Raw genomic sequence first — 88,542 nt, 5'->3', positions numbered from 1 at the left:
GACTTTTGGCACGCTGTTGAGTTCTCAAGGAACGGACGCTTCCTTTGTACTCACCCTCTCGGGCTTTCCTCCGGGCGCTTCCCTTCGGTCTTGCTATCTTGCGTTTCCGACTCTATCAGATCTTCCCGATCCGATTTCCTCGGTGCTTTCCAGGTTCACGCTTTCGCGTTTCCCTTTCCGGCGGTTCCGACTCTATCAGATCCTTTCGGGCTCTGATTTCCCGTCAGAGGGGGTTGCCGTCCCGGCTGTTGGGCCGTTTCAACGAGGTGAGACTCTAGCGGACTCCCGGCTCCCGAGCTAATCGGGGGCCGCGTTCTTTCGAACGTGGATTCCTCATTCCGTAAATACACGCACCGACAGGACGACGACGCCGACAGTGCGACTGTTCATCGAAGAGTGGTTGGTACTCGCGGAATCGCTGTCCGGGGACCGACCGGGGTCGGCGCTCACGTCGGACAACTCGGAGAACACTAGGAGTGCCGGGCAGTCGTGTCAAATCCCGGGTGGTGGGGGTCGGGCGGGCGTACTGTGGGGCTCGTGACGACGCGTACGTGTAGCCAGCTCTGGTGGGCCGCCTGACGGCGGCCGTACACACGTATGCACTCGACGGCCGCCGCTTCGGCGGCCGTTCTCGTATCTCCCTCCAGGAGGGGCGGCCGGCGGGTGGCGGCGGCCCTGACCAGGAGGTGGAGAGATGACGCGGGTCTTCAGTGGGGTCAAGCCGACCGGGCACCTGACCCTGGGGAACTACCTGGGAGCGATGCGGCGGTGGGCCGCGGTGGACCAGCACCGGTCGGACGCGTTGTTCTGCGTGGTCGACCTGCACGCGCTGACCGTGGACCACGACCCGGCGCGGGTGCGCAGACTGAGCCGGCAGGCGGCGTCGCTGTTGCTGGCGACGGGGCTGGATCCCGAGGTGTGCACGGTGTTCGTGCAGAGTCACGTGGACGAGCACGCCCGGCTGTCGTACGTACTGGAGTGCGTCGCGACCGACGGGGAGATGCGGCGGATGATCCAGTACAGGGAGAAGGCCGCGCGGGAGCAGGGGCGGGGCGGCAGCGTGCGGCTGTCGCTGCTGACGTATCCCGTGCTGATGGCGGCGGACATCCTGGCGTACGGGACGGACGAGGTGCCGGTCGGGGACGACCAGACGCAGCACGTGGAGCTGGCGCGGGATCTCGCGGTGCGGTTCAACCATCGGTACGGGCACACGTTCGTGGTGCCGCGGGCCACCGGTCCGGCGGTGGCGGCGCGGGTCATGAACCTGCAGGAGCCCGCGTCGAAGATGGGCAAGAGCGACGACGTCGGGCCGGGGATCGTCTATCTGCTCGACGAGCCGGACGTGGTGCGGAAGAAGGTCATGCGGGCCGTCACCGACAGTGGACGTGACGTCGTCTACGACCCGGAGGAGCGGGCGGGGCTCGCCAATCTGCTGGAGATTCTCGCCGCCTGTACCGGTGGGGATCCGGCGGAGCTGGCGGGTGGGTACGACTCGTACGGCGCGTTGAAGAAGGACACCGCGGAGGCGGTCGTCGAGGTGCTGCGGCCCGTGCGGGAGCGGCACAAGGAGCTGTGCGCCGATCCCGGGTATGTGGAGCGTGCCCTTCGGGACGGGGCCGAGAAGGCCCGGGCGATGGCGCGGCCGACCGTGGACGCCGCCTACCGGGCGATCGGGCTGCTGCCTCCGGTGAACGCGGCGCGGTAGGCGCGGGGGCTGGTGGCGAGGCGTGCTGCGAAGTGCTGGCGCATCATGACCTCGCTGCCGAAGCCGGCCCGGCGGGCGACCTCGGGCATGGGCAGGTCGGTGCGTTCGAGGAGCTTCTGGGCCGCGGCGATGCGCTGGTCCAGCAGCCAGCGCAGCGGCGTGGTGCCGGTGGCCGCCGTGAAGTGCCGGGCGAAGGAGCGCGGGGACATGCCGGCGCGGGCGGCCAGGTCGGCGACCGTGAGGGGCTCGTCGAGGTGGCGCAGGGCGTGTTCGCGGACGCCGGCGAGGGCGTCGGCGTCCCGGTCCGCGTGCCGGGTGGGGTGCTCGATGAACTGGGCCTGGGTCCCGGTGCGGAAGGGTGCGGTGACCATCGAGCGGGCGATGGTGGCGGCGGCCTCGGCGCCGTGGCTCAGCCGGATCAGGTGGAGGCAGAGGTCGATACCGGCTGCCGTGCCGGCGGCGGTCCAGATGTTGTCGTCCTCGATGAAGAGGGCGTCGGGCACGACGGTGACCCTGGGGTGGTGGGTGCGCAGGAGGTCGAGCAGCCGCCAGTGGGTGATGGCGCGGCGGCCGTCGAGCAGCCCGGCCTGGGCGAGGGTGAAGGCGCCTCCGCACAGCGCGGCGACGGTGGTACCGCGGGCGTGGGCGCGGCGGAGGGCGGCGAGGACCGGCGCGGGTGCCGGGGTGAGGTGGTCGTCGAGGCCGGGGACGACGACGAGGTCGGCTTCCGCGAGCCAGTCGAGGGGGCGGTCGGGGTGGAGGGCGAGGCCGCCGCGCATCGGAACGGTGGTGGTGTCGTCGGCGGCGACTCGGCGCAGGTCGAAGGCGGGGGCGCCGCGGTCGGTACGGTCGGTGCCCCAGACCTCGGTGATGACGGCGACGTCGAAGGCGCGGATGCCGGGGAAGGCCACGAGGGCGACGCGGTGGGGGGCCGGTGCCGATGCCGGTGCTTCTGCTTTCGTCGCTGCTTCTGCTCTCCCTGCTGCTCCTGCCATGGGTGGCAGTAAATCATCGATCGCAGACTTTCGGACCTCTGGGGTGCCGAGTCGCCGGGCGGCACGATCGGGGCATGGACATCGCCGAGAACGCAGCACTGGTGGTCGTGGACGTGCAGCAGGGCTTCGAGGAGCTCGACTTCTGGGGTACGCGCAACCACCCGGAGGCGGACGACAACATCGCCGCCCTCATCGACGTTTGGCAGTCGACCGGGCGGCCGGTCGTGTTCACCCGGCACGACTCGGTCAAGCCCGGGTCGCCGTTGCGGGTCGGGTACGAGGGGAACGGCTTCAAGGAGTACGTGGAGAAGCGGCGGGGGAAGGGCGGCGGGGCCGAGCTGCTGGTCACGAAGACCGTGAACTCGGCGTTCCTCGGCGAACCGGATCTGGGGGCGTGGCTGCGGGCGGCGGGGATCTCGCAGATCGTGCTGGCCGGGATCCAGACGAACATGTGCGTCGAGACGACGGCGCGGATGGGCGGGAACCTCGGGTACGAGGTCGTCTACGCTTTCGACGCGACGTACACCTTCGGCCTGGAGGGGCCCTTCGGCTGGCGGCAGAGCGCGGACGAGCTGGCGCGGGCGTCGGCGGTTTCGCTGCACGGGGGCGGCTTCGCCCGGGTGGTGCTGACGGAGGACGTCCTGACCGCCGCGCGGTGAGCCCCCGCGGGGGCTCGTGCCGGTCGTCTCCCGGGGGTCAGTCCTTGGTGCCGGAGGCCAGTTCGCGGCTGCGGTCGCGGGCGGCCTCCAAGGCCGCGATGAGGGCGGCGCGGACGCCGTGGTTCTCCAGTTCGCGGATGGCGTTGATGGTGGTGCCGGCGGGGGACGTGACGTTCTCGCGGAGCCTGACCGGGTGCTCGCCGCTGTCGCGGAGCATCTTCGCGGCGCCGATCGCGGACTGGACGATCAGGTCGTGGGCCTTGTCGCGGGGCAGGCCGAGGAGGATGCCGGCGTCGGTCATGGCCTCGACCAGGTAGAAGAAGTACGCCGGTCCGGAGCCGGAGAGGGCGGTGCAGGCGTCCTGCTGGGACTCGGGGACGCGCAGGGTCTTGCCGACGGCGCCGAAGATCTCCTCGGTGTGGGTCAGGTGGGCGGCGGTGGCGTGGGTGCCGGCCGAGATGACGGACATGGCCTCGTCGACGAGGGCCGGGGTGTTCGTCATGACGCGGACGACCGGGGTGCCGGGGGCGAGGCGTTCCTCGAAGAAGGCGGTGGGGATGCCCGCCGCGCCGCTGATGACGAGGCGGTCGGCGGGGACGTGGGGGGCCAGCTCGTCGAGGAGGGTGCCCATGTCCTGCGGCTTGACCGTGAGGATCAGGGTGTCGGCGGACTTGGCTGCCTCGGCGTTGGTGACCGGGGTGACGCCGTGGCGGGCGCGGAGTTCGTCGGCGCGTTCCCGGCGGCGGGCGGTGACCAGGAGGTCGGCGGGGGCCCAGCCGGCTCCGATCATGCCGCTGAGGAGGGCTTCGCCGATCTTGCCGGTGCCGAGGACTGCGACTTTCTGGGTCATGGGTTCGGTGCCCTCCGGTGCCCTGGCTGTTCTTGGGTGCGTTGTGCGTTGTCGGCATCCTCGCATTCGGAGGGGTGGGTGGGGTGTCGCGTCCAGTCTGCGGGACGGTGGTGGTGGGTGCCGCCAGGTATTTTTCGCCCCCGCCGCCCCTTCCCGTCCCGTCCCTGGGGGCTGCCGCCCCCCAGGCCCCCGCCTTTCGGCCTGGACGGCCTCGTCCTCAGGCGCCGGACCGGCTGTTATGCCGTTCGGCGTTTCAACGTGGCCGCGCCCAGGGCCAGGACCAGGAGGGCGCAGCCGGCGACGATCAGGGCGTCGCGGACGAAGGTGGCGGTCATGTCGGTGTGGCGCAGGACCTCGTTCATGCCGTCCACCGCGTAGGACATGGGCAGGACGTCGGAGACGGCCTCCAGAGCCGGGTGCATGTTGTCGCGCGGGGTGAAGAGGCCGCAGAGGAGGAGCTGGGGGAAGATCACCGCCGGCATGAACTGCACCGCCTGGAATTCCGAGGCCGCGAAGGCCGAGACGAAGAGGCCGAGTGCCGTGCCCAGCAGGGCGTCGAGCAGCGCGACGAGAAGGAGCAGCCAGGGGCTGCCGGTGACGTCCAGGCCCAGGAACCAGACGGCGAGGCCGGTGGCGAGGGCCGACTGGACGATGGCGAGGGCGCCGAAGGCGAGGGCGTATCCCGCGATGAGGTCGCCTTTGCCCAGGGGCATGGCGAGGAGGCGTTCGAGGGTGCCGGAGGTGCGCTCGCGCAGCGTCGCGATGGACGTCACCAGGAACATCGTGATCAGCGGGAAGATGCCGAGGAGCGAGGCGCCGATGTTGTCGAAGGTGCGCGGGCTGCCGTCGAAGACGTAGCGCAGCAGGAAGAGCATCACGCAGGGGATCAGCATCAGGAGCGCGATGGTGCGGGGGTCGTGGCTCAGCTGGCGCAGGACGCGGGTCGCGGTGGCCGTGGTGCGCGTGAGGCTCAGGGGGCGGGTGGGAGCCGGGGTCGGCGTCGCGCGGGTGGGTGCGGGGGCCGTGGGGGTGGTCATCGGGTGGACTCCTTCGTGCGGGCCGCCGTCTGCGCCCTCGCCTCGTCGACCAGGTGGAGGAAGGCCTCCTCGACCGTCTCGGAGCCGGTGCGGGTGCGCAGGGCGTCGGGCGTGTCGTCGGCGAGGACCTCCCCCTCGCGCATCAGGAGCAGCCGGTGGCAGCGCTCGGCCTCGTCCATGACGTGGGAGGAGACCAGGAGGGTGGCGCCGCGGTCGGTGGCCAGGGAGTGGAACAGGGTCCACAGGTCGCGGCGGAGTACGGGGTCGAGGCCGACCGTCGGCTCGTCGAGGACGAGGAGTTCGGGGGCGCCCAGGAGGGCCACGGCGAGGGAGACGCGGCTGCGCTGGCCGCCGGAGAGGTTGCCGGCCAGGGAGCCGGCGTGGGTGGTGAGGTCGACGTCGGTGATGACGCGGGTGACGTCCTCGCGGCGGTGGGCGGCGGCGGCCCGGCCGGGGTGGAGGATCTCGGCGAAGTAGTCCAGGTTCTGGCGGACGGTCAGGTCGTCGAAGACGGACGGGGCCTGGGTGACGTAGCCGATGCGGGTACGCAGGGCCGGGTGGCCGGCCGGGCGGCCGAGGACGTCCAGGGTGCCGGCGACCTTGGCCTGAGTGCCGACGACCGCCCGCATCAGGGTCGACTTGCCGCAGCCGGAGGGGCCGAGGAGACCCGTGATCCGGCCGCGCGGGACGGTGAAGCCGAGGCCGCGCAGGACGGTGCGGGTGCCGCGTACGACGGTGAGGTATTCGGCGTGGACGGCGGGTGGGGTCTGGGCGTCGCCGCGCCCGTCGGGTGGCCGGGAGGAGTGTTCCGGCGAGTAATTCATCATGTGATGAATACTCCTCCCGGGCACCCACGGCGTCAAGGCGTCGCCGTCAGGCCGTCGAGGTCGTGGCGAGGAGGAGGTGGACGTCGTACGTCTCCTCGACGAGTCCGTCCGGGAAGACCGACAGCAGGTGACGGCGCTCCTCGGCGAAGAAGGCCGCGACGCGTTCCTCGGTGTCGGTCAGGAAGACCGAGTGGCTTCCGAGGTTGGCCAGGTGGATGTCGAGGGGGACGCGCCGGCTCCAGCGGACCTCGCGGTGGACGAAGTCCAGGCTGCCGCTCGGGTCGGCGAAGCGGGCGTTGAAGTTCCGCTTCTCGGCGGCGAGGTTCAGGCCCGCGAAGTGCCGGTCGACGCGTCGTGCCGAGTCCGCGATCCACGGCACGTCGTGGGCGTCGGTGTTCCACCACAGCGCCAGCGCGCCGCCCGGACGCAGCACACGCCGCGCCTCCGGGACCGCCAGGGCGGGGTCGGTCCAGTGCCAGGCCTGGGCGTAGGTGAGGAGGTCCGCGCTGTGGCCTGCTAGGGGGAGGGCGTTGCCGTTGCCGCGCACCACGGGCACGCCGGGGAGGGTGCGGCGGAACTCGGCGGCCATGCCGGCGCCGGGTTCCACGGCGATCACGTCGGCACCGCGTTCGCGCAGGCGGGCGGTGGCGAGGCCCGTACCGGCGCCGACGTCCACGACGCGGGCGCCCTTGAGGGGACGGCCGGTCAGCTCCTCCAGCACGTCGAAGAGGGCGGGCGGGTAGGAGGGCCGGTTGGCGGCGTACTGGGCCGCGGCGGCGTTGAAGGAATGGGCGCGGGCACTGTGGCGGGCCTGCGCGGGGCCCGCGGCGGGCGTGGCCGGGCCGTCCGGAGTCAGCGGTGTCGTCATACGGCCATGGTGGCCGGGCGGGGCGGGGTGGAGCAGGGCGTTTCGGGGAGCGTCGGGGAAGGGGCGATCACTCGCTCGACCCGGGCCCCGCCTCACGCCCCGCGACTCCGGCCCCGGCCTGCCGCACCGGCTTCGGCTCCGGCTTCGGCTTCGGCTCCGGCTCCGGCTCCGGCTCCGGCTCCGGCTCCGGCTCCGGCTCCGGCCTACCGCTCCGGCCCCGGGCCAGGCCCCGGCCTGCCGCTCCGGCTCCGGCCTGCCGCTTCGGCCCCGGCTCCGGCTCCGGCCTGCCGCTTCGGCCCCGGCTCCGGCTCCGGCCTGCCGCTTCGGCCCCGGCTCCGGCTCCGGCCTGCCGCTCCGGCTCCGGGCTCCGGGCTCCGGGCTCCGGGCTCCGGGCTCCGGGCTCCGGGGTCCGGGTCCGGCGTGCGCCGCCTCGCGTCTCGCGGGTCCCAGCACGGCTCTGCAGCCACCGCTACCGGTCCCCGGCCTTCGGCCTACCGACCCCACTTCGGGGCCCCGGCCCCGCGTCCCCGGCCTCGGACACCTCGCCGCCGGGCCTCCGCTTGCCGCCACCCGGCTCCAGCGCCCCGGTTCCGATCGCCGGTGGGCGGCCTACCCTGCCGGATCACCGCCCGCGGGCCCCGCTCCCGTTGACGCTTCGCCCCGGCTACTTCCGGCGGCGCTTCTTCGACGGGTTGCCCGTGCGGCGGGTGGTGCGCTTCTCGTAGTTCTCGCGGGCCTTCTCGTACTCCGCGCGGTGCAGTGCCTCGCCCGGGGCCTCGGTGAAGGTGCGGAAGAAGTAGGCGAGGAGGGAGCCGACGAAGCCGATGGCGAGCAGGCCGCGCATGGAGGCCTGGCGGTCGGGGTCGGGGCGGCTGGTGAAGGCGGACCAGGAGTGGCGGAAGGCCAGGGCGCTGCAGACCGCGAACATCACGATCATCAGCAGCGAGACGAAGCTGCCGATGTCGGCGATCTGGAGGCCCTGGTAGGCGACGCGGAGCACGAAGCAGGCGGCGGCCGCCACGACGAGTGAGCCGACGGCGAGGCCCACCCGGCGGGCGGTGTAGCCGTTGTCGTGGTTCACCCAGGTCGTGCCGTAGAACCTGAGGGGTTCGGGGCGGGGGCCCGCAGGGGTGTCCGGGGTGCCGTTCTTGCCGTTCTCTGCGCTCACGGGTCGATTATGGCGCGCGCCTCTCGGAGCGTGCGGTGCGGTCAGCCGCCCTGGCCGGCGCTGCCCATCGGGCCGACCTGCACCGGGGTGCCCGAGCCGTCGGTGACGGGCAGGCTGGCGGCGCCCGGCCAGTCGAGGGTGACCGACTTGGTCTCGTTCGGCGGGGTCACGACCAGGCCCGTGATGCGGACGCCGGAGCCGCCCGTGTCGTTGATCGGGTAGGTGATGCCGAAGGTCACCGTGTCACCGTCCGCGAGGACGACCGTCGGGGCCTGCTCGCCCGTGCGCTTGGCGGACAGCGATCCCGCGTTCGTCTTCAGGTCGACGCCCGCGTAGCCCGCGAGCGTGCAGTCCCGGCCGCCGCCGTTCTTCAGGTCCACCGCGACGGTGCCCCTGTCGTCGCCGCCGACCGTGGCGTCGATCGCCGTGATCTCCAGCTCGTCGGTGCGGCACTTGGCGGCCTTGCCGTCCTCGGCGCCGCCGGTCCCGCCCGTCCCGCCGTTCGCGTCGGTCCCGCCCGTCCCGTTGGGGGTCTTCCCCTCGGAGTCCGTCCCGCCGCCCTCCTGGTCCGAGCCGGCCGGTCCGGAACCGCCGTCCGAGGAGGACGGAGCGGAGGCGGAGGGCGGGGTCGCGCTCTGGTCCGTGCCGTCGTCGTTCTGGCAGGCCGTGAGCGAGAGACCGGCGGCGAGGGCCATGGCGGCGAGGGTCAGCTTGCGAACGCGCATCGTTGTCCACCTCAGAGTCGGTTGGCGTGCCGGTCCGCCCCCATCCTTGGGTGCGGGCGGCGTTTCCGACCATGAAGAGCCACTCGGCCCGGCACGCCGTTCCCCCCGGCGACCTCCTAGTACGTCGCTGAGACAGCGCTGTTACAAGGTCAGCGGGGCGCCACGCTCAGCAGCGCGGAGCCACGTAGCCGTCGCTGCCGGTGCGGACGTACGCGTCGGAGACGTACTGGCCGCTGCCGATGTTGTCCCAGATGTTCGAGGTGCCGTAGGGGCCCGAGACCCGCTCCCCCGCGCGCTGGCAGCTGATGGCGACCCTGGAGCCCTCGGACAGGACGCGCACCAGGCGGTAGTTGGTGCCCGGACCGCTGCGGACGTTCAGGCGGTAGCCCGGCGCGACCGGGTAGGAGAGCAGGGCCGCGGTCGCCGCGACGGCTCCCTCGTGCGTCCCGACCGCTTCCTCTTCCCTGTCGCCGATGTTCCGGACCTGGTCGACCGACATGTGGAACTCCCCCCGTTGCGCCCCACGACTGTCGTGGGGGACCGTTGATACCCCGAGAACAAGCCATGAAACACCAGTTCGCAAGTCGCACACGGACGTCGGCAGGCCGCCTCTGTCCCGTACGCCCCATCGACTAGGCTCCGAGCATCGCTCGCGCGAACGAACAGCACGGGGGTGGTTCCATGGCGCCGCAGCGGGATGCCGGAGCGGACGCGGAAGCGGAACTTCCGGAGTACGCCGGTCACTACCGTCTGGAGTCCCGTCTGGGCTCGGGCGGCATGGGCGTCGTACATCTGGCCCGCAGCACCTCCGGGATGCGCGTCGCGGTCAAGGTCGTGCACGCCACGTATGCCAGGGATCCCGAGTTCAGGGGGCGTTTCCGGCAGGAGGTGGCCGCGGCCCGGCGGGTGAGCGGGGCCTTCACGGCGCCGGTCGTGGACGCCGATCCGGAGGCCGGGCGGCCCTGGATGGCCACGCTGTTCATCCCCGGCCCGACGCTCTCCGAGCACGTGAAGCGGAACGGGCCGATGGACGAGCCACAGTTGCGGCGGCTGATGGCCGGGCTCGCCGAGGCGCTGCGCGACATCCACCGGGTCGGCGTGGTGCACCGGGACCTCAAGCCGAGCAACGTCCTGCTCGCCGAGGACGGGCCGAAGGTCATCGACTTCGGTATTTCCCGGCCAAAGGACAGCGAACTGCGGACCGAGACCGGGAAGCTGATCGGCACGCCGCCGTACATGGCGCCCGAGCAGTTCCGGCGGCCCCGGGAGGTGGGGCCGGCGGCCGACGTCTTCACCCTCGGGTCGCTGATGGTGCACGCGGCGACCGGGCGCGGGCCCTTCGACTCCGACAGCCCGTACGTCGTCGCCTACCAGGTCGTGCACGACGAGCCCGAACTGACCGGCGTACCGGACTCGCTCGCACCGCTGGTGCTGCGCTGTCTCGCCAAGGAGCCCGAGGACCGGCCGACGCCGGACGAGATGATGCGGGAGCTGCGGTCGGTGGCGGCCGCCTACGACACACAGGTGTTCATACCGGCTCCGCGGACCGAACCGGACCGGACCCCGCACGGGGCCGGCGGACCCGCGCCGCAGCCTCCCGCCGAGCCGTCCGCACGGCGGTCCCGGCGGGTCGTACGGCGGCTGGGGAAGCGGTCGGTGCTCGTCGCGGGGGCGGTGTGCCTCGCCGTGGCCGGGAGCCTCGTGGCCGTGCAGGCCTTCGGCGGTGCCGAGCCCGCGGGCACGCCCACCGCGCAGAGCGCGCCGGGCGGGTTCGGGACGTGGGAGGCGGTGCCCGCGGCGAAGGACGGCGGGATGCCGCAGTGCTCGTACGCGGAGCGGCGGCTGCTGTGCGCGCGGCCGGGGCTGGTCTTCGCCCTCGATCCGGCCGACGGGAGCACGCTGTGGCGGCACCCCGTCGAGGAGGCCGTACGGAGCGAACCACCGGTCGTGTCGGGCGGGCTCGTGCAGCCCGAGGTCGGCCTGCTGGGCCCGCTGGAGGCGCTCGACCCCGCGACGGGTGAGCCGGAGTGGCAGGAGGACATGCCCGCCTACGACGGACTGCGCACCGTCGGCGACATGCTGCTGCTCACCCGCGCCGACGGCACGGTCACCGGCGTGGACAGCGCCTCGGGGAAGACGAAGTGGACGCACCGGATCCCCGGGCAGTCCGTGCCGTACTTCACCTCGTTCCCCGGGGAGCGGCGCCCGGCGGCGTACGCGACGAGCCAGAGCGGCGACGGGAAGCGGACCCGGGTGACCGCGGTGGACCCGGCGAGCGGAGACGTGCGCTGGGACGCGGAGTTGGCGGGGACGCTCACGCCCTTGGGGGCGGCGGACGGGTCCGTGTTCCTCGTCGCCGAGGGGGCGGCCTACGGCGACGTCAGGGCCGTGGTGCGCTACACGCCCGCCACCGGTGCGACCCGGCGGGTGGCGCTGCCGGTCCCGGTCGAGCAGGCGCAGGCCGGGGTGCACGGGGACACCGTGTACCTCATGGGGGCCGGCGGTTCGCTCGTCGCCGTCGACATGGCGGCCGGGAAGCAGGCGTGGCGGCTGGAGACGGGGGTGAGCCGGGGTTCGGCGCCGGTCTCCGACGGGCGGCACGTGTACGTCACCGCGCCCGACGGGCGGCTCCTCGGCGCCGACGCCCGCGAGGGCAGGCTGCTCGGGCAGACCCGGCCCCGGCTCGGCGCCGAGTCCGACAAGGTGCCCGCGTCGCTGCCGGCGCCGCTGCTCGCGGGCGGGCACGTGTACGCCGGGGCGCCGGACGGGACCGTGTTCGGGGTGGCGGGGCGGGACCCGGGGACCTGGTAGGCCCGGGGGTCCCGCGTGGCGGGCGTCAGCCCAGCTTGCTGACGTCGCGGACGGCGCCCTTGTCGGCGCTGGTGGCCATCGCGGCGTACGCCTTCAGGGCCGCGGACACCTTGCGGTCGCGGTTCTTCGGGGCGTACACGCCGTTCAGCGCCTGCTCGCGGCGGGTCAGCTCGGCGTCGTCCACGAGCAGCTCGATGGAGCGGTTCGGGATGTCGATGCGGATGCGGTCGCCGTCCTCGACCAGGGCGATGGTGCCGCCGGCCGCCGCCTCCGGCGAGGCGTGGCCGATGGACAGGCCCGAGGTGCCGCCGGAGAAGCGGCCGTCGGTGACCAGGGCGCAGGCCTTGCCGAGGCCGCGGCCCTTCAGGTAGGAGGTCGGGTAGAGCATCTCCTGCATGCCGGGGCCGCCCTTGGGGCCCTCGTAGCGGATGACGACGACGTCGCCCTCCTCGACCTGCTGGGTGAGGATCTTCTCGACGGCCTCCTCCTGCGACTCGCAGACGACCGCCGGACCCTCGAAGGTCCAGATGGACTCGTCGACGCCGGCCGTCTTCACCACGCAGCCGTCGACGGCGAGGTTGCCGCGCAGCACCGCCAGGCCGCCGTCGACGGAGTAGGCGTGCTCGACGGAGCGGATGCAGCCGCCCTCGGCGTCCTCGTCCAGGGAGTCCCAGCGCTCGGACTGGGAGAAGGCCTCGGCGGAGCGGACGCAGCCGGGGGCCGCGTGCCACAGCTCGACGGCCTCCTGCGCCGGGGAGCCGCCGCGCACGTCCCAGGTCTTCAGCCAGTCGGCCAGGGACGGGCTGTGCACGGAGTGGACGTCCTCGTTGAGCAGGCCGCCGCGGTGCAGTTCGCCGAGCAGGGCGGGGATGCCGCCGGCGCGGTGCACGTCCTCCATGTAGTACGTGCGGTCCTTGGCGACGTTGGGCGCGACCTTGGCCAGGCAGGGGACGCTGCGCGAGAGGGCGTCCATCTCGGTGAGGCCGTAGGAGACCTCGGCCTCCTGGGCGGCCGCCAGCAGGTGCAGGATCGTGTTGGTGGAGCCGCCCATCGCGATGTCCAGCGCCATGGCGTTGCCGAAGGCGGCGGGGGTGGCGATGCTCCGCGGCAGGACCGAGTCGTCGTCCTGCTCGTAGTAGCGGCGGGTGAGGTCCAGGACCGTGCGGGCCGCGTTCTCGTAGAGCGCCCTGCGGGCGGTGTGGGTGGCCAGGACCGAGCCGTTGCCGGGCAGGGAGAGGCCGATGGCCTCGGTCAGGCAGTTCATCGAGTTGGCGGTGAACATGCCGGAACACGAGCCGCAGGTGGGACAGGCGTTCTCCTCGATGCGGAGGATGTCCGCGTCGGAGATCTTGTCGTTGACCGCCTCCGACATCGCGTCGACCAGGTCCAGCGTGCGGACCGTGCCGTCGACCAGGGTGGCGCGGCCGGACTCCATCGGGCCGCCGGAGACGAAGACCGTCGGGATGTTCAGGCGCAGGGCCGCGTTGAGCATGCCCGGGGTGATCTTGTCGCAGTTGGAGATGCAGATCAGGGCGTCGGCGCAGTGGGCCTCGACCATGTACTCCACGCTGTCCGCGATCAGGTCGCGGGACGGGAGGGAGTAGAGCATGCCGCCGTGGCCCATCGCGATGCCGTCGTCCACGGCGATCGTGTTGAACTCGCGCGGGATGCCGCCGGCCGCGACGACGGCCTCGCTGACGATCCGGCCGACGGGGGCCAGGTGGGTGTGGCCCGGCACGAACTCCGTGAAGCTGTTGGCGACGGCGACGATCGGCTTCCGCCCGATGTCCGCGCCGGGTACACCGGAGGCACGCATAAGGGCGCGGGCGCCCGCCATGTTGCGGCCGTGGGTGACTGTGCGGGACCTCAGTTCGGGCATCGTCGCTCGCTCCTTCGGAGAGTTATGACTGCCGTCGAGCGTACGCCGGTCATCCAGGGGTCGGGACGGGGTGTCCGGAATGCGGGACGCGCGTCTCGCCGTACGCCGTCGTCGGGACCCTCAGGGTCCGGTGAGGTGCCCCTGCACGACCGGTGCCAGGCGGGCGACGATCTGCTCCGGGTCGGCCGAGGCCAGCGGCTCCACCTTGATCACGTAGCGGAGCATCGCGCATCCCACCAGCTGCGCCGCGGCCAGCTCGACGCGCAGCTCCGCGTCCGGGCGCTCCAGCCGGGCCGCCACCCGCCGCATCACCTGGGCGGCGATCAGGCGGCGGAAGACCGCGGCGGCGGTGTCGTTGTTGACCGCGGAACGGACGATGGCCAGCACCGGCTTGCGGGTCGTGGGGTTCTCCCACACGCCCATGATGAACCGGGTGAGCTGCTCCCCGATCCCGTCGAGGGGGCCGTCGCCGATCGCGTCGGGGGCCTTCAGGGCGGGCGCGAAGGCGACCTCGATGGCCGCCTCGAAGACCCGCTCCTTGGTGCCGAAGTAGTGGTGCACCAGCGCCGGGTCCACACCCGCCGCCTTGGCGATGCCGCGCACCGAGGTCTTCTCGTAGCCGCGCTCGGAGAACTCCTCGCGGGCCGTGGTGAGGATGCGGTCGCGGGTGTCCCCGGCCTCCGTACGGGGCGGGCGGCCGCGGCGGCGGGTGGCCCCGCCGGCCTCGCTCACCGGAGCTCCGTCCACGCCGCCGGGCCCCCCGCGACCGGGGACGCCGACTGCGCGAGGTGCTTCCGGGTGAAGGCCAGCGCCTCGGCGAGATCGGCCTCACGTTCGGCGCCGGACATCGCGCGCCTGGTGTTGACCTCGATGACGACGTGGCCGTCGAAGCCGGTGCGCGTGAGGTGCTCCAGCACCTCGGCGCAGGGCTGGTTGCCGCGGCCGGGGACGAGGTGCTCGTCCTTGGCGGAGCCCTTGCCGTCGGCCAGGTGGACGTGGCCGAGGCGGTCGCTCATGCGGTCGATCATGCCGAGGGCGTCGGTGCGGGAGGTCGCGGCGTGGCTGAGGTCGATCGTGAAGTGCCGGTAGTCGTCCTTCGTCACGTCCCAGTCGGGGGCGTACGCCTGCATCTCGCGGTCGCGGTAGCGCCAGGGGTACATGTTCTCCACGGCGAAGCGGACGTCCGTCTCGTTCGCCATCCGCCAGACGCCGTCGACGAAGTCCCGCGCGTACTGGCGCTGCCAGCGGAACGGGGGGTGGACGACGACGGTGGACGCGCCGAGCCGCTCGGCGGCGGCGCGGGCGCGCTGGAGCTTGACCCAGGGGTCGGTGGACCAGACGCGCTGGGTGATGAGCAGACACGGTGCGTGCACGGCGAGTATCGGCATGCGGTGGTAGTCGCTGAGCCTGCGCAGCGCGTCGATGTCCTGGCTGACCGGGTCCGTCCAGACCATCACCTCGACGCCGTCGTAACCGAGGCGCGCGGCGATCTCGAAGGCCGTCGCCGTCGACTCCGGGTAGACGGATGCCGTCGACAGGGCGACCTTCGCGTCCGGGGGGCGGACTGCGTCCCTGGGTTTTGCCACGGGGGTCAGGGTACGGGGTGTCCTCCGGGGGGCGCGGGGTGCCCAATCGCCGTTGTGGTCATTGCCATAGGTGGCGGGTGCGGGTGCGTCGTGGCTTGTCGCGCAGTTCCCCGCGCCCCTTCGGGGGCGCGTTCATCCCTGACCCATGTGGTCCAGGCGGCGCAGGATCACGCCCTCCCTCAACGCCCACGGGCAGATTTCCAGGCTCTCCACGTGGAAGAGGTCCATCGCGGCCTCGGCCACCAGGGCGCCGGCCAGGAGCTGGTTCGCGCGGCCCTCGGAGACGCCGGGCAGTTCGGCGCGTTCGGCGCCGGTCATGGCGGCCAGGCGGGGCACCCAGGCCTCCAGGGAGGCGCGTTTCAGCTCGCGCTGGACGTAGAGGCCCTCGGCGGAGCGGGCGGCCCCGGCGATGCGGGCCAGCTGCCGGAAGGTCTTCGAGGTGGCGACCACGTGGTCGGGGGCGCCGAGGCGGCTGAACTCACCGACCGTCCGGGCGATCTCCGTACGGACGTGGCGGCGCAGCGCCCTGACGTCGTCGGGGTGGGGCGGGTCGTCCGGCAGCCGGCCCGCGGTCAGCCGGCCCGCGCCGAGCGGCAGCGACACGGCGGCGTCCGGTTCCTCGTCGAGGCCGTAGGCGATCTCCAGGGAGCCGCCGCCGATGTCGAGGACCAGCAGCCTGCCCGCGGACCAGCCGAACCAGCGGCGGGCGGCGAGGAAGGTGAGCCGGGCCTCCTCGGCGCCGCAGAGGACGGTCAGCTCGACGCCGGTGTCGGCGCGCACGCGCGCGAGGACGTCGTCGGCGTTGCTCGCCTCGCGCACGGCGGAGGTGGCGAACGGCAGCAGGTCCTCCACGCCCTTGTCCTCGGCGGCCTGGAGCGCCTCCCGGACCACCGCGACCAGCCGGTCGACGCCGTCGGGGCCGATCGCCCCGTCCTCGTCGAGGAGCTGGGCGAGGCGCAGCTCCACCTTGTGCGAGTGGGCGGGCAGCGGGCGGGCGCCGGGGTGCGCGTCCACCACCAGCAGATGCACCGTGTTCGAACCCACGTCGAGGACACCGAGTCTCATGTACGGAACGCTACTGCCGGCGGCGCTCGCGGTGGTCCCGTCCGTGGTGTCGTCCTTGGTCCCGTCCCGCCGCTCCGGCGACTTACCCTGGAGCCGTGCCAAAGACGAAAAAGGCGAAGGACGAAAAGTCGGCCAAGAAGGACAAAAAGCGCAACGTGGGTGACGAGCAGGGGCTCGACTTCGCGCGCGCGTGGGTGGAGTTCCCGGATCCGGCGGACGACGAGCAGGTCTTCCGGTGCGATCTGACATGGCTGACCTCCCGCTGGAACTGCATCTTCGGCAGCGGCTGCCAGGGCATCCAGGCGGGCCGCGCGGACGACGGGTGCTGCTCGCTGGGCGCGCACTTCTCCGACGAGGACGACGAGAAGCGGGTCGCCGGACATGTGGCGAGGCTCACTCCGGACATCTGGCAGCACCACGCCGAGGGCACGCGGAACGGCTGGACCTCCGAGGACGACGAGGGCTCCCGGCAGACCCGGCCCTTCCAGGGCTCCTGCATCTTCCAGAACCGGCCGGGATTCTCCGGGGGCGCGGGCTGCTCGCTGCACATCCTGGCGCTGAAGGAGGGCCGGGAACCGCTGGAGACCAAGCCCGACGTGTGCTGGCAGCTGCCGGTCCGGCGGACCTACGAGTGGATCGACCGGCCCGACGACACGCGCGTCCTGCAGGTGTCGATCGGCGAGTACGACCGGCGCGGCTGGGGTCCGGGCGGTCACGACCTGCACTGGTGGTGCACGTCGGCGACCTCGGCGCACGGCGCGGGCGAGCCCGTGTACGTCTCCTACCGGCCGGAGCTGATCGAGCTGATGGGCAAGGCGGGGTACGACCGGCTGGCCGAGCTGTGCGAGGAGCGGCTGGCCTCGCAGCTGCCGTTGCTGGCGCCGCACCCGGCGGACCCCGCCCGCTGAGACCGGCTCCGGACCCGCCCCGGGGTCTGTCCGGCGCATCGGGCCGCAGGACGCAAACGGCGCCTCGTCGGCGCCGGTGAGCGGGGCCCGGGGTGCGCGGCTGCGCGGCGGAGGAGGGCGCCCTCGCGACGAGGACCCCTCCTGCGCGAGCGAAGCCGAGCGCGGGCAGGCGGCGGCCGACGGCGCCGCGGATGCCGTCCCGGACCCCGCGTCCGCGGCCTGACCCGCAGGACCGACCGGCCTCAGGAGCCGGACGGGCCGGGGGTGCCGGTGTCGCCGTCGCCCGGCGGTGGTGACGAGCCGTCCGGGCCGCCGGTCGGGGACGGCTCGCCGGTCGTCGGGTCCGGGCCGGCCGACGTCGGCGGCGGGTCGTCGGTGGGCGTCGGGTCCGGGTCGGTGGGCTGCGAGGTGGACGGGTCCGGGTCCGGGCTCTGGCCCGGATGGGACGGGGACGCGGTGTCGTCGGGCGTGCTGGGGCGCGGGCCCGGACGGGACGGGGTGGGCGCGGGGCCGTAGCCCCGGATGGTCACGACGGCCCCGGCGGGCGAGACGGCGACCCGTGCGCTCCAGTGGCCGGACGGCTCGCGCAGGTGGTCGACGTACACCCGGACCGTCACGGACCCGCCCGGGCGCAGGGTGCCCGAGGACTGGCTCAGATAGAGCCAGGCGGCGCCGACGGACGCGGACCAGCGGACCGGGGCGTCGCCGGTCGCGGTCAGGGTGACCAGCGTGGTGTCGCCGTCGTGGCCGGCCGTCACCCCCAGGTGGCCGGTGCCCTTCTCGCCGGCACCGGAGACTCCGACGACCTCCACGGAGACGTCGGCCTCCCCGTTCCCGCCGAAGCCGGTGCCCGCGCTGGTGCTGGCGTTGCCCGCGTTCTCGTAGCCGCCGCCCGGCGACTCGCCGCTCAGGGCGTCCGGGTCCTGCGCCTCGCTGGCGCTGGCAGAGCGGCCGTCCTCGCCCTCGACGACGGGGGTGCCCCGGTAGGCCGCCCACAGGGCGAGGACCGGGGCCGCCACGACGGTGGCGACGACGGTGGTGGTGACGGCACGCGCGCGCAGGCGGTCCCGCCGGGCCGCGCGGTCCTTGGGATCCATCGGGAAGCCGCGCCGGTCGAAGCGGGGGGCGTTGCCCCGCGCGCGGGAGGCGTGGGCCGGGGCTCCGCGCAGGGCCGTGCGGGGGGCCTCCAGTACGGGCAGCTCGGCGGGGGTGACGCTGGTGCCGGGCCAGCGGCCGGGGATCGCGCGCTCGGCGGTACGGCGGCAGCGCGGGCAGTCGTCCACGTGCCGGACCAGCTCGCGGCGCAGGGCGCTGCTGAGGACGTAGCGGTTGTCGCCGGTCAGGCGGGCGACGCCCGCGCAGGTGCCGGTCTCGACCACGGCGAGGGCGGCGCGGGTGCGTTCCACCTCGCAGGCCGCGGAGGCGAGCAGCTCCCGGGCTGCGGCCGGCTCCATGCCCAGGACGGCGGCGACCTCGTGCGGGGCGAGGTGGTGGCGCACGGCGAGTTCGAGGGCCTCGCGCTGCTCGGGGGTGGTGCCGGCGGCCTCGGGCCAGGCGAGGAGGGTGAGTTCGCTGCGGTGGCGCCGGTGGGCCTCCTCCTGGGCGGGGGTCGTGGGCGCCGTGGGAGCGGTGTCGGGTCCGGGGTCCGTGGTGGGGCGGCCCGCCGCGTGGCTGCTCGGACGTTTCTGCTTGGCCTCGGCCAGCTTGCGCAGGCACGCCCAGCGGGCCAGCGCGTACAGCCAGGCCCTCCGGTCCGCCGCGGACGCGGGGCCGCGGTGGCCGCGGCGCTCGGCGAGCGCGAGGACGTCGCCCAGGGCGGCGGTCGCGGCGTCGTGGTCGCAGAGCACGGACAGGCAGTACGTGAACAGGCCGTCCAGATACGCGTCGTACGCGGCGTACCGCGCGGGCGGGCGCTGCGCCGGCGGCTGTGCCAGCGCCCTCGCCGCGGCGCGGTCACGCGCTTCCCGGTGCGCCCGGTGTGCGCCGGTCGTGCGGGTCGTGGTTTCCGGACTGCTCCTCATCACTCGGCGACCGTAGGGGGCCATGGGTGGCGCGAACTGGCGCGTTGGACACTTTTAATCCGTACGGGTGAAACGATCCCTCATAAGGGGACAGGAAGCTGTTCTTCCGTGGCCGGGGCGGGGTCGTGGTCGCCCGTTCGTGGCCGCCGCGGGCGCCCTTGCCCGGCCACGGCCGCCCGCGCGGAGCGAGCGGGGGAACACGGACCGCGGGGTCCGCTGTCAGTGGCGGCGGTTACGGTTCGTGCATGGCTGCCCGTACGAAGTCCGCCAAGGAACGGCCGTCCTACCGCTGCACCGAGTGCGGCTGGCAGACGGCCAAGTGGCTCGGCCGCTGCCCCGAATGCCAGGCCTGGGGCACGGTCGAGGAGTACGGCGCGCCCGCCGTGCGCACGACCACGCCGGGGCGCGTGACCACCTCCGCCGTGCCGATCGGGCAGGTCGACGGCCGGCAGGCGACCGCCCGCTCCACCGGCGTGCCCGAGCTGGACCGGGTGCTCGGCGGCGGCCTGGTGCCCGGCGCCGTGGTGCTCGTCGCGGGCGAGCCGGGCGTCGGCAAGTCCACGCTGCTGCTCGACGTGGCGGCCAAGTCCGCGAGCGACGAGCACCGGACGCTGTACGTCACCGGTGAGGAGTCGGCGAGCCAGGTGCGGCTGCGGGCCGACCGGATCCACGCCATCGACGACCATCTGTATCTCGCCGCCGAGACCGACCTCGCGGCGGTGCTCGGGCATCTGGACGCCGTGAAGCCGTCGCTGCTGATCCTGGACTCCGTGCAGACGGTGGCCTCCCCCGAGATCGACGGCGCCCCGGGCGGCATGGCGCAGGTGCGGGAGGTCGCGGGCGCGCTGATCCGGGCCTCCAAGGAGCGCGGCATGTCCACGCTCCTCGTGGGCCACGTCACCAAGGACGGGGCCATCGCCGGGCCCCGGCTGCTGGAGCACCTGGTGGACGTGGTGCTGCACTTCGAGGGCGACCGGCACGCGCGGCTGCGGCTGGTGCGGGGCGTCAAGAACCGGTACGGGACGACGGACGAGGTCGGCTGCTTCGAGCTGCACGACGAGGGCATCACCGGGCTCGCCGACCCCAGCGGGCTGTTCCTCACCCGGCGGGCCGAGCCGGTGCCCGGCACCTGTCTGACCGTCACCCTGGAGGGGCGCCGGCCGCTGGTCGCCGAGGTGCAGGCGCTGACCGTCGACTCGCAGATCCCCTCCCCCCGGCGCACGACCTCCGGTCTGGAGACCTCGCGGGTGTCGATGATGCTGGCCGTCCTCGAGCAGCGCGGGCGCATCAGCGCCCTGGGCAAGAGGGACATCTACAGCGCGACGGTCGGCGGGGTGAAGCTCTCGGAGCCGGCCGCCGACCTCGCCGTCGCGCTGGCGCTGGCGAGCGCGGCCAGCGACACCCCGCTGCCCAAGAACCTCGTCGCGATCGGCGAGGTCGGCCTCGCCGGAGAGGTGAGACGGGTCACGGGCGTGCAGCGCAGGCTCTCCGAAGCGCACCGGCTGGGCTTCACGCACGCCCTGGTACCGGCCGATCCGGGCAGGGTCCCTGACGGCATGAAGGTCCTGGAAGTCGCGGACATGGGGGACGCCCTGCGGGTGCTTCCGCGCTCGCGTCGCCGAGAGGCCCCACGGGATGAGGGGGACCGCCGGTAGACTTTGCCCTGGTCTCGCCCGTCCGTACGACCGAATGTGCGACACGGGAGTGCCAGAAGAACCTGCGACCGGAGGAGTGCAGTGGCAGCCAACGACCGGGCAGCAGCTCCCGGAAAGTCCGGTGGGAGTGCCGGTGCCGATGGCCTGATGCGCGCCTCACTGAGCGCCGTTGCGCCCGGTACGTCCCTGCGCGACGGCCTGGAGCGGGTCCTGCGCGGAAACACCGGCGGTCTGATCGTGCTGGGTTCCGACAAGACCGTCGAGCAGATGTGTACGGGCGGTTTCGTGCTGGACGTCGAGTTCACCGCGACCCGGCTGCGCGAGCTGTGCAAGCTCGACGGCGGCATCGTGCTGTCCTCGGACCTGTCGAAGATCCTGCGGGCGGGGGTGCAGCTCCTCCCGGACCCGACCATCCCCACGGAGGAGACCGGCACCCGGCACCGTACGGCGGACCGGGTCAGCAAGCAGGTCGGGTTCCCCGTCGTCTCGGTGTCGCAGTCCATGCGGCTGATCGCGCTGTACGTGGACGGGCAGCGACGGGTCCTTGAGGACTCCGCCGCCATCCTGTCCCGGGCCAACCAGGCTCTGGCCACCCTGGAGCGGTACAAGCTGCGGCTCGACGAGGTGGCGGGCACCCTCTCGGCGCTGGAGATCGAGGATCTGGTGACGGTCCGGGACGTCTCGGCGGTCTCCCAGCGCCTGGAGATGGTGCGCACGATCGCCACCGAGATCGCCGAGTACGTGGTGGAGCTGGGGACGGACGGGCGGCTGCTGGCCCTGCAGTTGGACGAGCTGATCGCCGGTGTGGAGCCCGAGCGCGAGCTGGTCGTGCGGGACTACGTGCCCGAGCCGACCGCGAAGCGGTCCCGTACGGTCGCGGAGGCGCTCGTCGAGCTGGACAAGCTCAGCCACGCCGAGCTGCTGGAGTTGCCGATGGTGGCGCGGGCGCTGGGCTACACCGGCTCGCCCGAGACGCTGGACTCGGCGGTGTCGCCGCGCGGCTTCCGGCTGCTGGCCAAGGTGCCGCGGCTGCCCGGCGCGATCATCGACCGGCTGGTGGAGCACTTCGGCGGTCTGCAGAAGCTGCTCGCCGCCAGCGTCGACGACCTGCAGACGGTGGACGGCGTCGGCGAGGCGCGGGCCCGCAGCGTGCGCGAGGGGCTGTCGCGGCTGGCGGAGTCCTCGATCCTCGAGCGTTACGTCTGAGCCCCCGGGCGCGTACGGTCAGTCGCTCTTGAGCACGAACGACGTCCGTACCTTCTCGAAGCCGGCCGCCTTGGCCTCCACCAGGTAGGTGCCCGCCTTGGCCGAACCCGCCGGAGGCGTCCCGCACTCGGGAGCGCTCGGCCTGCGGTCCCACTTCACGGTGTAGCCGATGCCGCTGCCGGCGGCCACCCGGTACCGCAGGCTGCCCTTGCCCTCGACACAGTCGTCGGAGGCCCAGTACGCGTCGTCCGCGCCGGCCGGGGTGATCGTGAACACCGTGTGCTCGGGGCCGAGATCGACCTTGCAGTCGCTGCCCGAGGTGTTCCGCGCGGTCAGTTCGAAGGCCGGGGTCTGTCCGGGCGAGTAGTTGTTGCGGACGCTGCGCAGGCTCAACTTCACCGCTCCGGGCGTGCAGTTGGGCAGGGCAGTCCCGGCCGGCAGCGCGTCGCCCGCGCCGACACCGGTCACCGCGCCGCCCGCGGAACCCTCGCCGGCGCCACCGCCCGACCCGTCACCGCCACCGGAGCCGCCGCCCGACTCGCCGCCGCCGGACCCCGATCCGCCGTCCGAGCCGTCGCCGCCACCGGAACCCGCCCCGGATCCCGAGCCGTTGGAGTCCCCGCCCCCCGACTCGTCGCGGCCGCCCGGTGCCTGGCTGATCGCCGGGCCGGAATCCGAGGGGCCCGGAGTGATCGACGGTGCCGGGTTCTTGCCGTCGGCCCCGTCCTTGCCACCCTTGCCGCCGCCTCCGCCGCCGGAGACCACGATCCAGGTGATCAATAGCGCCAACAGGGCGAAAAGAGACAGCAGTACGGCCCTCCGTCGCCAGTAGATGGAGGAGGGAAGCGGCCCGACCGGATTGCGCAGAGATCCCACGGCGCAAACTGTACGAGAGATCGGCGCGTTCCCCCGTCCCACCCGCCGTTCGGGCTCGCAACTTTTACGGATCATCATTCCGGCAGACCGGCTCCCCCGCCCGCCACCGGGTGGCGGTGTTCCCGTGCGGAGGTCCTCCCGTGGCAGGATCGGAGGGTCATGACTGCGCCCACGAAGCCCTCGCCAGGCGGACCCTCCGACCCCGCCGCGTCCGGTGTGCCGCTGCACGCCCCCGTCATCGACTGGTTCGACGAGCACGCCCGAGATCTGCCCTGGCGGCGCCCGGAGGCCGGTGCCTGGGGCGTGATGGTCAGCGAGTTCATGCTCCAGCAGACCCCGGTCAGCCGCGTCCAGCCCGTGTACGAGCAGTGGCTGGCCCGCTGGCCGCGCCCCGCCGACCTCGCCGCCGAGGCACCCGGTGAGGCCGTGCGGGCCTGGGGCCGGCTCGGTTACCCGCGCCGCGCCCTGCGCCTGCACGGCGCCGCCGTGGCCATAACGGAACGGCACGGGGGCGACGTACCCGCCGACCACGCCCAGCTGCTGGCGCTGCCCGGCATCGGCGAGTACACGGCCGCCGCGGTCGCCTCCTTCGCCTACGGCCAGCGGCACGCCGTACTGGACACCAACGTGCGCCGGGTCTTCGCCCGCGCGGTCACCGGTGTGCAGTACCCGCCGAACGCCACCACCGCCGCCGAGCGGAAGCTGGCCCGGGCGCTGCTGCCCGACCGGGAGGCGAGCGCCGCGCGGTGGGCCGCCGCGTCGATGGAGCTGGGCGCCCTGGTCTGCACGGCGAAGAACGAGTCGTGCCACCGCTGCCCGATCGCGGCCCAGTGCGCCTGGCGGCTGGCCGGCAAGCCCGCGCACGACGGTCCGCCGCGGCGCGGCCAGACGTACGCGGGCACCGACCGGCAGGTGCGCGGGCGGCTGCTCGCGGTGCTGCGGGAGGCGACCGGGCCGGTGCCGCAGGCGGCCCTGGACCAGGTGTGGCAGGAGCCGGTCCAGCGCGCCCGCGCCCTGGACGGCCTGGTGGCGGACGGCCTGGTGGAGCCGCTGGCGGACGGGCTGTACCGGCTGCCGCTGAGCTGACCCACAGCCGGACACAAGGATCCGGGCACCTCTGTGACAGTCGCCAGGGTGTCCCTGTGACAGCTCCCCGTCGGGCATATCACCCCATGTCGTCATCAAGTGGGCTGCCGTTTTACCCGGTTCCTACTTCCGTTACACAACCGACGGACAGCCGAGGGTTCGCCGAAGGCTGCATCGCACAGCGTCGTGACAACGCTTCCCTACCTTCGTTTGCGTGCCCAGGGGGCACGGCAGGACTACGGACCACAGGCAGTGGGCCGGCGGTGACCACCGCCGGATTACGGGGATCGGAAGGCGGTTGACATGGGCGAGGTGCTCGAGTTCGAGGAGTACGTCCGCACCCGGCAGGACGCGCTGCTGCGCAGCGCCCGGCGCCTGGTCCCCGACCCCGTCGACGCCCAGGACCTGCTGCAGACCGCGCTGGCGCGGACGTACGGGCGCTGGGAGACCATCGAGGACAAGCGGCTCGCGGACGCCTACCTGCGCCGGGTCATGATCAACACGCGGACCGAGTGGTGGCGGGCGCGCAAGCTGGAGGAGGTGCCGACCGAGCAGCTCCCCGAGTCGCCCATGGACGACGCCACCGAGCAGCACGCGGACCGCGCCCTGCTGATGGACGTCCTGAAGGTGCTCGCCCCGAAGCAGCGCAGCGTCGTGGTGCTGCGACACTGGGAGCAGATGTCGACGGAGGAGACCGCCGCCGCCCTCGGCATGTCGGCGGGAACGGTCAAGAGCACGCTGCACAGGGCGCTCGCCCGGCTCCGCGAGGAGCTGGTCGCCCGCGATCTGGACGCACGGGCGCTGGAGCGTGAGGAGCGGGAGCGTTGCGCGGCCTGACCGACGGTCGGACACCCGGGGAGACCCGGAGAACCACGCAGGCGGCGAGTACGGCGGTGGCCGTGTTCGTCGCCCTCGGCGTGTCCCTGACCGGCTGCGGGACCGGCGGCACCGGCGCCCGCGACGAGGGCCCGGCCCGCGCGGACGCGGTGGGCGGCGCCGCCTCCTCGTCCCCCGCGCCCGCGGCGAAGGCGTCGCCCTCCACGGTCCCCGACCGCGTGGACGCGGTGCGGCTCGTCAAGGCCGATCCCAAGGTCTCCGCGGAGGTCAAGCGGGAGCTGAAGCCGTGCGTCGCCGACGAGTACCCGATCGACGTGTCGTACGGCAGGCTGACGGGCGGCTCGGTCGACGACGTCGTCGTCAACGTGCTGACGTGCGGCGACACGGTGGGTGTGGGCAGTTACGTGTACCGCGAGGAGGACGGCGGATACCAGAATGTGTTCCAGGCCGAGGCGCCGCCGGTCTACGCGGAGATCGACCGCGGCGACCTGGTGGTGACCAAGCAGGTGTACGACAAGGAGGACCCGGTGTCGAGTCCGTCCAGCGACTACGTGATCACGTACCGCTGGGCGTCTGGCCGGTTCACCGAGGAGTACCGCACCCACAACGACTACAGCAAGGCGGCGGGGAACGCGCCCACCCCGGCCCCCGAGCCGGACGGCTGACCCGCCCGCCGCGCCGGCCGGCGTGAACCGGTCGGGCCGCTCACACCGATGACCGGGTGAACGCGGTGCGCGGCCGGTCCGGCACCCCGTCCGACCCGACCACACCATGAGGACTGAGAGCACCGGGATGGCAGACCAGACCCACGTCCTGTTCGTCGAGGACGACGACGTCATCCGTGAGGCCACCCAACTCGCCCTGGAGCGGGACGGCTTCGCGGTCACCGCGATGCCCGACGGGCTCTCGGGCCTGGAGTCCTTCCGGGCCGACCGTCCCGACATCGCCCTCCTCGACGTCATGCTCCCCGGCCTCGACGGCGTCAGCCTGTGCCGCCGCATCCGGGACGAGTCCACGGTGCCGGTGATCATGCTGTCGGCGCGGGCGGACTCCATCGACGTGGTGCTCGGCCTGGAGGCCGGCGCCGACGACTACGTGACCAAGCCGTTCGACGGGGCCGTGCTGGTCGCCCGGATCCGGGCGGTGCTGCGCCGCTTCGGGCACGCGGGGGGCGACGGCCGGGCGGAGGCGACCGGCGCCGCGGACGCCGGGGGCGTGCTCGCCTTCGGGGACCTGGAGGTGGACACCGACGGCATGGAGGTGCGCCGGGCCGGACGGCCGGTGGGGCTCACCCCGACCGAGATGCGGCTGCTGCTGGAGTTCTCCTCCGCGCCCGGCACCGTGCTCTCGCGCGACAAGCTGCTGGAACGCGTGTGGGACTACGGCTGGGGCGGGGACACGCGGGTCGTCGACGTCCATGTGCAGCGGCTGCGCACCAAGATCGGCCAGGACCGGATCGAGACGGTCCGCGGCTTCGGCTACAAGTTGAAGGCCTGAGCGGGGATACAGGGATATGCGGGGGTTCTTCCGACGCCGGACCGCCTCACCTCCGGGGCATCCGTACGACAGCACGGGGCCGGACGGGCACGCGGGGCCGGACGAGCTGACGGCTCCGGGCGGGCACGCCGGCCCGGGTGAGCACATGGGACCGGCCGCCCGTGCGCGTGGTCTCGTCGCCCGCGGTCTCGCCGCCCGCGGGGTCCGCACCGGGCTGCGCTGGAAGCTGAGCGCGGCCATCGCGCTGGTCGGCGCGCTGGTGGCGGTCGCGCTGAGCCTGGTCGTCCACAACGCCGCCCGGGTGTCGATGCTCGACAACGCCCGCGACCTCGCCGACGACCGGGTCCTGATCGCCCAGCGCAACTACGAGCTGTCCGGGCGGCAGAACTTCCCCAACGCCCAGATCGACGACCCCGCCCTGCCGCCGGAGCTGCGCCGCAAGGTCGAGGCGGGGCGGCGGGCCACGTACGTCTCCGAGCGGGCGAACGGTGTGACGGACATCTGGGCGGCCGTGCCGCTCAAGGACGGGCACGTGATGTCGCTGCACTCCGGCTTCACCGACCGCAGCGCGGACATCCTCAGCGACCTGGACCAGGCCCTGGTGATCGGCTCGATCGCGGTCGTTCTCGGGGGCAGCGCGCTCGGTGTGCTCATCGGCGGTCAGCTCTCGCGCCGGCTGCGCAAGGCCGCCGCCGCCGCGAACCGGGTGGCGGGCGGCGAGGCGGACGTCCGGGTGCGGGACGCCATCGGGGGCGTCGTCCGGGACGAGACGGACGACGTCGCGCGGGCCGTGGACGCCATGGCGGACGCGTTGCAGCAGCGGATCGAGGCCGAGCGGCGGGTCACCGCGGACATCGCGCACGAGCTGCGCACCCCGGTGACCGGCCTGCTCACGGCCGCCGAACTGCTCCCGCCGGGCCGGCCGACCGAGCTGGTCCTCGACCGGGCGAAGGCGATGCGCACGCTCGTCGAGGACGTCCTGGAGGTGGCCCGCCTGGACGGTGCCTCGGAGCGGGCCGAGCTGCAGGACATCATGCTCGGCCACTTCGTGTCCCGGCGCGTCGCCGCCAAGGACCCGGCCGTCGAGGTGCGGGTGATCCACGAGTCGGAGGTCACCACCGATCCGCGGCGCCTGGAGCGGGTGCTGTTCAACCTGCTGGCCAACGCCGCCCGGCACGGCCGCGCACCGGTCGAGGTGAGCGTCGAGGGCCGGGTGATCCGGGTCCGCGACCACGGGCCGGGCTTCCCTGAGGACCTGCTGGCCGAGGGACCGAGCCGGTTCCGCACCGGCAGCACGGACCGGGCGGGCCGAGGTCACGGCCTCGGGCTGACCATCGCGGCCGGTCAGGCCCGGGTCCTGGGCGCCCGCCTCACCTTCCGCAACGTACGCCCGGCCGGTGCCCCCGCCCACGTACCGGCCGAGGGCGCGGTCGCCGTCCTGTGGCTCCCGGAACACGCACCGACCAACACGGGGAGCTACCCGATGCTGCCGGACCGGACGGGCGGCGGCACCTCGTCGCCGTCCCGCGAGGTGCCGCAGGAGACATCCAGGAAACGGTGACACCCGGCTCGGCGGTGACGCCGGGCTCGGCGGTCACATCCGGTCGAGTGCGGCGCGGACCCGGTCGAGTCCCTCCGCCCTCCAGTGGTCCCGGTCGGGCATCTGGTCGTCCCGACGCCAGCGCCAGGCGGAGAACAGCGCCCAGTTCAGCGCGCGGCACCGGTGGAGCAGTGCGGGGTCGGCACCCGTGTAGTGCCGCGCCACTTCTTCGGGCCCATGGGCGAGGTCGAACTCGACCGGCCCACGGCAGCAGGTGGCGAGGTCCACGAAGAGCGGGCCGTGGCGCGTGTTCAGGAGGTTGCCCGGGTGCGGTTCGCCGTGCAGCAGCTGGTCGCGTGTTCTGTCGGCGCCGATCCCGGCACTCAGGTCACTGAGTGTGTCGTGGAGGAGTCCCCGGTCGGAGTCGGACAGCTCGGGTGACCGCTCCCGGTCGTCCACGCCTCCCAGCGCCACGGCCACTCGGTCGCTGAAGTGCGGTGCGTCCACGTCGATCCGGCGCAGGGCGGCGTGGTACCGCATGAGCGCGTCCGCGTATTCGGCCGGCGTGATCTCCGGTCCCACCGGCGGGTAGTAGGTCCAGAGCGAGACGGCGAAGGTGTCGCGCACCTGGACCCGGGGCTCGGTCCGGGGGTCGAGCGCGCCCACCGGAGCACCGGTGTCGGTGAGCCGGTGAGCGACCTCCACTTCGAAGGCGGAGTCGGACAGATGCCCCGAGGGCGCGACCCGGGCCAGAACGTCACAGGGAAGCAGGCGCAGTACGACCCGGTCCGAGTTGTGGACGACGACCACCTCGTCGGCCCGGAGGCCCTGCTCCGAAGCGGCCGTCCGTCCGGCCTCGACTGCGCGGCTGAGTTCCGCCGGCTGCACACCGTCCTCCTTCGTGGGATCGGTGCTCCATGATTCCGGCGCGGGTGGTCCCGGTCCAGAGGTTTTCTCTCCCAGCGGCCGAACGCGGAGGTCACAGTGGCAGGGGCCGGGCCTCGACCAGGTTGGCCATGACGAGGGTGGAGCTGAGGCGCTGGACGCCGGGCAGGGAGGCGAGGCGCTCGTCGTAGAGCCGCCGGTACGCCTCCAGGTCGCGGGTGACGACGCGCAGCAGGTAGTCGGGGTCGCCGAACAGCCGCTGGGCCTGGAGGACGTGCGGGATCTCGGCCACGGCCGCTTCGAAGGCGGCCACGGTCTGGCGGTCCTCGTACCGCATGGTGACGAAGACCAGCGCCTCGAAGCCCAGGCCGAGCGCGGGGGCGTTCAGTGCGGCGTGGTAACCGGTGATCGCCCCGGAGCGCTCCAGCGCGCGCAGGCGCCGGTGGCAGGGAGAGACGCTGAGACGGACCCGCTCGGCGAGTTCGGTCAGGGTCTGCCGACCGTCCCGCTGAAGCTCGGCAAGGATTTTGCGGTCCACGTCATCCATGGGGGGGAATCTTTCCACGCACGGCAGCACACCGGAGAAAACTTGCAAGCACCTTTCGGGCGATCTTTCCTAATCTGCCCAGGAGAGCCGGAAGAGTGTGAGGTGGAGACGGTGGAGATGGCCGGCATCGGGGCGTTCTGGTCGGTGTCCTTCCTGCTGGTGCTGGTCCCGGGGGCGGACTGGGCCTACGCGATCACGGCGGGACTGCGGCACCGGTCGGTGCTGCCCGCCGTCGGCGGCATGCTGAGCGGATACGTCCTGCTGACCGCGGTCGTCGCCGCGGGACTGGCGACCGCGGTCGCCGGTTCACCGGCGGTGCTGACCGTGCTGACCGGCGCCAGGGCGGCGTATCTGATCTGGCTCGGCGCCACGACCCTGGTCCGTCCCGCGGCGCCGCGGGCGGAGGAGGGCCGCGAGGGGGACGGCTCCGGCTCGTGGGTGGGGCGTGCGGTCCGTGGGCTGGGCATCAGCGGCCTCAACCCCAAGGCGCTGCTGCTGTTCCTCGCACTCCTGCCGCAGTTCGCGGCCCGTGACTCCGACTGGCCCTTCGCCGCGCAGATCGTCGCGCTGGGCCTGGTGCACACGGCCAACTGCGCCGTGGTCTACGCGGGGGTCGGCACCACCGCGCGCCGAATCCTGGGCGCCCGCCCGGCCGTCGCCACTGCGGTGTCCCGCCTCTCGGGCGCGGCGATGATCCTCGTCGGTGCTCTGCTGCTGGTGGAACGGCTGGTCTAGCCCGCCGGGGGCGTGCCTCTAGCCTGTGGCGCCATGGGCATACGCATCGAGGCAGAGGTCGGTTACCCCGTCAACGACGAGGTGGAGCGGGTACTGGGGTTGGCCGAGGCGGTCGGCGAGCCGGTCACGGTCACGTTCGTGTGGGAAGGGGGTCGGCCCCTGCTGCACGGGGTGCTGGTGCCCGCGGCGACGCTGGCGCTCTGGGAGCACTGGGCACCCACCGCCTACCCGGCGGGCGACCGGGCGGAGGGGCCCGAGCTGGCGCACCCCGAGGAGTTCGGCCCCTTCACGCTCTTCCGCCGTCGCGTCGGCGGACGTACGGCGGTGGCCCGCGACGGCGCGGTGGTGGCGGAGCTGCTCGATCCCGCGGAGGCGCACTGGCTGGAGGAGCAGGCCCGCGATGTCCGCCAGGGCTTCATGGACCCCAAGCAGAAGGCGGCGTTCGAGGACTTCCTCGCCCGGCAGGCGGCGAGGGGTGAGCAGTAGCGGTCGGCCGGTTACCGCAGACCGTCGACGAACGCCTGCCAGCCACCGGCCCCGACGGTGACGACCGGCCCGGACGGGTCCTTGCTGTCCCGGACGGGGACGGCGCCGGTGGCGCTGTTGTCGGCGACTTCGACGTGGCGGCGCACTCCACGCATTCCCCCCAGTGCTTCCGCTGTAACTGGACTTACGCCACTGGCTGTTCAGCCGGCTGGGAGCCGTGTCCATAGCGTTCCTCCATCACCCGGATGATCAGTTCCGCCGAATCCTCCACGGAGAGGGCGGCTTCCATGATGGTCTCGGAGTCGGCCGTCATATGGCCGGAGATGAGAGCCAGTACCACGCCGAGCTCGCCATGGGCGCGCACTCGGCCCGCCATCTGCGCCGCGTGCTGCGGCTGTACCTCGTCCGCTCGGGCCTGTCGGACGAGGCCGACGCCGCCGAGCCGGCGCTCACGGAGCTGGTCGCCAACGTCGTACGGCACGCGCCGGGACGGCGGGGCCGCGTGTGCTTCCTGCTGCGGCCGGGCGGGGTGCGGGTGGAGGCCGCCGACGGGTGCCCGGATCTGCCGGTCCCGGCCGCCGGAGACGCGCTGGGAGGGGGCGGGCGGGGGCTCGTGATCGTCGCGGCGGTGACCGACCGGTGGGGCGTCACGCCGTACGCGGACGGGCGGGGCAAGACGGTGTGGTTCGAGTGCGTCGGCAAGGCGAATCCGTCGTCGCCTCGTCCGTGACCGGCGCCTCTCAGCCGGCCGCGTGCCGTGTGGCGACGAGGCGTACCTCCTGGGCGGCGCCCGGCGGTTCCAGGAGCATGTGACCGGCCTCGTGCCCTTCGTGGTGGACGCGCAGGCGCGGGCCGTCGACGAGGACGCGCAACTCCGGCCACGGGTGGCGCCACAGCAACGCGGACCGCTCCCACAGTTGCAGGCCGCGGCTGGTCACCACCAACTGGTACTGCGGGCCTTCGTGTGCCGCGGGCGGCGTGTGCTCGCGGTACGGGGGCCGGACGGTGTAGGTGCCGAGAACCTTCTCCCCCGGCTCCAGAGCCTCACGGCGTACGGCTCTGCGTCGGCCGATCCGTATTCCGGCCCAGCCGGCGAGCCCTGCGGTCAGCACGGCCGGTCCGGTCACCGCCCACCACGGCAACGCGGCCTCCACGCCCGCCAGGACGACCGCGGCGACCGGTAGGAAGGCCGTTCCGGCCGCGGCGGCCCACTCCGAGCGCCGACGGGGTCCCGTCCTGCCGTTCTCGTCCGTGTTCATGCCCCTGCCCCGTCCCTGTGTCGGCCTCGGCCTCGGCCTGGTGATCGCCCCCGGACTTCTGCGGCTCAGCCTATGCGGCGCACGACGAAGCCCCCGGGTGAACGATCCACCCGGGGGCCTGTCGAGAGGCAGGCGACAGCTCGCCGTGCTGTCAGACCGCCTCGGTCACCGGCGCCTTCGCGGCGACGGTGTCGTCGCCGTCGGCCGGGGCGTCGGCCGGCTTCGGGCCCGCGCCCTTCAGCGGGACCTCCTTCACGAACACCGCCGCGACCAGTGCGAGGACCGCCACCGCGGAGCCCAGCAGGAACGCGCCGTGGGTGCCGGAGGACACCGCGTGCTGGTAGGCGTCGCGGATCGCCGCCGGCAGGGCGTTCAGCGCGTCCGCGGTCAGCGTCGCCGACTGCTCCGTCGCCTTGGCGCCCTCCGGAGCACGCTCGGCCATGGCGTCCTGGACGCGGTTGTTGAACAGCGCGCCCATGATCGCGACGCCGAAGGAGGAGCCGAGGGTACGGAAGAGGGTGGTGGAGGAGGACGCGACGCCCATGTCCTTCATCTCCACGCTGTTCTGCGCCACCAGCATCGTGATCTGCATCAGGCAGCCCATGCCGAGGCCGACGACGGCCATGTACAGGCCGGAGGTGAAGCGGGTGGTGTCGGTGTCCATGGTGGACAGGAGGAACAGGCCGACCGTCATCAGGGCGCCGCCCGCGAGGGGGAAGATCTTGTAGCGGCCGGTGTTGGTGGTGACCCGGCCCGCGACCATCGACGTGACGAGCATCGCGCCCAGCATGGGCAGGAGCAGCAGGCCCGAGTTGGTGGCGGACGCGCCCTGCACCGACTGCTGGTACAGCGGCAGGAAGAGGGTGGCGCCGAACATCACGAAGCCGACGATGAAGCCGATGATCGACATCAGCGTGAAGTTGCGGCTGCGGAAGATGTGCAGCGGCAGGATCGGCTCCGCGGCCCTGGTCTGCCAGAACACGAACCCGACCAGCGCGGCGACGCCGATGCCGATCAGCTCCATGATCCGCGCCGAGGTCCAGGCGTACTCGGTGCCGCCCCAGGTGGTGACGAGCACGATGGCGGTGATGCCGACGGTCAGCAGCACGGCGCCCGGATAGTCGATCCGCGCCTTGCTGCGCTTCTTCGGCAGGTGCAGTACGGCGCTGATGGCGATCAGCGCGATCACGCCGAGCGGGATGTTGATGTAGAAGGACCAGCGCCAGCCCCAGTTGTCGGTGATGGTGCCGCCGACCAGCGGTCCGCCGATCATCGAGAGCGCCATGACACCGGCGATCATGCCCTGGTACTTGCCGCGCTCCCGGGGCGGTATCAGGTCACCGATGATGGCCATGACGCCGACCATCAGACCACCGGCCCCCAGGCCCTGGATCGCGCGGAAGCCGATGAGCTGGCCCATGTCCTGGGCCATGCCGCTGAGCGCCGAGCCGGCCAGGAAGATCACGATCGACGTCATGAAGACGCCCTTGCGCCCGTACATGTCGCCGAGTTTGCCCCACAGCGGGGTGGAGGCCGCGGTGGCCAGGGTGTAGGCGGTGACGACCCAGGAGAGGTGCTCCAGGCCGCCCAGCTCGCCCACGATCGTCGGCATCGCGGTGCCGATGATCATGTTGTCGAGCATCGCGAGCATCATCGCGATCATGAGGGCGAGCAGGACGACCCGCACGCTCCTCGGCTGCTTGCCGGCGCCGGCTTCGCCGGTCGCCGCCTCCGTTTTCTCGGCCATCTCTCCTACTCCCCCAGCTGCCGCTGTGCCCTTGCCACTTACTTGCCGCCCGGCAAGTTGTCTACACTGGGGAAGGTAGACGCGTAACTAGCCGGGCGTCAAGTAAGTTTTTCGGAAAGTGCGCGGGGCAGGAGGTGCGTAGGAGGATGGGCGGCACAATGAACGGCACCAAGCAGCAGCGACGCCGCGGGGACACCCGCCAGCGCATCCAGGACGTGGCGCTCGAGCTCTTCGCGGAGCAGGGGTACGAGAAGACCTCCCTGCGCGAGATCGCCGAGCGCCTGGAGGTCACCAAGGCCGCGCTCTACTACCACTTCAAGACCAAGGAAGAGATCCTCGTCAGCATCTTCGAGGATCTCTCCCGGCCGCTGGAGGACCTGATCGCCTGGGGGCGGGAGCAGCCGCACACCCTGGAGACGAAGCAGGAGATCATCCGCCGCTACAGCGAGGCACTGTCCGGCGCGGCTCCGCTGTTCCGCTTCATGCAGGAGAACCAGGCCACGGTGCGCGACCTGCGCATCGGCGAGCTGTTCAAGCACCGGATGTTCGGCCTGCGGGACATCCTCATGGACCCCGAGGCGGACCTGGTCGACCAGGTCCGCTGCATCAGCGCGCTGTTCACCCTGCACGCCGGGATGTTCGTGCTCCGGGACCTCGAAGGCGACCCCGAGGAACAGCGTGCCGCTGTCCTCGAGGTCGCCACCGATCTGGTCACCCAGGCCCACCGTGGAGCCGCGGGAGCGTAGTCACGCTCGTCAGACGGTCACGCCCTTGGACTTCAGGAAGGTGACCGGGTCTATGGCCGAGCCGTAGTTCGGGGTCGTGCGGATCTCGAAGTGCAGGTGCGGACCGCTGGAGTTGCCGGTGTTGCCGGACTTGGCGATCGACTGGCCCGTCTTCACGACCTGGCCGATCTTCACGTTGATCTTGGACAGGTGCGCGTACTGGGAGTACGTGCCGTTGCCGTGCTTGACGACGATCGCGTTGCCGTAGGCGGGGCCGTCGCCGGCGCCGTTGCCGCCGGCCTTGACCACGGTGCCGCCGTGGGCGGCGACGACGTTGGTGCCGATCGGCACGGCGAAGTCCTGACCGCTGTGCTTGTGCGCCCACATGCCGCCGTTCTGGGCGAAGCTGGCGCTCAGCGTGTACTTCTTGACCGGGTCGACCCAGGAGACGGCCTTCTTCTTGGCGGCGGTCTTCTTCGCGCTCGCGGTGGCCTTCTCGGCCTTCGCCGCCTTGGCCTGCGCGGCGGCCTGGGCCTCAACGGCGCTCGCGGCGGAGGTGGTGCTGGAGGCCGCCGTGGTGCCGGTGGCGGCCGCGACCCCGGCTCCCAGTGCGACCGAGGCTCCGAGGCCTGCGGCCATCACCGCGGCGCGGGTGCGGATGGTCGTACGGGAAGAACGGGACGTGACACGCGGGAACATTCGAACCTCATGGGGACGGGTGCAGAGGGATGCCCACCGGCGGGACGCACAAGGCGCTCACCGGGCGGGCTCAACCTTGGTAACCCGGCGACCCCGAACCGCACAAAGGTGTGACCTACGACCCTATTTAGTACTTCGGAGTGAAACTTCACGACCCGTGCCAGAGCCGTCATTCTGGACAGAACCAGGTCAGAAACCCGGAAAGCACCCTCCACACTGCTCCGTTATGTCCGTTTTCGTAGTTCTTGCGGCTTCCACTATTCCCCGTAGTACAGGCCAATCCGCCTGTGCGGCACGTCACCGGCGGCCATGATCGAAGCGCCCCCGAATGTGACGGGGGCTACTCCCGTCCCCTCTCCCCCCGGCACAAGGGGGTCCACCTGATTCTTACGAGGAGGCTCCGGCGTTCACGCTGGGGAGGAATCGCATCCGAGTATGGCGACGCGGGGCGTCGCCGAAGTCCAGTCCCGGGCACGGAGCGCCCGTACGGCTACCAGCACGGCCAAGGCGAAGCGAACGCGTGTGCCTGTGATCGCTGGTTGGGGTGACGGTTGCGGGTGTCGTCAGCGGCTCGTGCCCTGCTGGCGGCGGAGTGGGACCGGTGCCGCTGGACAGGATGCCGACGTGGAAGACCCGGCGTGAGTCGTTGGCGGCCCTGAACCACACGCGGCGCGGGTTTCGGCTGAAGGACGGTCGGCTGCATCTGGCGGGAGGGTTCGTCCTGAACGTGGCGTGGTCTCGGGAGCTGCCCGACGAGCCGTCTTCGGTACGCGTGTATCAGGACGGTCTCGGGCACTGGTACTGCTCCTTCGTCGTCCCCGCCCAGGTCCAGCCCTTGCCGAAGACGGGCCGTGTCCTCGGTGTCGACTGGGGTGTGCGGGAGACGGCGACGACCACGTCCGACGCGCACGACCTGCCGCACCCCGCACACGGTGGGAAGGCGAAGGAGAAACTCACCCGGTACGACCGGATGATGGCCCGCCGCAGGCCGAAGAAGGGAACCCCCGCATCGAGGGGCTACCGGACGGCGAAGAGACTGCGGGCGAAAGCGCACAAGAAGGTCGCCCGGCAGCGTGCGGACACCGGCCGCAAGTGGGCCAAGAAGGTCGTCCGCGACCACGATGCCGTCGCGGTGGAGGACCCCCGGCCGAAGTTCCTGGCCAGGACAAACATGGCCCGCAAGGCCGCGGACGCCGCCATCGGCGCCACCAAGGCCGCCCTGATCGAGATGGGACGCAAACACGGGCGGGACATCCGCCTGGTCCACCCCGCGTACACCACGATGGACTGCGCGCAGTGCGGAGCGAGAGCCAAGCACGCACTGCCGCTGGATGAACGCACCCACACCTGCACCGCCTGCGGAACCACAGCCCCCAGGGACAAGAACTCCGCACGCGTCATGCTCGTCCGGGCTGGTCTCAACCCGGCTGGCGCCGACGGCACAAGACCTCCTGGAGCGCCGCTCCAGGAGGCAGCCTGAGCCAGGAATCCCCTTCCCCTTTAGGGAGGGGAGGATTCAACTAGGCTCGGAACATGGTCGACGTCACAGCACTCGGGGCCCGTGTCGCGTCCGGCGCGGTCACGCCGCTCGTCCGTCGGCTCTTCGTCCGGGACGGGCCGGGAGCGGGGCTGGTGGACCGGCCGGTGCGGATCTCGGCGCTGGTGTCCTTCCGGGGCGAGAAGCGGACCGTCACGCCCAAGGACGTCGAGAAGATCGCCGGCGAGCTGGTCCGCAGGGCGCTGACCACGGCAGGACCCGGCGAGGAGCCCGTCGACGCCGCCGAGGCCGCGGCCGTCAAGGACGCCCTGGCCCGCACGCTCGCCCGGCTCGGCGAGATCACCGTCGAGGACTACGAGGCCGTCGGGCTCGGCCCCGAGCGCTTCGCCCGCGAGCTGAGCGCCGGCGTACCGCTGGCCCCGTACGGGCTGGGCGAGGGCGGCACCCTGCTGTACGAGCGGCTGCTGCACACCGCCGCGCTGCACATCCTGAACTTCCTCACCCAGCGCTCCACCTACGTGGCCCGCCGGCAGACCGTCCAGACACAGCAGCTGGCCCGGCTGGTCCAGGCCGTCGACGTCCTGCTGGAACGGCTGCCGTCCCGGTCGGCCGAGGACGCCGGGTTCGAGGAGCGTTACGCGGACCACATCGCCGCCCGGTACGGGACGCTCACCATCTACGGGCTGGACGCCGGGACCCGGGAGTGGCCGCTGGACACGGCCTATCTGAGCCTGGAGGCGACCCGGCCCCGGGCCGGCCGGGACGCCGCGTCCCGGGCCGTCGCCGCCGAGCAGGTCCTCGCCGACCACGACCAGGTGTTCCTGCGCGGCGTCGCCGGGTCCGGCAAGACGACCCTCGTGCAGTGGCTCGCGGTCACGGCCGCGAGCCGCGTCTACGACCACGGGCTGACCCACCTCATCGGGCGGGTGCCGTTCGTGCTGCCAATGCGCCGCATCGTCCGGCCGGGCGCCGAGCTGCCCTTCCCCGGCGACTTCCTGCGCGCGGTCGGCTGCCCCGTCGCCGGGGAGCAGCCTCCGGGGTGGGTGGAGCGCGTGCTGCGGGCCCGGCGCGGGGTGCTGCTGGTCGACGGCATCGACGAGATCGCCCAGGACCGCCGTGCCGCCGCCCGGCGCTGGCTGCGCGAGCTGGTGCGGGCCTTCCCCGGGAACCTGTGGCTGGTCACCTCCCGCCCCTCGGCGGTGCCGGAGGAGTGGCTGGCCGCCGAGGGCTTCAGCGAACTCGTCCTCGCCCCGATGGGCCGCGAAGGCGTGGCCACCTTCGTACGGCGCTGGCACCGGGCGGCCGAGGTGGAGCAGTCCGTCGGCGAGTCCCTGCTGGCCTCCGTGCGCGGCACCCCGGAACTGACCGGACTGGCCACCAACCCGCTCATGTGCGGCATGCTGTGCGCCCTCCACCGCGACCGGCGCGGTTTCCTGCCGCAGGACCGCAAGTCGCTCTACGAGGCCGCCCTGACCATGCTCCTGGAGCGCCGGGACCGGGAACGGGAGCTGCACGGCCCCGACGGGCTGCGGCTGGCGTACGCCACGCAGGTGCAGCTGCTGCAGCGGCTGGCGTGGTGGCTGATCCGCAACAGCCGGGCGGAGATGGACCGGGACGAGGCGCTCGGCATCGTGGGCCGGACGCTGCCCGCGCTGAACCTGGACGGCGCCGGTGACGAGGAGGTCTACCGCGCGCTGCTGCTGCGCTCCGGTCTGCTGCGCGAGCCCGCCGAGGGCCGGGTGGACTTTCTGCACCGCACCTTCCAGGACTACCTGGGCGCCCGGCTGGCCGTGCAGGAGATGGACTTCGACCTGCTGGTCAACCACGCGGACACGGACCAGTGGGAGGACGTGATCCTGCTCGCCCTCGCCCACGCCCGCCCGAAGGAGGCGGAGCAGATGCTGCGCCGGCTCACGGAGCCGGGCACCGCGCGCGGGACGCTGCTGGCGGCGGCCGGGCTGCGGTACGCGGCGGAGGTGGCGCCCGAGGTCCGGGGACGGGTGGAGGAGGGACTGGCCGCCCAGGTGCCGCCGGCCACCTTCGAGGCGGCGCGGGAGGTGGCGCGGGCGGGCGGCGATCTCGTGCTGGGGCTGCTGCCGGGGCCGGAGGAAATCGACGACAGCACCGCGGCGCTGGTGGTGCAGACGGCAGTCGGCGTGGGCAGCGAGGCGGCGTTGCAGTTCCTGACCCGGTTCCGGGAACACCCTGGTGCCGACGTGCAGCTGTTCCTCGCGGCGTCCTGGAACCGGTTCGACCGGGATCAGTACGCGCGGGAAATCCTGGCGCACCTGCCCCGGCAGCGGACCGTGGACGTGTTCACCGTTGACGATCTCCGTGCGCTGCACGCGTTGGGCGGTTGGGAGGACATCCTGATCCATGGTGCTTACAGAGTGGAAGACCTCGTAGAACTGATAGTGCACGAGCGGCTCGTTCATCTCTTGCTGGAGGCTCCGCACCCGGTCGAGGGGCTGACCTGGTTGTCCGCCTTCCCCCGTCTCGAGGTCGTCTCCGTGTTCACGGAGCCGGACGAGGCATGGGCCCGGCAGGTACCACCCGGCGTGAGGCTCCAGTACCTGGCGCACTCCCCGTCCACCGACCACCAGGGGTAACCCACATCCATGGATGCCGTCGTCCGCACCCCCTCCCGTCTCGCCTCCCCCCTCGTCCACCGGCTGTTCCGCGACCCCGCCCGGCCACCCGTGTTCTCCGAGCCGGTCCCCGGCCTGGTCACCTGGCGCGGCGCCCGGGCCACGGCCACCCCGGACGACGTCCACCGCACCGCTGCCGACCTGGTGCACCTCGCCGCCGAGCGGCACACCGCGCCCACCGGCGAACTGGCCCCGGTCGTCGACGTCCTGGCCCGCACGCTGCTGGCCATCGCCGAGGTCGACGTCACCGACGCCGACGCCGTACGACTGGGGCCGCAGGACTACGCGCGGCGGCTGCGGGGCGCGGTGCAGGGCGCGGACCGGGAACTGTCGCCGGACGCGGCCTGGTTCCACGACGCGCTGCTGGTCTCGGTGTGCCTGCACGTCCTGCACCACCTGGTGCGGCGGTCCGCCTACCTCCAGCGGCAGCTGCCGGGACGGGCGAGCCGCATCGCCCAGCTGGTCGACCTGGGGGACGCCGAGGTGGCGGCCCGCCCGACCGAACGGCCGGAGGAAGATGTGACGTTCGAGGCCGAGTACGCCCAGTGGGTGGCCCGGCGGCACGGCTGGCTGACCATCGTCGGCGTGGACTTCCCCAACGCGCCCGACCGTTGGCCGCTGGAGGAGACCTATCTGAGCCTGGAGGCGGAGGAACGCAGCGGCGGCGTGGCCGGCGCCGAGGACGAGCAGCGCACCGTGCTGCTCGCGGACCGCGCCCTGGAGGACCACGACCGGGTGCTGCTGCGCGGCGGCGCCGGGTCGGGCAAGACGACCCTGGTGCAGTGGCTGGCCGTGGCCGCCGCCCGCGAGGGCTCCCGGGTCCCCTTCGTGCTGCCCGTGCGCCGCTTCGCCCGCGAGGGCTTCCCGGCCCCGGACGACTTCCTGCACGCGGTCCGGCACCCGCTCGCCGACCGCGCCCCGGAGGGCTGGGTGGTGCGCACCCTGCTCGCGGGCCGGGCCCTGCTGCTGGTCGACGGCATCGACGAGGCGCCGGAGAAGACCCGCGGCGAGCTGCGCGACCGGCTGCGCCGGCTGCTGCGCGTCTTCTCCGGCAACGGCTGCCTGGTCACCTCCCGGCCCTCCGCCGTCTCCGACGGCTGGCTGTCGGGGGGCGGCCTCGCCGAGGAGGACTTCGTCGAGCTGTCCCTGGCGCCCATGTCGCGGGACCAGGTGACGCGCTTCATCCGGGACTGGCACTCCGCGGCCCGCCTCGACGAACAGAGCCGCACCCCGGGGGCGCGCGAACGAGAGCGGGAGCGCAGCACGCTGGACGAGTACGAGCAGCGGCTGCTGCACTCCGTGCGGATCTACCGCGAGCTGCGCCAGCTCGCCACCAACCCCCTGATGTGCGGCCTGATATGCGCACTCAACCGCGACCGCGCGGGCTCCCTGCCCAGCGGCCGCAAGGAGCTGTACGACGCCGCCCTGGAGATGCTGCTCCAGCGCCGCGACCCCGAGCGGGACGTGCTGTACGCCGACGACGTGCAACTCCAGCAGAGCACCAGGGAACGGCTGTTGCAGAAGCTGGCCCACGCCATGCTGGAGGAGGACGCCTCCGAGCTGACCCGCGAACGCGCGGTCGCCATCCTGGAGGCCGCGCTGCCCGCGATGCCCGCCGCCCGCGCCCAGGGGGACGGCACGACGATCTTCCGGCATCTGCTGCACCGCACGGGTCTGCTGCGCGAACGGTCGGGCGAGTCGGTCGACTTCGTCCACCGCACCTTCCAGGACTACCTGGCCGCCAAGGAGATCGTGGCCCGCGGTCGGTTCCCCACCCTGGTCGACCACGCCCACCAGTCCGAGTGGGAGGAGGTCATCCGCATGGCCGCCGCCCACGCCCGCCCCGAGGAGTGCGCCCAGTTCCTGGAGCGGCTGCTGGCGCCCGCGCCCGGACTGCGCCGCCCGCAGATCAACCACCGCCGGCTCATGGCCGCGGCCTGCCTGGACCACGTCACCGAACTCGACCCGGCCGTGCAGCACCTCGTCCACGACCGCACGAAGAACCTGGTGCGCCCCACCACCGAGTTGGCCGCACGGGGCCTCGGCTGGGTCGGCCCCATCGTCCTGGAGCTGCTGCCCGACCCGGGTCAGGTGCCCGACGACCGGCAGGCCCTGCTGCTCGCCTGCACCGCGACCCGGGTCGCGGACGACGCGGCCATCGACTATCTGGTGCGGCTGCGCTCCCGCGCCGCCCTGCCGGTCCGCACCGAACTGGCACGGGGATGGCGTCACTTCGACACCGAGCGGTACGCCCAGGAGATCATCGCCCATCTCGACCCGGACGGCCTCTACTTCCCGGTCTCCGACACCGCCGAGCTGGCGGCGCTGCGCGACCTCGGCGGGCGGGCACGCATCCAGGTGGCCGGGGTGATGCGGGCCGAGGAACTGCTGGCGGGGCTGCTCCCCGGCCGGCTGACCCACCTGTGGCTCAACGCGGAGCTGCCCGACACGGACCTCTCGTGGCTGTCCGGCTTCCCCCGGCTGCGGGTGCTGCGGGTCAACCCCCGGCTGCCGCGGGTGCGGAACGTGCCGAACGGGGTGGAGATCACGGCGTAGGCACGGACATGGACACGTAGGCCGGACGGCCGACCACCGGCTGACTACTGCTCAGTAACCCAATCGTTGCCGTTCGGCCACTTGTTGGGGCAAGCATGCACGCGACAACTTTGCCGTCAGGCATCCGCGCAGGCATGAGAGGACCCCACCCCCCATGACCGACCAGACCGGACAGACCAGGCAGACCGGACGGATCCGTCGTACCCGGTGGCGTGCCGCGGGCACGGCCGCCGTCGTCGGGGCGGCGCTCACCGCGAGCGTCACGCCGTCCGTCGCCGCCCCCGCCGAGGCGCCCCGCACGAGCACGACGGTGACGGCCGCCGCCGCGGCCGGCGTCGACTACGACACCTGGCAGCGGGACTGCCGGGCCGTGATGGACGGGGCACTGCCGTACCTGAAGGAGCGGATCGACGGCTCCGCGCCCGGCGAGAAGCAGGCGATCGTCCTCGACATCGACAACACCTCCCTGGAGACCGACTTCGGCTTCAGCTACCCCCAGCCCGCCAACCGGCCGGTCCTGGAGGTCGCCGAGTACGCCCAGGAACACGGTGTCGCCCTGTTCTTCGTGACCGCCCGCCCCGGCATCGTCGAGGCGCCCACCGAGTGGAACCTCGCGCACGCCGGGTACGAGTCGTCGGGGCTGTACGTCCGCGGCTTCCTCGACCTGTTCAAGGACGTCGCCGTGTACAAGACCGAGCAGCGCGCCGGGATCGAGTCGAAGGGCTACACGATCATCGCGAACATCGGCAACAGCGCCACCGACCTGTCGGGCGGCCACGCCGAGCGGACCTTCAAGCTCCCCGACTACGATGGCCAGTTGTCCTGACGCCGTTGTCCTGACGCCGTTGTCCTGAGGCCCGTTAGGCTCCCCTCGTCGACCGACCACGGGGGTGGCGCATGGAACCGGCGGTACTCGGCGGGAAGTTGGCGTCCAGTCTGGTCGCCCCGCTGGTGAAGAAGCTCTTCGTGACGGGCGGCCCCGGCGCCGGACTGGTCGACCGGCCGGTCCGGCTGAGCCGCCTGGTGTCCTTCCGGGGCGAGCAGCGCACGCTGGGCGAGAGGGAGGTGCGGGGACTCGCCGGGAAGCTGGTGGCGGGCTCCCTGGACTCCCCCGGCGAGCCGCCCTTCCCGCGCGACGAGACCGAGGCCGTCACCGACGCCCTGGCGGCGCGCCTCCTCGCCCTCGGCGACCTGGACATGGACGACGTGCAGGCGGTGCGGCTGGGGCACCGGGAGCTGGCCAAGCGGCTCCGGTACGGGGCGCCCACGGCCACCGCGGGACTGTCCGCGGACGCCTGCCACTTCCTCGACTCGGCGACCGAGTGGGCCTGCCTGCACATCCTGGAGTTCTTCACCCGGCGCTCGACGTTCGTCGCGCGGACACTGGTCGAGCAGTCCCGCACGCAGGCGGACCTGATCGCGAGGGTCGACGAGCTGATCGCGCGCGTCCCGCGCCCGGACGCCCGGGACACGGCGTTCGAACGCCGCTACCTGCCGTACGTCGCCGAGCAGCACAACCGCATCACCATCTACGGCCTCGACCTCCGCGACTCCCCCGACCGGTGGCCGTTGGAGGTCGCGTATCTGAGCCTGGAGGCGACCCTCGACGGGGAGCCCGACCGGGACCCCGTGCCCGTTGAGGGTGCACCCGCCCGTACCGGCCGGACGCCCGCCGACGAGGTGCTGAAGAAGGAGCCCCGGGTGCTGCTGCGCGGTGAGGCCGGCTCGGGCAAGACGACCCTGGTGCAGTGGCTGGCGGTGACCGCGGCACGGGCGGGGACGCTCGTCCCGTACGTCCTTCCGTTGCGCACCCTGATCCGCACCGGCCCGCTGCCCAACCCGGCCGCCTTCCTGAGCGCGGTCGGCTGTCCGCTGTCACCGCCGGACGGCTGGACGGAGCGTGTCCTCACCGCGGGCCGCGCACTGGTCCTGGTCGACGGGCTGGACGAGGTTCCGGCAGCCGACCGCCACACCACCCGGGACTGGTTGCGCGGCCTGATCCACGCCTACCCCGGCAACCGCTGGCTGCTGACCACCCGTCCCACCGCCGTACGCGCCGACTGGCTGGCCCAGGAGAGGTTCAGGGAGCTCTCCCTGACACCGATGGGCCGGGCGGAGGTCGCCACCTTCGTCCATCGCTGGCACGAAGCCGCTCGTGCCCAGGAGTACGAACAGCGACTGCTCGACGCCCTGCGCACCAAGCGCGATCTGTCCCGGCTCGTCACCAACCCGCTGATGTGCGGACTGATCTGCGCCCTGCATCGTGAGCGTCGCGGCTATCTGCCCACCGGCCGCAAGGAGTTGTACGACGCCGCGCTCACCATGCTGCTCACCCGCCGCGACCGTGAACGCGGCATGGGGGCGGTCGAGGACCCGGAGCTGGGTGAGGAGGCCCAACTCGAGCTGCTGCAACGGATCGCCTACGCCCTGGTCCTGAGCGGCCGGAACGAGATGCCCCTGGAGACGGCCGAAGGCATGGTGGAACGAGCGCTGCCGACCCTGGCACCGGCATCCGGGCAGGAAGGTGCTTCCGCCGCGCTGCGGACCCTGCTGCTGCGCAGCGGCGTCGTGCGCCGCCCGGCCGAGGGAATCCTGGACTTCGTGCACCGCACCTTCCAGGACTACCTGGCGGCGCGGTACGCCGTGGAGGAAGGCCACCTCCCCGTCCTCACCAGCCGGGCGGGCGACAGCCAGTGGGAGGACGTCATCCGCATGGCGGTGGCCCACGCCCGGCCCCGCGAACGCGTCACCGTACTGCGGGAACTGCTGGCCCGGGACACTCCCCGGCTGACCCTGCTCGCCCTGGCCTGTCTGGAGCACGCGACGGCGCTGGACCCGATGGTGCGCGCGGAGGTGGAGGAGCGGGCCGCGGAGCTGATCCCACCGCGTACGGCCGAGGCCGCGCGGGATCTGGCAGCAGCAGGGCCCCTGGTGCTGGAGCTGCTGCCGGGGCCGGACGAACTGACGGAGACGGAGGCGCTGGGCGTCACCGTCGCCGCCTCGGTCCTGGGCGGAGAAGTACCTGATGGCGCACTGGCCGTGCTGCGCCGTTTCAGGGAGCACCCCGATCTCGACGTGCGTCGGCAACTCGTCGGCACCTGGCACCGTTTCGACGCGGACGACTACGCCGGCGAGGTGCTGGACCACCTCGACCGTACGGATCTCCTCCTCGACTGCACGTCTCCCGCTCAGCTCGGCACCCTCGCCGGGATGCGGCCCTGGCCCAGGTTCCGCGTCTCGGGGCCGCACCGGGCCGAGGAGATCGTGTCCGCCCTGCCGGAGCCCACGGCGGTGACCGAGCTGAACATCGGCGAGAACCCGCTGCTGAACGATCTGACCGCGCTTCGGGGTCTTCCCGCTCTGACGAGGCTGACGTTCCACGAGTGCCCGAACGCGCTCGGCCTGGACCGGCTGGCGGGCCTGTCCCTCGCCGAACTGGTCATCGCCTCCCATGCCGAGCTCTCGGGGCTGCGGGCGCTGACGTCACTGACTCTGCTCTCCCTCGTCCCGAAGCTGCCCGGCACCGCTCTCACCCACTCCCTGCCCCTCGAAGCACCCTTGGGGTTCCTCTATCTGGGCGACCAGTGCACCGAGTCCACCGGGCTGCGGGGACTCGCCCACTGGAAGACCCTGCACACGCTCAGTCTGGGGGCGCTGGCCACGGAGCCGACCGCGGAGGACTGGCGGGAGGTGGCCGCCCTGCCCGGCCTCACCCGCCTGTACCTGGACGCCGCGATCTTCCGGGACCTCCCGGCCTCGATCGGCCGCATGCCCGAGCTGCCCTCGGTCGAGGAACTGGTCATCTCCAGAATGGAGGGCTCCGAACACCTCGCGGCGCTCGCGCCCCGGCTTCCGGGCCTGGTGAGGGCGTCGTTCATGAAGCGTCGCGGCCACGACTTCGCCGTCGCCGAATTCGCCCCGCTCTTCCCGGGCGTCGAGCTGGTCGGCATCGACAGCTGACACGGCACACGAAAGGGGCTCCCGGGACCGAAGTCCCGGGAGCCCCTCACCAGGCTCACCCCGGAGGGCTACGCCTCCTTGCTCAGGTTCGGACCCGCGCCGCCCCCGGCCGCCTGCTCGATCGGCGGGACGTCGGGGAGGGCCGCCTTCTCCTCACCCCGGAAGGTGAAGGTCGCCGTGTCGCCCTCGCCCTCGGTGTCCACGACCACGATGTGACCGGGACGCAGCTCGCCGAAGAGGATCTTCTCCGACAGCGTGTCCTCGACCTCGCGCTGGATCGTGCGGCGCAGCGGACGCGCGCCCAGCACCGGGTCGTAACCCCGCTTGGACAGCAGCTCCTTGGCGGACTGGGAGAGCTCGATGCCCATGTCCCGGTCCTTGAGGCGCTCGTCCACCTTGTCGATCATCAGGTCGACGATCCGCAGGATGTCGTCCTGGCTGAGCTGCGGGAAGACGACCACGTCGTCGACACGGTTGAGGAACTCGGGCCGGAAGTGCTGCTTGAGCTCGTCCTGGACCTTGTTCTTCATGCGCTCGTAGTTGGACTTCGTGTCACCCGCGGCGGCGAAGCCGAGGTTGAAGCCCTTGGAGATGTCCCGGGTGCCGAGGTTGGTCGTCATGATGATGACCGTGTTCTTGAAGTCCACGACCCGGCCCTGGGAGTCGGTCAGACGACCGTCCTCCAGGATCTGCAGCAGCGAGTTGAAGATGTCCGGGTGGGCCTTCTCGACCTCGTCGAAGAGGACGACCGAGAACGGCTTGCGGCGGACCTTCTCGGTCAGCTGGCCGCCCTCCTCGTAGCCCACGTAGCCGGGGGGCGAACCGAAGAGGCGCGAGACCGTGTGCTTCTCGCTGAACTCCGACATGTCGAGGGAGATCAGCGCGTCCTCGTCGCCGAAGAGGAATTCCGCCAGCGCCTTGGACAGCTCGGTCTTACCGACACCGGACGGGCCGGCGAAGATGAACGAGCCACCGGGACGCTTCGGGTCCTTCAGGCCGGCACGGGTACGGCGGATCGCCTTGGACAGCGCCTTGACGGCGTCGACCTGGCCGATGACCCGCTTGTGGAGCTCGTCCTCCATGCGCAGCAGGCGCGAGGACTCCTCCTCCGTGAGCTTGAAGACCGGGATGCCCGTCGCCGTGGCGAGGACCTCGGCGATCAGCTCGCCGTCGACCTCGGCGACGACGTCCATGTCGCCGGCCTTCCACTCCTTCTCGCGCTTGGCCTTGGCGGCCAGGAGCTGCTTCTCCTTGTCACGCAGGGAGGCGGCCTTCTCGAAGTCCTGCGAGTCGATCGCGGACTCCTTGTCGCGGCGGACGCCGGCGATCTTCTCGTCGAACTCGCGCAGGTCCGGCGGCGCGGTCATCCGGCGGATGCGCATCCGGGAACCGGCCTCGTCGATCAGGTCGATCGCCTTGTCCGGCAGGAAGCGGTCCGAGATGTAGCGGTCGGCGAGCGTCGCCGCCTGGACGAGGGCCTCGTCCGTGATGGAGACGCGGTGGTGGGCCTCGTAGCGGTCGCGCAGACCCTTGAGGATCTCGATCGTGTGCGGCAGCGACGGCTCCGCGACCTGGATCGGCTGGAAGCGGCGCTCCAGGGCCGCGTCCTTCTCCAGGTGCTTGCGGTACTCGTCCAGCGTGGTCGCACCGATGGTCTGCAGCTCACCGCGGGCCAGCATCGGCTTGAGGATCGACGCGGCGTCGATGGCGCCCTCGGCGGCACCCGCACCGACCAGCGTGTGCAGCTCGTCGATGAACAGGATGATGTCGCCGCGGGTGCGGATCTCCTTGAGGACCTTCTTCAGGCGCTCCTCGAAGTCACCGCGGTAGCGGGAGCCTGCGACCAGGGCGCCGAGGTCCAGGGTGTAGAGGTGCTTGTCCTTGAGGGTCTCGGGCACCTCGCCCTTGACGATGGCCTGCGCGAGGCCCTCGACGACGGCGGTCTTGCCGACGCCGGGCTCACCGATGAGCACCGGGTTGTTCTTGGTACGGCGGGACAGCACCTGCATGACCCGCTCGATCTCCTTCTCGCGCCCGATGACCGGGTCGAGCTTGGACTCGCGAGCGGCCTGGGTGAGGTTCCGGCCGAACTGGTCGAGGACCAGGGACGTGGAGGGGGTGCCCTCCGCAGGACCGCCGGCGGTGGCGGTCTCCTTGCCCTGGTAGCCGGAGAGCAGCTGGATGACCTGCTGCCGCACCCGGTTCAGATCTGCGCCCAGCTTGACCAGGACCTGGGCGGCGACGCCCTCGCCCTCGCGGATCAGGCCGAGCAGGATGTGCTCCGTGCCGATGTAGTTGTGACCCAGCTGGAGGGCCTCGCGGAGCGACAGCTCCAGAACCTTCTTGGCACGGGGGGTGAAGGGGATGTGACCCGACGGGGCCTGCTGGCCCTGCCCGATGATCTCCTCCACCTGCTGGCGGACCGCCTCGAGCGAAATCCCGAGGCTCTCAAGGGCCTTGGCGGCGACACCCTCACCCTCGTGGATCAGGCCCAGGAGGATGTGCTCGGTGCCGATGTAGTTGTGGTTGAGCATCCGGGCTTCTTCCTGAGCCAGGACGACAACCCGCCGCGCGCGGTCGGTGAACCTCTCGAACATCGTTAATCGCTCCTCAGAGCGGTCAGGCAGTAAGGGGAACTTCCCCTCCCTGTCCTTCCGCAGCTTAGTCCCGCAAGCGGGGACCGCTCATTCCAACTGCCGACACCGTCGATGGCCTCCTGACCCCTGACGCCGACATCTGCCACAACCCGATGGTGCGAGACGATGTTCCCGCAGGCCAGGCACTTACCCCACTCGCCAGTACGCCGATGGCGAACGCGAGACGGCCCGATCTGCATGTCGCCCCCTCCCACTAGGGATGTCTTACCCGCGGGAAGTGACACTCCATGCCGCGCGCACCGGTTCCCTCCGCTACGGGCGAACAACCTTGCGCCTCCCCGCACCCCGCACGCCCCCTCTTGCCGCCCCGTTCCAGCACACTGCGCATTCATTGCACCACCCAGCGTAACCCGAGCGCTCTTTCGACTGTTGCACTTGGCATGGTCGGCGCCTCGCACTCGGTCCCCCTCACTCCCGTGTCCCCCGCGGCCCCCGTCTCCCTCGTCGTGCCGTCGCCGCGCCGGACCACCGAGGGCGGCGACCCTGCGCGGGAGCGGACGCGGCGGTGGTACGAGAGCACGCTCGGGTGGCCGACGGCGCCCGGGGAGCCGGTGCGGCTGCGCACGGGCGTCCGCTTCGACGTCCTCGACGTGCCGGCCGAGGCCGGGTACGCGACGCTGCGGCGTCTCGGGCGGGCCGGAGGTCTCGGTACGCGCTCGCCGGTGCCGGGGTTCCCGGTGGCCGTCCAGGACGAGCGGATGCTGCTGCTCGTGGCGGCGGGTGGCGCGGAGGAGCTGCCCGGTCTCCTGGAGTGGCTGGAGTGGGGCTCACTGGCGCTCGACCTGACGGCGGTCGGAGCGGGAGGTCTCGTGGCCGCACCTCTCGCACCCGGGCCCGGTCCCTGCGGCCCGGACGGCTGCGGCCCGAGCGGCCCGCCGCCGCGTCCCCCGGAGCGCGACGGCCTGCGGGGGGCCGCCGTCTGGCTGCGACCCCCGGAGCCGGGGTGCGAGGTCGAACCCTCGCTGCCGGCGCTGTCGGCCCTCGGCACCGCCGGGACCGCCCCCGATCTCGCCCGGCTGGTCCACACCCTGGCCACGCAGTGCCACCGGGTGCGGCTCACCGCGTGCGGCCCACCGCGGGCACGGCCCGTGGCGCGGGTCGGCTGATCAGCCGTTGGCCTGCTCGTACGCCTCGCGGACCTTCGCGGGGACACGACCGCGGTCGTTGACGTCCCAGCCGTTCTCCTTGGCCCAGGCGCGGATCGCCGCGGTGTCCTGACTGCCGCCGGAAGCGGCGCGCGCCTTGCCGCGACCGCCCGAGGCACGGCCACCGGTACGACGGCCACCCTTCAGATACGGGTCGAGAAGACCGCGGAGCTTGTCCGCGTTGGCGGTGGTGAGATCGATCTCGTAGGTCTTGCCGTCCAGTGCGAACGTCACGGTCTCGTCTGCCTCGCCGCCGTCGAGGTCGTCGACAAGAAGGACCTGAACCTTCTGTGCCACCGGATTTCCTTTCATCGATAACTTGAGGGCCGGGGGTCTGCCGGCGTCCGCCGTATCGCCGTCCCTTGTTATATGCAGTACTGCAGTACGCCGGAAAGCAAACCGCTTTTGCCGGAAAAACACAAACCCCCGGCGGAGACCGGTAGCCCGACTCCGGGCCGGAAACATGCGCGTATCGGACATAGGGAACCCATGAAGGGCACCTCGGTGGAATAAACCTCGAAGGACCCCGGGCCCGGCACTGCCCGGCCATCACAGATGCAGAAGCATCCGGCTGTTGCCCAAGGTGTTCGGTTTCACTCGTTCGAGACCGAGGAACTCCGCAACGCCCTCGTCATAGGAACGCAGCAGCTCCGCGTAGACATCCGTGTCGACCGGGGTCTCCCCGATCTCCACGAAGCCGTGCTTGCTGAAGAAGTCCACTTCGAAGGTGAGACAGAAAACGCGGCGAACGCCCAGCCGACGTGCTGTGTCCAGCAACTTCTCCAGCAGCTTGTGACCGACGCCGGCGCCCTTCAGACCGGGCTTCACCGCGAGAGTCCGCACTTCCGCGAGGTCTTCCCACATCACGTGCAGGGCACCGCAGCCGACCACCTCGGCGTTGTCGTCCCGTTCCGCGACCCAGAACTCCTGGATGCTCTCGTAAAGCGTCACCATCGCTTTGTCGAGCAGGATACGGTCACGGACGTACGCGTCGAGCAGCCGGCGTACGTCCGGGACATCCCTGGTGCGGGCCCGCCGGACGCTGATGGCAATTGGCATGTGGGGACGCTATCGCTCGCCGCCGTCCGGTACCGCGCCGGGTCCCGGCGCGGGGGTTTCCGGTCCCTGCACGATGCGGATGGCGTCTTGGAGGGCCCGGCGCTGTTCCTCGCTCATCATGCCGAAGAAGGCGACGAGGGCGGCGGCGGGGTTGTCGCTCTGGGACCAGGCGTCGTTCATGAGGGCGGCGGCGTAGGCGGCGCGAGTGGAGACCGCCTCATATCGATAGGCCCGGCCTTCGGACTCGCGGCGCACCCAGCCCTTCTGATGGAGATTGTCCAAAACGGTCATCACGGTGGTGTACGCGATGGACCGTTCCTGTTGCAGGTCTTCCAGGACTTCTCGAACGGTCACGGGGCGGTTCCACTTCCACACCCTCGTCATGACCGCGTCTTCGAGTTCTCCCAATGGGCGAGGCACGCTTCGAACGATAGTGGGAGATGGGGACGATCGCGTGCCGGACGTGCGCGTTCGCAGGCGAACGTGCGCAAAAGAGGCGTACGGCTCCGCGGGAAAGAGCGCGGGAGCCGTACGCGCGTCGGTGCGTCGGTCAGGCTTCGGGGTGCGGGGACGCCTGCCGGGCGCCCTCCGCCCGCGCGAGGGCGGCGTCGACGACCGCGTCCTCCTTGGCCTTGTTGGCGCCGCCCTGGGTCTTCACGATCACGCGGATCAAGCCGATGAAGAAGACGGCCATGACGACCGGGGGCAGGAGCGCGGAGACGTAGTCCATGGGACCAGGGTAGCCAGGCGCCGTCAGCCGGCGGCGAGGTGGTGCCGGGAGCCGGGGGCGGGCGGGGCCGGCGGGGCGGGCTTGCGGCGCGGGAAGACCTCGCCGGGGGTGGGGACGGGGCGCTTGGGGGTGGCCGGGGCGGGGCGTGGGGCCGGCTTCGGGGCGGGCTTCTGGGCGGGCTTCTGGGCGGGGTCGCCGCCGGATCGGCGGCCGCCGGGGACCGCGTGGAGGCGGGTGCGCGCGGCGGGGAGCGTGACCGTGGCCGTGACGGCCGCCGTGACGGCCGCCGTGATGGACGCCGTGATGGACGCCGTGGGGCCGCAGCGGGCCAGGAGCGCGGCCGCGGCGGGGTTGCCGCGCAGGGCCCCCAGAGCGGCGAGGTCGTCCGCGCCGGGACGGTGGCCCGCGTCCAGCGCCTCGTCCAGGAGCGCGAGATAGCCGGTGGCGGTGCCGGGGAGGGCGGCGCGGTACCGGGCGAGGTCGGCCAACAGGAAGGCGCGCAGCCTGGCCCCCTCCCGCATCGCCTCGTCGAGCGACTCTGCGAGGTGGAGGCAGTCCTGGGCCTCCTGGGCCGAGACCGGGCTGGGGTTCAGGGCGAGGGCGAGGGCTCGCCGGAGCACACGCAGCTCCTGAGCACCGAACGCCATGCCGCCGCGGGGTCCGTAGGGCGTGGGCATGCGGCGACGATACGCGCTAATCAGACAAACTCGGCATAGGGGGCACGGGTGTGGCGCGCTCCTCCACCCGGATGCCGGTGCCTCCGGCGGTGGTGCGAAGTGCCTGCGGCGCCTGTGCGGGTTCGGTGGGGGTGCGCGTGGCGCCCTCGGGTCCGGTGGCGGGTCGGGGTCGGGCCGGGCGGTGTCCGTTCTCGGAACGGCGCGGAATCGGTCACTTGAAGAGGCTCGGCGCGTTGACGCGCCGACCGCCGCGGGCGGACACCCCCGTGCCGCCGCGTCGCCGCAGGCAGCCGCCCTGCCGCCCTGCCGCCGTCGCCGCGGGCAGTCGTGCCTCCCCCAGAGGGGGTGCCCCCATGGCGGCACGGGTGGGCGCAGCGGCACCCCGCAACGCCGGGCCGCACACCCCACCCCGCGCCCGCACCCACGCCGGGTGCCGATGCCGCGCCGGACCACCTACATGCGGGACACGTTCCGCTCGTACACCAGCCGCAGCCCCATGAGCGTCAGCCACGGCTCGTGCTCGTCGATGACGGAGGACTCCCCCAGCACCATCGGCGCAAGACCGCCCGTCGCGATGACCGTCACGTCGTCCGGGTCGTCGGCCAGCTCCCGCGCCATGCGGTTGACCACCCCGTCGACCTGCCCCGCGAAGCCGTACACGATGCCCGACTGCATCGCCTCGACCGTGTTCTTGCCGATCACGCTCCGCGGCCGGGCCACCTCGATCTTGCGGAGCTGCGCGCCCTTGACGCCCAGCGCCTCGACCGAGATCTCGATGCCGGGCGCGATGACCCCGCCGATGTACTCCCCGCGCGCGCTGACCGCGTCGAACGTCGTCGCCGTACCGAAGTCCACGACGATCGCCGGGCCGCCGTACAGCTCGACCGCGGCGACCGCGTTGATGATGCGGTCGGCGCCGACCTCCTTGGGGTGGTCGGTGAGGATCGGGACGCCGGTCTTGACGCCCGGTTCGACCAGGACCGCGGGGACGTCGCCGTAGTAGCGGCGGGTGACCTCGCGCAGTTCGTGCAGGACCGAGGGGACGGTCGCGCAGATGGCGATGCCGTCGATGCCGTCGCCCAGTTCCTCGCCGAGCAGCGGGTGCATCCCCATCAGGCCCTGGAGGAGGACCGCCAGCTCGTCCGCCGTGCGGCGCGAGTCCGTGGAGATGCGCCAGTGCTCGACGATGTCCTCGCCGTCGAAGAGACCCAGGACGGTGTGCGTGTTGCCTACGTCGATCGTCAGCAGCATGGGTTCTACTCCGCCGCTCGCAGGTCCAGGCCGACGTCCAGGATCGGGGAGCTGTGGGTGAGCGCGCCCACGGCCAGGTAGTCGACGCCGGTGTCGGCGTACGCCTTGGCGCCCGCCAGGGTGAGGCGGCCCGATGCCTCCAGCGCGGCGCGGCCGGCGACCAGTGCCACCGCCTCCTCGCACTCCTCGGGCGTGAAGTTGTCCAGCAGGATCAGGTCGGCGCCCGCGTCCACGACCTCGCGCAGCTGGTGCAGGGTGTCGACCTCGACCTCGATGGGCACGTCCGGGAAGCGTTCGCGCACGGCGTTGAAGGCCTCGGCCACGCCGCCCGCGGCGACCACGTGGTTGTCCTTGACCAGGGCCGCGTCCGAGAGGGACATGCGGTGGTTGACGCCGCTGCCGCAACGGACCGCGAACTTCTCCAGGCTGCGCAGGCCCGGCGTCGTCTTGCGGGTGTCGCGGACCTTGGTCTTCGTGCCGTCCAGGGCGTCCGCCCACGCGCGCGTGGCCGTCGCGATGCCCGACATGCGGCACAAAAGGTTCAGCGCGCTGCGTTCGGCGGTGAGGATGTCGCGGGTGCGGGTGGTCACGGAGAGGAGCTTCTGACCCGCCTCCACGCGGTCGCCGTCCTCCACGTGGCGGTCCACCTCGAACTCGTCCGTGCAGACGATCGACAGCACCGCCTCGGCGACCCTGAGGCCCGCCACGACGCCCGCCTCGCGGGCGGTGAAGTCGGCCGTGGCCACGGCGTCCTCGGGGATGGTCGCGACGGTCGTCACGTCCACGCCGCCCGCCAGGTCCTCCTGGATGGCGACGTTCGCGATGTCCTCGACCTCGACGGGGTCGAGGCCGGAGTCCAGCAGGAGTGCCGCGAGCGCCGGGTCGAGGCCGCACTCCATGTAGGCGTCTTCTTCGTTGTCCGCGTTGTCCGCGCCGCAGGCACAGCCGTCGCCGCAGCCTCCGCCGGAGGCGAGGGGGAGTTCGGTGGGGTCGGAGGGGTTCACTGCTGTCACTGCTCCTGGGGACGGTGCGTCGGCTGGGCGCCGTGGACGGTCGGGGGGAATTCTGGCGTGTCCGTGGTGTGCACGGCGAGGGTGCGGTCCGGGTTCAGGCGTACGACGACGTGGCGGCGCCACGCCGTGTCGTCGCGCTCGGCGTGGTCCTCGCGCCAGTGGCAGCCGCGGGTCTCCTCGCGCAGGGTCGCGGCGGCGGCCAGGACGCGGGCCACGCACAGGAGGTTGGTGGCCTCCCAGGTGTCGACGCCCGGCTCGGCCGTCTTGCCGTTCTCGTGCAGGGCCTCGCGGGCCTCGGCGTGCAGGCCCCGCAGCCGGTCGGCAGCCCGCGTGAGGGAGTCCGCCGAGCGCAGGACTCCGGCGCCCTCCGTCATGATCCGCTGGATGGTGAGGCGGGCCTCGGGAGGCAGGAGGGGGTGCCGCGGGTGGTCCGGGTGCGGGAGGGGGGCCGGTACGCGCGCGTGGAGGGTGCCGGCCGTGTGGCCCGCCGCTATGTCGGCCGCGATGCGTTCGGCGTAGACCAGGCCCTCGAGGAGCGAGTTGGAGGCCAGGCGGTTGGCGCCGTGCACGCCGGTGCAGGCGACCTCGCCGCAGGCGTACAGACCGGGGACCGTCGTACGGCCGCGCGGGTCGGTGCGGACGCCGCCCGAGGCGTAGTGGGCGGCCGGGGCGACCGGGATCGGCTCGGTGACCGGGTCGATGCCGTGGGCGCGGCAGGCGGCGAGGATCGTGGGGAAGCGGTGCTCCCACATGTCGGCGCCGAAGTGGCGGGCGTCCAGGTACATGTGCCGGGCGCCCCGCTCCTGCATGCGGCGCGTGATGGCCTTGGCGACGATGTCGCGGGGGGCGAGTTCCGCCAGTTCGTGCTGTCCGAGCATGAAGCGCACGCCGTCCGCGTCCACCAGGTGGGCGCCCTCGCCGCGCACCGCCTCGGAGACCAGGGGCTGTTGGCCCTCGGCGTCCGGACCCAGGAAGAGGACGGTGGGGTGGAACTGCACGAACTCCAGGTCGCTCACCTCGGCGCCCGCGCGCAGGGCGAGGGCCACTCCGTCGCCCGTGGAGACGGACGGGTTCGTCGTGGCCGAGAAGACCTGGCCCATGCCACCGGTGGCGAGGACCACCGCGGGGGCGTGGACGGCCCCCACGCCGTCGTGCTGGCCCTCGCCCATGACGTGCAGGGTGACGCCCGCCGTGCGGCCCTCGGCGTCCGTGAGGAGGTCCAGGACGAGCGCGTTCTCGACGGTGCGCAGCCCACGCGCGCGTACCGCCTCGACCAGGGCGCGGGAGATCTCGGCACCCGTGGCGTCGCCGCCCGCGTGGGCGATGCGGCGGCGGTGGTGGCCGCCCTCGCGGGTGAGGGCCAGGCCGCCCTCGGTGGACTCGTCGAAGTGCGCGCCGGTCGCGATGAGCCGGCGTACGGCGTCGGGGCCCTCGGTGACCAGGGTGCGGACGGCTTCCTCGTCGCACAGGCCGACGCCGGCCACCAGGGTGTCGTCGAGGTGCTGCTCGGGGGTGTCGCCCTCGCCGAGGGCCGCGGCGATGCCGCCCTGCGCCCAGCGGGTGGAGCCGTCGTCGAGGCGGGCCTTGGTGACGACGACCGTCGTCAGGCCGGCCGCCTCGCAGCGCAGGGCCGCGGTGAGGCCCGCGACGCCGGAGCCGACGACCACCACGTCCGCGGCGACGGCCCAGCCGGGCTCGGGGGCGTGCAGTCGTATGCCTGTGCTGGTCACGAGGCGGCTCCGAGGGATCCGAAGGTGAGGTGGACGTTGTCGATCAGGCGGGTCGCGCCGACCCGGGCGGCGACGGCGAGGACGGCCGCGCCGGTGTGGTCGTCGCCGATCTCGGTGAAGTCGGACGGGTCGACCAGGGCGAGGTAGTCCAGCTCCAGCGGCGGGGTGGCCCGGGAAGCGTCGTCCAGGACCAGGCGGGCGGCTTCCCGGACGGCAGCGGCGCTGCCGGGGGCGGAGGTGGCGACGGCGTGGGCGTCGGCCGCCGCGCGGGACTCGCCCAGGGCGCCCAGCGCCTCGGCCCGTGCCCGGGTCGCGGGTACTTCGCGGGCCCGCGCGCAGAGCGCCTCCTGGGCGGCGTGCCGGTCCTGGCCGGCGAAGAGCGCCTGCGAGAGCGCGAGGGCGGTGCGGCGCTCCGCCGTCGAGAGGTAGCGGTTGCGGCTGGACAGGGCCAGGCCGTCCTCCTCGCGCACGGTGGGGACGCCGACGATCTCCACGCCGAAGTTCAGGTCGCGGACCATGCGGCGGATCAGCGCGAGTTGCTGGGCGTCCTTCTGGCCGTAGAGGGCGAGGTCGGGGCGGGTGAGGTGGAGCAGCTTGCCGACGACGGTGAGCATGCCGTCGAAGTGGCCGGGGCGGGAGGCGCCCTCCAGGCGTTCGCCCATGGGACCGGCGGTGATGCGCACCTGGGGTTCGCCGCCGGGGTAGACCTCGTCGGCGCCAGGGGCGAAGACGGCGTCGGCGCCCGCCCGGCCGGCGATCTCCAGATCGGCGTCCAGGGTGCGCGGATAGCGGTCGAGGTCCTCGCCGGCGCCGAACTGGAGCGGGTTGACGAAGACGGTGACGACGACCTCGCCGTCCGGTCCGGCGAGGTCGCGCGCCGTGCGGATCAGGGTGGCGTGGCCCTCGTGCAGGGCGCCCATGGTCATCACGACGGCCCGGCGGCCGTGCCGCACGCGCGCGTGCAGCTCGCCTGCGGTGCGCAGCAGGGCGGGCGGGGTGGTGGTCATCGGGTCCCTCCGTCGGTGCCGTCGGTGCCGTCAGTGCCCTCGGGGCCGTCGCCGCCGTCGTTTCCGCCGGGGGTGTCGGGGCCGGGGTCTCCGTCGGGGCCGGTGGCTCCCGGGCGTCCCGGGCTTCGGGGGGCTGTCGTGGCTTCCTCTGCGAGCACCCCGAGCAGGTCCTCGGCGAGCTCGGCCTTCAGCAGACCGTGGTCCAGGGCGCGGTCGGCGGTCGCGCGGGCCATCGCCAGGTAGCCGGTGACGGCCTGGGGGGCGTGTTCGCGCAGCTCCGTGATGTGCGCGGCGACCGTGCCCGCGTCCCCGCGCGCCACGGGGCCGGTGAGGGCGGCGTCGCCGGAGCGCAGGGCGTTGTCGAGGGAGGCGCCGAGGAGCGGGCCGAGCATCCGGTCGGGGGCCGCCACACCGGCCGTGCGCAGCAGCTCCATGGACTGGGCGACCAGGGTGATCAGGTGGTTGGAGCCCAGGGCGAGCGCCGCGTGGTACAGCGGGCGCCGGTCCTCGGCGATCCACTCCGGTTCGCCGCCCATCTCGATGACCAGGGCCTCGGCGGCCAGCCGCAGTTCCTCGGGCGCGGTGACGCCGAAGGAGCAGCCGGCCAGGCGCTGGACGTCCACCGGGGTGCCGGTGAAGGTCATCGCGGGATGCAGGGCCAGCGGCAGGGCGCCGGCGCGCAGCGCGGGGTCCAGGACCCGTGCGCCGTACCGCCCGGAGGTGTGCACCAGCAGCTGGCCCGGACGCACCGCACCGGTCTCGGCGAGCCCGGTCACCAGGCCGGGCAGCGCGTCGTCGGGGACCGTCAGCAGGACCAGCTCCGCGTGTCCCAGGACCTCGGCGGGCGTCATGAGCGGCACGTCGGGGAGGAGGGCGGCGGCACGCCTCCTGGAGGCGTCGGAAACGCCGGAGACGGCCACCGGGCGGTGCCCGGCGAGCTGGAGGGACGCGGCCAGCGCGGGGCCCACCCGTCCGGCGCCGACAACGCCTACGGTGAGCCGCGCGGGGCGGTCCCTGGGGTCTGGCTGTGGGGTTGTGTTCACGCGACGGCGGCCTTCCCGTTCCAGTCCGCTCGGGGTACCGGACGATTTCTCGTCATGTTAACGCGATCGGTCCGGGCGGCGTCCGGTTGTCCACAGGCTGTGGGTTTCCGCGCGGGGACGGAGCACGCACCGCGCGCGCGTGTCCGAACCTGTGGAGAAACCCGGGTGCCCGGGGCGTGGCCCGCGCGCCATGATCCCCGTATGAGTGACACGGCAGAGCAGTCAGAAGCGGCCGAACCGACGGAATCCGGGGAACAGCGGCAGCAGCGACGCGTGGCCGCCCTTCGCGGCGCACGGCGCGTACTCGCCCGCCCGGGCTTCATCACGACCCTGCGGGAGCGCATCGCCCTGCTGGACGGGGCCGAGGAGCTGTACGACCTCGACGAACCCGCCGACATGTACGGCAACGGCGTCGTCGAGGCGCTGGAGGAGAAGACCGCCGCCCTGCTCGGCACCGAGGCCGCCGCCTTCTTCCCGACCGGCACCATGGCCCAGCAGGTGGCCCTGCGCTGCTGGACGGGCCGCACCGGCAACCCGGTCGTCGCCCTGCACGGGCTCGGCCACCCCGAGCTGCACGAGCGCGACGCCTTCAGCCGGGTGAGCGGGCTGCGCCCGGTACGGCTGACCGACGCTCCCCGGCCGCCGGCCGCCGACGAGGTGCGCGGCTTCGACGAGCCGTTCGGGGCGCTGATGCTGGAGCTGCCGCTCAGGGAGGCCGGTTACCTGCTGCCCACCTGGGAGGAGCTCACCGAGGTCGTCGAGGCCGCCCGGGAGCGCGACGCGGTGGTGCACTTCGACGGGGCCCGGCTGTGGGAGTGCAGTACCCACTTCGGCCGCCCCCTGGCCGAGATCGCGGGCCTGGCGGACAGCGTGTACGTCTCGTTCTACAAGTCCCTCAAGGGCTACGGCGGTGCCGCCCTGGCCGGCCCCCGGACGCTGGTCGAGGAGGCGAAGGCCTGGCGGCACCGGTACGGCGGCCAGGTTTTCCAGCAGTTCCCCACGGCGCTGTCCGCCCTGGCCGGCCTGGAGCGCGAGCTGCCCCGGCTGCCCGAGTACGTGACCCACGCGCGCGTGGTGGCCGCCGCGCTGCGCGAGGGCCTCGCGGCGGCCGGACTGCCGTGGGCGCGGGTGCATCCCGAGGTGCCGCACACGCACGAGTTCCAGGTCTGGCTGCCCTGCGACCCCGACACCGCGGGTGAGGCCGCGCTCCGGCAGGCCGAGGAGACGGGGACGATGCTGTTCTCCCGTCCCTGGGACGCGGCCGGCCCCGGGATCGCCCTCACCGAGGTCGGAGTGGACGGGTCGGGCCTGGAGTGGACGGCCGACGACGTGCGGACGGCGGTCGCCGACTTCGCGGCCCGGCTGAAGCTCTGACGGCCGAGGGGCCCGTCGGTCGTACGCCGGGGGGTCAGCCCAGGGCGCGCGGCCACAGGGACCACCAGCGGCGCAGGGCCCGCCGTACGCGGCCGTGCGCGGGGCGGCCCGCGAGCACGGCCCGGAACCGCCGTCGGTCGCGCCACTCGCGCACGACCCGCCGGTCGTGGGTGCCGGGCGCGGGCGGCGCGGGCTCGCCGAGCTGCCCGGCACGGTAGGTGTCGAGGAGGTACTGCTGCGTGATGCTCATACGGGATCACCCTCGTCGTGGAGACGGGAACGTGGGGAGAGAACGGGCTCCGCGGCTGCCCCGGTGGTCCCAGACTGCTCCAAGCCGCACCCCGCGGTCGCGCCGATTGACGACGGCGGTCAATCGGCGGCGGCGTTGTCGGTGGCGGCGTGCACCATGGGGACATGAGCGTGCGCATCGACATCACGGGGCTGCGGCCGGAGAGGATCGCCGTCGTGCCCTCCCCGCTGGCCGAGCTGGGCATGGCGCTGCACGCGCTGTCCGAGCCGGGGCACCACCCGGGGCTGCAGGGCTGGGCGACGGGCGTGACCGCCCGGCTCGACTCGCACCTGGCCGACCGGATGTGCGAGGCCGACTTCCTGTGGCGGACGACCTTCTCGGACCTGTTCATGCCGTTCGCCGGGGTGCCGGGCCGCAGCACCCTGCCCGGCGCCACCCTCGACGACGACCTGGACCTGCTCGACAAGCTGTCCGACGAGCAGTTCGTCGACGCGGCCCTGGAGTTCACCTGCGCGCTGCCGTACAGCACGGGCGGGGACTCGGCGCTCGACGACCCGGAGGTGCGCCGGCGCGCGCTGGACCTGGCCGCCGCGCGGGGGCCGCGGCAGCTGCGCTTCAGTGAGCGGCTGCTGGCCGATCCGCCGCGGATCCGGGGCTGGCTGCGGCAGTTCGCTCGGGACTGCGACGAGGCGTTCTTCGCCGAGACCTGGTCCCGGGTGCGCCACCAGCTCGCCGCGGACGCCCGTCACAAGACGGACCTGCTGCGCCGCAAGGGCCTCGCGGAGGCGCTCGCCGCCGTGTCCACGGCGCTGACGCTGGACGAGGACGCCGCCCGTATCACCGTCGACAAGCTGGGCGACGGCCGTTCCGCGACCTCGGACGGCGGCCTGCTGCTGGTCCCGACCAGCCTGGGCCGGCCGCACCTGATGGTCCTGCACCGGCACGGCTGGCAGCCGGTGCTGCACTACCCGGTCGGCTCCCCGGAGCTGGCCGCACCGCCCTCGGTCGAGCAGCTCACGATGCGGATGACCGCGCTGTCCCACCCCGTGCGCATGCGGATCTGCCGGTATCTGGCCCGCAGCGCGTACACCACGGGCGAGCTGGCGCAGGTGCACGGCATGACCGCCCCCGAGATATCCCGCCACCTGGGCGTGCTGAAGAAGGCGGGCCTCATCACCACCCGGCGGCGCGGCCGTTACGTCCTGCACCAGCTGGACGTCACGGTGGTGGCCCGGCTGGGCAGCGACTTCCTGGAGGGGATACTGCGCTAGAGGGTGCCCGGACGGGCGGGGCGCGGCCGGTCAGTCGAACCGGATGTGCCGGATCCCGACCCCCGCCTGCCGCATCCGGGTGCGCAGCCTGCCCTCGCGGTTGGGCTCCAGGGTGAGTCCCGCGAGGACGGCGATGCGGTCGGCGGTCTTCGGGACGGTCGTGTGGTCCGTCCACAGATGCTCGGCGAACTCCGGCTCGGCCAGCCGCTCCAGGCAGTGGTCGAGCTGCCGCACGGCCCAGCTCTCCCGGCGCGGCCCGGCGCCCTTGCCGGACACGCGCCGCAGGACGTGCCCGAGTCCGCGCTCGCGCAGCCGCCGCAGGACGGTCTCGCGTTCGGCGAGGAGCGTGAAGTGGTGCACGTCGTGGCCCAGTTCGCGCAGTCGGCCGACGGTCTCGGCGAAGTACCCGGAGTCGGTGACCGTCATGGGCGCGACGACGACGCCGTCGTGCTCGGTGAGGGCCAGGTCCAGCACCTCCACGACCCCCTGCCGCCAGGACACCAGGTCCTGGAAGTCGTCCCGCAGCTCGGGCGGCAGCATGCGGCGCAGGCCGAATCCTGCGTACTCGGGGTCGCAGACGACGCTGCCGGGGAGCCGGCGCCGTATCTCGTGCGCGGTCTGTGTTTTTCCGCCCCCGAAGGGGCCGTTGATCCACAGGAGCATGCGCAGACCCTACCGACGCGGAGCCCCCGGCGGGGCCCGTCAGCCCTGTCCGCCGCCCGCCCGCACCAGCCCGGTCTCGTAGGCCAGGACCACCACCTGCACGCGGTCGCGCAGGCCCAGCTTGGTCAGGATGCGGCCCACGTGCGTCTTCACGGTCGCCTCCGACAGCACGAGCCGCGCCGCGATCTCGCCGTTGGACATGCCCTGTGCCACCAGGACCATCACCTCGCGCTCCCGCTCGGTGAGCCGCTGGAGCTCCTTCTGCCGGGGCTCCGGGCCGGTGGCCGGCAGCATCGGCGCGAACCGGTCCAGGAGACGCCGGGTGGTGGAGGGGGCGACCACGGCGTCGCCGCTGTGCACGGAGCGGATCGCGGCGAGCAGCTCGCCGGGCGGCACGTCCTTGAGCATGAAGCCGGAGGCGCCCGCCTTGAGCGCCGAGAACGCGTACTCGTCGAGGTCGAAGGTGGTCAGGATCAGCACCTTCGGAGCGTTCGGGTCCACGCAGATCCGGCTGGTGGTCTCCACGCCGTCGAGCTTGGGCATGCGGACGTCCATCAGCACGACGTCCACGGCGGTCGAGCGGAGCACCTGGAGGGCCTCGACGCCGTCGCCCGCCTCCGCGACGACCTCCATGTCCGGCTGGGCCGCCAGCACCATCCGGAACCCGGTGCGCAGCAGCACCTGGTCGTCGACGAGCATCACGCGGATCGCCATCGGGCCTCTTCTTCCTTCGCCTTGCAGGTGTCGTGCCCGCAGTGTCGTGCCTTACAGGTGTCAACGCCGTACGTGCGTACGGGCGCGGTGCTCAGTGCGCGGGCTTCAGCGGCAGCAGTGCGCTGATGCGGAATCCTCCGCCCGGGCGCGGGCCCGCGTCCAGGGTTCCGCCGACCATGCCGATCCGCTCGCGCATGCCGATCAGGCCGTGGCCCTGGCCGTCGAAGCCGCCCTCCTCGTACAGCTCGTGCGGGGCGCCCTTGCCGTCGTCCTCGATCAGGAGCCCGAGGCCGTCGTCGAAGTAGACCAGGCGCACGCTCGCGCCCGCGTTCTCCCCGCCGTGCTTGCGGGTGTTGGTGAGCGCCTCCTGCACGATGCGGTACGCGGTCAGCTCCACGCCGCTGGGCAGCTGCCTGGGGGTGCCCTCGACCTTGAAGTCGACGGGCAGCCCGGAGGTGCGGCACTGCTCGACGAGGTCCTCGATCTGCTGGACGTCGGGCTGCGGGACGTACTCCCCGGCCTCCTTGTGCTCGCCGGTGCGCAGCACGCCCAGCAGGCGGCGCATCTCCGCGAGTGCCTGCCGGCCGGTGGAGGAGATGGTCTCCAGGGCCTTCTTCGCCTGGTCGGGCGCCGCGTCCAGGACGTAGGCGGCGCCGTCGGCCTGCACCACCATGACGGAGACGTTGTGCGCGACGACGTCGTGCAGCTCGCGCGCGATCCGGGCGCGTTCGGCGGCGACCGCGACCTTGGCCTGTGCCTCGCGCTCCTTCTCCAGCCGGGTCGCCCGCTCCTCCAGCTGCGCGAAGTAGGCGCGCCGGGTGCGGATGGAGTCGCCGAGCACCCAGGCGAGGAGGAAGGGGACCGCCTGGAAGACCGTCACGGCGATGGTGGTCCCCATGCCCAGTTCGTTGTCGGACCAGCGCAGCTGGGCGAGGGGCGCCGCGCACAGGCCGGTGGCCAGCGCGGTGCGGGAGGCCCAGCGGGCGCCGGTCGCCGCCACGGTGTAGATGATCACCAGGAAGGCGAAGTCGGGCGGCATCGTCGACACGTCGAGCGCCAGCTGCCCCACGCCGAGCGCGACGGCGAGCAGCAGCATCCGCTCCGGCATCCGCTGCCGCAGTGCGATCACGACACCGAGCAGCACCACGAAGGGCAGGATCAGCACCAGGCTGTCCGTCCCGTCCGCCCGCGTCCCCGGATTCGTCACGGAGACGACGGAGATTCCGAGCACGACGAGGGCCCAGAAGGAGTCGACTCCGGTCGGGTGTCTGCGGAGGAAATCGTAGAGGCGCTGCACGTAACCCAGCGTAGGGAAGAGGAATAGGTGCAGGGGTCAACCGAAGGGCCGATCCGCGTCCCCCGCGCATACTCCGCAAGGTGGAGGCTCCGATCTTCTGTGCGCCTCCGTGGCCCTAGCCTGGGCCCGTGACACCAGGGACGGCAGGGTTCAGAGGGGCAGCGGAGACGGGTGGGGAGTGGCGGGGCTGGCGGCAGGCCGCCCAGGACGCCCTCTACGGGCCCGAGGGGTTCTACCGCACCGGTCCCGGGGGGCCGGCCGGGCACTTCCGGACGTCCGTGCACGCCTCGCCGCTGTTCGCGGGAGCCGTGGCACGGCTGCTGTGCCGGGTCGACGAGGCCCTGGGCCGGCCCGATCCGCTGGACTTCGTGGACATGGCGGCCGGACGGGGCGAGCTGGCCGCCGGGGTGCTGGCGGCCCTGCCCGCCGCCGTGGCGGCCCGCACGCGCGCGTACGCCGTCGAGGTCGCCGCCCGGCCCGAAGGTCTCGACCGGCGGGTGCGGTGGCTCGCGGAGCCGCCCGTCGGCGTCACCGGGCTGCTGTTCGCCAACGAGTGGCTGGACAACGTGCCGGTGGAGGTGGCGGAGGTGGACGCCGAGGGTGTGGCGCGCCGCGTGCTCGTGCGCGGCGACGGGGCCGAGCGGCTCGGGGAGCCGGTGGCCGGGGCGGAGGCCGAGTGGCTGGCCCGGTGGTGGCCGCTGACCGGCGAGGAGGGGCTGCGGGCGGAGATCGGGCTCCCCCGCGACGAGGCCTGGGCGACCGCCGTGGCGGCCCTGGACGGCGGGGGCGGCGGGCTCGCGGTGGCCGCCGACTACGCGCACTCGACGGCCGGCCGCCCGCCGTTCGGGACGCTCACGGGCTTCCGGGAGGGTCGGGAGACGGAGCCGGTGCCCGACGGGTCGTGCGACATCACCGCGCATGTGGCGCTGGACGCGTGCGCGGCCGCCCACACCGCGAGGTGCGCTCCGGAGCACGCGCCCCCGGATGCGCTTCTGCGCCCCCAGCGCGAGGTCCTGCGCGCGCTGGGGATCACCGGAGCACGCCCTCCGCTCACGCTGGCCTCCGCCGACCCCGCGGCGTACGTACGTGCACTCGCGGGCGCCTCCCAGGCCGCCGAGCTGACCGCGCCGGGCGGCCTGGGCGACTTCGTGTGGCTGCTCCAGCCGGTGGGGGCCCTGGACGCCGCCGCGCTACTTGTCGATGTCGCCGACCACGAAGAACAGTGAGCCCAGGATCGCCACCATGTCCGAGACCAGCGTCCCGGGCAGCAGGTCCGCGAGCGCCTGGATGTTGTTGTAGGACGCCGAGCGCAGCTTCAGCCGGTACGGGGTCTTCTCGCCCTTGCTGACCAGGTAGTAGCCGTTGATGCCGAGCGGGTTCTCGGTCCAGGCGTACGTGTGGCCCTCGGGCGCCTTCAGCACCTTCGGGAGCCGCTGGTTGACCGGCCCGGGCGCCAGCTCGGCCAGGCGGTCCAGGCAGGCGTCCGCGAGGTCGAGGGCGTTGTGCGTCTGCTCCAGGAGGACCTCGAAGCGGGCCAGGCAGTCCCCGTCGGTCCGGGTGACGACCTTCAGCGTGTCCTGGAGTTCGCCGTAGGCGAGGTAGGGCTCGTCGCGGCGCAGGTCGAAGTCGACGCCGGAGGCACGGGCGATCGGCCCGCTGACGCCGTAGGAGTGCACCGCCTGTGCGGACAGGGCGCCCACGCCCCGCGTACGACCCCGGAAGATCTCGTTGCCGAGCACCAGGTCGTCGAAGACGTCCATGCGCGGGCGCACGGCGGCGACGGCGGCACGCGCGCGCGTGGTCCAGCCCGCCGGAAGGTCCTCCTTGAGGCCGCCGACGCGGTTGAACATGTAGTGCATGCGCCCGCCGGAGACCTCCTCCATCACGTTCTGGAGGACCTCCCGCTCCCGGAAGGCGTAGAACACCGGGGTGATGCCGCCCAGCTCCAGCGGGTAGGACCCGAGGAACATCAGGTGGTTGAGCACCCGGTTCAGCTCGGCGAGCAGCGTCCGCGTCCACACCGCGCGCGTGGGGACCTCCATGCCGAGCATCCGCTCGACGGCGAGGACCACGCCCAGCTCGTTGGAGAACGCCGACAGCCAGTCGTGCCGGTTGGCGAGCATGATGATCTGACGGTAGTCACGGGCCTCGAACAGCTTCTCCGCGCCGCGGTGCATGTAGCCGATCACCGGCTCGGCACTCGTGATGCGCTCGCCGTCCAGGACCAGCTTCAGCCGCAGCACGCCGTGGGTGGACGGATGCTGGGGGCCGATGTTGAGCACCATGTCGGTGCTCTCCGCGGCACCGCCGATACCGACCGTGGTCTCCGTCGTAGGAGTCATGAACACAGTCTCCCCTACGTACGCTGGCCCCATGGAGACGGGGAGCCCGGACGACACGGGCAAGGCGGGAACGACGGAGGCGGCGGCTCCGGCAGGGGCGGCGGGCCCGGCGGGCCCGCCGCGCGAGGAGCCGGTGTGGACCGGCCTGCCGCCGGGACTGCTGCACATGCGGCGGCTGTTGCTGGTGGTGTGGCTGGGCCTGCTGACGCTCGCCGCGGGCCTGCTGCCCGCGCTGTTCCTGGACCCCTTCTGGGCCGCCCTGGCGTTTCTGCCGCTGGCCCTGCTGGTCTGGGGCTGGGTGCTGCTGGAGCGCAACTGGCGCTCGTGGCGGTACGCCGAGCGCGCCGACGACCTGCTGATCAGCCGGGGCGTGCTGTGGCGGGAGGAGACCGTCGTCCCGTACGGGCGCATGCAGCTGGTCGAGGTCACCTCCGGGCCGGTGGAGCGGCACTTCGGCCTGGCCAGCGTGCAGCTGCACACGGCCGCCGCCGCGACCGACGCCACCATCCCCGGTCTCGACCCGGCCGAGGCGGAACGCCTGCGCGACCGCCTCACCGAGCTGGGCGAGGCCCGATCGGCGGGACTGTGAGCGGGCCCGGGCCCGAGAAGGCCACAGCCGGGGACGGCACGACGGGGCATGCGGACGGCGGCGGCACACCCCCGGACCCGGCACGCGCCGCAAGCGGACCGGCGGGCAGCACAAGCGCACCGGGAGACGGCTCCGGCGCACCGACGGACCCGACAGACGCCGCAGGCGGGTCGGCAGACGGCACGAGCGCAACGAAGGGCGCCGCAAGCAGACCGGCAGACGGCTCCAGCGCACCGACGGAGTCGGCAGGCGCTGCCGGGAGCGGGCACGAGGCGGCCGGGAGGTCGGGCCACGACACGGCCGGGAGACCGGAGAACGACGCCGCCCGGACGCCGGAACACGCGACGGGTTCGGCCGCTCGTACGCCTGGCCCCGGGCCCGGGGCCACCGGCTCCGACCGTGACGCCTCCGGCGCGGGCATCCGCCAGGCGGTGGGCACGGGGGACCGTGCGAGGGGGCGCCCGGACCGCGTGCCCGGGACCGGTCCCGGCCCCGGCAACACCGCTGCCCCCGGGACCGGCACGACCGCCGACGCGTCCCCGCCCGCCCAGGAAGTCGTCGAGCGCCGCCTGCACCCGGTCACGCCACTGCGGCGGGCCTGGGCGCCCGTCGCCGTGCTCGTCGGCTGGGCCGTGCACGATCCCGACCAGGCGCAGCGCCAGCTGACCCGGCTCACCACCACCCACCTGCTGATCGGCCTGGCCGTGCTGATCCCGGCCGCCGCCCTGTACGGCTTCCTCACCTGGTGGGTCACCCACTACGCGGTGACCGACACCGAGCTGCGGATCCGCACCGGACTGCTGTTCCGCCGCACCGCCCACATCCGCCTCGAACGCATCCAGGCCATCGACGTCACCCAGCCCCTGCTGGCCCGGGTCGCGGGGGTCGCCAAGCTCAAGCTCGACGTCATAGGCACCGGCAAGAAGGACGAACTGGCCTTCCTGGGCGCCGGCGAGGCCCGTGCCCTGCGGGCCGAGCTGCTCGCGCGCGCGGCGGGTTTCGCGCCCGAGACCGCGCACGAGGTCGGCGAGGCCCCCGCGCGGCAGCTGCTGCGGGTGCCGCCCGGCGTCCTCGCCGTCTCGCTGGTGCTGACCGGCGCGACCTGGGGCACGCTGCTCGCCGCCGCCGTCGTACCGACGCTGCTGTGGCTGGCCACCCACAACCTGTGGACGGTGCTGGCGACCGCCGTACCGCTGGTGGGCGCCGCGGGCGCGAACAGTGTGGGCCGGTTCGTCGGGGACTACGACTGGACGGTGGCCGAGTCCCCGGACGGGCTCCGCATCGACCACGGCCTGCTGGACCGCGCCCACGAGACGGTACCGCCGGGCCGCGTCCAGACCGTGCGCGTCGTGGAGCCGCTGCTGTGGCGGCGCCGCGGCTGGGTGCGGGTGGAGCTGGACGTGGCCGGGTCGTCGAACTCCGTCCTGCTGCCGGTCGCCCCGCGCGAGATCGCCGAGTCGGTCGTCGCGCGGGTGCTGCCCGGGGTGGCCGTGCCCACGGGAGCGGAGCTGACCCGCCCGCCGCGGCGCGCGGCGCGGTGCAGGCCGGTGTGGTGGCGCGGCCACGGGATCACCGTCACCGACGCGGTGTTCGCCGCCCGGCACGGGCTGCTGCGCCGCAGCCTCGCGCTCGTGCCGCACGCCAAGGTCCAGAGCGTCCGTCTGACCCAGGGGCCCTGGCGGCGTGCGCTGCGGCTGGCCGACGTAACGGTGGACACGGGGGCGAACAAGACCGTGACCGCACGGCTGCGCGACGCCGACGAGGCGGCCCGGCTGCTGCGGAGCCAGGCGGAACGCTCCAGGACCGGCCGCCGGGACGCCCCGCCGGACCGCTGGATGGCCTGAGACCCGCAAGCCCCGCCGGGCACCCGCGGCTTTCGGCGGGCGGTCAGGAGACCGCGCTGCGCAGGCCCTGCACGTCGATCTGCTCGGTCTCGTCGTGGGCGGTCAGGTCGATCACCTGCGTCACGTCCCTGGACTCCTCGCCGGCCGGCTTGAAGCCGACCTCGGCCTCGGCCTTGTGCAGGGCGAGCGCCTCCTGGCCGACCACGTCGGCGAGGTCCTCGTTCTGGACGGTCTCCAGGGCGGCGTCGGAGGCGGCCGCCGTGTCCGCCACACCCTCGGGGACCTTGGTGCCGAAGAAGTCGAAGCCGCCCTCGACCACCGGTCGCCGCGCCGGAGCCGCCGGCACCACGGCCACCGCGGTCGGCACCGTGAAGTGCCCGTCGGCCCGCCCGGTGGGCCGCGTGGACTGGGTGGGCTGCGCGGGCCCCGGGTCGGACGTCGTCGTGGGGGAGGCGGCGGCGGTGCGCTCGTGGCCGTCGGCCGCCTCGGACTGCCCCTGCGCCTCGTCCTCCTGCCCCGCCCCGGCAGGCGCCGCGCCCTCGCCGCCCCCGTCACCGTCGCCGTCCCCGTCGGAGCCGTCGACGGGGTCGACGGGGTCGGCGGCTTCGGCCCGGTCGCCACCGTCCGGGTCGACGGGCGCACCGCCGTCCAGGCGGGCCAGTGCGGCGTTCGCGCGCAGGAACAGCCGGGAGCCCTCCGGCGAGAACACCGCGGGGACGCCGGCCTCCTCGACGCTCCCGCTCTCCTCGGCCGGCGCTTCTTCCTCGGCCTTCTCGGCCTTCTCGGCCACCGTGTCCGGCGTCTCCTGGACCGGCGTCTCCTGGACCGGGGCCGTGCGGGCGGCCGGCAGTGCGGGTGTCTGCGGCGCGGCCTCGATCTCGAGCAGGCGGCGGCCCTCCAGCGCGCTGGCCCGCTCGGTCTCCGCCGTGGCGTAGCGCCGCAGCAGCGAGGCGTGCTCGTTGCGCAGCCCCGCCAGCTCGGTGCGCTTGGCCCGCAGCCGGTGCTCCAGCTTCTGCCTCAGCTCGCGCGACTCCTCCAGGTCGGACTCCAGTTCGGCGACCCGCTCCTCGAACCGCCACTCGTCGCTGGCACGCGCGCGCGTGAGGTCGGCAACCCGCCGGCCCGCCTGGGCGTCCCAGTGCCGCATGACGACCGCGCCGACCACAGCCGTCACCGCGGCGGCGGCGGCCAGTACGCGCAGGATCAGCGTCTCGCCGAACAACCAGGGCCCGAGGGCGCAGACGACCGAAACACCTGCGATCGCCGAGGGAGGAAGCAGCCTGTGCAAAGGCGGGGAATGGCGGTGACGTCCACGTGGCATGGCCAGAAACTTACCGCGCGTAGGCGAATCTTGGCGCCCCGCCCCGTAAAAACACGGCCGTCTCCGACATGTTCACAGGGCACAGGTAATCCACATCCCCGACGGCGTCCCCGACGACGGAGGAATCACTCCCGGATTCCAAGATCATTCATGAGTCCCGCCGGCCGCCAGCCGCTCATCCAGCCACCGCAGCGTCGCGGGAATCTCGCGCCGCCAGGTATTGAAGTTGTGCCCGCCGCTTTCCAGGATGATCGACGAGATCCGCGTCGGCCGCTTCTCCTTCACCAGCCCGATGAACTTCAGCGTGTCCTTGTAGTTCGTCTCGCCGGTTCTGCTGCTGGTGACGAGCAGTGAAGTGTGCGGCGCGGGCCTGTTCTTGAGACACCACCACAGACTGGCCCGGTTCTCGCGGTCCTTGTCGCCCCGGAAGAGGTCGCCCGTGGTGGGGTCGTTCGGCGCGTCGTAGTACGGGGAGAGCCCGGCCCCGGCGGCGTACACCTCCGGATGGTGCGCGGCGAGCTTCAGGGCGCAGTAGCCGCCGGTCGAGTTGCCGACGACGCCCCAGCTCCGCGGCCCCTTGTCCACCCGGTAGTGCGCACTCACGGCCTCGGGAAGGTCCTTGGCGAAGAACGTCTCCGTCTGCGGCCCGCCCGGTACGTCCACGCACTCCGTGTCGCGCGGCGGCGCCACCGTGGGCCGCAGCATCACCAGGATCATCGGCCGCATCCGGCCGGCCTTCGCCAGATCCAGCGCCGTACGCGGGTAGTGGAGCTTCTCAACCAGCGCCTCGGCCGTCCCCGGATAACCGGTCAGGACGACGGCCGCGGGAAACGTACGGCCACGGTGCCGCGCCTGGAAGTACTCCGGCGGCAGATAGACGAACGCGGGGGACGCGATCCGCGACGTGCGTCCGACGACCCGTATCTCCTCGACCCGCCCCGACACCTCGGGCCGCGACCCGCCCGCCGGTGCCACCCTCCGGTCGCCGACGACCCGCAGCGGCCCGCCGCCCGCGTCCGCGGAGTGGTCCACGACCACGCCCTGCCCGTCCTCCCGTCCGAACAGGTCGGCCCAGCTGCCGTAGAAACCGAAGGACTGGTTGGCGACCAGACCCACCGCCGCGAAGACCGCCACCTGGGTGGCGAACAGCAGACCGACCCTGCCGAGAACGGCCCGCACGCTCCGCCGCGCCAGCCTCGGCCACAGCCACACCGTCCCGGCGAACAGCAGCGCCCCGGCCACCACGGCCAGCGCCAGCACCTTGTCGCTCGTCAAACCCATGCCTTGCTACCGCCCGCGCTTTCCGTGCGCCCGTGCGTCGGTCCGTCCGTTCGTCCGGGCTTTGTGATCAGGGGAGTGAACCTCTCCCTCCGAGACACCGTCCTAGAGGGCGCAATGTCGCCGGATGCCCGAAACGGGCCCGGATCCACGGTCTCTCGCAGAACTAACAGGTGCGATGTCTGTCAGGACAGATGAGGAAATGTCGGGCTCGGTTCCGGCGAGGTCCCCCCGCGTACGGCGCATACCGCGCGGTCCCCGCCCGGAGAACGTCCCTCTCCTCGTCGGCCGCGCCTGCGTGCTGGTCGGCCTGCTGGACATCGCGGCCGGCTCCTTCCCGCGCTTCCGGCACAGTCGTATGCACGCGCTGGCCGAGGTCCTGCCGGGCGCCTTCGGACCCTTCGCCGCCGCCCTCTCCCTGAGCGCGGGCGTCCTGCTCCTCCTGCTCGCCCACGGCCTCAAGCGCCGCAAGCGCAGGGCCTGGCGGGCGGCCGTGGCCCTGCTGCCGCTCGGCGCCGTCGCGCAGTTCTCGTACCGCCACTCCCTCATCGGCGTACTGATCTCCCTGGCCCTGCTGGTCCCCCTCCTGCGCCACCGCGCCGAGTTCGCCGCCCTCCCCGACCCGCGCAGCCGCTGGCGGGCACTGGCCAACTTCGTCCTCATGAGCGCCGGTTCCGTCCTGCTCGGCCTGCTCGTGGTCAACGCCCACCCGCACCGCATGCTCGGCGACCCGAGCCTGGCCGACCGCATCACCCACGTCCTGTACGGCCTGTTCGGCGTCGAGGGCCCGGTCGACTACCGCGGCAACACGTCCTGGACCGTCGCCTTCTCCCTGGGCGCCCTGGGCCTGCTGACCGCCATCACCACGATCTACCTGGCCTTCCGCCCCGAACACCCCGCAGCCCGCCTCACCGAGGACGACGAGACGCGCCTGCGCGCCCTCCTTGCCCGGCACGGCGGCCGCGACTCCCTCGGCCACTTCGCGCTGCGCCGCGACAAGGCCGTCGTCTTCTCCCCCAGCGGCAAGGCCGCCGTCACCTACCGCGTCGTCTCCGGCGTGATGCTGGCCAGCGGGGACCCGATCGGCGACGTCGAGGCCTGGCCGGGCGCCATCGAACGCTTCATGGACGAGGCCCGCGCCCACTCCTGGACTCCCGCCGTGATGGGCTGCTCCGAGACCGGCGGCGAGGTCTGGACCCGCGAAACCGGCCTCGACGCCCTCGAACTCGGCGACGAGGCGGTGGTGGACGTGGCGGATTTCTCCCTCGCCGGCCGCGCGATGCGCAACGTACGACAGATGGTCAAGCGCATCGAGCGGGCCGGTTACGAGACCCGGGTACGGCGCGTGGCTGATCTCTCCGACGCCGAACTGGACCGCGTCCGCCGCGCCGCCGACGCGTGGCGCGGCACCGACACCGAGCGCGGCTTCTCGATGGCCCTGGGCCGCGTCGGCGACCCGGCCGACGGCGACTGCCTGATCGCGACGGCGCACAAGCAGGACGCCGAGCCGGGCGAGTACGGCGATCTGAAGGCGGTCCTGCACTTCGTGCCATGGGGCACGGACGGGGCGTCCCTGGACCTGATGCGCCGCGACCGCGCGGCCGACCCCGGCATGAACGAACTCCTGATCGTGGCCGCGCTCCAGGCCGCCCCGAAACTGGGCATCGCGCGGGTGTCGCTGAACTTCGCCATGTTCCGCGCGGCCCTCGCGCGCGGCGAGAAGATCGGCGCGGGCCCGGTCCTGCGCGCATGGCGCGGACTGCTGGTCTTCCTCTCCCGCTGGTTCCAGATCGAGTCCCTGTACAAGTTCAACGCCAAGTTCCGGCCCCGGTGGGAACCGCGCTTCGTCGTCTACCGCCGCTCCGCCGACCTCCCGCGCATCGGCTTCGCCGCGATGCAGGCGGAAGGATTCGTCACGGTGCCGCTGCCGCGGTTCCTGCGCCGCCGGACGCCGTCGCGCCGTCCCTGCGCGCACCAGGCGCCGGCGCGGGCGGCGTAGGACGGCCAGCCACCCGGGGCGGGTGTGGTCAGTGGTCCGGCGCTGACGGGGTGCCGCTGCGCCCACCCGTGCCGCCATGGGGGCACCCCCCTGGGGGAGGCGCGACTGCCCGCAGCGACGGCGGCAGGGCGGCTGCCCGCAGCTACGGCAGCAGGGCGGCTGCCCGCGGCGACGCGGCGGGTCGGAGGTGTGCGCCCGCAGCGGTCGGCGCGTCAACGCGCCGAGCCTCTTCAAGTGACCGATTCCGCGCCGTTCCGAGGACGGACACCCCCCGGCCCGCCCCCGACCCACCACCGACCCGAGGGCGCCACGCGCACCCCCACCAGAGCCGCACAGGCGCCGCAGGCACCCGCACCCGCACCACCGCCGGAGGCAGCCGCAGCGGCACCCCACCCCAGGCCACCACCTACGCTGAACACATGAGCAAGCAGACCGGCCGCCGCCGCCATCTCGCGGGACTGACCGCCTGGGACCGCTGTGCGGTCATGGGCGTCGTCAACGTGACCCCCGACTCCTTCTCCGACGGCGGCCGCTTCTTCGACACCACGGCCGCCATCAAGCACGGCCTCGACCTGGTCGCCGAGGGCGCCGACCTGGTGGACGTCGGCGGCGAGTCCACCCGTCCCGGCGCGACCCGCGTCGACGAGGACGAGGAACTCAGGCGCGTGGTCCCGGTCGTGCGCGGCCTCGCCTCCGAGGGTGTCACGATCTCCGTCGACACCATGCGCGCCTCCGTCGCCGAGCAGGCCCTCGCCGCCGGCGCCGCCCTGGTCAACGACGTCAGCGGCGGCCTCGCCGACCCCCGGATGATCCCGGTCGTCGCCGACGCGGGCGCCCCCTTCGTCGTCATGCACTGGCGCGGCCTCCTGGAGCGCGGCAACGTCAAGGGCACCTACACCGACGTCGTCACCGAGGTCGTAGACGAACTGCACGCACGCGTGGAGGCCGTTCTCGACGGCGGCATCGCCCCCGACCGCATCGTCGTCGACCCCGGGCTCGGCTTCTCCAAGGACGCCGAGCACGACCTCGTCCTCCTCGCCCACCTCGACCGCCTCCACGCCCTCGGCCACCCCCTCCTCGTCGCCGCCTCCCGCAAGCGCTTCCTCGGCCGGGTACTGGCCGGCCCGGAAGCCGCCCCGCCCCCCGCGCGCGAGCGCGACGCGGCCACCGCCGCGGTCTCCGCCCTCGCGGCGCACGCCGGCGCCTGGGCGGTCCGCGTCCACGAGGTCCGCGCCACCGCCGACGCCGTCCGCGTCGCCCGCGCCGTCGAAGGCGCCCGGTGAACGCGCCGCACCTCGACGTCGAACAGGTCGAGGCCGCCAACACCGCCTTCTACGAGGCACTGGAGGAGGGCGACTTCGAGAAGGTCTCCGAGTTCTGGCTCACCCCCTCCGACCTGGGCGTCGACGAGTCGTACCACGACCCGGCCGACTCCGGCGTGGTCTCCTGCGTGCACCCGGGCTGGCCGGTGCTCACCGGTCGCGGCGAGGTCCTGCGCTCCTACGCCCTGATCATGGCGAACACGGACTACATCCAGTTCTTCCTCACCGACGTGCACGTCTCCGTCACCGGCGACACCGCCCTGGTCACCTGCACCGAGAACATCCTCAGCGGCGGTCCCGCCCCCGACGGCGACGAGGAGCTCGGCCCGCTCGTCGGCCAGCTCGTGGTGGCCACCAACACGTTCCGCCGCACCCCCGCCGGCTGGAAGCTCTGGTCCCACCACGCCTCCCCGGTACTCGCCGAGAGCGAGGACGAAGAGGGCGACGAGACCCCGCCCTGACCGGTGGCGGCAGGCGAAGTGGTTGGAATCACGGACCACGGGGTAGGGGCGGCTACCAACCCGTGATCCACCGGGACCGCCAGGGAAAACACACGGTGAAAACCTGCCCGCGCCCCACCGCGCCCCGCACCCCGCGGCCAGGTGCTGTCGGTCCCGACGGGTAGATTCGACTGGGGCCGCCGTACCACCCGCACGTGGTACGACCGGCCGAGACCGACGACTGCAGGAGTGATTCGCGTGGATCGTGTCGCGCTGCGCGGCCTGAAGGCCCGTGGGCACCACGGTGTGTTCCCCAAGGAGCGCGAGGACGGCCAGACCTTCCTCGTGGACATCGTCCTTGGCCTGGACACCCGCCCGGCCGCGGCCGACGACGACCTGGCGAAGACCGTGCACTACGGCATCGTGGCCGAGGAGGTCGTGGCCGTCGTCGAGGGCGAGCCCGTCAACCTCGTCGAGACCCTCGCCGAGCGCATCGCCCAGGTCTGTCTGAAGCACGAAGGGGTCGAGGAGGTCGAGGTCTGCGTCCACAAGCCGGACGCACCGATCACCGTCCCCTTCGACGACGTGACCGTCACCATCATCCGGAGCCGTGTATGAGCGCCCCCTTCGCCAAGGGTCCGAGCGACCCGACCGTACAGCCCGTGCCCGCCTCCGTCATCGAGCAGGTCGACGCCGCGGACACCACCCTGTCCAACCCCAAGCGCGCGGTGATCGCCCTCGGCGCCAACCTGGGCAACCGCCTGGAGACCATCCAGGGCGCCATCGACGCCCTGGAGGACACCCCGGGCGTGCGCGTCAAGGGCGTCTCGCCCGTCTACGAGACGGAGCCGTGGGGCGTCGCCCCCGACAGCCAGCCCTCGTACTTCAACGCGGTCGTGATCCTGAAGACGACGCTGCCCCCGTCCTCGCTCCTGGAGCGGGCGCACGCGGTCGAGGAGGCGTTCCACCGGGTCCGCGACGAGCACTGGGGCCCGCGCACCCTGGACGTCGACATCGTCGCCTACGCCGAGGTCGTCTCCGACGATCCGCAGCTCACCCTCCCCCACCCGCGCGCCCACGAACGCGCCTTCGTGCTGGCTCCCTGGCTCGACGTGGACCCCGAGGCCGCGCTGCCCGGACAGGGTTCGGTGGCCGACCTCCTGGCCGCCGTCACCCGCGACGGCGTCGCGCCCCGCGCCGACCTGGAACTCCGGCTGCCCGAGTAGTCGTTAAGGTCGACGAGGACGACGAGACGACGAGGTCGGGACGACCGCGCCGGGGAACCGAAGGGACACCGTGAAAGAGCTGCGCATCAGGGTGCTGGCCGGCGTGTTCGTCGTCGCGGGGGTGCTGTCCTGGGCCGGCGCCCGCCTGTGGAACTCGGTCGGGACCCTGCCGAGCGTCCCCCTGGCCGCCCCCGTCGTCCTCGCCCTGATCGCGGTGATCCTGCTGGCCACGGCACTCTCGATCCGCGCCCGTCTGAAGGCCCAGCGGGAGCGGGTGCCCGGCGCCAAGGGCGTCGACCCGATGATGGCGGCCCGCGCCGTCGTCTTCGGCCAGGCCAGCGCCCTGGTGGCCGCCCTCGTCGCCGGCATGTACGGCGGCACGGGCGCCTTCCTGCTGGAGCACCTCGACGTCCCGGCCCGCCGAGACCAGGCCATCTACGCCGGTTCCTCGGTCGTCGCGGGCATCGCCGTCATAGCGGCCGCCCTCTTCATGGAGCGGGTCTGCAAGCTCCCGGAGGACGAGGACGACGACCACCCGGGCGCGGCCTCGGCGGCGTGACGCGCCGGGCTCACCAGGGCCGGCGGGCCAGGTGTCCGTTGACCAGGAAGCCGGGATAGGGGCTGAGTCGGTAGCTCCAGAGGATGAACGGCTTGTTCACGGTGGTGCGCGTCGCCACCGACGTACTGCCTCATCAAAGCCTCCAGACGGGCGGGCAGCCCGGTGGCGACGGTGAGGCAGGCCGCATGGCGCTCGGCGAACGCCTCGTCATTGACCACCAGGGACACGTAGTTCCTGCCGACAGTCCCATCCGCGCAGGCGGCGCCGATCAGGCAACCCAGCTCGTAACCCGGCTCGACGGTCAACCGCGTGCGGCACAGCTTCCTCGCCTGCGTCCGGGCGGGCACCGTCCCGGTGGCGTCCCTCGCGTGGACCCGGCCGTCGGGCGTACCCAGCATCCGGTCGGGACCGTGCGCTCCCCGTCCGGCATCCACAGACGGCAGCCCACTCGCACGTCCCGCGCCCGCAGCCGCCCCTCGACGGCGTTCACCGTCTGCTTGCTGGGCAGTCCGCACCCCATGGCGATCCCCCTTGATCAGTGACCGACTCACTGACCAAGGACGGTATCGGGCACCTCCGACGATCGGTTCAGCGCGCCAGTATCAAGCTCATTGCCTCAGCACGCGTCGTAGCGTCCCGAAGCTGACCGCGCACCGCGGACGTCGTGGTCTTGGCGCCGGGCTTGCGAACCCCGCGTACCGACATGCACATGTGCTCGGCCTCAACGACGACGATCACGCCCCGGGCCTCGAGGATCCGCATCAGCGAGTCGGCGACCTGCGTGGTGAGACGTTCCTGCACCTGCAGGCGGCGCGCGAAGACTTCGACCAGCCGTGCGAGCTTCGACAGACCGGTGATCTTGCCACTCGCCGCCGGGATGTAGCCGATGTGGGCCACACCATGGAACGGCAGCATGTGATGTTCGCACAAACTGACGATTTCGATGTCCTTCACCAGGACCATCTCGTCGTGGCCGATGTCGAACGTCGTCGTCAGTACATCCTCGGGCTCCTGCGCATGCCCCGCCAGAAGCTCCCGATACGCCCGCGCCACGCGCGCCGGGGTCTCCCGCAGACCCTCGCGGTCCGGGTCCTCGCCGACCGCGATGAGCAGTTCGCGTACGGCGTTCTCGGCCCGCTTCTCGTCGAACTCGCCGATCTGGCCCTCGCCGTCCAGCGTCACGGGGTCGGTCATCTGATGCCTCGTTCCTGATCCGTCCTGCGAACGGCATACGGAAATGCCGCACCCCCCAAGGCTAGAACCTGGGGGGCGCGGCATACATTCCGGGCCTGGTGGGGCCGCCGGGAGGGGCGACCCGGGACGGCCGGGGTCAGCTCTCCGGGCGGTCCTCCGGTGCCCGTTCCGGTGCCGGGGCAGGCTCCACCGTGGTGCTCTTGGTGGTGGAGATCGCCGCCGTCGCGCCGTTCGCACCGTTCGTCAGGGCGAGCTCCTTCGGGGAGAGCACCGGCGGACGGGTCGAGGGCGTGCGGCGGGAGGAGCCGGTCCAGGCGGGCCGGGCCGGGCGCTTGACGATCTGGGCGAAGACCTCGGCGATCTCCTCCTTGCCCAGCGTCTCCTTCTCCAGCAGCGCGAGGACGAGGTTGTCGAGGACGTCGCGGTTCTCGACCAGGATCTCCCAGGCCTCGTTGTGCGCCGTCTCGATGAGCTTCTTGACCTCTTCGTCGACCAGCGCGGCGATCTCTTCCGAGTAGTCGCGCTGATGAGCCATCTCACGGCCGAGGAACGGCTCGCTGTTGTCGCCGCCGAACTTGATCGCGCCGAGACGCTCGGTCATGCCGTACTGCGTGACCATCGCGCGGGCCAGGCCGGTGGCCTTCTCGATGTCGTTGGCCGCGCCCGTCGTCGGGTCGTGGAAGACGAGCTCCTCGGCCGCGCGGCCGCCCAGCATGTACGCGAGCTGGTCGAGCATCTCGTTGCGCGTGGTCGAGTACTTGTCCTCGTCCGGGAGCACCATCGTGTAACCGAGGGCCCGGCCTCTGGAGAGGATCGTGATCTTGTGGACGGGATCGGAGTTCGGTGAGGCCGCCGCGACCAGGGCGTGACCGCCCTCGTGGTACGCGGTGATCTTCTTCTCCTTGTCCGACATGATCCGGGTCCGCTTCTGCGGGCCCGCGACCACGCGGTCGATCGCCTCGTCCAGCATGTGGTTGTCGATCAGCTTCTGGTCGCTGCGGGCCGTCAGCAGGGCGGCCTCGTTCAGCACGTTGGCCAGGTCGGCACCGGTCATGCCGGGCGTACGGCGGGCGACGGCCGACAGGTCGACGTCGGGTGCGACCGGCTTGCCCTTCTGGTGGACCTTGAGGATCTCCAGACGGCCCTGCATGTCCGGGCGGTCGACGGCGATCTGCCGGTCGAAGCGGCCGGGTCGCAGCAGCGCGGGGTCGAGGATGTCGGGCCGGTTCGTCGCGGCGATGAGGATCACGCCGCCCTTGACGTCGAAGCCGTCCATCTCGACGAGCAGCTGGTTCAGGGTCTGTTCGCGCTCGTCGTGACCGCCGCCGAGGCCGGCGCCGCGGTGGCGGCCGACCGCGTCGATCTCGTCGACGAAGACGATGGCCGGCGCGTTCGCCTTGGCCTGCTCGAACAGGTCGCGCACTCGGGAGGCACCGACACCGACGAACATCTCGACGAAGTCGGAACCGGAGATCGAGTAGAACGGCACGCCGGCCTCGCCCGCGACGGCGCGCGCGAGCAGGGTCTTGCCGGTGCCGGGCGGGCCGTACAGCAGCACGCCCTTGGGGATCTTGGCGCCGACGGCCTGGAACTTGGCCGGCTCCTGCAGGAACTCCTTGATCTCGTGGAGTTCCTCGACGGCCTCGTCGGAGCCCGCGACGTCGGAGAACGTCGTCTTCGGCGTGTCCTTGGTGATGAGCTTCGCCTTGGACTTGCCGAAGTTCATGACCCGGGAGCCGCCGCCCTGCATCTGGTTCATCAGGAACAGGAAGATGACCACGATGAGGACGAAGGGAAGCAGGGTGATCAGCAGCCCGACGAACGGGTTCTGCTTCGACGGCGACACCGTGTAGCCGTCGGGGATCTGCTTGTCCTGGTACTTGTTCTGAAGTGTGCTGGCGAGGGTCACGCCCTGGTCGCCGATGTAGCTCGCCTGGATCTTCGAGCTGCCTTCGACCTTCTGGCCGTCCTTGAGCTGAACCTTGATGTTCTGCTCGTCACCGGTGGTCAGCTTGGCCGACTCGACCCTGTTGTCGTTGATCGCCTGGACGACCTGGCCAGTGTCCACCGTCTTGTAGCCGCCGGACGAGCCCACGACCTGCATCAACACGACCACGGCAAGGACGGCCAGCACGATCCACATGATTGGCCCACGGAAGTATCGCTTCACGTCCATCCACACGGAGCGGTGTCGCCCCGTCCCTCCTGCCATAGTGAGTTTGATAAGACAGTTCTTCTGACGGTACCCCAGCGTGGCGGCCCTCAGCCGCACGGGCGGGCCGACGTCCCGTCTGCATGCTCCAACGGCGCGGGGGCCTCAGGGGTTCCCGGTGGCCCGCCGAAACGCCGTGGACCGCGCTGCGGGCGCGTCAGCCGCCGTACACGTGGGGCGCGAGCGTACCGACGAACGGGAGGTTGCGGTACTTCTCGGCGTAGTCGAGGCCGTAGCCCACGACGAACTCGTTGGGGATGTCGAAGCCGACCCACTCGACGTCGATGGCGACCTTCGCGGCGTCGGGCTTGCGCAGCAGCGTGCACACCTTGAGGGAGGCGGGCTCGCGCGAGCCGAGGTTGGAGATCAGCCAGGACAGGGTCAGGCCGGAGTCGATGATGTCCTCGACGATCAGGACGTGGCGGCCCTTGATGTCGGTGTCGAGGTCCTTGAGGATCCGCACCACACCGGAGGACTGGGTGCCCGCGCCGTACGAGGACACCGCCATCCAGTCCATCGTGACCGGGGTGGACAGCGTGCGCGCCAGGTCGGCCATGACCATCACGGCGCCCTTGAGGACGCCGACGATGAGCAGGTCCTTCCCCGCGTACTCCGCGTCGATCTTCGCGGCCAGCTCGGCCAGCTTCGCGTCGATCTCTTCCTTGGTGATGAGTACCTTCTCGAGGTCGGCACCCATGTCGTTCGCGTCCACCCGCATCACTTTCGGTCGTCCCACCGGCCACTCCGGAACGCCCCGGCGATCCGTGCGCGGATCGGTGGGAGGGTCCGGATTCAGCCTTGCCGAATCACCAGTCTGCCACCCTGCCGCCGGGCGACGACTTTGCCGGGGAGGTTGATGGCTCCCTGACCGCGCCAGCCGGTGATCAGCCGGTCGACTTCCTCGATGTGGCGGGCGAACAGGGCGCCGCCGGGGGCGCCGGCCTCCAGGGCGGCGCGGCGCAGGATCCGGCGGCGTACGGCGGGCGGCAGGGCGTAGAGCTTGGCGCACTCGAGGACGCCGGTGGCGTCGCGGACGCCGACCTCGGCCTGGTGGGCCCAGGTGTCGAGGGCGTCGGCGTCGTCCCGGGAGAGCTGGGCCGTACGGGCGAGGGCTTCGACGACGCCCTTGCCGAGCGCCTTCTCCAGGGCGGGCAGGCCTTCGTGGCGCAGCCGGGAACGGGTGTAGGCGGGGTCGGCGTTGTGGGGGTCGTCCCAGACGGGGAGGGACTGGACCATGCAGGCCTTGCGTGCGGTCTGGCGGTCGACCTGGAGGAAGGGGCGCCGGTAACGGCCGCCGGCCCCCGAGACCGCGGCCATGCCCGACAGGGAACGGATGCCGGAGCCGCGGGCGAGGCCCAGCAGGACGGTCTCGGCCTGGTCGTCGCGGGTGTGGCCGAGCAGGACGGCGGCGGCGCCGTGGCGGGCGGCGGCCTCGTCCAGCGCCGCGTAGCGGGCGTCGCGGGCGGCTGCTTCCGGGCCTCCCTCGCGGCCGACGGTCACGGCGGTGGCCTCCGCCGGGTCGAGGCCGAGTTCGCGCAGGCGCAGGACGACCTCTTCGGCGCGCAGGTCGGAGCCGTGCTGCAGGCCGTGGTCGACGGTGACGCCGCCGGCGCGGATGCCGAGCCGGGGGGCCTCGAAGGCGAGGGCGGAGGCGAGCGCCATGGAGTCGGCGCCGCCGGAGCACGCCACGAGGACGAGCGGGGAGTCGGGGAGTCCGGACGCGCCCTCGGGCGTGCGTCCGGCGGCCGTCGCGGCGGGGACGCCGGCCGGAGTGTTCAGTTCGGTGAGGATGTCGTGGAGGACGCGGCGGACCGCCAGGCGTATCGCCGCGACCGCAGGATGGGGACCCATGTCCGGTGCCCTTCATGAAGTTGTCGGGGGTGAGCCCGAGGTTCGGTCACGCAGAGTGTGTAGATGGTGACAGAAACGGGCCGATACCCGAGCATCGCACGCCTGCCGAAGGCTCACGGTCCCTCGGACGGGTGATTGAAGGGTCGTTCGCCTGCCGTCGGCCGGAATCGTTTCACGCCCCGCCCGCGCGGCTCACGCCTCCGGCTTGCGGTGCACCCGCGCGATCCAGTCCGCCGGTTTGGCGATCTCCGACTTGGTGGGGAGCGTGTTGGGCGAGGTCCACACGCGGTTGAAGCCGTCCATGCCGCACTCGTCGACGACGGCGCGTACGAAGCGTTCGCCGTCGCGGTACTGGCGGAGCTTGGCGTCCAGGCCGAGCAGCTTGCGCAGTGCCATGTCGAGGCGGGAGGCGCCCTTGGCGCGACGCTGCTGGAACTTCTCGCGGATCTCCCCGACGGTGGGCACGACCGCCGGTCCGACGCCGTCCATCACGAAGTCGGCGTGTCCCTCCAGGAGGGACATCACGGCGGTGAGGCGGCCGAGGACCTCGCGCTGGGCCGGGGTCTGCACCAGTTCCACCAGGGACCGGCCGCCGTCGTCCTCCTCCGTCTCGGGGCGGCCTCCGGCCAGCGTCTGGGCGGCCTCGCGGACCCGTTCGAGGACGGTCATGGGGTCGACGTCGGTCTCGGCCAGGAACGACTGGATTTCGCCCTCGAGGTGGTCGCGCAGCCAGGGCACGGCGGTGAACTGCGTGCGGTGGGTCTCCTCGTGCAGGGTCACCCACAGGCGGAAGTCGTGCGGTTCGACGTCGAGTTCGCGCTCCACGTGCACGATGTTCGGCGCGACGAGGAGCAGTCGCCCGCCGCCGTTCGCGCCGGCGGGCAGTTCGCGGGTGGCGGGGGCGAAGGTCTCGTACTGGCCGAGGACCCGGGAGGACAGGAACGACAGCAGCATGCCCAGCTCGACGCCGGTGACCTTGCCGCCGACGGCGCCGAGGACCGCGTTGCCCGTGCCGCCGCCGCGCCGCTCCTGCATCTTCTCCAGCAGGGGTTTGAGGAGCTCCCGGAACCCGGCGACGTTGGCCCGGACCCAGCCGGGCCGGTCGACCACCAGGACGGGGGTGTCGTGGGTCTCCTCGGTGCCCATGCGGGTGAAGCCGCGGACGTGTTCCTCCGAGGACTTGGCATGGCGGCGGAGTTCCCCGACGACGGCCCTGGCCTCGTCGCGGCTCACCTCGGGGCCCGGCCGTACGAGCCGGGTCGCGGTCGCCACCGCGAGGTTCCAGTCGACCATGCCGGAATTTGCGCCGATGCTCGTCATGGGTCAACGGTACGGGAGCGCTGCCGCTGGGGGCAGGCTGTGCGGTGCCCGGGGGACGCCTACGAGGTCGGCAGGGCCGAGGTCCATTGCCGAGGCACCCGGCGTTGCAGGCCGTGCCCACCCTCCCCCATTGCCTGAACGGCATGGGAGGTACCCCCATCGCCCTGCGGAACGACTGCCCACGGCGGTCAGGAGGCCAGCGTCGTCGCCGCCCGGTCCAGAGCCGACTGGGCCGACCAGGCGTCCGTCGTGCCGTGGGCCAGGAAGGCGAAGGCCAGGAGGTGGCCGTCGGGGGTGGTGACCGTGCCGGCGAGGGTGTTCACGCCCGTGAGGGTGCCGGTCTTGGCTCGGACGAGGCCCGCTGCGCCGTCCGTGTAACGGCCGGCCAGTGTGCCGGTGAAGTGGGCGACGGGGAGGCCGGTGAGCACCGCGCGCAGCTGGGGCCGGGACGGGCCGGCCGCCTCGGTCAGCAGGGCGGTGAGCAGATCGGGGGTGATCAGGTCGGTGCGGTCGAGGCCGCTTCCGTCGTGGAACCGCGCGCCGCGCACCGGCAGGCCGAGCTGCTTCAGGCGGGCCGTGACGGCGGCTCCCGCCCCGGCGAAGTCGGCGCGTTTGCCGGTGGCCACCGCGGTGTGGCGGGCCAGGGCCTCGGCGAGGTCGTTGTCGCTGTTGGTCAGCATCCGCTCGACCAGGGCCGACAGCGGGGGCGAGGAGACGGTGGCGAGGGTGGTGGCGCGGCCCGTGGCCTTGGAGGGGCCGGGGGGCGAGGTGGTGATGCCGTGCTGCTTCAGGAGGTCCGCGAAGGTGCGGGCGGCGGCGTCCGCGGGGTCGGGGACGCGCGGGGCGGGACCGCTGGTGGAGTCGTCGGTGCGGCCCTCGTCGGCCATCAGCGCGGTGACGCGGGCCAGGTTCTCGTTGACGCCGATCGGGTGCAGGTCCGTGCCGGCGTAGAGCGTCGTGTCGTACGACAGCGTCACCTTGCGCACGTCGCGTTTCTTCAGGGCGGCGGCGGTCTGCTCGGCGAGGGTGCGCAGGCCGGCGAGGCCGTGGGCCTCCTCGCGGGCGGTGAGGGTGGGGTCGCCGCCGCCGACCAGGACGAGTTCGCCGGTGTCGGGCTCCAGTGCGGTGCGGGTGGTGAGGCGGTGGTCGGGGCCCATGGCGGTGAGGGCGGCGACGGCGGTGGCGATCTTGGTGGTGGAGGCGGGGGTGAGGGCGGCGTCGGAGTCGAGGCCGTACAGGCGCTTGCCGGTGGTGAGGTCGACGACGGCCGCCGCGCGGTGCTCGCCGAGTGCGGGGTCGTCCCTCAGCAGGGGGTCGAGGAGGGCCGCGAGGTCCTGGTCGCCGGGTGCCGCCTTGACGCCGCCGGGGGTGGCGGCGCCGTCGAGCCCGGTCAGTACGGCACCGGCGCTGGGCGCAGGACGGGGCGAACCGGACGCCGTACCGGAGGCCGCTGCTCCGCGGCCGTGATCTGTGCCACCCGCGTGCTCCGTGGCGACGGCGCGGTCCCGCTCGGCCGTACGCTGACCCGTGGAGTCCCAGGGACCGGCGGCGGTCACCACACCGGCGGCCAGTGCCAGCCCGGCGGTGGCGGCACCGGCGGTGTACTGCCAGGTCTTCGGCCTCGTGATCCGGGCGAGCCGCGGCGCGGCGGCCCGTGCGAACCGTGCGACCCGCGGTGCGGCGGTCCGGGCGAACCGTGCCAGACGGGGACGTACGGCGCCCGCGGCCCGCACCACATGCGGTCTCGCGGTCCGCCAAGGCCTCAGCTCTGGCACTGTCACCAGCCCCTTTCGCGATCACACACCTGCGTGAGGGACACTTAACCACCAGAACTATGTGCTGATCATGGAGGAGCGTCCGGTGGAGTTCGACGTCACGATCGAGATCCCGAAGGGTTCGCGGAACAAGTACGAGGTGGACCACGAGACCGGTCGTATCCGCCTGGACCGCCGCCTGTTCACCTCGACCGCCTACCCGACCGACTACGGCTTCGTCGAGAACACCCTCGGCGAGGACGGCGACCCGCTGGACGCGCTGGTCATCCTGGACGAGCCGACCTTCCCGGGCTGCCTCATCCGCTGCCGCGCGATCGGCATGTTCCGGATGACGGACGAGGCCGGCGGCGACGACAAGCTGCTGTGCGTGCCGTCGACCGACCCGCGTGTGGAGCACCTGCGTGACATCCACCACGTGTCGGAGTTCGACCGCCTGGAGATCCAGCACTTCTTCGAGGTCTACAAGGACCTGGAGCCCGGCAAGTCCGTCGAGGGCGCCGACTGGGTCGGCCGCACCGACGCCGAGGCCGAGATCGAGCGGTCCTACAAGCGCTTCAAGGACCAGGGCGGCCACTGACCAGGTGCCCCTCCGGTGACGGGCCGCACGCACACGCGTGCGGCCCGTCCGCGTTTGAGTGACCATACTGAGGTCAACAGGAGGGTGTGTTCGTACCAGGGAGCGTTGCGCAGGTGACGGAGGCGGAGGACCCCAAACCGCAGTCGGACGAGGCCCGCAGTGCCTTCCGGCAGCCCAGTGGGATCGCGGCGTCCGTCGACGACGAGTCGTCGACGACGTCCGAGTTCGAGATCCCCCGGGGGCTCGCCGTCCCGCGACACGCCGGCACCGAGTCCGAGACCACCTCGGAGTTCTCGCTCCCCGACGGACTGGAGGTGCCGCAGGCCCCGCCCGCGGACACCGAGGGCTCGGCGTTCACCATGCCGAGCACGCACAGCGCGTGGACCGCCCCGGCCGCCTTCACCCCGGCGAGCGGTTTCCCGGCGGTGAGCCTGACGGACGTGCCCTGGCAGGACCGGATGCGCGCCATGCTGCGCATGCCGGTGGCCGAGCGGCCGGCGCCCGAGCCCTCACAGAAGCACGACGACGAGACCGGCCCCGCCGTGCCGCGCGTGCTCGACCTGACGCTGCGTATCGGGGAGCTGCTGCTGGCGGGCGGCGAGGGCGCCGAGGACGTGGAGGCGGCCATGTTCGCCGTCTGCCGGTCCTACGGCCTGGACCGCTGCGAACCGAACGTCACCTTCACCCTGCTGTCGATCTCCCATCAGCCGTCCCTGGTCGAGGACCCGGTGACGGCGTCGCGGACGGTCCGCCGCCGCGGCACCGACTACACCCGGCTCGCGGCCGTCTTCCACCTGGTGGACGACCTCAGCGACCCCGACACGAACATCTCCCTGGAGGAGGCCTACCGGCGTCTCGCGGAGATCCGCCGCAACCGGCACCCGTATCCCACCTGGGTGCTGACCGTGGCGAGCGGTCTGCTCGCGGGCGGGGCCTCGCTGCTGGTCGGCGGTGGGCCGACGGTGTTCTTCGCGGCGATGTTCGGCTCGATGCTCGGCGACCGGCTGGCCTGGCTGTGCGCCGGGCGCGGGCTGCCGGAGTTCTACCAGTTCGCGGTGGCCGCGATGCCGCCCGCCGCGATGGGCGTCGTGCTGACGGTGACGCACGTCGACGTGAAGGCGTCGGCGGTCATCACCGGTGGACTGTTCGCGCTGCTGCCCGGGCGGGCGCTGGTCGCGGGGGTGCAGGACGGTCTGACCGGCTTCTACATCACCGCCGCCGCACGTCTGCTGGAGGTCATGTACTTCTTCGTCAGCATCGTCGCCGGGGTGCTGGTGGTCCTGTACTTCGGGGTCCAGCTGGGCGCCGAGCTCAACCCGGACGCCAAGCTCGGCACCGGTGACGAACCGTTCGTGCAGATCTTCGCCTCGATGCTGCTGTCGCTGGCCTTCGCGATCCTGCTCCAGCAGGAACGGGCCACCGTGCTGGCGGTCACCCTGAACGGCGGCGTCGCCTGGTGCGTGTACGGCGCCATGCACTACGCCGGCGAGATCTCGCCGGTGGCCTCCACGGCCGCCGCGGCGGGGCTCGTGGGCCTGTTCGGGCAGCTGATGTCCCGGTACCGGTTCGCGTCGGCGCTGCCGTACACGACCGCGGCGATCGGGCCGCTGCTGCCCGGTTCGGCGACGTACTTCGGTCTGCTGGGTATCGCGCAGGGCGAGGTCGACGCGGGACTGCTGTCCCTGTCGAACGCGGTGGCGCTGGCGATGGCCATCGCGATCGGGGTGAACCTGGGCGGGGAGATCTCCCGGCTGTTCCTGAGGGTGCCCGGCGCCGCGAGTGCGGCGGGGCGCCGGGCGGCCAAGCGGACGCGGGGTTTCTAGCCCGGGATCAGCGCCCCTGGTTGTACGGGTACTGGTCGCCGTACTGCTGGTGCTGGTGCTGGTCGCCGTAACCCTGCGGGTACTGCTGGGCGTACGGCTGCTGCGGTGGCTGCTGGTACTGCTGGGGCTCTTGGTACTGCTGAGGCTCCTGGTACTGCTGGGGCTGCTGGTACTGCTGGGGCTGCTGGTACTGCTGCGGCTGCTGCGGCTGGTCGTACGGGTCCACCCTGCGGAGCTGGGTCGTGGCGTCGTCCATCACCGGGTAGGGGGGCTGGTGCTGCTGCTGGGGCGCCGCAGGGGCCGGCGAGGCCTCGGCGGCGCGCTGCTTCTTCTTGCGTTCGCGCAGGTACTCGATGCCGATCGGCACGACCGAGACCAGGACGATCACGACGAGGATCGCCTCGACGTTGGTCCGGATGAACTCGATCTGGCCGAGCCAGTAGCCCGCGAGGGTGACGCCGGTGCCCCAGGCGACGCCGCCGATGACGTTGTACGTGAGGAAGGTGCGGTACTTCATCCGGCCGGCGCCCGCCACGATCGGGGCGAAGGTGCGCACGATGGGCACGAAGCGGGCCAGGACGATCGCCTTGGGACCAAACTTCTCCATGAACTCGTGCGCCTTCTCCAGGTTCTCCTGTTTGAAGAGCTTGGAGTTGGGGCGGCTGAAGAGCTTGGGGCCGAAGAACTTGCCGATCATGTAACCGACCTGGTCGCCGAGGACGGCGGCGCCCACGATCAGGGCGCACACCAGCCACAGCGGCTGGCTGATGTACTGGCCCTGGGCGACGAACAGGCCCGCGGTGAACAGCAGCGAGTCACCGGGCAGGAACGCGAAGAGTCCCGACTCGGCGAAGACGATGAGCAGGATGCCCGGCAGACTGAACGTCTCGATCAGGTAGTCCGGGCTGATCCACTCGGGACCGAGCGCAAGGGTGGTCACGGGATTGTGGCTCCTGCTGCTGGGGGAGGCGGGCGGTACCTGGCTGCCCAAACGTACAACGCAGCCGCGGTGCCCCGGGTTCCACGGTGTGCCTTGGGGTGCGCCGTGACGTTCCCCGGGGAACCTGAGGACCATGGGAATTGAAGAATACGGCGGCGGCCGGGGCCCGCAGCCCGACGTGCTCGTCGTGCCGGGCTGAAGTCGCTGGTCGGCGGTGAGCTGCGCGGCCTCACCAAGACACTGGTCGAGCCCCGCAACCAGGCGATGGAGCGGCTGGTCGAGCAGGCACGCGCGCGGGGAGCGAACGCGGTGCTGTCCTTCCGTTTCGACGTGACGGAGGCGACGGACGTGGGCACCGAGGTGTGCGCGTACGGGACGGCGGTGGGGGGGGGGCCGGGGGGGGGCCCCCCGGGGGGGCCCCGGCCCCCCCCCCCCCCCCCGGGGGGGGCCCCCGGGGGGGGGGCGGCCGGCGGGGCCGCGGGGGGGGGGGGGGGCCCCCGTGG

The 88,542-nt window shown here is 72.6% G+C and carries 78 protein-coding genes and 2 pseudogenes; 35 read left to right on the top strand and 45 right to left on the bottom strand.

Annotation, left to right across the window (positions count from 1 at the left end):
- The first annotated feature begins 694 nt into the window (after positions 1-694).
- Positions 695-1,705 carry a tryptophan--tRNA ligase gene (gene trpS / locus ACIQFU_RS34660; protein ID WP_402556985.1) on the top strand — a complete coding sequence of 337 codons (1,011 nt, stop codon included), beginning with the start codon at positions 695-697 and terminating at the stop codon, positions 1,703-1,705.
- On the opposite strand, the gene ACIQFU_RS34655 is transcribed toward trpS, so the two are convergent.
- Complete coding sequence (locus ACIQFU_RS34655; RefSeq protein ID WP_402556983.1) at positions 1,660-2,700, bottom strand: GlxA family transcriptional regulator; 1,041 nt, start codon at positions 2,698-2,700, stop codon at positions 1,660-1,662. The two genes, trpS and ACIQFU_RS34655, sit on opposite strands and share 46 nt — an antisense overlap.
- A 74-nt stretch (positions 2,701-2,774) precedes the next feature.
- Between ACIQFU_RS34655 and ACIQFU_RS34650 the strand changes: the two genes are divergently transcribed.
- Positions 2,775-3,359, top strand: a complete 585-nt coding sequence (locus ACIQFU_RS34650; protein WP_402556981.1) for a cysteine hydrolase family protein — start codon at positions 2,775-2,777, stop codon at positions 3,357-3,359.
- Positions 3,360-3,396: 37 nt separating this feature from the next.
- On the opposite strand, the gene proC is transcribed toward ACIQFU_RS34650, so the two are convergent.
- The 7 genes from proC to ACIQFU_RS34615 all read right to left on the bottom strand — a co-directional run bounded on the left by proC (position 3,397) and on the right by ACIQFU_RS34615 (position 9,333).
- Positions 3,397-4,209: a pyrroline-5-carboxylate reductase gene (gene proC / locus ACIQFU_RS34645; protein WP_402556980.1), complete on the bottom strand. Its 813-nt coding sequence runs from the start codon at positions 4,207-4,209 to the stop codon at positions 3,397-3,399.
- 236 nt (positions 4,210-4,445) lie between these two features.
- Positions 4,446-5,246, bottom strand: a complete 801-nt coding sequence (locus ACIQFU_RS34640) for an ABC transporter permease (RefSeq protein WP_402556978.1) — start codon at positions 5,244-5,246, stop codon at positions 4,446-4,448.
- Positions 5,243-6,073, bottom strand: a complete 831-nt coding sequence (locus tag ACIQFU_RS34635) for an ABC transporter ATP-binding protein (protein WP_402556977.1) — start codon at positions 6,071-6,073, stop codon at positions 5,243-5,245. Before ACIQFU_RS34635 ends, ACIQFU_RS34640 begins: the two co-directional genes overlap by 4 nt.
- Positions 6,074-6,119: 46 nt before the next feature.
- Positions 6,120-6,941 carry a class I SAM-dependent methyltransferase gene (locus tag ACIQFU_RS34630; RefSeq protein WP_402556975.1) on the bottom strand — a complete coding sequence of 274 codons (822 nt, stop codon included), beginning with the start codon at positions 6,939-6,941 and terminating at the stop codon, positions 6,120-6,122.
- Between the two features lie 664 nt (positions 6,942-7,605).
- The gene (locus ACIQFU_RS34625; protein ID WP_402556974.1) at positions 7,606-8,109 is read right to left on the bottom strand and encodes an EamA/RhaT family transporter; all 504 of its coding nucleotides are present in this window, start codon (positions 8,107-8,109) and stop codon (positions 7,606-7,608) included.
- A 41-nt stretch (positions 8,110-8,150) separates the two neighbouring features.
- A complete protein-coding gene (locus ACIQFU_RS34620; protein ID WP_402556972.1) occupies positions 8,151-8,834 on the bottom strand; it encodes a DUF4232 domain-containing protein in 684 nt (227 codons plus the stop codon).
- A gap of 166 nt (positions 8,835-9,000) precedes the next feature.
- The gene (locus ACIQFU_RS34615) at positions 9,001-9,333 is read right to left on the bottom strand and encodes an SH3 domain-containing protein (protein WP_402556971.1); all 333 of its coding nucleotides are present in this window, start codon (positions 9,331-9,333) and stop codon (positions 9,001-9,003) included.
- Between the two features lie 182 nt (positions 9,334-9,515).
- Between ACIQFU_RS34615 and ACIQFU_RS34610 the strand changes: the two genes are divergently transcribed.
- A complete protein-coding gene (locus ACIQFU_RS34610) occupies positions 9,516-11,645 on the top strand; it encodes a PQQ-binding-like beta-propeller repeat protein (protein ID WP_402556969.1) in 2,130 nt (709 codons plus the stop codon).
- A gap of 25 nt (positions 11,646-11,670) precedes the next feature.
- Here ACIQFU_RS34610 and ilvD read toward each other — a convergent pair whose 3' ends face one another.
- From ilvD to ACIQFU_RS34590, 4 genes are all read right to left on the bottom strand, one after another.
- Complete coding sequence (gene ilvD, locus ACIQFU_RS34605; protein WP_402556967.1) at positions 11,671-13,524, bottom strand: dihydroxy-acid dehydratase; 1,854 nt, start codon at positions 13,522-13,524, stop codon at positions 11,671-11,673.
- Positions 13,525-13,644: 120 nt separating this feature from the next.
- A complete protein-coding gene (locus ACIQFU_RS34600) occupies positions 13,645-14,256 on the bottom strand; it encodes a TetR family transcriptional regulator (RefSeq protein WP_402556966.1) in 612 nt (203 codons plus the stop codon).
- Complete coding sequence (locus ACIQFU_RS34595; protein WP_402556965.1) at positions 14,253-15,110, bottom strand: sugar phosphate isomerase/epimerase family protein; 858 nt, start codon at positions 15,108-15,110, stop codon at positions 14,253-14,255. Before ACIQFU_RS34595 ends, ACIQFU_RS34600 begins: the two co-directional genes overlap by 4 nt.
- Before the next feature lie 132 nt (positions 15,111-15,242).
- Complete coding sequence (locus tag ACIQFU_RS34590; RefSeq protein WP_402556963.1) at positions 15,243-16,175, bottom strand: Ppx/GppA family phosphatase; 933 nt, start codon at positions 16,173-16,175, stop codon at positions 15,243-15,245.
- A 95-nt stretch (positions 16,176-16,270) separates the two neighbouring features.
- On the opposite strand from ACIQFU_RS34590, the gene ACIQFU_RS34585 reads away from it, so the two are divergent.
- The gene (locus ACIQFU_RS34585) at positions 16,271-17,083 is read left to right on the top strand and encodes a hypothetical protein (RefSeq protein ID WP_402556961.1); all 813 of its coding nucleotides are present in this window, start codon (positions 16,271-16,273) and stop codon (positions 17,081-17,083) included.
- A 242-nt stretch (positions 17,084-17,325) separates the two neighbouring features.
- Here the strand turns inward: ACIQFU_RS34585 and ACIQFU_RS34580 are convergent, their stop codons facing one another.
- The gene (locus ACIQFU_RS34580) at positions 17,326-19,104 is read right to left on the bottom strand and encodes a hypothetical protein (protein WP_402556959.1); all 1,779 of its coding nucleotides are present in this window, start codon (positions 19,102-19,104) and stop codon (positions 17,326-17,328) included.
- Positions 19,105-19,349: 245 nt separating this feature from the next.
- On the opposite strand from ACIQFU_RS34580, the gene radA reads away from it, so the two are divergent.
- Both radA and disA read left to right on the top strand, forming a co-directional pair.
- The gene (radA, locus tag ACIQFU_RS34575; protein WP_054100914.1) at positions 19,350-20,759 is read left to right on the top strand and encodes a DNA repair protein RadA; all 1,410 of its coding nucleotides are present in this window, start codon (positions 19,350-19,352) and stop codon (positions 20,757-20,759) included.
- An 81-nt stretch (positions 20,760-20,840) separates the two neighbouring features.
- Positions 20,841-21,965, top strand: coding sequence for a DNA integrity scanning diadenylate cyclase DisA (gene disA, locus ACIQFU_RS34570; protein ID WP_007452217.1), 1,125 nt, complete (start codon positions 20,841-20,843; stop codon positions 21,963-21,965).
- Positions 21,966-21,983: 18 nt separating this feature from the next.
- Here the strand turns inward: disA and ACIQFU_RS34565 are convergent, their stop codons facing one another.
- Positions 21,984-22,841, bottom strand: coding sequence for a hypothetical protein (locus tag ACIQFU_RS34565; RefSeq protein ID WP_402556957.1), 858 nt, complete (start codon positions 22,839-22,841; stop codon positions 21,984-21,986).
- Positions 22,842-23,000: 159 nt separating this feature from the next.
- Here ACIQFU_RS34565 and ACIQFU_RS34560 point away from each other — a divergent pair, with 159 nt between their 5' ends.
- From ACIQFU_RS34560 to cseC, 5 genes are all read left to right on the top strand, one after another.
- Positions 23,001-23,927, top strand: coding sequence for an A/G-specific adenine glycosylase (locus tag ACIQFU_RS34560; protein ID WP_402556956.1), 927 nt, complete (start codon positions 23,001-23,003; stop codon positions 23,925-23,927).
- Positions 23,928-24,230: 303 nt separating this feature from the next.
- Positions 24,231-24,764 carry a SigE family RNA polymerase sigma factor gene (locus tag ACIQFU_RS34555; protein WP_003975479.1) on the top strand — a complete coding sequence of 178 codons (534 nt, stop codon included), beginning with the start codon at positions 24,231-24,233 and terminating at the stop codon, positions 24,762-24,764.
- Positions 24,752-25,429: a hypothetical protein gene (locus tag ACIQFU_RS34550; RefSeq protein ID WP_402556954.1), complete on the top strand. Its 678-nt coding sequence runs from the start codon at positions 24,752-24,754 to the stop codon at positions 25,427-25,429. Before ACIQFU_RS34555 ends, ACIQFU_RS34550 begins: the two co-directional genes overlap by 13 nt.
- A 127-nt stretch (positions 25,430-25,556) precedes the next feature.
- Positions 25,557-26,261 (top strand): two-component system response regulator CseB, encoded by a 705-nt coding sequence (cseB, locus tag ACIQFU_RS34545; protein WP_402556952.1) that lies wholly within the window; start codon positions 25,557-25,559, stop codon positions 26,259-26,261.
- Between the two features lie 16 nt (positions 26,262-26,277).
- On the top strand, positions 26,278-27,822 hold the full coding sequence (gene cseC, locus ACIQFU_RS34540; protein ID WP_402556951.1) for a two-component system sensor histidine kinase CseC: 1,545 nt from the start codon (positions 26,278-26,280) through the stop codon (positions 27,820-27,822).
- A 33-nt stretch (positions 27,823-27,855) separates the two neighbouring features.
- Here the strand turns inward: cseC and ACIQFU_RS34535 are convergent, their stop codons facing one another.
- Complete coding sequence (locus ACIQFU_RS34535; protein ID WP_402556949.1) at positions 27,856-28,689, bottom strand: phosphotransferase family protein; 834 nt, start codon at positions 28,687-28,689, stop codon at positions 27,856-27,858.
- 91 nt (positions 28,690-28,780) lie between these two features.
- Positions 28,781-29,233 carry an Lrp/AsnC family transcriptional regulator gene (locus tag ACIQFU_RS34530; protein WP_398328361.1) on the bottom strand — a complete coding sequence of 151 codons (453 nt, stop codon included), beginning with the start codon at positions 29,231-29,233 and terminating at the stop codon, positions 28,781-28,783.
- 117 nt (positions 29,234-29,350) lie between these two features.
- Here ACIQFU_RS34530 and ACIQFU_RS34525 point away from each other — a divergent pair, with 117 nt between their 5' ends.
- The gene (locus tag ACIQFU_RS34525) at positions 29,351-29,968 is read left to right on the top strand and encodes a LysE family translocator (RefSeq protein WP_402556995.1); all 618 of its coding nucleotides are present in this window, start codon (positions 29,351-29,353) and stop codon (positions 29,966-29,968) included.
- Between the two features lie 33 nt (positions 29,969-30,001).
- Positions 30,002-30,454, top strand: coding sequence for a hypothetical protein (locus ACIQFU_RS34520; RefSeq protein WP_402556947.1), 453 nt, complete (start codon positions 30,002-30,004; stop codon positions 30,452-30,454).
- An 11-nt stretch (positions 30,455-30,465) separates the two neighbouring features.
- Here the strand turns inward: ACIQFU_RS34520 and ACIQFU_RS34515 are convergent, their stop codons facing one another.
- A complete protein-coding gene (locus tag ACIQFU_RS34515) occupies positions 30,466-30,600 on the bottom strand; it encodes a DUF397 domain-containing protein (protein ID WP_402556946.1) in 135 nt (44 codons plus the stop codon).
- A 167-nt stretch (positions 30,601-30,767) separates the two neighbouring features.
- Between ACIQFU_RS34515 and ACIQFU_RS34510 the strand changes: the two genes are divergently transcribed.
- Complete coding sequence (locus tag ACIQFU_RS34510) at positions 30,768-31,184, top strand: ATP-binding protein (protein ID WP_402556944.1); 417 nt, start codon at positions 30,768-30,770, stop codon at positions 31,182-31,184.
- Between the two features lie 10 nt (positions 31,185-31,194).
- Here the strand turns inward: ACIQFU_RS34510 and ACIQFU_RS34505 are convergent, their stop codons facing one another.
- Both ACIQFU_RS34505 and ACIQFU_RS34500 read right to left on the bottom strand, forming a co-directional pair.
- Entirely contained in the window at positions 31,195-31,713 is a 519-nt protein-coding gene (locus tag ACIQFU_RS34505) for a hypothetical protein (protein WP_402556942.1), read from the bottom strand.
- A 151-nt stretch (positions 31,714-31,864) separates the two neighbouring features.
- Complete coding sequence (locus tag ACIQFU_RS34500) at positions 31,865-33,460, bottom strand: MDR family MFS transporter (RefSeq protein ID WP_402556941.1); 1,596 nt, start codon at positions 33,458-33,460, stop codon at positions 31,865-31,867.
- A gap of 158 nt (positions 33,461-33,618) precedes the next feature.
- Between ACIQFU_RS34500 and ACIQFU_RS34495 the strand changes: the two genes are divergently transcribed.
- Positions 33,619-34,206, top strand: coding sequence for a TetR/AcrR family transcriptional regulator (locus ACIQFU_RS34495; RefSeq protein WP_402556939.1), 588 nt, complete (start codon positions 33,619-33,621; stop codon positions 34,204-34,206).
- A gap of 9 nt (positions 34,207-34,215) precedes the next feature.
- Here ACIQFU_RS34495 and ACIQFU_RS34490 read toward each other — a convergent pair whose 3' ends face one another.
- Positions 34,216-34,884, bottom strand: coding sequence for a M23 family metallopeptidase (locus ACIQFU_RS34490; protein WP_402556937.1), 669 nt, complete (start codon positions 34,882-34,884; stop codon positions 34,216-34,218).
- A 616-nt stretch (positions 34,885-35,500) separates the two neighbouring features.
- On the opposite strand from ACIQFU_RS34490, the pseudogene ACIQFU_RS34485 reads away from it, so the two are divergent.
- The 5 genes and pseudogenes from ACIQFU_RS34485 to ACIQFU_RS34465 all read left to right on the top strand — a co-directional run.
- Positions 35,501-36,364, top strand: a pseudogene (locus ACIQFU_RS34485) (RNA-guided endonuclease InsQ/TnpB family protein); the annotation flags it as partial.
- Positions 36,365-36,417: 53 nt separating this feature from the next.
- Positions 36,418-38,991 (top strand): NACHT domain-containing protein, encoded by a 2,574-nt coding sequence (locus ACIQFU_RS34480; RefSeq protein WP_402556936.1) that lies wholly within the window; start codon positions 36,418-36,420, stop codon positions 38,989-38,991.
- Between the two features lie 9 nt (positions 38,992-39,000).
- On the top strand, positions 39,001-41,586 hold the full coding sequence (locus ACIQFU_RS34475; protein WP_402556935.1) for an NACHT domain-containing protein: 2,586 nt from the start codon (positions 39,001-39,003) through the stop codon (positions 41,584-41,586).
- Positions 41,587-41,740: 154 nt separating this feature from the next.
- Positions 41,741-42,412: an HAD family acid phosphatase gene (locus tag ACIQFU_RS34470; RefSeq protein ID WP_402556933.1), complete on the top strand. Its 672-nt coding sequence runs from the start codon at positions 41,741-41,743 to the stop codon at positions 42,410-42,412.
- A 71-nt stretch (positions 42,413-42,483) separates the two neighbouring features.
- On the top strand, positions 42,484-45,546 hold the full coding sequence (locus ACIQFU_RS34465; protein ID WP_402556932.1) for an NACHT domain-containing protein: 3,063 nt from the start codon (positions 42,484-42,486) through the stop codon (positions 45,544-45,546).
- Positions 45,547-45,614: 68 nt separating this feature from the next.
- Here ACIQFU_RS34465 and ACIQFU_RS34460 read toward each other — a convergent pair whose 3' ends face one another.
- Positions 45,615-48,143 (bottom strand): ATP-dependent Clp protease ATP-binding subunit, encoded by a 2,529-nt coding sequence (locus ACIQFU_RS34460; protein ID WP_402556930.1) that lies wholly within the window; start codon positions 48,141-48,143, stop codon positions 45,615-45,617.
- Between the two features lie 440 nt (positions 48,144-48,583).
- Between ACIQFU_RS34460 and ACIQFU_RS34455 the strand changes: the two genes are divergently transcribed.
- On the top strand, positions 48,584-49,309 hold the full coding sequence (locus ACIQFU_RS34455) for an SCO3374 family protein (RefSeq protein ID WP_402556929.1): 726 nt from the start codon (positions 48,584-48,586) through the stop codon (positions 49,307-49,309).
- Here the strand turns inward: ACIQFU_RS34455 and ACIQFU_RS34450 are convergent, their stop codons facing one another.
- The 10 genes from ACIQFU_RS34450 to ACIQFU_RS34405 form a co-directional block, all read right to left on the bottom strand.
- On the bottom strand, positions 49,310-49,645 hold the full coding sequence (locus ACIQFU_RS34450; RefSeq protein WP_003975458.1) for an Lsr2 family protein: 336 nt from the start codon (positions 49,643-49,645) through the stop codon (positions 49,310-49,312).
- Positions 49,646-49,897: 252 nt separating this feature from the next.
- Positions 49,898-50,407 carry an amino-acid N-acetyltransferase gene (locus ACIQFU_RS34445; RefSeq protein WP_402556927.1) on the bottom strand — a complete coding sequence of 170 codons (510 nt, stop codon included), beginning with the start codon at positions 50,405-50,407 and terminating at the stop codon, positions 49,898-49,900.
- A gap of 9 nt (positions 50,408-50,416) precedes the next feature.
- Positions 50,417-50,815 carry a BlaI/MecI/CopY family transcriptional regulator gene (locus tag ACIQFU_RS34440; RefSeq protein WP_402556993.1) on the bottom strand — a complete coding sequence of 133 codons (399 nt, stop codon included), beginning with the start codon at positions 50,813-50,815 and terminating at the stop codon, positions 50,417-50,419.
- Positions 50,816-50,957: 142 nt separating this feature from the next.
- Positions 50,958-51,137, bottom strand: coding sequence for a hypothetical protein (locus tag ACIQFU_RS34435; protein WP_402556926.1), 180 nt, complete (start codon positions 51,135-51,137; stop codon positions 50,958-50,960).
- A 23-nt stretch (positions 51,138-51,160) separates the two neighbouring features.
- Positions 51,161-51,784 carry a hypothetical protein gene (locus ACIQFU_RS34430; RefSeq protein ID WP_402556991.1) on the bottom strand — a complete coding sequence of 208 codons (624 nt, stop codon included), beginning with the start codon at positions 51,782-51,784 and terminating at the stop codon, positions 51,161-51,163.
- 483 nt (positions 51,785-52,267) lie between these two features.
- Positions 52,268-53,065 carry a type III pantothenate kinase gene (locus ACIQFU_RS34425; RefSeq protein WP_007452180.1) on the bottom strand — a complete coding sequence of 266 codons (798 nt, stop codon included), beginning with the start codon at positions 53,063-53,065 and terminating at the stop codon, positions 52,268-52,270.
- A 5-nt stretch (positions 53,066-53,070) separates the two neighbouring features.
- Positions 53,071-54,069 carry a carboxylating nicotinate-nucleotide diphosphorylase gene (nadC, locus tag ACIQFU_RS34420; protein WP_402556989.1) on the bottom strand — a complete coding sequence of 333 codons (999 nt, stop codon included), beginning with the start codon at positions 54,067-54,069 and terminating at the stop codon, positions 53,071-53,073.
- A gap of 5 nt (positions 54,070-54,074) precedes the next feature.
- Positions 54,075-55,808 (bottom strand): L-aspartate oxidase, encoded by a 1,734-nt coding sequence (locus ACIQFU_RS34415; protein ID WP_402556923.1) that lies wholly within the window; start codon positions 55,806-55,808, stop codon positions 54,075-54,077.
- Entirely contained in the window at positions 55,805-56,815 is a 1,011-nt protein-coding gene (panC, locus tag ACIQFU_RS34410; RefSeq protein ID WP_402556921.1) for a pantoate--beta-alanine ligase, read from the bottom strand. The genes ACIQFU_RS34415 and panC overlap by 4 nt, the downstream gene beginning before the upstream one ends.
- Positions 56,812-57,858 carry a Rossmann-like and DUF2520 domain-containing protein gene (locus ACIQFU_RS34405; RefSeq protein WP_402556919.1) on the bottom strand — a complete coding sequence of 349 codons (1,047 nt, stop codon included), beginning with the start codon at positions 57,856-57,858 and terminating at the stop codon, positions 56,812-56,814. The genes panC and ACIQFU_RS34405 overlap by 4 nt, the downstream gene beginning before the upstream one ends.
- A gap of 201 nt (positions 57,859-58,059) precedes the next feature.
- Between ACIQFU_RS34405 and ACIQFU_RS34400 the strand changes: the two genes are divergently transcribed.
- Positions 58,060-59,232 carry a threonine aldolase family protein gene (locus ACIQFU_RS34400; RefSeq protein ID WP_402556917.1) on the top strand — a complete coding sequence of 391 codons (1,173 nt, stop codon included), beginning with the start codon at positions 58,060-58,062 and terminating at the stop codon, positions 59,230-59,232.
- Between the two features lie 34 nt (positions 59,233-59,266).
- Here the strand turns inward: ACIQFU_RS34400 and ACIQFU_RS34395 are convergent, their stop codons facing one another.
- Positions 59,267-59,482: a hypothetical protein gene (locus ACIQFU_RS34395; protein WP_402556915.1), complete on the bottom strand. Its 216-nt coding sequence runs from the start codon at positions 59,480-59,482 to the stop codon at positions 59,267-59,269.
- A 164-nt stretch (positions 59,483-59,646) separates the two neighbouring features.
- On the opposite strand from ACIQFU_RS34395, the gene ACIQFU_RS34390 reads away from it, so the two are divergent.
- Positions 59,647-60,753 carry a DUF5937 family protein gene (locus ACIQFU_RS34390; protein WP_402556914.1) on the top strand — a complete coding sequence of 369 codons (1,107 nt, stop codon included), beginning with the start codon at positions 59,647-59,649 and terminating at the stop codon, positions 60,751-60,753.
- Positions 60,754-60,783: 30 nt separating this feature from the next.
- Here ACIQFU_RS34390 and ACIQFU_RS34385 read toward each other — a convergent pair whose 3' ends face one another.
- From ACIQFU_RS34385 to ACIQFU_RS34375, 3 genes are all read right to left on the bottom strand, one after another.
- The gene (locus tag ACIQFU_RS34385) at positions 60,784-61,416 is read right to left on the bottom strand and encodes an AAA family ATPase (protein WP_402556912.1); all 633 of its coding nucleotides are present in this window, start codon (positions 61,414-61,416) and stop codon (positions 60,784-60,786) included.
- Between the two features lie 39 nt (positions 61,417-61,455).
- Positions 61,456-62,130: a response regulator gene (locus tag ACIQFU_RS34380; RefSeq protein ID WP_402556910.1), complete on the bottom strand. Its 675-nt coding sequence runs from the start codon at positions 62,128-62,130 to the stop codon at positions 61,456-61,458.
- 91 nt (positions 62,131-62,221) lie between these two features.
- Positions 62,222-63,427, bottom strand: coding sequence for a sensor histidine kinase (locus ACIQFU_RS34375; RefSeq protein WP_402556909.1), 1,206 nt, complete (start codon positions 63,425-63,427; stop codon positions 62,222-62,224).
- Between the two features lie 128 nt (positions 63,428-63,555).
- Between ACIQFU_RS34375 and ACIQFU_RS34370 the strand changes: the two genes are divergently transcribed.
- On the top strand, positions 63,556-64,653 hold the full coding sequence (locus tag ACIQFU_RS34370; protein ID WP_402556908.1) for an SAM-dependent methyltransferase: 1,098 nt from the start codon (positions 63,556-63,558) through the stop codon (positions 64,651-64,653).
- Here ACIQFU_RS34370 and ACIQFU_RS34365 read toward each other — a convergent pair.
- Positions 64,618-65,769, bottom strand: a complete 1,152-nt coding sequence (locus ACIQFU_RS34365) for an NADH-quinone oxidoreductase subunit D (RefSeq protein WP_402556906.1) — start codon at positions 65,767-65,769, stop codon at positions 64,618-64,620. The two genes, ACIQFU_RS34370 and ACIQFU_RS34365, sit on opposite strands and share 36 nt — an antisense overlap.
- Positions 65,770-65,800: 31 nt before the next feature.
- On the opposite strand from ACIQFU_RS34365, the gene ACIQFU_RS34360 reads away from it, so the two are divergent.
- Together ACIQFU_RS34360 and ACIQFU_RS34355 are read left to right on the top strand one after the other, a co-directional pair.
- Positions 65,801-66,358, top strand: a complete 558-nt coding sequence (locus ACIQFU_RS34360) for a PH domain-containing protein (RefSeq protein ID WP_402556904.1) — start codon at positions 65,801-65,803, stop codon at positions 66,356-66,358.
- Positions 66,359-66,927: 569 nt separating this feature from the next.
- Positions 66,928-68,202: a PH domain-containing protein gene (locus ACIQFU_RS34355; protein ID WP_402556988.1), complete on the top strand. Its 1,275-nt coding sequence runs from the start codon at positions 66,928-66,930 to the stop codon at positions 68,200-68,202.
- Between the two features lie 43 nt (positions 68,203-68,245).
- Here the strand turns inward: ACIQFU_RS34355 and ACIQFU_RS34350 are convergent, their stop codons facing one another.
- Both ACIQFU_RS34350 and ACIQFU_RS34345 read right to left on the bottom strand, forming a co-directional pair.
- The gene (locus tag ACIQFU_RS34350; RefSeq protein ID WP_402556903.1) at positions 68,246-69,523 is read right to left on the bottom strand and encodes a hypothetical protein; all 1,278 of its coding nucleotides are present in this window, start codon (positions 69,521-69,523) and stop codon (positions 68,246-68,248) included.
- Positions 69,524-69,667: 144 nt separating this feature from the next.
- The gene (locus tag ACIQFU_RS34345; RefSeq protein WP_402556902.1) at positions 69,668-70,804 is read right to left on the bottom strand and encodes an alpha/beta hydrolase; all 1,137 of its coding nucleotides are present in this window, start codon (positions 70,802-70,804) and stop codon (positions 69,668-69,670) included.
- Positions 70,805-71,003: 199 nt separating this feature from the next.
- Here ACIQFU_RS34345 and ACIQFU_RS34340 point away from each other — a divergent pair, with 199 nt between their 5' ends.
- From ACIQFU_RS34340 to ACIQFU_RS34315, 6 genes are all read left to right on the top strand, one after another.
- Complete coding sequence (locus ACIQFU_RS34340) at positions 71,004-72,800, top strand: phosphatidylglycerol lysyltransferase domain-containing protein (RefSeq protein WP_402556900.1); 1,797 nt, start codon at positions 71,004-71,006, stop codon at positions 72,798-72,800.
- A 419-nt stretch (positions 72,801-73,219) separates the two neighbouring features.
- On the top strand, positions 73,220-74,083 hold the full coding sequence (gene folP / locus ACIQFU_RS34335; RefSeq protein ID WP_402556899.1) for a dihydropteroate synthase: 864 nt from the start codon (positions 73,220-73,222) through the stop codon (positions 74,081-74,083).
- Entirely contained in the window at positions 74,080-74,583 is a 504-nt protein-coding gene (locus ACIQFU_RS34330) for a nuclear transport factor 2 family protein (protein WP_402556898.1), read from the top strand. The genes folP and ACIQFU_RS34330 overlap by 4 nt, the downstream gene beginning before the upstream one ends.
- 237 nt (positions 74,584-74,820) lie before the next feature.
- Positions 74,821-75,180, top strand: a complete 360-nt coding sequence (folB, locus tag ACIQFU_RS34325) for a dihydroneopterin aldolase (protein WP_011028954.1) — start codon at positions 74,821-74,823, stop codon at positions 75,178-75,180.
- The gene (folK, locus tag ACIQFU_RS34320) at positions 75,177-75,788 is read left to right on the top strand and encodes a 2-amino-4-hydroxy-6-hydroxymethyldihydropteridine diphosphokinase (RefSeq protein ID WP_402556896.1); all 612 of its coding nucleotides are present in this window, start codon (positions 75,177-75,179) and stop codon (positions 75,786-75,788) included. Before folB ends, folK begins: the two co-directional genes overlap by 4 nt.
- A gap of 70 nt (positions 75,789-75,858) precedes the next feature.
- Positions 75,859-76,347 carry a DUF3180 domain-containing protein gene (locus ACIQFU_RS34315; protein WP_402556895.1) on the top strand — a complete coding sequence of 163 codons (489 nt, stop codon included), beginning with the start codon at positions 75,859-75,861 and terminating at the stop codon, positions 76,345-76,347.
- 588 nt (positions 76,348-76,935) lie between these two features.
- On the opposite strand, the gene folE is transcribed toward ACIQFU_RS34315, so the two are convergent.
- From folE to dacB, 6 genes are all read right to left on the bottom strand, one after another.
- Positions 76,936-77,541: a GTP cyclohydrolase I FolE gene (folE, locus tag ACIQFU_RS34310; protein WP_402556894.1), complete on the bottom strand. Its 606-nt coding sequence runs from the start codon at positions 77,539-77,541 to the stop codon at positions 76,936-76,938.
- A 136-nt stretch (positions 77,542-77,677) separates the two neighbouring features.
- Positions 77,678-79,717: an ATP-dependent zinc metalloprotease FtsH gene (gene ftsH / locus ACIQFU_RS34305; protein ID WP_402556892.1), complete on the bottom strand. Its 2,040-nt coding sequence runs from the start codon at positions 79,715-79,717 to the stop codon at positions 77,678-77,680.
- 193 nt (positions 79,718-79,910) lie between these two features.
- Positions 79,911-80,471 (bottom strand): hypoxanthine phosphoribosyltransferase, encoded by a 561-nt coding sequence (hpt, locus tag ACIQFU_RS34300; RefSeq protein ID WP_007452004.1) that lies wholly within the window; start codon positions 80,469-80,471, stop codon positions 79,911-79,913.
- Between the two features lie 74 nt (positions 80,472-80,545).
- Positions 80,546-81,604 (bottom strand): tRNA lysidine(34) synthetase TilS, encoded by a 1,059-nt coding sequence (gene tilS / locus ACIQFU_RS34295; protein ID WP_402556890.1) that lies wholly within the window; start codon positions 81,602-81,604, stop codon positions 80,546-80,548.
- Between the two features lie 192 nt (positions 81,605-81,796).
- Entirely contained in the window at positions 81,797-82,924 is a 1,128-nt protein-coding gene (locus tag ACIQFU_RS34290; protein WP_402556889.1) for a zinc-dependent metalloprotease, read from the bottom strand.
- Positions 82,925-83,112: 188 nt separating this feature from the next.
- On the bottom strand, positions 83,113-84,660 hold the full coding sequence (gene dacB / locus ACIQFU_RS34285) for a D-alanyl-D-alanine carboxypeptidase/D-alanyl-D-alanine-endopeptidase (protein WP_402556987.1): 1,548 nt from the start codon (positions 84,658-84,660) through the stop codon (positions 83,113-83,115).
- A 124-nt stretch (positions 84,661-84,784) separates the two neighbouring features.
- On the opposite strand from dacB, the gene ACIQFU_RS34280 reads away from it, so the two are divergent.
- Together ACIQFU_RS34280 and ACIQFU_RS34275 are read left to right on the top strand one after the other, a co-directional pair.
- Positions 84,785-85,276 carry an inorganic diphosphatase gene (locus tag ACIQFU_RS34280; protein ID WP_007452023.1) on the top strand — a complete coding sequence of 164 codons (492 nt, stop codon included), beginning with the start codon at positions 84,785-84,787 and terminating at the stop codon, positions 85,274-85,276.
- 113 nt (positions 85,277-85,389) lie between these two features.
- Positions 85,390-87,099 (top strand): threonine/serine exporter ThrE family protein, encoded by a 1,710-nt coding sequence (locus ACIQFU_RS34275; protein WP_402556887.1) that lies wholly within the window; start codon positions 85,390-85,392, stop codon positions 87,097-87,099.
- 7 nt (positions 87,100-87,106) lie between these two features.
- Here ACIQFU_RS34275 and ACIQFU_RS34270 read toward each other — a convergent pair whose 3' ends face one another.
- A complete protein-coding gene (locus ACIQFU_RS34270; RefSeq protein ID WP_402556886.1) occupies positions 87,107-88,039 on the bottom strand; it encodes a DedA family protein in 933 nt (310 codons plus the stop codon).
- 133 nt (positions 88,040-88,172) lie between these two features.
- Between ACIQFU_RS34270 and ACIQFU_RS34265 the strand changes: the two are divergent.
- Positions 88,173-88,423, top strand: a pseudogene (locus tag ACIQFU_RS34265) (heavy metal-binding domain-containing protein); the annotation flags it as partial.
- Between the last annotated feature and the right edge of the window lie 119 nt (positions 88,424-88,542).

This window comes from Streptomyces sp. NPDC093065 (genome assembly GCF_044754585.1).
In the GTDB taxonomy this organism is placed as follows: Bacteria; Actinomycetota; Actinomycetes; order Streptomycetales; family Streptomycetaceae; genus Streptomyces.
Note: the sequence above shows the minus strand (reverse complement) of the source record. Positions and strands in the feature narration are given on the sequence as shown.

Coding starts and splice junctions, on each gene's coding strand:
- folE (WP_402556894.1), bottom strand. CDS start 77,541: ATGACCGACCCCGTGACGCTGGACGGCGAGGGCCAGATCGGCGAGTTC.
- ACIQFU_RS34460 (WP_402556930.1), bottom strand. CDS start 48,143: ATGTTCGAGAGGTTCACCGACCGCGCGCGGCGGGTTGTCGTCCTGGCT.
- ACIQFU_RS34520 (WP_402556947.1), top strand. CDS start 30,002: ATGGGCATACGCATCGAGGCAGAGGTCGGTTACCCCGTCAACGACGAG.
- folK (WP_402556896.1), top strand. CDS start 75,177: ATGAGCGCCCCCTTCGCCAAGGGTCCGAGCGACCCGACCGTACAGCCC.
- ACIQFU_RS34380 (WP_402556910.1), bottom strand. CDS start 62,130: ATGGCGATCCGCGTGATGCTCGTCGACGACCAGGTGCTGCTGCGCACC.
- panC (WP_402556921.1), bottom strand. CDS start 56,815: ATGACCACCACCCCGCCCGCCCTGCTGCGCACCGCAGGCGAGCTGCAC.
- ACIQFU_RS34590 (WP_402556963.1), bottom strand. CDS start 16,175: ATGAGACTCGGTGTCCTCGACGTGGGTTCGAACACGGTGCATCTGCTG.
- ACIQFU_RS34615 (WP_402556971.1), bottom strand. CDS start 9,333: ATGTCGGTCGACCAGGTCCGGAACATCGGCGACAGGGAAGAGGAAGCG.
- ACIQFU_RS34395 (WP_402556915.1), bottom strand. CDS start 59,482: ATGAGCATCACGCAGCAGTACCTCCTCGACACCTACCGTGCCGGGCAG.
- ACIQFU_RS34465 (WP_402556932.1), top strand. CDS start 42,484: ATGGAACCGGCGGTACTCGGCGGGAAGTTGGCGTCCAGTCTGGTCGCC.
- ACIQFU_RS34455 (WP_402556929.1), top strand. CDS start 48,584: ATGGTCGGCGCCTCGCACTCGGTCCCCCTCACTCCCGTGTCCCCCGCG.
- ACIQFU_RS34430 (WP_402556991.1), bottom strand. CDS start 51,784: ATGGCGTTCGGTGCTCAGGAGCTGCGTGTGCTCCGGCGAGCCCTCGCC.
- radA (WP_054100914.1), top strand. CDS start 19,350: ATGGCTGCCCGTACGAAGTCCGCCAAGGAACGGCCGTCCTACCGCTGC.
- ACIQFU_RS34290 (WP_402556889.1), bottom strand. CDS start 82,924: ATGACGAGCATCGGCGCAAATTCCGGCATGGTCGACTGGAACCTCGCG.
- folP (WP_402556899.1), top strand. CDS start 73,220: ATGAGCAAGCAGACCGGCCGCCGCCGCCATCTCGCGGGACTGACCGCC.
- ACIQFU_RS34350 (WP_402556903.1), bottom strand. CDS start 69,523: ATGCCACGTGGACGTCACCGCCATTCCCCGCCTTTGCACAGGCTGCTT.
- trpS (WP_402556985.1), top strand. CDS start 695: ATGACGCGGGTCTTCAGTGGGGTCAAGCCGACCGGGCACCTGACCCTG.
- ACIQFU_RS34365 (WP_402556906.1), bottom strand. CDS start 65,769: ATGACTCCTACGACGGAGACCACGGTCGGTATCGGCGGTGCCGCGGAG.
- proC (WP_402556980.1), bottom strand. CDS start 4,209: ATGACCCAGAAAGTCGCAGTCCTCGGCACCGGCAAGATCGGCGAAGCC.
- ACIQFU_RS34345 (WP_402556902.1), bottom strand. CDS start 70,804: ATGGGTTTGACGAGCGACAAGGTGCTGGCGCTGGCCGTGGTGGCCGGG.
- ACIQFU_RS34580 (WP_402556959.1), bottom strand. CDS start 19,104: ATGAGGAGCAGTCCGGAAACCACGACCCGCACGACCGGCGCACACCGG.
- tilS (WP_402556890.1), bottom strand. CDS start 81,604: ATGGGTCCCCATCCTGCGGTCGCGGCGATACGCCTGGCGGTCCGCCGC.
- cseC (WP_402556951.1), top strand. CDS start 26,278: ATGCGGGGGTTCTTCCGACGCCGGACCGCCTCACCTCCGGGGCATCCG.
- ACIQFU_RS34385 (WP_402556912.1), bottom strand. CDS start 61,416: ATGCTCCTGTGGATCAACGGCCCCTTCGGGGGCGGAAAAACACAGACC.
- ACIQFU_RS34425 (WP_007452180.1), bottom strand. CDS start 53,065: ATGCTGCTGACGATCGACGTAGGCAACACGCACACCGTCCTGGGTCTC.
- ACIQFU_RS34650 (WP_402556981.1), top strand. CDS start 2,775: ATGGACATCGCCGAGAACGCAGCACTGGTGGTCGTGGACGTGCAGCAG.
- ACIQFU_RS34510 (WP_402556944.1), top strand. CDS start 30,768: ATGGCCGGAGATGAGAGCCAGTACCACGCCGAGCTCGCCATGGGCGCG.
- ACIQFU_RS34505 (WP_402556942.1), bottom strand. CDS start 31,713: ATGAACACGGACGAGAACGGCAGGACGGGACCCCGTCGGCGCTCGGAG.
- ACIQFU_RS34620 (WP_402556972.1), bottom strand. CDS start 8,834: ATGCGCGTTCGCAAGCTGACCCTCGCCGCCATGGCCCTCGCCGCCGGT.
- ACIQFU_RS34475 (WP_402556935.1), top strand. CDS start 39,001: ATGGATGCCGTCGTCCGCACCCCCTCCCGTCTCGCCTCCCCCCTCGTC.
- ftsH (WP_402556892.1), bottom strand. CDS start 79,717: ATGGACGTGAAGCGATACTTCCGTGGGCCAATCATGTGGATCGTGCTG.
- hpt (WP_007452004.1), bottom strand. CDS start 80,471: ATGCGGGTGGACGCGAACGACATGGGTGCCGACCTCGAGAAGGTACTC.
- cseB (WP_402556952.1), top strand. CDS start 25,557: ATGGCAGACCAGACCCACGTCCTGTTCGTCGAGGACGACGACGTCATC.
- ACIQFU_RS34500 (WP_402556941.1), bottom strand. CDS start 33,460: ATGGCCGAGAAAACGGAGGCGGCGACCGGCGAAGCCGGCGCCGGCAAG.
- ilvD (WP_402556967.1), bottom strand. CDS start 13,524: ATGCCCGAACTGAGGTCCCGCACAGTCACCCACGGCCGCAACATGGCG.
- ACIQFU_RS34655 (WP_402556983.1), bottom strand. CDS start 2,700: ATGGCAGGAGCAGCAGGGAGAGCAGAAGCAGCGACGAAAGCAGAAGCA.
- ACIQFU_RS34630 (WP_402556975.1), bottom strand. CDS start 6,941: ATGACGACACCGCTGACTCCGGACGGCCCGGCCACGCCCGCCGCGGGC.
- ACIQFU_RS34470 (WP_402556933.1), top strand. CDS start 41,741: ATGACCGACCAGACCGGACAGACCAGGCAGACCGGACGGATCCGTCGT.
- ACIQFU_RS34445 (WP_402556927.1), bottom strand. CDS start 50,407: ATGCCAATTGCCATCAGCGTCCGGCGGGCCCGCACCAGGGATGTCCCG.
- ACIQFU_RS34480 (WP_402556936.1), top strand. CDS start 36,418: ATGGTCGACGTCACAGCACTCGGGGCCCGTGTCGCGTCCGGCGCGGTC.
- ACIQFU_RS34640 (WP_402556978.1), bottom strand. CDS start 5,246: ATGACCACCCCCACGGCCCCCGCACCCACCCGCGCGACGCCGACCCCG.
- ACIQFU_RS34495 (WP_402556939.1), top strand. CDS start 33,619: ATGAACGGCACCAAGCAGCAGCGACGCCGCGGGGACACCCGCCAGCGC.
- ACIQFU_RS34400 (WP_402556917.1), top strand. CDS start 58,060: ATGAGTGACACGGCAGAGCAGTCAGAAGCGGCCGAACCGACGGAATCC.
- ACIQFU_RS34435 (WP_402556926.1), bottom strand. CDS start 51,137: ATGGACTACGTCTCCGCGCTCCTGCCCCCGGTCGTCATGGCCGTCTTC.
- ACIQFU_RS34490 (WP_402556937.1), bottom strand. CDS start 34,884: ATGTTCCCGCGTGTCACGTCCCGTTCTTCCCGTACGACCATCCGCACC.
- ACIQFU_RS34390 (WP_402556914.1), top strand. CDS start 59,647: ATGAGCGTGCGCATCGACATCACGGGGCTGCGGCCGGAGAGGATCGCC.
- ACIQFU_RS34555 (WP_003975479.1), top strand. CDS start 24,231: ATGGGCGAGGTGCTCGAGTTCGAGGAGTACGTCCGCACCCGGCAGGAC.
- ACIQFU_RS34360 (WP_402556904.1), top strand. CDS start 65,801: ATGGAGACGGGGAGCCCGGACGACACGGGCAAGGCGGGAACGACGGAG.
- ACIQFU_RS34560 (WP_402556956.1), top strand. CDS start 23,001: ATGACTGCGCCCACGAAGCCCTCGCCAGGCGGACCCTCCGACCCCGCC.
- ACIQFU_RS34525 (WP_402556995.1), top strand. CDS start 29,351: ATGGCCGGCATCGGGGCGTTCTGGTCGGTGTCCTTCCTGCTGGTGCTG.
- ACIQFU_RS34340 (WP_402556900.1), top strand. CDS start 71,004: ATGTCGGGCTCGGTTCCGGCGAGGTCCCCCCGCGTACGGCGCATACCG.
- ACIQFU_RS34530 (WP_398328361.1), bottom strand. CDS start 29,233: ATGGATGACGTGGACCGCAAAATCCTTGCCGAGCTTCAGCGGGACGGT.
- ACIQFU_RS34635 (WP_402556977.1), bottom strand. CDS start 6,073: ATGATGAATTACTCGCCGGAACACTCCTCCCGGCCACCCGACGGGCGC.
- ACIQFU_RS34610 (WP_402556969.1), top strand. CDS start 9,516: ATGGCGCCGCAGCGGGATGCCGGAGCGGACGCGGAAGCGGAACTTCCG.